The sequence below is a fragment of the Herbidospora sp. RD11066 genome (assembly GCF_054661255.1).
The window spans coordinates 283,587-395,255 of record NZ_BAAGDO010000001.1 but is presented as its reverse complement, the minus strand read 5'-3'; the positions used below and the strand labels follow the sequence as shown (position 1 = coordinate 395,255).

General features: G+C 70.7%; 103 protein-coding genes, 1 tRNA gene, 1 pseudogene and 1 riboswitch (2 of these 106 running past the window's edge). Of the genes and pseudogenes, 46 read left to right on the top strand and 59 right to left on the bottom strand.

The window, feature by feature from the left end; genetic code table 11:
• Window positions 1-1,058 carry the 5' portion of an MFS transporter gene (locus tag ACYQ78_RS01815; protein WP_459798865.1) on the bottom strand. 499 nt of this gene lie to the left of the window's left edge, so only the first 1,058 of its 1,557 coding nucleotides appear in the window; the start codon lies at window positions 1,056-1,058; its stop codon lies beyond the left edge, outside the window.
• A gap of 91 nt (window positions 1,059-1,149) precedes the next feature.
• Entirely contained in the window at window positions 1,150-2,304 is a 1,155-nt protein-coding gene (locus tag ACYQ78_RS01810; RefSeq protein WP_459798864.1) for an MFS transporter, read from the bottom strand.
• A gap of 201 nt (window positions 2,305-2,505) precedes the next feature.
• On the opposite strand from ACYQ78_RS01810, the gene panB reads away from it, so the two are divergent.
• Window positions 2,506-3,330: a 3-methyl-2-oxobutanoate hydroxymethyltransferase gene (gene panB, locus ACYQ78_RS01805; protein WP_459798863.1), complete on the top strand. Its 825-nt coding sequence runs from the start codon at window positions 2,506-2,508 to the stop codon at window positions 3,328-3,330.
• Window positions 3,331-3,482: 152 nt separating this feature from the next.
• On the opposite strand, the gene ACYQ78_RS01800 is transcribed toward panB, so the two are convergent.
• Window positions 3,483-3,995 (bottom strand): pyridoxamine 5'-phosphate oxidase family protein, encoded by a 513-nt coding sequence (locus tag ACYQ78_RS01800; RefSeq protein WP_459798862.1) that lies wholly within the window; start codon window positions 3,993-3,995, stop codon window positions 3,483-3,485.
• A gap of 76 nt (window positions 3,996-4,071) precedes the next feature.
• Here ACYQ78_RS01800 and ACYQ78_RS01795 point away from each other — a divergent pair, with 76 nt between their 5' ends.
• On the top strand, window positions 4,072-4,710 hold the full coding sequence (locus ACYQ78_RS01795; RefSeq protein ID WP_459798861.1) for a winged helix-turn-helix transcriptional regulator: 639 nt from the start codon (window positions 4,072-4,074) through the stop codon (window positions 4,708-4,710).
• Between the two features lie 124 nt (window positions 4,711-4,834).
• Here the strand turns inward: ACYQ78_RS01795 and ACYQ78_RS01790 are convergent, their stop codons facing one another.
• The 3 genes from ACYQ78_RS01790 to ACYQ78_RS01780 all read right to left on the bottom strand — a co-directional run bounded on the left by ACYQ78_RS01790 (window position 4,835) and on the right by ACYQ78_RS01780 (window position 8,633).
• Complete coding sequence (locus ACYQ78_RS01790) at window positions 4,835-5,734, bottom strand: threonine/serine dehydratase (protein WP_459798860.1); 900 nt, start codon at window positions 5,732-5,734, stop codon at window positions 4,835-4,837.
• A 7-nt stretch (window positions 5,735-5,741) separates the two neighbouring features.
• Window positions 5,742-7,343: a PHP domain-containing protein gene (locus tag ACYQ78_RS01785; RefSeq protein ID WP_459798859.1), complete on the bottom strand. Its 1,602-nt coding sequence runs from the start codon at window positions 7,341-7,343 to the stop codon at window positions 5,742-5,744.
• A gap of 108 nt (window positions 7,344-7,451) precedes the next feature.
• On the bottom strand, window positions 7,452-8,633 hold the full coding sequence (locus tag ACYQ78_RS01780) for a trans-sulfuration enzyme family protein (protein ID WP_459798858.1): 1,182 nt from the start codon (window positions 8,631-8,633) through the stop codon (window positions 7,452-7,454).
• Between the two features lie 89 nt (window positions 8,634-8,722).
• Here ACYQ78_RS01780 and ACYQ78_RS01775 point away from each other — a divergent pair, with 89 nt between their 5' ends.
• Window positions 8,723-10,168 (top strand): aminotransferase-like domain-containing protein, encoded by a 1,446-nt coding sequence (locus ACYQ78_RS01775; RefSeq protein WP_459798857.1) that lies wholly within the window; start codon window positions 8,723-8,725, stop codon window positions 10,166-10,168.
• A gap of 64 nt (window positions 10,169-10,232) precedes the next feature.
• Entirely contained in the window at window positions 10,233-10,910 is a 678-nt protein-coding gene (locus tag ACYQ78_RS01770) for an alpha/beta hydrolase (RefSeq protein WP_459798856.1), read from the top strand.
• A 57-nt stretch (window positions 10,911-10,967) separates the two neighbouring features.
• On the opposite strand, the gene npdG is transcribed toward ACYQ78_RS01770, so the two are convergent.
• Window positions 10,968-11,630 (bottom strand): NADPH-dependent F420 reductase, encoded by a 663-nt coding sequence (gene npdG, locus ACYQ78_RS01765; protein ID WP_459798855.1) that lies wholly within the window; start codon window positions 11,628-11,630, stop codon window positions 10,968-10,970.
• A 25-nt stretch (window positions 11,631-11,655) separates the two neighbouring features.
• Window positions 11,656-12,798 carry a lipase family protein gene (locus ACYQ78_RS01760; RefSeq protein WP_459798854.1) on the bottom strand — a complete coding sequence of 381 codons (1,143 nt, stop codon included), beginning with the start codon at window positions 12,796-12,798 and terminating at the stop codon, window positions 11,656-11,658.
• Between the two features lie 177 nt (window positions 12,799-12,975).
• Between ACYQ78_RS01760 and ACYQ78_RS01755 the strand changes: the two genes are divergently transcribed.
• Window positions 12,976-13,554 (top strand): hypothetical protein, encoded by a 579-nt coding sequence (locus ACYQ78_RS01755; protein ID WP_459798853.1) that lies wholly within the window; start codon window positions 12,976-12,978, stop codon window positions 13,552-13,554.
• Between the two features lie 4 nt (window positions 13,555-13,558).
• On the opposite strand, the gene ACYQ78_RS01750 is transcribed toward ACYQ78_RS01755, so the two are convergent.
• Complete coding sequence (locus ACYQ78_RS01750; RefSeq protein ID WP_459798852.1) at window positions 13,559-14,509, bottom strand: LysR family transcriptional regulator; 951 nt, start codon at window positions 14,507-14,509, stop codon at window positions 13,559-13,561.
• Between the two features lie 75 nt (window positions 14,510-14,584).
• Here ACYQ78_RS01750 and ACYQ78_RS01745 point away from each other — a divergent pair, with 75 nt between their 5' ends.
• Both ACYQ78_RS01745 and ACYQ78_RS01740 read left to right on the top strand, forming a co-directional pair.
• The gene (locus ACYQ78_RS01745; RefSeq protein WP_459798851.1) at window positions 14,585-14,842 is read left to right on the top strand and encodes a CBU_0592 family membrane protein; all 258 of its coding nucleotides are present in this window, start codon (window positions 14,585-14,587) and stop codon (window positions 14,840-14,842) included.
• The gene (locus tag ACYQ78_RS01740) at window positions 14,839-15,468 is read left to right on the top strand and encodes a cyclase family protein (protein WP_459798850.1); all 630 of its coding nucleotides are present in this window, start codon (window positions 14,839-14,841) and stop codon (window positions 15,466-15,468) included. The genes ACYQ78_RS01745 and ACYQ78_RS01740 overlap by 4 nt, the downstream gene beginning before the upstream one ends.
• A gap of 272 nt (window positions 15,469-15,740) precedes the next feature.
• Here ACYQ78_RS01740 and ACYQ78_RS01735 read toward each other — a convergent pair whose 3' ends face one another.
• Window positions 15,741-15,938, bottom strand: a complete 198-nt coding sequence (locus tag ACYQ78_RS01735) for a hypothetical protein (protein ID WP_459798849.1) — start codon at window positions 15,936-15,938, stop codon at window positions 15,741-15,743.
• A gap of 34 nt (window positions 15,939-15,972) precedes the next feature.
• On the opposite strand from ACYQ78_RS01735, the gene map reads away from it, so the two are divergent.
• Complete coding sequence (gene map / locus ACYQ78_RS01730) at window positions 15,973-16,821, top strand: type I methionyl aminopeptidase (protein ID WP_459798848.1); 849 nt, start codon at window positions 15,973-15,975, stop codon at window positions 16,819-16,821.
• Window positions 16,822-16,953: 132 nt separating this feature from the next.
• Here map and ACYQ78_RS01725 read toward each other — a convergent pair whose 3' ends face one another.
• The 5 genes from ACYQ78_RS01725 to ACYQ78_RS01705 all read right to left on the bottom strand — a co-directional run bounded on the left by ACYQ78_RS01725 (window position 16,954) and on the right by ACYQ78_RS01705 (window position 24,094).
• Complete coding sequence (locus ACYQ78_RS01725; RefSeq protein WP_459798847.1) at window positions 16,954-17,373, bottom strand: sensor histidine kinase; 420 nt, start codon at window positions 17,371-17,373, stop codon at window positions 16,954-16,956.
• 103 nt (window positions 17,374-17,476) lie between these two features.
• A complete protein-coding gene (locus ACYQ78_RS01720) occupies window positions 17,477-19,471 on the bottom strand; it encodes a cytochrome c oxidase assembly protein (protein WP_459798846.1) in 1,995 nt (664 codons plus the stop codon).
• An 11-nt stretch (window positions 19,472-19,482) separates the two neighbouring features.
• Complete coding sequence (locus tag ACYQ78_RS01715; RefSeq protein ID WP_459798845.1) at window positions 19,483-20,037, bottom strand: copper resistance CopC family protein; 555 nt, start codon at window positions 20,035-20,037, stop codon at window positions 19,483-19,485.
• 264 nt (window positions 20,038-20,301) lie between these two features.
• Window positions 20,302-21,573, bottom strand: coding sequence for a helix-turn-helix domain-containing protein (locus ACYQ78_RS01710; protein ID WP_459799733.1), 1,272 nt, complete (start codon window positions 21,571-21,573; stop codon window positions 20,302-20,304).
• 1,051 nt (window positions 21,574-22,624) lie between these two features.
• Window positions 22,625-24,094, bottom strand: a complete 1,470-nt coding sequence (locus ACYQ78_RS01705) for a PucR family transcriptional regulator (RefSeq protein ID WP_459798844.1) — start codon at window positions 24,092-24,094, stop codon at window positions 22,625-22,627.
• Window positions 24,095-24,201: 107 nt separating this feature from the next.
• Here ACYQ78_RS01705 and ACYQ78_RS01700 point away from each other — a divergent pair, with 107 nt between their 5' ends.
• Window positions 24,202-26,427 carry a xanthine dehydrogenase family protein molybdopterin-binding subunit gene (locus ACYQ78_RS01700; protein ID WP_459798843.1) on the top strand — a complete coding sequence of 742 codons (2,226 nt, stop codon included), beginning with the start codon at window positions 24,202-24,204 and terminating at the stop codon, window positions 26,425-26,427.
• Here the strand turns inward: ACYQ78_RS01700 and ACYQ78_RS01695 are convergent, their stop codons facing one another.
• Both ACYQ78_RS01695 and ACYQ78_RS01690 read right to left on the bottom strand, forming a co-directional pair.
• Complete coding sequence (locus tag ACYQ78_RS01695) at window positions 26,428-27,270, bottom strand: excalibur calcium-binding domain-containing protein (RefSeq protein ID WP_459798842.1); 843 nt, start codon at window positions 27,268-27,270, stop codon at window positions 26,428-26,430.
• 77 nt (window positions 27,271-27,347) lie between these two features.
• Window positions 27,348-28,070, bottom strand: coding sequence for a DUF3105 domain-containing protein (locus ACYQ78_RS01690; protein ID WP_459798841.1), 723 nt, complete (start codon window positions 28,068-28,070; stop codon window positions 27,348-27,350).
• 97 nt (window positions 28,071-28,167) lie between these two features.
• Here ACYQ78_RS01690 and ACYQ78_RS01685 point away from each other — a divergent pair, with 97 nt between their 5' ends.
• Complete coding sequence (locus ACYQ78_RS01685) at window positions 28,168-28,800, top strand: DUF305 domain-containing protein (RefSeq protein ID WP_459798840.1); 633 nt, start codon at window positions 28,168-28,170, stop codon at window positions 28,798-28,800.
• Window positions 28,801-28,870: 70 nt separating this feature from the next.
• Complete coding sequence (locus ACYQ78_RS01680) at window positions 28,871-29,167, top strand: DUF3467 domain-containing protein (protein ID WP_459798839.1); 297 nt, start codon at window positions 28,871-28,873, stop codon at window positions 29,165-29,167.
• A gap of 30 nt (window positions 29,168-29,197) precedes the next feature.
• Here ACYQ78_RS01680 and ACYQ78_RS01675 read toward each other — a convergent pair whose 3' ends face one another.
• Window positions 29,198-29,971 (bottom strand): MBL fold metallo-hydrolase, encoded by a 774-nt coding sequence (locus tag ACYQ78_RS01675; protein WP_459798838.1) that lies wholly within the window; start codon window positions 29,969-29,971, stop codon window positions 29,198-29,200.
• The gene (locus ACYQ78_RS01670) at window positions 29,968-30,948 is read right to left on the bottom strand and encodes a cyclic nucleotide-binding domain-containing protein (RefSeq protein WP_459798837.1); all 981 of its coding nucleotides are present in this window, start codon (window positions 30,946-30,948) and stop codon (window positions 29,968-29,970) included. The genes ACYQ78_RS01675 and ACYQ78_RS01670 overlap by 4 nt, the downstream gene beginning before the upstream one ends.
• Before the next feature lie 109 nt (window positions 30,949-31,057).
• Between ACYQ78_RS01670 and ACYQ78_RS01665 the strand changes: the two genes are divergently transcribed.
• From ACYQ78_RS01665 to ACYQ78_RS01635, 7 genes are read left to right on the top strand one after another with little or no spacing between them, the layout of a single operon-like run.
• Entirely contained in the window at window positions 31,058-32,341 is a 1,284-nt protein-coding gene (locus ACYQ78_RS01665) for an adenylate/guanylate cyclase domain-containing protein (RefSeq protein ID WP_459798836.1), read from the top strand.
• A complete protein-coding gene (locus ACYQ78_RS01660) occupies window positions 32,341-33,018 on the top strand; it encodes an ABC transporter ATP-binding protein (RefSeq protein WP_459798835.1) in 678 nt (225 codons plus the stop codon). The genes ACYQ78_RS01665 and ACYQ78_RS01660 overlap by 1 nt, the downstream gene beginning before the upstream one ends.
• Window positions 33,015-35,387 (top strand): ABC transporter permease, encoded by a 2,373-nt coding sequence (locus ACYQ78_RS01655; RefSeq protein WP_459798834.1) that lies wholly within the window; start codon window positions 33,015-33,017, stop codon window positions 35,385-35,387. Before ACYQ78_RS01660 ends, ACYQ78_RS01655 begins: the two co-directional genes overlap by 4 nt.
• Window positions 35,387-37,720: an ABC transporter permease gene (locus tag ACYQ78_RS01650; protein ID WP_459798833.1), complete on the top strand. Its 2,334-nt coding sequence runs from the start codon at window positions 35,387-35,389 to the stop codon at window positions 37,718-37,720. The genes ACYQ78_RS01655 and ACYQ78_RS01650 overlap by 1 nt, the downstream gene beginning before the upstream one ends.
• Window positions 37,720-40,035 carry an ABC transporter permease gene (locus ACYQ78_RS01645; RefSeq protein WP_459798832.1) on the top strand — a complete coding sequence of 772 codons (2,316 nt, stop codon included), beginning with the start codon at window positions 37,720-37,722 and terminating at the stop codon, window positions 40,033-40,035. Before ACYQ78_RS01650 ends, ACYQ78_RS01645 begins: the two co-directional genes overlap by 1 nt.
• Window positions 40,036-40,037: 2 nt before the next feature.
• On the top strand, window positions 40,038-41,981 hold the full coding sequence (locus ACYQ78_RS01640; protein ID WP_459798831.1) for a sensor histidine kinase: 1,944 nt from the start codon (window positions 40,038-40,040) through the stop codon (window positions 41,979-41,981).
• Complete coding sequence (locus ACYQ78_RS01635) at window positions 41,974-43,401, top strand: phytoene desaturase family protein (RefSeq protein WP_459798830.1); 1,428 nt, start codon at window positions 41,974-41,976, stop codon at window positions 43,399-43,401. Before ACYQ78_RS01640 ends, ACYQ78_RS01635 begins: the two co-directional genes overlap by 8 nt.
• Here the strand turns inward: ACYQ78_RS01635 and ACYQ78_RS01630 are convergent.
• From ACYQ78_RS01630 to ACYQ78_RS01610, 5 genes are read right to left on the bottom strand one after another with little or no spacing between them, the layout of a single operon-like run.
• Complete coding sequence (locus ACYQ78_RS01630; RefSeq protein WP_459798829.1) at window positions 43,287-43,706, bottom strand: response regulator; 420 nt, start codon at window positions 43,704-43,706, stop codon at window positions 43,287-43,289. The genes ACYQ78_RS01635 and ACYQ78_RS01630 overlap by 115 nt on opposite strands.
• Window positions 43,707-43,748: 42 nt before the next feature.
• Entirely contained in the window at window positions 43,749-44,417 is a 669-nt protein-coding gene (locus tag ACYQ78_RS01625) for a response regulator transcription factor (RefSeq protein ID WP_459798828.1), read from the bottom strand.
• A 10-nt stretch (window positions 44,418-44,427) separates the two neighbouring features.
• Window positions 44,428-45,480 carry a threonine aldolase family protein gene (locus ACYQ78_RS01620; RefSeq protein ID WP_459798827.1) on the bottom strand — a complete coding sequence of 351 codons (1,053 nt, stop codon included), beginning with the start codon at window positions 45,478-45,480 and terminating at the stop codon, window positions 44,428-44,430.
• Entirely contained in the window at window positions 45,470-46,132 is a 663-nt protein-coding gene (locus ACYQ78_RS01615; RefSeq protein ID WP_459798826.1) for an SDR family NAD(P)-dependent oxidoreductase, read from the bottom strand. Before ACYQ78_RS01615 ends, ACYQ78_RS01620 begins: the two co-directional genes overlap by 11 nt.
• A gap of 2 nt (window positions 46,133-46,134) precedes the next feature.
• A complete protein-coding gene (locus tag ACYQ78_RS01610; RefSeq protein WP_459798825.1) occupies window positions 46,135-48,162 on the bottom strand; it encodes a DUF6421 family protein in 2,028 nt (675 codons plus the stop codon).
• 173 nt (window positions 48,163-48,335) lie between these two features.
• Between ACYQ78_RS01610 and ACYQ78_RS01605 the strand changes: the two genes are divergently transcribed.
• Window positions 48,336-49,037: a hypothetical protein gene (locus ACYQ78_RS01605; RefSeq protein WP_459798824.1), complete on the top strand. Its 702-nt coding sequence runs from the start codon at window positions 48,336-48,338 to the stop codon at window positions 49,035-49,037.
• On the opposite strand, the gene ACYQ78_RS01600 is transcribed toward ACYQ78_RS01605, so the two are convergent.
• Together ACYQ78_RS01600 and ACYQ78_RS01595 are read right to left on the bottom strand one after the other, a co-directional pair.
• A complete protein-coding gene (locus tag ACYQ78_RS01600) occupies window positions 48,977-49,645 on the bottom strand; it encodes a response regulator (RefSeq protein WP_459798823.1) in 669 nt (222 codons plus the stop codon). The genes ACYQ78_RS01605 and ACYQ78_RS01600 overlap by 61 nt on opposite strands.
• Window positions 49,642-50,790: a sensor histidine kinase gene (locus tag ACYQ78_RS01595; RefSeq protein WP_459798822.1), complete on the bottom strand. Its 1,149-nt coding sequence runs from the start codon at window positions 50,788-50,790 to the stop codon at window positions 49,642-49,644. Before ACYQ78_RS01595 ends, ACYQ78_RS01600 begins: the two co-directional genes overlap by 4 nt.
• A gap of 192 nt (window positions 50,791-50,982) precedes the next feature.
• Here ACYQ78_RS01595 and ACYQ78_RS01590 point away from each other — a divergent pair, with 192 nt between their 5' ends.
• Entirely contained in the window at window positions 50,983-52,479 is a 1,497-nt protein-coding gene (locus ACYQ78_RS01590; protein ID WP_459798821.1) for a hypothetical protein, read from the top strand.
• Window positions 52,476-54,146 (top strand): serine/threonine-protein kinase, encoded by a 1,671-nt coding sequence (locus ACYQ78_RS01585; protein WP_459798820.1) that lies wholly within the window; start codon window positions 52,476-52,478, stop codon window positions 54,144-54,146. The genes ACYQ78_RS01590 and ACYQ78_RS01585 overlap by 4 nt, the downstream gene beginning before the upstream one ends.
• Here the strand turns inward: ACYQ78_RS01585 and ACYQ78_RS01580 are convergent.
• From ACYQ78_RS01580 to ACYQ78_RS01565, 4 genes are all read right to left on the bottom strand, one after another.
• On the bottom strand, window positions 54,136-54,912 hold the full coding sequence (locus ACYQ78_RS01580; RefSeq protein WP_459798819.1) for an ABC transporter ATP-binding protein: 777 nt from the start codon (window positions 54,910-54,912) through the stop codon (window positions 54,136-54,138). The genes ACYQ78_RS01585 and ACYQ78_RS01580 overlap by 11 nt on opposite strands.
• Complete coding sequence (locus ACYQ78_RS01575; protein WP_459798818.1) at window positions 54,909-55,916, bottom strand: FecCD family ABC transporter permease; 1,008 nt, start codon at window positions 55,914-55,916, stop codon at window positions 54,909-54,911. The genes ACYQ78_RS01580 and ACYQ78_RS01575 overlap by 4 nt, the downstream gene beginning before the upstream one ends.
• A 108-nt stretch (window positions 55,917-56,024) precedes the next feature.
• The gene (locus ACYQ78_RS01570; protein WP_459798817.1) at window positions 56,025-56,240 is read right to left on the bottom strand and encodes a hypothetical protein; all 216 of its coding nucleotides are present in this window, start codon (window positions 56,238-56,240) and stop codon (window positions 56,025-56,027) included.
• 256 nt (window positions 56,241-56,496) lie between these two features.
• Complete coding sequence (locus ACYQ78_RS01565; protein ID WP_459798816.1) at window positions 56,497-57,426, bottom strand: ABC transporter substrate-binding protein; 930 nt, start codon at window positions 57,424-57,426, stop codon at window positions 56,497-56,499.
• A 79-nt stretch (window positions 57,427-57,505) separates the two neighbouring features.
• A riboswitch (cobalamin riboswitch) is annotated at window positions 57,506-57,627 on the bottom strand.
• 27 nt (window positions 57,628-57,654) lie between these two features.
• Here ACYQ78_RS01565 and ACYQ78_RS01560 point away from each other — a divergent pair.
• The 3 genes from ACYQ78_RS01560 to ACYQ78_RS01550 all read left to right on the top strand — a co-directional run bounded on the left by ACYQ78_RS01560 (window position 57,655) and on the right by ACYQ78_RS01550 (window position 61,458).
• Window positions 57,655-58,851 carry a sensor histidine kinase gene (locus ACYQ78_RS01560; protein WP_459798815.1) on the top strand — a complete coding sequence of 399 codons (1,197 nt, stop codon included), beginning with the start codon at window positions 57,655-57,657 and terminating at the stop codon, window positions 58,849-58,851.
• 145 nt (window positions 58,852-58,996) lie between these two features.
• Complete coding sequence (locus tag ACYQ78_RS01555; protein WP_459798814.1) at window positions 58,997-59,641, top strand: response regulator transcription factor; 645 nt, start codon at window positions 58,997-58,999, stop codon at window positions 59,639-59,641.
• 572 nt (window positions 59,642-60,213) lie between these two features.
• On the top strand, window positions 60,214-61,458 hold the full coding sequence (locus ACYQ78_RS01550) for an acyltransferase family protein (RefSeq protein WP_459798813.1): 1,245 nt from the start codon (window positions 60,214-60,216) through the stop codon (window positions 61,456-61,458).
• Here ACYQ78_RS01550 and ACYQ78_RS01545 read toward each other — a convergent pair.
• On the bottom strand, window positions 61,424-62,296 hold the full coding sequence (locus tag ACYQ78_RS01545; RefSeq protein WP_459798812.1) for a Gfo/Idh/MocA family protein: 873 nt from the start codon (window positions 62,294-62,296) through the stop codon (window positions 61,424-61,426). The two genes, ACYQ78_RS01550 and ACYQ78_RS01545, sit on opposite strands and share 35 nt — an antisense overlap.
• A 70-nt stretch (window positions 62,297-62,366) precedes the next feature.
• Between ACYQ78_RS01545 and ACYQ78_RS01540 the strand changes: the two genes are divergently transcribed.
• Window positions 62,367-62,963, top strand: coding sequence for a histidine phosphatase family protein (locus ACYQ78_RS01540; protein WP_459798811.1), 597 nt, complete (start codon window positions 62,367-62,369; stop codon window positions 62,961-62,963).
• On the opposite strand, the gene ACYQ78_RS01535 is transcribed toward ACYQ78_RS01540, so the two are convergent.
• From ACYQ78_RS01535 to ACYQ78_RS01525, 3 genes are all read right to left on the bottom strand, one after another.
• A complete protein-coding gene (locus ACYQ78_RS01535; RefSeq protein WP_459798810.1) occupies window positions 62,960-63,232 on the bottom strand; it encodes a hypothetical protein in 273 nt (90 codons plus the stop codon). The two genes, ACYQ78_RS01540 and ACYQ78_RS01535, sit on opposite strands and share 4 nt — an antisense overlap.
• 79 nt (window positions 63,233-63,311) lie before the next feature.
• On the bottom strand, window positions 63,312-63,545 hold the full coding sequence (locus ACYQ78_RS01530) for a DUF397 domain-containing protein (protein ID WP_066365685.1): 234 nt from the start codon (window positions 63,543-63,545) through the stop codon (window positions 63,312-63,314).
• On the bottom strand, window positions 63,532-64,368 hold the full coding sequence (locus ACYQ78_RS01525; protein ID WP_459799732.1) for a helix-turn-helix domain-containing protein: 837 nt from the start codon (window positions 64,366-64,368) through the stop codon (window positions 63,532-63,534). Before ACYQ78_RS01525 ends, ACYQ78_RS01530 begins: the two co-directional genes overlap by 14 nt.
• Before the next feature lie 151 nt (window positions 64,369-64,519).
• Here ACYQ78_RS01525 and ACYQ78_RS01520 point away from each other — a divergent pair, with 151 nt between their 5' ends.
• Together ACYQ78_RS01520 and ACYQ78_RS01515 are read left to right on the top strand one after the other, a co-directional pair.
• Window positions 64,520-65,059, top strand: a complete 540-nt coding sequence (locus tag ACYQ78_RS01520; protein ID WP_459798809.1) for an ATP-binding protein — start codon at window positions 64,520-64,522, stop codon at window positions 65,057-65,059.
• 338 nt (window positions 65,060-65,397) lie between these two features.
• On the top strand, window positions 65,398-67,773 hold the full coding sequence (locus ACYQ78_RS01515; RefSeq protein WP_459798808.1) for a helicase-associated domain-containing protein: 2,376 nt from the start codon (window positions 65,398-65,400) through the stop codon (window positions 67,771-67,773).
• A 401-nt stretch (window positions 67,774-68,174) separates the two neighbouring features.
• On the opposite strand, the gene ACYQ78_RS01510 is transcribed toward ACYQ78_RS01515, so the two are convergent.
• On the bottom strand, window positions 68,175-69,062 hold the full coding sequence (locus tag ACYQ78_RS01510) for an AraC family transcriptional regulator (RefSeq protein WP_459798807.1): 888 nt from the start codon (window positions 69,060-69,062) through the stop codon (window positions 68,175-68,177).
• A 123-nt stretch (window positions 69,063-69,185) separates the two neighbouring features.
• Here ACYQ78_RS01510 and ACYQ78_RS01505 point away from each other — a divergent pair, with 123 nt between their 5' ends.
• Both ACYQ78_RS01505 and ACYQ78_RS01500 read left to right on the top strand, forming a co-directional pair.
• Window positions 69,186-69,503, top strand: a complete 318-nt coding sequence (locus ACYQ78_RS01505; RefSeq protein WP_459798806.1) for a putative quinol monooxygenase — start codon at window positions 69,186-69,188, stop codon at window positions 69,501-69,503.
• Between the two features lie 252 nt (window positions 69,504-69,755).
• On the top strand, window positions 69,756-70,694 hold the full coding sequence (locus tag ACYQ78_RS01500) for an alpha/beta hydrolase (protein ID WP_459798805.1): 939 nt from the start codon (window positions 69,756-69,758) through the stop codon (window positions 70,692-70,694).
• Here ACYQ78_RS01500 and ACYQ78_RS01495 read toward each other — a convergent pair.
• The 3 genes from ACYQ78_RS01495 to ACYQ78_RS01485 all read right to left on the bottom strand — a co-directional run bounded on the left by ACYQ78_RS01495 (window position 70,684) and on the right by ACYQ78_RS01485 (window position 74,718).
• Window positions 70,684-73,185 carry a penicillin acylase family protein gene (locus tag ACYQ78_RS01495; RefSeq protein ID WP_459798804.1) on the bottom strand — a complete coding sequence of 834 codons (2,502 nt, stop codon included), beginning with the start codon at window positions 73,183-73,185 and terminating at the stop codon, window positions 70,684-70,686. The genes ACYQ78_RS01500 and ACYQ78_RS01495 overlap by 11 nt on opposite strands.
• Window positions 73,186-73,246: 61 nt before the next feature.
• A complete protein-coding gene (locus ACYQ78_RS01490) occupies window positions 73,247-73,780 on the bottom strand; it encodes a DUF1349 domain-containing protein (RefSeq protein ID WP_459798803.1) in 534 nt (177 codons plus the stop codon).
• 5 nt (window positions 73,781-73,785) lie between these two features.
• Window positions 73,786-74,718 (bottom strand): acyl-ACP desaturase, encoded by a 933-nt coding sequence (locus tag ACYQ78_RS01485; RefSeq protein WP_459798802.1) that lies wholly within the window; start codon window positions 74,716-74,718, stop codon window positions 73,786-73,788.
• A gap of 131 nt (window positions 74,719-74,849) precedes the next feature.
• On the opposite strand from ACYQ78_RS01485, the gene ACYQ78_RS01480 reads away from it, so the two are divergent.
• Complete coding sequence (locus tag ACYQ78_RS01480) at window positions 74,850-75,455, top strand: SHOCT domain-containing protein (protein ID WP_459798801.1); 606 nt, start codon at window positions 74,850-74,852, stop codon at window positions 75,453-75,455.
• Here ACYQ78_RS01480 and kal read toward each other — a convergent pair.
• The 4 genes from kal to kdd are packed head-to-tail and all read right to left on the bottom strand — an operon-like array spanning window position 75,439 to window position 79,056.
• A complete protein-coding gene (gene kal, locus ACYQ78_RS01475) occupies window positions 75,439-75,813 on the bottom strand; it encodes a 3-aminobutyryl-CoA ammonia lyase (protein ID WP_459798800.1) in 375 nt (124 codons plus the stop codon). The genes ACYQ78_RS01480 and kal overlap by 17 nt on opposite strands.
• A complete protein-coding gene (gene kamE / locus ACYQ78_RS01470; RefSeq protein ID WP_459798799.1) occupies window positions 75,810-76,574 on the bottom strand; it encodes a lysine 5,6-aminomutase subunit beta in 765 nt (254 codons plus the stop codon). The genes kal and kamE overlap by 4 nt, the downstream gene beginning before the upstream one ends.
• Entirely contained in the window at window positions 76,571-78,070 is a 1,500-nt protein-coding gene (kamD, locus tag ACYQ78_RS01465; RefSeq protein ID WP_459798798.1) for a lysine 5,6-aminomutase subunit alpha, read from the bottom strand. Before kamD ends, kamE begins: the two co-directional genes overlap by 4 nt.
• Window positions 78,067-79,056, bottom strand: coding sequence for an L-erythro-3,5-diaminohexanoate dehydrogenase (gene kdd, locus ACYQ78_RS01460; protein WP_459798797.1), 990 nt, complete (start codon window positions 79,054-79,056; stop codon window positions 78,067-78,069). Before kdd ends, kamD begins: the two co-directional genes overlap by 4 nt.
• Window positions 79,057-79,126: 70 nt before the next feature.
• Between kdd and ACYQ78_RS01455 the strand changes: the two genes are divergently transcribed.
• Window positions 79,127-79,981: a beta-keto acid cleavage family enzyme gene (locus ACYQ78_RS01455; RefSeq protein ID WP_459798796.1), complete on the top strand. Its 855-nt coding sequence runs from the start codon at window positions 79,127-79,129 to the stop codon at window positions 79,979-79,981.
• Here ACYQ78_RS01455 and ACYQ78_RS01450 read toward each other — a convergent pair.
• Window positions 79,935-80,450, bottom strand: a complete 516-nt coding sequence (locus ACYQ78_RS01450) for a hypothetical protein (protein ID WP_459798795.1) — start codon at window positions 80,448-80,450, stop codon at window positions 79,935-79,937. The genes ACYQ78_RS01455 and ACYQ78_RS01450 overlap by 47 nt on opposite strands.
• Before the next feature lie 115 nt (window positions 80,451-80,565).
• Here ACYQ78_RS01450 and ACYQ78_RS01445 point away from each other — a divergent pair, with 115 nt between their 5' ends.
• On the top strand, window positions 80,566-81,735 hold the full coding sequence (locus ACYQ78_RS01445) for a M20 metallopeptidase family protein (protein ID WP_459798794.1): 1,170 nt from the start codon (window positions 80,566-80,568) through the stop codon (window positions 81,733-81,735).
• Here the strand turns inward: ACYQ78_RS01445 and ACYQ78_RS01440 are convergent.
• Complete coding sequence (locus ACYQ78_RS01440; RefSeq protein WP_459798793.1) at window positions 81,724-82,161, bottom strand: TIGR02611 family protein; 438 nt, start codon at window positions 82,159-82,161, stop codon at window positions 81,724-81,726. The genes ACYQ78_RS01445 and ACYQ78_RS01440 overlap by 12 nt on opposite strands.
• A gap of 235 nt (window positions 82,162-82,396) precedes the next feature.
• Window positions 82,397-85,114, bottom strand: coding sequence for a cellulose binding domain-containing protein (locus tag ACYQ78_RS01435; RefSeq protein WP_459798792.1), 2,718 nt, complete (start codon window positions 85,112-85,114; stop codon window positions 82,397-82,399).
• A 106-nt stretch (window positions 85,115-85,220) separates the two neighbouring features.
• Between ACYQ78_RS01435 and ACYQ78_RS01430 the strand changes: the two genes are divergently transcribed.
• From ACYQ78_RS01430 to ACYQ78_RS01410, 5 genes are read left to right on the top strand one after another with little or no spacing between them, the layout of a single operon-like run.
• A complete protein-coding gene (locus ACYQ78_RS01430) occupies window positions 85,221-85,799 on the top strand; it encodes a class I SAM-dependent methyltransferase (RefSeq protein ID WP_459798791.1) in 579 nt (192 codons plus the stop codon).
• A gap of 28 nt (window positions 85,800-85,827) precedes the next feature.
• Window positions 85,828-86,652, top strand: coding sequence for a patatin-like phospholipase family protein (locus tag ACYQ78_RS01425; protein WP_459798790.1), 825 nt, complete (start codon window positions 85,828-85,830; stop codon window positions 86,650-86,652).
• 40 nt (window positions 86,653-86,692) lie between these two features.
• The gene (locus ACYQ78_RS01420; protein ID WP_459798789.1) at window positions 86,693-87,115 is read left to right on the top strand and encodes a nitroreductase/quinone reductase family protein; all 423 of its coding nucleotides are present in this window, start codon (window positions 86,693-86,695) and stop codon (window positions 87,113-87,115) included.
• Between the two features lie 30 nt (window positions 87,116-87,145).
• Window positions 87,146-88,810, top strand: a complete 1,665-nt coding sequence (locus tag ACYQ78_RS01415) for a sodium:solute symporter family protein (RefSeq protein ID WP_459798788.1) — start codon at window positions 87,146-87,148, stop codon at window positions 88,808-88,810.
• A gap of 10 nt (window positions 88,811-88,820) precedes the next feature.
• Window positions 88,821-89,042 carry a hypothetical protein gene (locus tag ACYQ78_RS01410; RefSeq protein WP_459798787.1) on the top strand — a complete coding sequence of 74 codons (222 nt, stop codon included), beginning with the start codon at window positions 88,821-88,823 and terminating at the stop codon, window positions 89,040-89,042.
• On the opposite strand, the gene ACYQ78_RS01405 is transcribed toward ACYQ78_RS01410, so the two are convergent.
• Window positions 89,028-90,101 (bottom strand): sugar ABC transporter substrate-binding protein, encoded by a 1,074-nt coding sequence (locus ACYQ78_RS01405; protein ID WP_459798786.1) that lies wholly within the window; start codon window positions 90,099-90,101, stop codon window positions 89,028-89,030. The two genes, ACYQ78_RS01410 and ACYQ78_RS01405, sit on opposite strands and share 15 nt — an antisense overlap.
• A gap of 153 nt (window positions 90,102-90,254) precedes the next feature.
• Between ACYQ78_RS01405 and ACYQ78_RS01400 the strand changes: the two genes are divergently transcribed.
• The 3 genes from ACYQ78_RS01400 to ACYQ78_RS01390 all read left to right on the top strand — a co-directional run bounded on the left by ACYQ78_RS01400 (window position 90,255) and on the right by ACYQ78_RS01390 (window position 93,837).
• Complete coding sequence (locus tag ACYQ78_RS01400; protein WP_459798785.1) at window positions 90,255-91,214, top strand: LysR family transcriptional regulator; 960 nt, start codon at window positions 90,255-90,257, stop codon at window positions 91,212-91,214.
• Between the two features lie 98 nt (window positions 91,215-91,312).
• Entirely contained in the window at window positions 91,313-92,746 is a 1,434-nt protein-coding gene (locus tag ACYQ78_RS01395; protein ID WP_459798784.1) for a S1 family peptidase, read from the top strand.
• 104 nt (window positions 92,747-92,850) lie between these two features.
• Window positions 92,851-93,837, top strand: a complete 987-nt coding sequence (locus ACYQ78_RS01390; protein ID WP_459798783.1) for an ABC transporter permease — start codon at window positions 92,851-92,853, stop codon at window positions 93,835-93,837.
• Between the two features lie 48 nt (window positions 93,838-93,885).
• Here ACYQ78_RS01390 and ACYQ78_RS01385 read toward each other — a convergent pair whose 3' ends face one another.
• The 5 genes and pseudogenes from ACYQ78_RS01385 to pdhA form a co-directional block, all read right to left on the bottom strand.
• Window positions 93,886-94,203: a hypothetical protein gene (locus ACYQ78_RS01385; RefSeq protein WP_459798782.1), complete on the bottom strand. Its 318-nt coding sequence runs from the start codon at window positions 94,201-94,203 to the stop codon at window positions 93,886-93,888.
• Window positions 94,204-94,587, bottom strand: coding sequence for a RidA family protein (locus ACYQ78_RS01380; RefSeq protein WP_459798781.1), 384 nt, complete (start codon window positions 94,585-94,587; stop codon window positions 94,204-94,206). It abuts the gene before it with no gap.
• A gap of 55 nt (window positions 94,588-94,642) precedes the next feature.
• Window positions 94,643-95,719: a dihydrolipoamide acetyltransferase family protein gene (locus ACYQ78_RS01375; protein WP_459798780.1), complete on the bottom strand. Its 1,077-nt coding sequence runs from the start codon at window positions 95,717-95,719 to the stop codon at window positions 94,643-94,645.
• Window positions 95,716-96,714 carry an alpha-ketoacid dehydrogenase subunit beta gene (locus tag ACYQ78_RS01370; protein WP_459798779.1) on the bottom strand — a complete coding sequence of 333 codons (999 nt, stop codon included), beginning with the start codon at window positions 96,712-96,714 and terminating at the stop codon, window positions 95,716-95,718. Before ACYQ78_RS01370 ends, ACYQ78_RS01375 begins: the two co-directional genes overlap by 4 nt.
• Window positions 96,711-97,709, bottom strand: a pseudogene (pdhA, locus tag ACYQ78_RS01365) (pyruvate dehydrogenase (acetyl-transferring) E1 component subunit alpha); the annotation flags it as partial. The gene ACYQ78_RS01370 and the pseudogene pdhA, both read right to left, overlap by 4 nt.
• Window positions 97,710-97,754: 45 nt before the next feature.
• On the opposite strand from pdhA, the gene ACYQ78_RS01360 reads away from it, so the two are divergent.
• Complete coding sequence (locus ACYQ78_RS01360) at window positions 97,755-98,321, top strand: TetR/AcrR family transcriptional regulator (protein WP_459798778.1); 567 nt, start codon at window positions 97,755-97,757, stop codon at window positions 98,319-98,321.
• 60 nt (window positions 98,322-98,381) lie between these two features.
• Window positions 98,382-99,173: a peptidylprolyl isomerase gene (locus ACYQ78_RS01355; protein WP_459798777.1), complete on the top strand. Its 792-nt coding sequence runs from the start codon at window positions 98,382-98,384 to the stop codon at window positions 99,171-99,173.
• Here ACYQ78_RS01355 and ACYQ78_RS01350 read toward each other — a convergent pair.
• Window positions 99,166-100,014, bottom strand: a complete 849-nt coding sequence (locus ACYQ78_RS01350; protein WP_459798776.1) for a CPCC family cysteine-rich protein — start codon at window positions 100,012-100,014, stop codon at window positions 99,166-99,168. The genes ACYQ78_RS01355 and ACYQ78_RS01350 overlap by 8 nt on opposite strands.
• A 201-nt stretch (window positions 100,015-100,215) precedes the next feature.
• Between ACYQ78_RS01350 and ACYQ78_RS01345 the strand changes: the two genes are divergently transcribed.
• Window positions 100,216-102,807, top strand: coding sequence for a DUF5107 domain-containing protein (locus tag ACYQ78_RS01345; protein ID WP_459798775.1), 2,592 nt, complete (start codon window positions 100,216-100,218; stop codon window positions 102,805-102,807).
• Window positions 102,808-102,855: 48 nt separating this feature from the next.
• On the opposite strand, the gene ACYQ78_RS01340 is transcribed toward ACYQ78_RS01345, so the two are convergent.
• Both ACYQ78_RS01340 and ACYQ78_RS01335 read right to left on the bottom strand, forming a co-directional pair.
• Window positions 102,856-104,589 carry an apurinic/apyrimidinic endonuclease family protein gene (locus ACYQ78_RS01340; protein WP_459798774.1) on the bottom strand — a complete coding sequence of 578 codons (1,734 nt, stop codon included), beginning with the start codon at window positions 104,587-104,589 and terminating at the stop codon, window positions 102,856-102,858.
• Window positions 104,590-104,843: 254 nt separating this feature from the next.
• Window positions 104,844-104,920 (bottom strand) — tRNA-Ile (locus tag ACYQ78_RS01335).
• 169 nt (window positions 104,921-105,089) lie between these two features.
• On the opposite strand from ACYQ78_RS01335, the gene ACYQ78_RS01330 reads away from it, so the two are divergent.
• Window positions 105,090-106,013 (top strand): alpha/beta hydrolase, encoded by a 924-nt coding sequence (locus tag ACYQ78_RS01330; RefSeq protein WP_459798773.1) that lies wholly within the window; start codon window positions 105,090-105,092, stop codon window positions 106,011-106,013.
• Here the strand turns inward: ACYQ78_RS01330 and ACYQ78_RS01325 are convergent.
• The 5 genes from ACYQ78_RS01325 to ACYQ78_RS01305 are packed head-to-tail and all read right to left on the bottom strand — an operon-like array spanning window position 106,003 to window position 109,661.
• On the bottom strand, window positions 106,003-106,803 hold the full coding sequence (locus tag ACYQ78_RS01325) for a hypothetical protein (protein WP_459798772.1): 801 nt from the start codon (window positions 106,801-106,803) through the stop codon (window positions 106,003-106,005). The two genes, ACYQ78_RS01330 and ACYQ78_RS01325, sit on opposite strands and share 11 nt — an antisense overlap.
• 4 nt (window positions 106,804-106,807) lie before the next feature.
• Window positions 106,808-107,155, bottom strand: a complete 348-nt coding sequence (locus tag ACYQ78_RS01320; protein ID WP_459798771.1) for a TIGR03668 family PPOX class F420-dependent oxidoreductase — start codon at window positions 107,153-107,155, stop codon at window positions 106,808-106,810.
• 19 nt (window positions 107,156-107,174) lie between these two features.
• Window positions 107,175-108,089 carry an NADP-dependent oxidoreductase gene (locus tag ACYQ78_RS01315; RefSeq protein WP_459798770.1) on the bottom strand — a complete coding sequence of 305 codons (915 nt, stop codon included), beginning with the start codon at window positions 108,087-108,089 and terminating at the stop codon, window positions 107,175-107,177.
• Window positions 108,090-108,106: 17 nt separating this feature from the next.
• Complete coding sequence (locus tag ACYQ78_RS01310) at window positions 108,107-108,865, bottom strand: SDR family NAD(P)-dependent oxidoreductase (RefSeq protein WP_459798769.1); 759 nt, start codon at window positions 108,863-108,865, stop codon at window positions 108,107-108,109.
• 40 nt (window positions 108,866-108,905) lie between these two features.
• Window positions 108,906-109,661 (bottom strand): helix-turn-helix domain-containing protein, encoded by a 756-nt coding sequence (locus ACYQ78_RS01305; protein ID WP_459798768.1) that lies wholly within the window; start codon window positions 109,659-109,661, stop codon window positions 108,906-108,908.
• A gap of 173 nt (window positions 109,662-109,834) precedes the next feature.
• Between ACYQ78_RS01305 and ACYQ78_RS01300 the strand changes: the two genes are divergently transcribed.
• Window positions 109,835-111,028, top strand: a complete 1,194-nt coding sequence (locus tag ACYQ78_RS01300; RefSeq protein WP_459798767.1) for a ricin-type beta-trefoil lectin domain protein — start codon at window positions 109,835-109,837, stop codon at window positions 111,026-111,028.
• Window position 111,029: 1 nt separating this feature from the next.
• Window positions 111,030-111,669, top strand: partial view of a M23 family metallopeptidase gene (locus ACYQ78_RS01295; RefSeq protein WP_459798766.1) — the 5' portion only. Its footprint extends 614 nt past the window's final position; the window shows 640 of its 1,254 coding nt (coding positions 1-640); it begins with the start codon at window positions 111,030-111,032; the stop codon falls past the right edge of the window.

Sequence of the window (111,669 nt, the reverse complement as noted above, 5' to 3'; positions counted from 1 at the left end):
AAGATGTAGGCCGCCAGCACCACCGTGATCACGGCCATCGCGACCGTGCCGACGAGCCGGGCGCCGTACTTCTCGACCATGGCCGCGCTGCGCGGCGAGAAGAGCAGCTGCGCCGCCGCGAACGGCAGCACCAGCGCGCCCGACTGGAGCGGGGAGTAGCCGCGCACGATCTGCCAGTAGAAGGCCATGAAGAACATGACGCCGATGGCCGAGAAGAACACCAGGCCGACCGTGGCGATGGCGGTGGAGAACGCCGGGTTGCGGAAGTGGCGGACGTCGAAGGCGGGGTGGTCGGAGCGGTATTCGTACCAGACGAACCCCGCGAGGATCGCCACGCCGACCGCGACCGGCACGATGACGGTCACGTCGGCGACGGTGCCGAGGTCGCTGATCCGGACGATGCCGTAGACGAGCGAGACCAGGCCGAGGATCGACAGCAGCACACCGATCGGGTCGAGCTTGGCCTTGTGGGGGTCCTTCGAGTCGGGCGTGAGGATGCCGTTGAGGACGAGCCCGATCAGCACGATCGGCACGTTGACCAGGAAGACCGAGCCCCACCAGAAGTGCTCGAGCAGCAGGCCGCCGGTGATCGGGCCGATGGCGACGGCGATGCCGACCCCGGCCGCCCAGATGCCGATGGCCTTGGCCCGCTCGTTGAAGGGGAAGACGTTGGAGATGATCGCCAGGGTGGCCGGCATGATCGCCGCGCCCCCGACGCCCATGAGGGCTCTGGCGGCGATCAGCTGGTTGGGGTCCTGGGCGTAGGCGCTGACCACCGAGGCGACCAGGAACAGCGCCATGCCCGCCATCAGCATGCGCTTGCGGCCGAGCCGGTCGCCGAGCACGCCGAAGGTGAACAGCAGGCCGGCGAACGCCAGGGTGTAGGAGTTCATGGCCCATTCGAGCTCGCTCTGGGTGGCGCCCAGACCGTGAACGGGGTCGGCGATCGTCTTGATCGCCACGTTCAGGATGGTCTGGTCGAGCACCACCGCGAGCAGGGAGAACACCATCACGCCGAGGATCTGCCAGCGGCGTGGGTGTCCCGAGTGTGCATCCACGGATGCCCCCGTTAACTTTCGATACGATTGCGTTTCGTATCGAAACGGTACACCCGCCGAATAACGATACGCAACGGTCCCGTTTCGAAACTTAGGCGGGAACCTGAACGGGTTCCTCCACCTTGACCGGCATCCGCCAGAACGGCACCGCGACCAGCACCACCAGCAGCCCGATGGCCCCCGCCCCGGCGAAGGCCCAGCCGGGACCCCAGCCGTCGATGATCAGCCCCGCCACGGGACCGGCCGACGAGACGCCAATGGTGAGGAACGTCCCGTGCAGCCCCATCGATTCCCCGCGCGCGGCCGCCGGGACCGATTTGTTGACGTAGTCGACCGTGGTCGAAAGCGACGGCGCGCAGAGCAGCCCGCCCGGGATGAGCGCCGGGATCAGCCACCACCAGCCGCCGCCGACCAGCCCGACCGGGATGGTCAGCGCGCACAGCCCGGCGATCATGACCAGCGGCGAGAACCCGCGCGGCAGCACGCCATAGATGAACCCGCCGACCAGCGAGGCGAAGCACCACAGGCCGATGACCAGCCCGATCCAGGCGGTGTCCCCGGTGTGCGTCAGGGTCGCCACGATCGCCAGGTCGGTCGCGGTCAGCACGAAGGTCAGCGCGGAGGTCACCACGAAGATCGTCATCACCCGCGCGTTCAGCCAGCGCCGCATCGGCACCTTCTCCCCGGCGCCCGCGGCCAGCTCCTCGGCCGATCGGGTCGGCGGATTCAGCAGGTAGAGCCCCAGCCCGGCCAGCGCGAACCCGACGCCGACGACCCGCATGGCCACCGGGCTCGACACCGCCGTCACCGCGGCGGCGGCCACGGCAGGACCGATCATGTACGACAGCTCGACGCACATCGAGTCGAGCGCGAACCCGGTGCGATGCCGGTCCTTGGGCACCATGGCCGCCATGCACTGCCTGATCAGCCCGAAGACCGGCAGCATCAGCAGACCGGACACGAACGAGGCCCCCACCAGCACCTCATAGGACATCGACGGCGCGGTGACCCAGAACACCAGCTGCACCGCCGACGTCACCACCACGACCAGGCGGGCGCCCCGCCGGTCGACCACCCGCCCCAGCAGCGGCGACCCGACCGCCATGCCGACGGTCGAGGCCGTCATCGCGATGCCCGCCAGGGCCCACGACAGGTTCATCGTCTGGTAGACGTGCAGGCTGATCGTCAGCCCCGTCGCGGTCGCCGGGATGCGGGTCAGCAGGCCCAGGATGACCACAGGAGTCACGCCCGGGAGCCTGAGCAGCTGCCGGTAAGGTTCAATCGCCGTTTTCATTGCTTACAACCTCCGCCAGGCATTGTGCCAAGCGGAAGCCTTCTGACAGAACCGGATTACGGGTAGTGGGCGGGGTGTTCTATCCCGATGTCGCATGCGATGATGCGACTGTCCGGGGACGCCACAGGGGCGCCACGAGACCAGGAGGTAGCCATGTCCTCTGCACTTTACGGCGGGGCCGCTGGGCGCCGGGTGACCACGCGTGACATCCAGGCGGCCAAGGTCAACGGCGAGAAATGGCCGATGGTGACGGCCTACGACGCCATGACCGCCCGGGTTTTCGACGAGGCCGGAATCCCCGTCATGCTCGTCGGCGACTCGGCCGCGATGGTCGTCTACGGTTACGACTCGACCCTGCCGGTCACGGTCGACGACCTGATCCCGCTGACGGCCGCGGTGGTCCGGGGTTCGTCCCGCGCCCTGGTCGTCGCCGACCTGCCCTTCGGCTCCTACCAGGCCAGCCCCCAGCAGGCCCTGGAGACCGCCGCCCGCTTCATGAAGGAGGCGGGCGCCCACGCCGTCAAGCTCGAAGGCGGCAACCGGGTGCTGCCGCAGGTGGAGGCCCTGGTCTCGGCCGGCATCCCCGTCATGGGCCACCTGGGCCTGACCCCGCAGTCGGTCAACGCCTTCGGCGGCTACCGCGTCCAGGGCCGAGGCCAGTCGGGCGACGAACTGATGGCCGACGCGAAGTCCCTGGAGCACGCGGGCGCCTTCTCACTGGTCCTCGAATGCGTCCCCAGTGACCTGGCCGGCCGCGTGACGTCGGCGCTGTCGATCCCCACGATCGGCATCGGCGCCGGCAACGGCACCGACGCGCAGGTCCTCGTCTGGCAGGACCTGATGGGCCTCACCGAGCGCCCCGCCAAGTTCGTCAAGAAATACTTCGATCTGCACGGCGAGATGGACCGCGCGGTCCGCGCCTTCGCCGACGAGGTGAGCTCCGGCGCCTTCCCCGCCAAGGAGCACAGCTACAGCTAACCTCACCGGTCACCCCCGTCGCGACACTGGACTCCGCCGGGGGTGACCGGGAGGTCCCCCTTTTCACAAAGCTCTTTCTTCCGTTACGGCTCTCGCCTACGACGGCACCGCCCGCCGCCCCGGCACCTCACCGCATCCGGCGCCAACCGCCGTCACGCGCGGAGCGCGTCGACGACGGGCTGCGGCGTCATCCCTGGGAACCGATCCCGGAAATCGAGCACCCCGGCCCAGTTCGGCCGCAGCCCGATGCGCACCATCCGCAGCCCCGGCCGGTCGATCGCCTTCACGTAGGCGGAGCCCGCCTCCTCGCCCATCCCCCGCCGCTGGATCTCGGCGTATTCGGGCAGCACGCCCTCGACCTCCTCCAACGTGACCCGGCCACGCAGCATGACCACCTCGGGGAGGCCGTCGGCGGTGTCGACGCAGACCGCGACGTCGGGCCGGGCCCGCAGGTCACGGATCTTGTAGGTGCCGGCGAACGCGCCGACGACCATCTCCTCGCCGGTCCAGAGGAAGTTGACCGGAACCAGCCTCGGCGTTCCGTCTGCGGCCGTGTAGGCCATGCGCGCGACCAGGGGCGCGGCGAGCAGGCGCCGGGCCAGGGGTGTGTCGAGCAGTCGCAGGTCACCTTGCGGCAGCGCCGCCTCGTCGTGGGGTAAGCCCATGGGTCCTCACGCTAAGGATTTCACTCCTGAAAAACAAGCATTACTCCTAAAAAAGGAGTGAGGATAATCTGGACCGGTGACCCGAAGTTACGGCGACTCGTGCGGGGTGGCCCGCGGCCTCGATGTCATCGGCGAACGCTGGGCCGCGCTGGTGGTGCGCGACCTGCTGCTCGGCCCCAAGCGCTTCGGCGACCTGCTCGCCGGCCTGCCCGGCCTGAGCCCCAACGTGCTGACCCAGCGGCTGCGCGACCTGGTCGACCTCGGGGTCGTCCGGCGGCGGGACCTGGGCGCCCCGGCCCGGGTCCATCTCTACGAGCTCACCGAATGGGGCCGCGACCTGGAACCCGTCCTGCTCGGGCTCGGGCGCTGGGGCAGCCGGGCCCCCGCCCCTCCCGACCGGCCCCTCGGCATCGACTCGCTGATGCTCGGCGTCAAAGCGGTCTTCGACGCGGCCCGCGCCGCCGAACTCCACGGTCTCTACGAACTGCGGGTCGACGGCGACGGCTACGTCCTGGAGGTCACCGGCGGCACCCTGCTGATCGGGAGGGGGACCTCACCCCGGCCGCCCGACGCGGTCCTCACCACCGATCTCGACACCCTCCGGGCCGTGTGCGACGGCCGGGTCACCTTCGACGACCCGTCTCTCGAGGTCGAGGGCGACGAGGCCGCCCTGCGACGCCTCGCCGCTCTCCTCGTCTCCGGCGGCCACGCCTGATCCGCCGTCGCGGCGACCGGCCGCGCGGCCGGTCGGCGCCGGATGCGGCGCGGGGCCGGGGCGGCGAGGCGGCGCCAGGGTAGGCGAGAGCCGTAACGGAAAAAGGGCTTTTCGGGCCTGTGGCTCAGATCAGCGTGCCGGGGTCGGTGTTCGAGCCGCAGACCACGATCGCCGTCGTCGTGTCGCGTGCCGGTTTCCAGGCGCCCGAGAGCAGCGCCGCGAAGGCCGCCGCACCCGCGTGCTCGGCCGCGATCCGATGGTCGCGCCACAACGTGCGGCGGGCGTCGGTGATGGCCTCGTCGGTGACGAGGACGCTGGTCACCCGGTCCTGGAGGATGTCCAGGGCGATCTCACCGGCCCTGCTCGCGCCCAGCGCGTCGGCGCCGATGCCCGAGACGTCGACCTGCACGGGCTCGCGGGCCTTCAGCGCCTCGTGGATCGTGGGGATCAGCTCCGGTTCGACCACCACGACGTCGCCACCGAACGCGGCCCGCACTCCCCCGGCCAGGCCGCCACCCCCGGCCGCGACGACGATCGTGTCCAGCCCGGGGATCTGCTCTTCGAGTTCCAGCGCCAACGTGCCCTGACCCGCCACGACTCCAGGCTGGTCGTACGCGTGCAGTTCCAGGGCGCCCGTCTCGGCGGCGCGCTTGCGTGACGCCTCCAGCGCTTCGGCGTAGATGGCGCCGGTCACGACCACCTCGGCGTCCAGCGCGCGCAGGCCCGCGATCTTCACCGGGGCGCACACCTCCGGTACGAAGATCTCCGCGCGGAGGCCCAGGGCGCGGGCCGCGTAGGCCACCGCCAGGCCGTGGTTCCCGCCGCTGGCCGCGATCACCCCGGCAGCGGGGACGTCGGCGGAGAGCATGGTGGTGAAGGCGCCTCGTACCTTGAACGAGCCCGAGTGCTGGAGGCACTCCAGCTTGAGCCAGATCCCCGGGGCGGCCTCGACGACCGGCGTGCGCCTGACACGCCCGCCGATCACCGAAGCGGCTTGAATCACTTCGTCACGCGTGAGCCTCATCGGCCCATCATCGCGTACGGATCCAGAGCGGGTTCGTGTAGAACCACAGGTCGGTCCACGGGTCGGCGTCGCCCACCACGTCGATCGCGGGGCCGTGCGGGTCGACGCCGGCGCCCAGGACGCCCGCCTGGGAGCGCTTGCCGTCGGTGCCGCGGATCCGCAGGTAGACGGGGCGGTCGACGGCGCCGAGCTGGTAGGTGAAGGTCACCGTGCCCTTGGCGTTCGCCGGGACCTCGTACGACTGCACGACCCTGGTGTTCGGCGTGGTGAACACGTCCCTGTCGGCGGCGGGGCCGGTGATGTCGCCCTGGATGACGTCCACCCGGGAGAGGACCGGCACGAACTGGGCCCAGTTCGGGTTGCTCGCCAGGTCGACCTCGATCGCGAGTTCCACCCGGGTGCCCTTGCGGATGTTCAGGGTCTCGCCCAGGGTGACGCCGCGGTCGCGGGAGCGGGACTCGCGGACGCGCACGTCGATGCCGTCGATCAGGTGGCCGTGGTCGACCCAGACGCGTCCGGCGCGCAGGCCGCGCATGACGGCGGCGTAGGAGAAGTCCTCGGCGCCGACGTGGGTGCGGCTGTAGTAGCCCGGCCAGAAGTCTCCGGCCGTGGGGACGGCGCCGGTGCCGTACACGGGATCGAGGTGGAAGCCGTCGCGGTCGAAGTCGGTGCCGGGGGCGTGCGCGGCGGTGTCGAGGTAGACCTGGTGCGCGTCGGAGTTCGCGGTGATCATCCAGGGCTTGCCCTCGGCCAGGAGGCTGTCCCACAGGCCGCCGACCATAGCGGTCATCCAGTCGAAACCGCCCCAGGTCCGGTAGCTCTCGGCCGGGTAGGCCGGGAACGAGTCGGCCGAGGGGGCGCCGCTGTAGAAGCCGCGTCCGCTGCCGGGGCCGATCGGGGCCTTGAGCCCGGCGGCCTGGTGGCCGGGGGCGCCCTCGAACCCGGCGGCCACCGACGGGTCGGCGTCGCGCCAGGCGCGGATCTCGTGCGGGCTGTCCACGCCGCGCCGGGCGGGGTGGTTGGCGAAGAAGAGCGCGTCGGGGATCCGGCGGCGGCGCACGGCCTGGCCGAGCCACTGGATCGCGGCCACCGCGAGCGCCTCGTTGGCCGGAGACGATCCGGAGGCGTTCTTGACCGAGCCGTCGTAGGCGTTCTCGAACTCCTTGAGCACCGCGACCTCGTCGCGTCCCGGGTGGACGAAGACGGTCGCGTGCTCGGCCGAGGGGATGTTCCACTCGAGGCCCTGGAAGACCAGCATGTCCTTGAAGTCGGCGCGGGCGGCGACGATGTCGGGGTTGACCTTCTCGACGCCGATCTTGGCGTGCTGCGCGCCGCCGTGGTCGGTGATGACCATCCAGTCGAGGCCGTAGGCGCTGGCGTGCCGGACGTGGTCGATCACCCGGTAGTAGCCGTCGGAGCTGTACTGGGTGTGGATGTGGTGGTCGCCCGCGAGCCACTGGTAGCCGTGCCGCGGTTCCCTGCCCGTGTGGGCCAGCGCCGGAGAGGTCGTCACGGAGCTGGTCGCCACGGCGGCGGCGCTCAGCAGGCCCGCCCGCCGCATCAGGGAGCGGCGGGAGAGCTCTCCGGCGTCCAGGTCGGCGTCTGCCACCTGCAGATCGGCCGAATTGTCGGATTCATGGTGTTCGTGGTGATGATGATGCCCGTGTCCCATGGAGAGTCACATTCGACCGTCCAGGAAAACAGGGCATGACAAAGGTCAGTCGGAAGGGTGAAGTGCCTGGGCGAAGTCGGCCCACAGGTCTTCGGGGTTCTCGATGCCGACGGCGATGCGGACCGTCCCGGGCCTGATCCCGGCCGCGGCCAGGGCGGCGTCGGACACCGAGCGGTGCGAGGTGGTCGAGGGCTGCATGACCAGGGTCTCCACGCCGCCGAGCGAGGGGGCGAGCAGCGCGACCTTGAGCGAGCTCATGAACCTCTCCCCGGCCTCCCGGCCGCCGACCAGGTCGAAGGAGAAGACGCCGCCGAACTCGGGGAGCAGCTTGGTCGCCAGGGCGTGCGACTTGTGGGTGGGCAGTCCGGGCCAGTGGACGGCCTCGACCGCGGGGTGCTCGGCGAAGCGGGTGGCCAGGATCCGGATGTTCTCGGTGTGCCGGGTCATCCGCAGCTGGAGCGTCTGGATCCCGCGCAGGGTCAGCCACGACGCGAACGGGTCGGGGGCGGCGCCGAGTCCGGCGTGGAACTTCCAGACCTTCCGGTAGAGGTCGTCGTCGGCGAAGACCGAGATGCCGCCGACGATGTCGGCGTGCCCGGCCAGGTACTTCGTCGAGGAGTGCACCACGATCGAGGCGCCGTGCTCGATCGGGCGGCACAGGATCGGCGAGGCGAACGTGTTGTCGACGATCACCGGGATCCCGGCCTCCCGGGCCACGGCGCACATGCCGGGCAGGTCGGCGACCTGGGTCATCGGGTTGGCGATGGTCTCCAGGTAGAGGAACTTGGTCTCCGGCCGGACGGCGGCGCGGGCCGCCTCGGGGTCGTCCTCGGCGACGTAGGTGACCTCGACCTGGAACCGCGCCTCCAGCTCCTCCAGCATGTGGCCGGTGCCGCCGTAGAGGGAGTGCTGCGCGATCACGTGGTCACCGGGGCTGAGCAGCGCCAGGAAGATCGTGTTGATGGCGCCCATGCCGGTCGAGGCGGCGATGGCGGCGACCCCGCCCTCCAGGTCGGCCACGGCCTCCTCCAGCACCCGGGTGGTCGGGTTGGAGTAGCGGCCGTAGACGAAGGGCCCGTCGGGGCGGGTCATGCCGTCGGCGAACACGGCCGGGTCGTCGAACACGAATCCGGACGTCTGGTAGATCGGCGTCGAGATCGGCGTGCTGCCTTCGGGTTGAACCTTGGGAAGATGGACAACTCGTGTATCCGGTCGCAAATCAGTCACGTAGCCAATTTTGGGGCCTGACGCGGACTGCTTGGAGAGCCAATCTCAGGGAATTGGCTCGAATCCCGATCCAATGTCAGGATGACGGCATGACCGAGGACGATCGGCTGGTCGGCTGGCTCGGGCGCTGGGCGTCCGGGCGGGGGCCGCTCTATCTCCTGCTGGCCGCCCGGCTGCGCGGCCTCATCGACGACGGCCTGCTCGCGCCCGGTTCCCAGCTGCCGCCCGACCGGGTGCTGGCCCGGCGGCTGGCGGTGGGGCGGGGCACGGTCGTTTCCGCGTACGAACTCCTCCAGCAGGAGGGCCGGCTGATCCGGCGGCAGGGCAGCGGCACGCGCGTGGCCGAGGCGGAGCTCCCGATCAGCCGGTCGTCGGGGTCCGGGGCCAATCCGCTGCTGCTCCACGTGCTCGACCCGCCCGACGGCGTCAGCCTGCTGACCTGCGCGGCCCCGGTCGGGCCGCCGGTCGAACTGGTCGAGGCCTACCGCGAGGCGGCGACCCGCCTCCCTCACGACATCGGCTACCACCCGGCCGGGCACCCCGAGTTCCGGCGCGCGGTGGCCCGCCACCACACCCGCATGGGCCTGCCGACCGAGCCGGGCGAGATCCTGGCCACCAACGGCGGCCAGCAGGCGATCTCGTTCCTGGCGGGCCAGTTCGTCACCCCCGGCGACACGGTCAGGGTCGAGTCGCCGACCTACACGGGCGCCTCGGAGATCCTGCTCGACGCGGGCGCCAGGATCGACGCCTGCGACCTCGACGACCTGCACGAATGGGGCGTGCTGTCACCCCGTGGCCGGTCGGCGCCGGTGAAGCCCGCATTGGCGTACACGATCCCGACCGCCCACAACCCCACCGGCCGGATCATGCCCGCGCTGGCCCGGCGGCGCCTGGTCGCCTGGGCCGAGGAGGCCGACGTGCCGGTGATCGACGACGCCGTGCCCGCCGACCTGTGCTTCGACGGCGAACACCCGCTCCCGCTGGCCGCCTACGCGCGTGGCGAGCAGATCCTCACGGTGGGCTCGATGAGCAAGCTGGTGTGGGGCGGCATGCGGGTCGGCTGGATCAGGGCGGCGGCCCCGGTGATCTCCCGGCTGGCCCGCCGCCGCGCCATCCACGATCTCGGCGGCGACGTCATCGGCCAGCTCGCGGCGGTCTGGCTGCTCGACCGCTACGACGAGGTGCGGGCCGCCCGGATCGCGGTCCTGAAGCGCCGCCACGACCACCTGGTGTCCCTGCTGCGCGTCCACCTGCCCGAGTGGTCGGCCACGCCGGTGTCCGGCGGCCAGACCCTGTGGGTGCGGCTACCGCGCGGCGACGCGGGCGCGTTCGCCCAGGTCACCGCGCGTCACGGCGTGGCGGTCCCGCCCGGCACCGCCTTCGATCCCGCCGGGACCGGCTACGAGGCGATGCTGCGGCTGCCGTTCGTCCACCCCGAGGCGGAGCTGACCCGCGCGGTCGAGGGACTGGCCTCGGCCTGGCACGACTACAGCGGCACTCGTCGCCGTCCCGCGCTGCCCACGCTCGTGGTCTAGAAGATTGTTCACGGGCAGCGGACAAGCCCCCCAAAATCGGCATCGCGGGTGAATGCTGGAGGCCATGGACGCCACCTTCCTCCTCGTGCACAGCCCCGCGGTCGGCCCGTCCACGTGGGCCCCGGTGGCGGCCGAACTCCGCGCCCGCCGCCGCCGCGCCGTGGTCCCCACGTTGACCGAGGTGACGACGGGACCGCCCCCTTACTGGCCGCGCGTGGTCGACCAGGTGTCCATGTCCGCCCCCGACGGCCCGGTGGTGGTCGTCGCCCACAGCAACGCCGGGTTGTACGTCCCCCTGATCGCCGAACGCCTGCGCGGCCAGGTGACGGCGGTGCTGTTCGTGGACGCCGCGCTGCCACCCCGGCGGGGGTCGATCCCCGCCGCAGAATCGGACCATCTGACGTTCCTGGGCGCGATGGCCGACGAGAACGGCCTGCTGCCCCGCTGGACCGACTGGTGGCCCGAGGAGATGGTGTCGGCGCTGGTCCCCGACCGGGGGACCCGCGACGAGATCGTGGCCGAACAGCCGCGCCTGCCGCTGCTCTACTACAGCCAGCACATCCCCGTGCCCCACACGTGGGACCGGGTGGCGGGCGCCTACCTGTGGTTCAGCGACCCCTACGAACGCACGGCCAAAGAGGCCGACGAGCGCGGCTGGCCGGTGACGAGGATCCCCGGCGACCACCTCCACCAGGTGGTCGCCCCGGGAGCGGTCGCCGACTGGCTGATCGCCAACACCTGACGCCGAGCACCCATCACCCGCCAACGAGGGCCTTGAGCACCTGGGCGGCGCGCAGGCTCAGACGTCCGTGACCCGGATGCCCGCGTGGGCCTTGTAGCGCCGGTTGATCGACACCAGGTTGGCCGTGAACGCCTCGACCTGATGCGCGTTCCGCAGCCGGCCCCCGTACACCCCCCGCACCCCCGGAATCCGCGCCGCCAGCGCCTGCACCAGGTCGGTCGCCTCGCGGTCGTCGCCGAGCACCAGGACGTCGAGGTCGATCGTCTCCACCGCCGGGTCGAGCAGCAGCTTGGCCGACACGTGGTGGAAGGCGCCCACGACGCGGCTCTCCGGGAGGACGGCCGCCGCCTGCTGGGCCGCGCTGCCCTCCTCGACCGGCAGCGCGAAGGCGCCCTGCTTGTCGAAGCCCAGCGGGTTGACGCAGTCGACCACGATCTTCCCCGTCAGCGTCTCGCGCAGGTCGGTGAGCAGCGCCCTGTGGCCGTCCCACGGGACCGCGACGATGATCAGATCGGCCTCGGCGGCGACGTCGGCGTTGGCGCCGCCCTCGACGCGGCCCGCGTCGGCGAGCGCCTCGGCGGCGGCCTGGGCGCGCTCGGCGTTGCGGGAGCCGATGAGCACCCGGTGGCCGGCCAGGGCGAAGCGGCGGGCGAGGCCGTTGCCCTGGTCGCCGGTGCCGCCGAGGATCGCGATCGTCACATTCTCAAGTTGGTCGGACATGTCCCCGATCATGCCAGGTGGCGGATCAGCAGTTCCCGAAGGCCGGGAGTCCGAGCATGCGCCCGGCCAGCCAGGCGATGGCGAGCGGGCCGCCCTCGACCGCGCCGAGCACGTGGCTGGGGGCGGGGACGCTCGTCCACGTCACCGTGCCGCCCTTGGCGCACCACTCGGAGCGCAGGGTCCGGCTGACACCGATCGGGATGATCTCGTCGCCGGTGCCGTGCCAGACGAACACCGGGACCGACGGCTTCGTCCCGCCGAGGCGGTTCTCCTGGAGGCGGGCGGTCCAGTCGGGGCGGTTCATGACGTCCTGGGTGGTGAGTTCGGCGAGGGTGCGTCCGGCGAGCTTGCCGCGCAGGTCGTCGACGCAGTCGTCGCGGGCGTCGGCGAACAGGGCGGCGCCCTCGGGGGTCAGGTAGTCGCCGAGCCGCAATTCGGGGTAGGCCGCGTCGAACCCGAGCCCGGCCGCCGCCGACAGGCCGAAGTCACCGCCGCCGTCGAGGTTCTCGGCGACCTTCTTCAGATCCGCCGGTACGCCGCCCGCCGCCACACCCCGCAGTTTGAGCTCCGGGGCGTAGGAGGGCTGGAGCTGGGCCGCCCACGCCGCCGACGACCCGCCCTGCGAATACCCCATGATCGCCACCGGCCCACCGGCCGACAGCCCCGCCCCCGACACCCGGGTCGCCGCCCTGATCGAGTCGAGCACCGCGTGGGCCTGCGACTTCCCCGCCATGTACGTGTGGTCTCCCGGCGTCCCCAGCCCTTCGTAGTCGGTGACCGCCACGGCCCAGCCCTTGAGCAGCATCAGGCTGACGAAGGCGAGTTCGAGCTCGGTGCCGCGCGCCATGGCGGCACTGGGGGCGCACTGGTCGCCGAGGCCGTGGGTGCCGACGGCGTAGCCGACGATGGGTCTCTTCCCGATGTATCCGGCCTTGGGGACGAGCAGCGTACCGGAGACGATGTTCGCCCCGCCGACGGCGGAGGTCGACTGATAACGGAGGTGCCAGGCCTTGGCCGGCACCTCCAGCAGCCTGCCGGGCGCGAGGTAGACGGTGGTCGGAGTGGCCTCGACGACGTCACCCGGCGCGGCGGCGCGGGCGACGGACGGCCCGGCGAGCGGGAGGAGGGCCACGATCGCGAGCACGGTGGCACGAACTCGAAGACGCATGGGACAAGCCGCCCTTCACGGGATCACTTCTCGGGGATCACTTTTCGAGGGACGGCGCCGTGAGCCGATGGTTACCCGCCAGTAGACGTCAGTCAAGTCCCGAGTCAGGCGAATTGTCCGGGATTGGAAAAACAGAAGCGCCGGATGAGCTCCCGGCCCCTGAGGCACGATGGCGCCATGGACGCCGAAGCGGTCAGCCTCCTTCGCGAGGCCCTCGACTCCACCGAATGGCCCGACCGGGCCCGCGCCCTCGGCAGGGCGATGCGGACCACCCGCTCGCCGGGCGGCCTGCTGATCGCCGGCACCCCCGACGACGAGCCGTGGCACCTGACCGCCCACCTGGCCGACGAGGCCCGCCTGACGGGCCTGTCCCAGCTCACCCCGACCCTCCTGCGGTGGTCCCCCGACCTGTCCGCCCCCCCGCACCTGCGCGTGGGCGTCGACCGCCTGCTCGAAGCGCGCCGCGGGGAGACGCTGGTGGTCGTATCGGAGACCGAGGCACCGATCACGCTGCTGGAACGCGTCAGCGACGCCCGCAAGACGGGAGCGACCATCCTGGCCATCGACGGCGGCGACCCGGAGTTGGAATCCCTCGCCCACGACGCCTTCGCGGTCCCCCGCCTGACCGCCCCCCTGACCTTCGACGGCGCCCAGCACCTGGTCAGCATGGCCGCGGGCGAGGCCCCTCGAAAGGGCCTCAGGGAACGCTTAGCCCGCTTCGCCGACAAGATCAGCGGCCCTCGCGTCCCGGACTGACGACTCAGTGGGCTTCGAGGGAAGCGCTGAGGATGGCCACCCGTTCGGTCAGCTCCTCGGCCGCTTCACGCAACACCTCGATCACCACGGCCTGTACCGGGTCGGGCTCCCCCGACCGGGTCCGGCTCACCCTCGTGAGGGCCTCGATCCGCCGCGAACCCACTCCATGGATCCCCGTCACCACCACCTCGCCGCGCGGGAAGTCGAGCAGCGCCAGCGACGGCACGATCGCCACCCCGTGACCCGCCGCCACCAGGCTCAGCACCGGCGGGAACTCCGAGATCACGTGCTTGCGCCGGGGCTCGAACCCGTGCAATTGGCTGAGCCGTTCCAGGGCGACCCCGCACGCTTGGAAGGGCACCCCCGCCACCCACGGCAGATCGGCCAGTTCGCTCACGTCGGCCGGAATGTGGTCGAGGGTCGGCGGTGCGACGATCCGGTATTCGTCGTCGTAGAGCCGGTGGCGCGTCATCGACGGCAGGGACGGCGCGGGGGTGCTCATGTCGCGCTCGGTCACCACCAGATCCACGGCGCCCAGTCGCAACTCCTGGAGGGCGTCGCTGCCGTACACCTCGTTGATCACCGGCACGATCCGAGGATGCCGCTCGGCGAGGACCCGGAGCGCCGGGACCAGCAGGTGGCGGATCACCGTCGGGAAGGCCGCGATCGTCACCGGGCCCGACAGGCGGTCGGCGAAGCGGTTGAGTTCGTTGCGGGCCTCGGAGAGCTGGGCCTCGATCCGCTCTCCGTAGGCGGACAGCACCCGGCCCGCGGGCGTCAGCGAGATGCGGCGCTGGGAGCGGTCGAGCAGGGGCAGGCCGACCTCGCGTTCGAGCTGGGCGAGCTGCTGGGAGACGGCCGACGGCGTGAGGTGGAGCGCCTCGGCGGCCTTCATCACGCCACCCCGACGGGCGACCTCGTGGAGGATCCGCAACCGTCGCGGGTCGATTTCCATGAAGCACACCTTATGTCCGGCTTCAGTTTTCTTCACTTGCCCTTCAAATGGACATACCGCGAACATGAGGGGGAAATGTCTACCTTCATCACCGTGATCGGCGTCGTCGGCGCGATCGCCCTCCTCATCGCCTACGGTCTCGTGTCCACCGGCAAAATGACCGGCGACAGCATGACCTACCAGGCCATCAACCTCACCGGCGCCGTCACCCTGGCGGTCAACAGCGCCTACCACGGCGCGTGGCCCTCGGCGATCCTCAACATCGTCTGGACCGCCATCGGCGTGTTCACCGTCGGCCGGCTCGTCGCACGAAGGGCACCCGCCAGAACATGAGCCTCATCGAACTGAGCCACCCCGTCACCGAGGGGATGATCACCTATCCCGGCATCCCCGGGCCGGTGCTCGGCGTCCACCTGAGCCGCGAGGACTCCAGGAACGTCTACGCCGAGGGCACCGAGTTCTTCATCGGCACCATCTCCATGGCGGCCAACACCGGCACCTACCTCGACAGCCCCAGCCACCGCTTCGCCGACGGCGCCGACCTGTCGGGCCTGCCGCTGGAGAAGCTGGCGAACCTGGAGGGCGTGGTCGTCAAGGGCACCGACCTGCCCGCCGACCTCGACGTGTCGGGCAAGGCCGTGCTGTTCCACACCGGCTGGGACACCCACTGGGGCACCGACGCCTACTTCACCGGCCACCCGTCGATCACCGGCGCGACCGCCGCCGCGCTCGTCGACCGGGGCGCCGTATTGGTCGGCATCGACTCACTCAACATCGACGCCACACCCCCGAAGGGCGACCGCCCGGCCCACACGACGCTCCTGGCGGCGGGCATCCCGATCGTCGAGCACCTCACCAACCTGGGCGCGCTCCCCGCGACGGGCTTCCGCTTCCACGCGGCCCCACCCCTGGTCGCCGGCATGGGCACCTTCCCCGTCAGGGCCTACGCAGTGCTCTAAAAGCTCTTCTTCCGTTACGGCTCCGCCTACTTCGGCACCGCCCACCGCCCGGGGGAAGCACCGTATCCGGCGCCAACCGGCCGCGTCTCTCCCCGGCGCAACGAGCGAGCCGGACGCCCGTCTACAGCCCGTCGACGGTCAGGCTTCGCTCGTAACGGCGCGCGGCCCGCGCGGCCGGTGACCGCCGGGAACGGCGCGCTGCCCGAACGGCGGCCGGGGCCAGGGTAGGCGGAGCCGTAACGGAGAGAGAAGATTTTGATCTTGACGGGGATCTAGTCGCCGTCCCAGTCCTTGTCCTGGTCCTTCCAGGTCTTGTTGCGGGCCGAGGCCGTCGCCAGGGCGTTGGACGCCTCGGCCTCCGTGTCGTAGGGGCCCATGCGGTCTTTGTTCGGGCACCCCTGGTCGCCCTCGACGCGCATGTGCTTGAGACAGAACCACCAGTGTCCGCTTTGCTCGCTCACATCGGCCATCTTGCCCCTTCCGCGCGCACATAGACTTGCGCGCATGACGACACTGCTCCGGCCCGGGCGGATCTCGCCCACCCGCAAGGTTCCCGCGCACATCGAGCGCCCGGAATATGTGGGTAAGAAGGAGCCGAAACGTGGCGCGTCAGACGTGCAGACCCCCGAGACGATCGAGAAGATGCGGGTCGCCGGGCGGATCGCCGCCCAGGCGCTGGAAGAGGTCGGCAAGCACTGCGTGCCGGGCGTGACCACCGACGAACTCGACCGCATCGGCCACGAGTTCCTGCTCGACCACGACGCCTACCCCTCGACTCTTGGCTACCGCGGCTATCCCAAGTCGCTGTGCACCTCGCTCAACGAGGTCATCTGCCACGGGATCCCCGACGACACCGTCCTCAACGACGGTGACATCATCAACATCGACATCACCGCCTTCATCGGCGGCGTCCACGGCGACACCGACGCGACGTTCCTGGTCGGAAACGTCGACGACGAGTCGCGCCTGCTGGTCGAGCGCACCCGCGAGGCCACCAGCCGGGCCATCAAGGCCGTCGCCCCGGGCCGCCAGCTCAACATCGTCGGCCGGGTGATCGAGGCCTACGCGAAGAGGTTCGGCTACGGCGTGGTCCGCGACTTCACCGGTCACGGCATCGCCCACTCGTTCCACAGCGGCCTGATCGTCCCCCACTACGACGACCCCTCGCTCGCGGTGACCCTGGTCCCGGGCATGACGTTCACCATCGAGCCGATGCTGACGCTGGGCACGATCGACTACGACATCTGGTCCGACGGCTGGACCGCCGTCACGAAGGACCGCAAGCGCACCGCCCAGTTCGAGCACACCATCGTGGTCACCGACACGGGCGCGGAAATCCTCACGCTGCCGTAGTCCGCCAGGCCCGGCGGCCCTCACGGACGCCGGGCTCGCTTCTCCGATCGGCCATCACGGTGGCCGGCACGCTCCAACGAGCCGCTCAGCACTCACGGACGCCGGGCTCGGCCCTTACGTGTGCGCGGGGGACTACGCCCCCTTGAGGGCTCTCTTCGGGACGACACCGCTCAGAGTGGTCCCCGAACCCAGGACGCTGTTGATCGACAACGTGCCGCCGATCTCGACGAAGTTGGCCTTCATGGCGGTCAGGCCGCGGCCCGTGGTGCCCTCGGAGAAGCCGACGCCCTCGTCGCTGATCGTCATCCGCAGACCGGTGGCGCCGACGGTGACGGCGATCGCCACATGGCGCGCTCCACTGTGCCGCTCGACGTTGGCGAGCGCCTCGGTGACCACGGCGTAGACGGCCCGCACGACGCCTGCGGGCAGCGGCGCGTCGGGCAGCGCCCACGTCTCGACGGCGATGCCGGTTCTGACCGACCAGTCGCTCAGGTATCCCTCAAGGGCGGGCTTCAGCCCCGTGCCCTCGCGCAGCCGCAGTTCCTCGGACAAAGCTCTCCAACTCCCCTGATCTTCACCGGCGACGCTAACGGGTGATGCTCAAGGAACGGTTGCCGTTTGCTTAGGGTTTGCCGAACCCAGAAGATGATGCCCGTCAGCGCTTTTGGTCACGCTTGTTGAGCTTCGCCAGATAGTCGTTGTACTGGTCGAGTTCGCTGTCACCCGAGCCACCCGAGCGCGCCGCAATCAGGTCGGCCTTGCGGTCCTCCCGCTTGGCCGTGCGCTCGTCGGCCCGCCACCACTGCACGGCCAGCGCGATCAGCACGATCAGCGTGGGGATCTCGCCGAAGCCCCAGGCGATGGCGCCGCCGGTGTTCTGGTCGGACAGCGACGAGGCGCCCCAGGTGCGGCCGAGCTGGTCGTACCAGTCGGAGGCCAGCACGCTGCCCATGCTCATGATCGCCATGGCGAAGAACGCGTGGAAGGGCATCGTCACGAACAGCAGCAGCAGCCGCCCGAAGTAGGGCAGCTTGCTGGGCGCCGGGTCGACCCCGACGATCACCCAGAAGAACAGCGTGCCGGTCAGCAGGAAGTGGAGCGACATGGCGATGTGCCCGAGGTGCTCCTCCATCGCCGAGGCGAACAGCGGGGTGAAGTAGAGCGCGTACGTCGACACCACGAACAGCGCCGTCGCGATCGCCGGATGGGCGACGAACTTGGCGACCCGGCTGTGCAGGATCACGGTGACCCACTCGCGCGGCCCCCGGTCGCCCCGTCGCACGGCGGGCTTCAGCGCGCGCAGCGCCAGCGTGACCGGCGCGCCGAGCACCAGGAAGATCGGCACCAGCATCGACAGGATCATGTGCTCGGTCATGTGGACGCTGAACAGCACCGGCGCGTAACGCGCCACCCCGGTCTGGGTGGTCAGCACGAGGATGAGGATCCCCAGGCCCCACGCGATCGACCGCCCGACGGGCCACGAGTCACCCCGGCGGACGAGGCGGACGACCCCGGCGGCGTACAGACCCCCGAGAACGGCCGCGATCACGGCGAAGAAGAGATCGAACCACCAGAGCGTGAGCAGGTTCGTGAACGAGATCTGCGGCGGCATGACATAGCCGAGCAGGTCGAACGCCCGGTCGGTCGGCAGGTTCTCGACCGGCGGCGGCGCGGTCTGGGCGAGCGCGACGGCGATGCCGACCGTTCCGGCCATCAGCATGATCTCGCCGAGCACCAGCTTGGCGAACGCCATCGAGCGCCCGGCGGCCAGGTCGGGCAGCGTGCGCTTGCGGTGCCACCAGCCGATGGCCCCCAGCCCGAAGTAGGCGAGGATCTTCAGCACCAGGATCAGCCCGTAGGCCGTGGTGAACAGCACCGTGATCGACGTGATGCGGGCCGCGACCGACGCCAGTCCCGACAGGCCGACCCCGACGAAACACCAGAACGCCATGCGGGAGAACCGTTCGGCGGCGAGCGAGAGCCGGTCGAAGCCGCGCAGCGCGTGGTAACACAGGAGCCCGAGCCCGCCGACCCACAGCGCCAGGAAGAGCAGGTGGAAGGCGACCGACGTGGTGGCCAGGCCGTGATTGGGCGAACTGGAGGAGTGGCCGGTCAGCGCCGGGGGCAGCAGGGTGGCCAGCGCGAACGCCAGCAGCCCGCCGGCCGCGCCGACGGTGATGGCGCCCCGCGCGAACAGCGCGATCGACACCGAGAACAGCACCACGAGCGTGAGGGCGATGCCCTGCGGGGTCTGCCCGGCGTAGCTGGTCAGCTGATTCCCGTCGAGCACGACGTCGACCGGCTGGCCGAGCGACTGCGACAGCCCGAAGACCAGGTTGAGCGCGGCGGCCCCGGCCCAGACCAGCGCCGACCACGACGCGGCCTTGACGTAACCGAGGGCGGTCTTGCCCAGCAGCCCCTTGTCGGAGGGCAGGAGCGCGGCGGCCATGAGGAGGAGCCCGACGGTGAGGAGCCCGGCGACGTCCATGCCGAGCTTGGAGACCGGGACCATCCACCGGGTGAGGGTGCCCTCGTCGGGCAGGCCCGGGATGACCCGGGGGGTGGCCGCGCCGCCCGCGACCATGCCGACCACCAGCGCCCCGGCGGCGGCGCACCCGCCCGCGATCGCGAGCCGGACGGTCTTGTTCATCCCGGCGGCCTTCATGGCTTCTTGCGCATACTGAAGGCCATGCCGATCCCGATGCCGGCGATGCCGAAGACGACGATCCAGACCCAGGCGGGGATCTGGCCGCCGTCGTCGGGCGCGGGGGCCTGGGTGTTCCCGGGGGCGTTCTCCGTGGGCGCCGCGGCGGCGGCCTGCACGGCGGCGGGCGCCCCCGGCTGGTCGGTCGCCTCCGGGACATAGGTGAACGGGATCTCGCCCTCGACCGGGTGGCCGTCCTTGGAGACGACGCGGTAGGCGATCGTGTAGGCCCCGGCCGGCAGTGCGGCGGCCGGACCGACGTCCTGGAGGACCTTGCGGCCCTCGACGCGCGGCTTGCCGTTCTCGTAGCGCTCACCGTCGGGACCGGTCAGCACGACGGCGGGGAACCGCACCGACTCGCTGAACTCGAGCGTCACCTTGGGCAGCGAGGTGACCTGGGTGTTCTCCGCAGGATCGCTGCCCCGCAGAGAGGTGTGCGCGGCGGCCGGCGCGGCGGGGAGGAGAAGGGCCGCGACGACGGCCAGAACGGCGACGATCGGTGAACTCTTCATGGCGCCCTAAGGCTACCGACGCAGGACCGTGGTCTCGCCTTGAGGTCACGATCCGCCGCTTGTGTACGCCACCCACGCACCGGCTGACCGCAACGCGCCCATCTGGCACGAAAAATCCGGACAGCATCCGCTGTCCGGAAATTTCATGACCTGCTCATGCGGGCCCATGGCGAGGATCTCGGGGACACCCGGACCTCGCCACGTTCCGGCCGGAGCCAAGGCCGCCGGAGCCGGAGCCCGTCAGAGCCATGTCCCGCCGGTGGGTCACAGGCCGACGCAGGCGAGGGCCTTCTGGGCGGCGATGATGCTCTGGTCGTGGTCGTGGAGGCGGTCGTAAGCCTCGGCGACCGTCATCCAGCTCTGGGCCCAGCGGCGCATCGGCGCCGGGTCGAACGCCTCGGTGGCGTGGCCCAGGGCCACGGCCGCCTCTTCGTCTTCGTGGAGGATCAGCAGGGCCTGACCCTGGACGAGGTTGGCGTCGGCCCAGTGTTCGCCGCGCGACTCGCGGAGCATGTCGTCGGCGGCGCGGGCGTTCTCGACGGCGGCGCGGGGGTTGCCCATCGCCAGTTCGGTGCGGCCCAGCTCGATCTGGCAGCGGGCCTTGTCGAGGACCGAGGCCGACGACTCGCCGAGTTCACGCTGGGCGCGGACCAGCAGGTCGCGGGCGGCCTCGACGTCGTTGACGCGGGTGCGGACGATCATGGTCGCGTAGGCCACCCGCAGCCTGGCCAGGTTGCGGTGGTCGCCGTTCTCCGACTGGATGGCCATGGCCCGCTCGAGCAGGCTCATGCCCTCCTCGCCACGGCCGGTCTCCTGGGCGACGAACGCCGCGTTCCACGAGGCGGCCACGATGGCACGGGGGGTGCCGAGCAGTTCGGCGGCCGACAGCAGCTCGGAGGCGAAGTGGCGGGCGCGGAGGAGGTCGCCGCGGGTGCGGTAGACGGAGAGCAGGGTCGAGCCGAGCTCGATCAGCGCGTCGGTCCAGGCCGGGCGGGAGGTGCCGCCGAGCAGCGCCTCACCGACGCGGACGGCCTCGCCGAGCTCGCCCTCGTCACGGTGGCAGCGGCAGAGCGCGACCGCGACGGCCACCTGCCACTCGACCGACATCGGGCGCTCGGTGTCGGCGCGCAGGCCCTTCAGGAGCCGGATCGCCTCGGCCCGGTCGCCGCACGCCTCGGTCGCCAGGGCGCAGCCGTATTCGGCCTCCTGGCGGAGCTGGGCCAGACCGGTGAGGCTGGTGTCGGTCAGTAGCTCGGTGTAGCGGCGGCGCGCCTCCTGGGCTTCGCCGTTCTCCAGAGCGAGCCGCGCGAATCGCAGCCCGACCTCGATCTCCTCCATCTGCTCCGCGGTGACCCCGTTGACCAGATAAGTAAGCGAACAGTCGAGTTTCTGAGCCAGGAGCTCCAGAACTGCCGGAGTAGGAGTACGCTTACCGCTCTCAATTAGGGAAACATAGCTGTCGGACAGCTCAGGATGTGCGAGTTGCGCTTGAGAGAGCCCCCGCTGTCGGCGGATGGTCTTGATGCGCTGACCCACTAGATCTTGACCGGTCACCAGCACCCCCTGAAAGATGAAGGACCTCTTAACCCGACGGGAGCCCCACCGTGCGACGCCGCCTGATCATGATCGCCTTCACGACCCTTGTTGCGACAATCTCCGCCGCAGGGATCAATGCTACGGCCGCAAGCGCCGCTTCGTCCCCCTTGCGCGCTTACAGCATCGAATGCTGCTGACTCGTTACGCGAGTCAGGAAAGTCAAGAGAAGTTTCCTAGTGTGAACCCCATGTGAGCCTCCCCCAGTCGGCCCCAGGCACCGGGACCGGCACCCGGCCACAGCATGAACCTCGGGAATCGCGGCACCGCACCAGTGCCGCGATTCCCTGTTTTCTGCCCTCCAACTTCACTCATTGCATTTGAATAACTACACGCGGTGATGAATTCCGGCCGACTGAAGTGTGACACCGAAGTCCGGCCAATCTCGGGGCCCTTGAGCCGCTGAAGCCACCTCCAGTAGCCGCGAGCAGGCAGAACATTCCCGGACATCCCTCCGAAGACGGTCACGCGGCACCCCTACGCGCCTCCGGGCCCCGGACCGCGCGATCACGCCCGTCCCGGGCGCCGCACACGCCCCGAACGCCACAGATGCACGTGCACATGAAAAGCGTGGGACACGGCGCGGGAAATCATCCTGGAAGCCCGTAGTGTCCAGATCGGCTTCCGCCGGGCCGAGGGCGGCGGAAAAGCCGCCTTCATACGGCGGAAAAAGGTTTCCCGGCCGCCTATTCTTCGACCGTGGGTACCATTGCATCCATTCGCGCGTCGATCGCCTTTCACTTCCTCTCCGAATCGCGGGAAATCGAAACGGAAATCGACGGTGGAGGAAAGCAACCCCTATTCTCCGCGACGGCCGCTCGCGTCCGGCCGGAATGGCGGCGCCTCACCCGGCCGCATAGTCGAGGTCCCGCCGGTATTTCCGTCGGCGGCACCCGGTGACGACCACCCCGAAACGACGTCGGCTATTCACTCCGAAGAGTCTCACGAAGGGTGACCGCATCGCGGAGATCGTACAGGAAAGAAAAAAAGCTGGTCAGGAGGCGCGGAGGGCCAAATACAAATCCACGCGGTCGGCCATGGTGGTGAGGTTCTTGCCGGTGAGCTCTTCCACGCGCCTGATCCGATAACGCACCGTGTTCACGTGCACGTGCAACCGCTCGGCGCAAACGTTCCACGAGCCTGCACAGTCGAGGAACGTCGACAGGGTGCGCACCAGGTCGGCCTGGTGGCGGCGGTCGTAGCCGAACAGGGGGTCGAGCAGGCGGGCGGCGAAGCCCCTGCGGATGTCGCCGGGCACCGTAGCCAGCAACAATGCGTGGGTGTAGATCTCGTCGCTGGTCACGAGGCCGCCGTCGCGGGCGTCGGCCATGCGGCGGGCGTAGCCGGCCTCCTCGATGCCGCCCCTGATCGCGGCGGGGCCGGTCAGCGCGGCGCTGACCCCGAACGAGAGCCGGATGCCGGGGGCGGCCAACGAGGCGAGCCGCGCTTTGAGCAGGCCCGACAGCGCCTCGGCGGAGTCACGCAGCGGAACCAGCGCCAGGCCCGCGTCGGCGGCGGCGACCGCGACGACCGACCGGTCGAGCATCTCCTCCAGGACCAGGCCGCCCAGCGTGGCGGCGTCGGGCCCGGCCGAGGCGCCCGAGCGCAGGGCGGTGGCGGCCACGATCGCGAAGGGGGCCGTCACGTCGAGTCCGCACGTGCGCATGCGGGCCGACAGTTCCGGCAGGTCCGCACTTCCGGCCAGGCCGACGAGCTGTTCGAGGAGCCGCCGTTCGACGCGGCGGCCCTCCTCGGCGCGGGTGCGCTCCAGCGCGACGCAGGAGGCGAGCTCGAAGCCGATCTCGGGGTTCACGTCGCCGTCGAGGACCAGGGCCCACCCGGCCACGCGGTGGCTGCGGTCGACGGTGAAGATCGTGCACGGGTCGGCGGTCACATGGGGCAGCCGGACGGCGCGCAGGAACTCGGCGGCCATCCGCGAGGGGTCGGAGACCTCTCCGGCGATCACCCTGCCGGTCGCGGCGACCACGCCGCCGGTCACGCCGAGCTCGTCGCGGGCCATGGCGAAGAGCTCGGGCAGGCCCGCGCCCTCGGCGACGGCTGTGAAGATGCGGCGGTGACGGCCGAGCGCGAGCCGCTGCTCTCCGGCCACCCTCCGGTCGACGACGTCGATGATCGCGCCGAACGACACCTCGATCGGCACCTCCAGCAGGGTCAGCCCCCGGTCACGGCAGGCCTCCACGAGGTCGTCGGGCACGTGGCCGAGCCGGGCGTCCCCGGCGGCGAGGGCGGTCACCCCGGCCTGGACGAGCCGGTCGACGAAGGTGGCCGAATCGGAGGCGCTGTGGCGCCACATCATCCCGGTGAGCACGAGTTCGCCGCCGTTGAGGTAGCGGCCGGGCCGGGGCAGGTCGGTGACGACGACGCCGGTGATCTCACCCACCGGCTCGCCGGTCAGGAGGATGAGCCGCAGGGTCTCTTGGGCCAGCAGCTCACTTATCTGCACAACCCCACCTTATTTGGATGAATCTACAACCGCCGCCCCCTCGGGCCCCGGCGTTTCATCCCTCCGCCGATAGGTCCCGCGCGCGAAAGTTGGTCTACTGGACGGTTATGAGCATCGCCACCGGACGGTCCCAGGGCATCGGACAGGGAATCGGGCAGAGCCTGCTCCGCCCCGACGGCACGCTGAAGGTCACCGGAGAGTTCGCCTACTCCTCCGACCTGTGGCTCGACGGCATGCTCTGGGGCGCCACCCTGCGCAGCCCCCATCCGTCGGCCTGGATCAGGTCCATCGACGTCGGCCCCGCGCTGAAGGTGCCGGGGGTCTACGCGGTGCTGACCCACGAGGACGTCCCCGGCGAGAAGTTCTACGGCCTGGAACACAAGGACCAGCCGGTGCTCGCCATCGACCAGGTCCGCTACCAGGGCGAACCGGTCGCGCTGGTGGCCGCCGACCACCCCGAGACGGCCCGCCGGGCCGCCGATCTCATCGAGGTCGTGTACGAGGTCCGCGAGGCCGTCACCGACCCGCGCAAGGCCGCGTTCGACCTGTCACTCCCCCCGGCGAGCGTCCACGGGAACCTGGTGCGCCACCAGCCCGTGCGCGTCGGGTCGACCTTCACCGCCGACGTGGTCGTCACGGGCGAATACGAGGTCGGCATGCAGGACCAGGCCTTCCTCGGCCCCGAGTCGGGCCTGGCGGTCCCCGCCGAGGACGGCGGCGTCGATCTCTACATCGCCACCCAGTGGCTCCACGTCGACCAGGACCAGATCGCCCCCTGCCTCGGCCTGCCGAAGGACAAGGTACGGCTCACGCTGGCGGGCGTCGGCGGCGCGTTCGGGGCGCGCGAGGACCTGTCGATGCAGATCCACGCCTCGATGCTGGCCCTGCGGACCGGCAAGCCCGTCAAGTTCGTCTACGGCCGCGAGGAGTCGTTCTTCGGCCACGTGCACCGCCACCCGGCCTGGATGCGCTACGAGCACGGCGCCGACCGCGACGGGAGGCTCGTCTACGTCAAGGCCGAGATCGTCCTCGACGGTGGCGCCTACACCTCCAGCTCGCCGGCCGTCGTCGGCAACGCCGCCTCACTCGGCGTCGGGCCCTACGAGGTGCCGAACGTCGAGATCGACGCCTACGGCACCTACACCAACAACCCGCCCTGCGGCGCGATGCGCGGCTTCGGGGCGGTGCAGGCCTGCTACGCCTACGAGTCGCAGATGGACAGGCTCGCCGAGGCCTGCGGCCTGTCCCCCATCGAGATCCGGGTCCGCAACGCGGTGTCCCAGGGGTCGCTGCTGGCCACCGGCCAGGTGATCGACACCCCGGCGCCGCTCGCCGAGATGCTGCTGGAACTCGAGGCGATGCCGATGCCCGGCCCGTCGACGCTCGACCTCCGGGAACTGCCGGGCGCGCTGGGCCAGACCACCCACGGCGAGGGGGTGCGGCGGGGCGTCGGCTACGGCGTCGGGATCAAGAACATCTGCTTCTCCGAGGGGTTCGACGACTACTCGACCGCCCGGGTCCGGGTGGAGCTGCTCGGCGACGAACCCCACGTGCTCGTGCACACGGCGGCGGCCGAGGTCGGGCAGGGCCTGATCATGGTCAAGACCCAGATCGCCCAGACCGAGCTGGGCATCGACCGCGTGACCATCGTGCCCGCCGACACCACGGTCGGTTCGGCCGGATCGTCGTCGGCGTCCCGGCAGTCGTACGTGACCGGGGGCGCGGTCCGCGCCGCGAGCATCGCCGTCCGCGAGCGGCTCGACCTGCTGACGGCCGGTGGGCGGAGCCTCGTCGAGGTGCTGGCCGCCGAGGGCCCGATCGAGGAGACCCGCGAATACCGGCACCGCAAGACCTATCCGATGGACCCGATCACCGGGCAGGGCGACTCGCACACGCAGCTGGCGCTGTGCGTGCACCGCGCGGTGGTGGACGTCGACGTGGAGCTCGGCCTGGTCAAGGTCGTCGAACTGGCGGCGGTCCAGGACGTCGGGAAGATCCTCAACCCCCTTGCTCTTGAGGGGCAGATCCACGGCGGGACGGCGCAGGGGCTCGGGCTGGCGCTCATGGAGGAGATCCAGGTCCGCGACGGCAAGGTGCTGAACCCGTCGTTCACCGACTACCTGATCCCGACCATCCTCGACATGCCGCCCATGAGGCTCTCGATCCTGGAGAACGCCGACCCGCACGCCCCCTACGGCCTGCGCGGCGCCGGTGAACCCCCGACGCTGTCGTCGACCCCGGCCATCGCGGCGGCGGTCCGCGCCGCCACGGGCCTGCCGCTGTCGAGGGTGCCGATCAGGCCGGACGACATCGCCCTCACGATCACCGCGTAACTAGGAGACGTCGTCGGGGTCGCAGGCGACGCCGTCGTTGTCGACGTCGATGTACAGGTCGTATTGGGGGTGGACGCCCTTGGTGAAGGGGCCCGCTCCGGCCGCTCTGGCCTCCGCGCACGTCGCGTAGCGCTGCTCGCCGTTCTGCGGGGTGGTGCCCGCCGGAGGCTGGGTCGTCGTCCCCGCGGGAGGCTGGGAGACGGCCGGGTCGGCGGCGGGCTGGGACGGCGGCGGCTGCTGGGCGGGCGGGGCGCCGGTGCCCTTCAGACGGGCGAGGAGGGCGTCGGCCTCCTCCTTGGTGAAGCCGCCGACGATGCTCAGGCTGTCCTGGGTGACCTCCTGGGCCACCCTCGGGGTCGAGACCACCTTGTCGCCGACCACGATGGCCAGCAGGCGCTTGACGGTGTCGCGGGTCAGGTCTTCGATCTGGGCCCGGTTGTCGGGGGCCAGCACCACGCGGATCGAGTAGGTGTCGTCGGACTCGGTGAAGGTCTCGAGCTTCTGCACCGACGTCAGGGTCACGCCCGGTTCGAGCTGGTAGCAGGTGGTGCCGACGTCGTCGGGCACGGCCTCGCCCTGGCAGGGGGCGGCGCCCGACGCCTCGACGGGCGCGAAGTGGATGGGCACGGCCAGCTTGACGACGACCGGCTGGGTCAGCGGCGGGGAGTCCTGGTTGTTGGTCATCAGCACCGCGACCGTGGCCAGCACGCCCGACATGATCACAACGAAGACCAAGGCGACGCTGAGGGCGATCGTGGCGCCCTTGGTCGCCTGGGGCGGCTGCGGCGGACCCGGGTCCTCCGCAACGGGGGTGTTCTGCATCCCGGCCTCAATCCCTGACATCGCCCGCAGAGCCTATCTACACGGGACGGCCCGTGGCCAAATGGGCACACGGGCCGTCCAGGATCAGAAAACGGTGACTACTGAGCGGGCGCGTCCGTTCCGGCGCCCGTCGGGGCCGGAGCGGGCTGCGAACCGGCCGGGGGCAGCGGGGCGTCGGCGGCGGAGAGGGTCTGGCCGCCGTCGCAGCTCGCGCCCAGCTCGGGGGTGTCCTCGCCCTGGCGGAACTTGAGGATGAACGCGCTCAGGTCGGGGGACGACGCGCTGTCGAGCTGGAGCTGGTGGTTCCACGACGAGGCGACGATCTTCGTCGGGAGGCCGGGGTAGGGGCTGAGGAGCATGTAGGGCTCGCCCGCCAGCGCCTTCAGCTTGTCGACCTCGGCGGCCGGCAGGTCGGGCTGGTAGGTGATCCAGACCGCGCCGTGCTCCATCGAGTGGACCGCGTTCTCGTTGTTGATCGGCTGGTCGTAGATCCCGCAGGTCTGCCAGGCCGGGTTGTGCTCGCCGCCGGCCGGCGGGGTCTCCTTGTAGGCGACCTGGGTGCCGACGTGGCCCGCGCCCTTGTACTCGTAGTTCTTGACCTTCGGCAGCATCGCCTCTTGAGCGGCGGTCGCGGCCTTCTCGGCCTCCGACTTGTCCATCTCCTGGCGGATGATGTAGAAGGCGACGCTTCCGACGATGAGCAGGATGACCAAGCCGCCGATGCCCCACATGAGGATGCCGGCTCGCCGCTCCTTGGCCCGCTGCTCCGCCCTCATCTGGGCGATGCGGTCACGCCGTGCCTGCGATTTCTCCTTGGTCATCGACCCTCCATCACGCGGTCACATATGGACAAGGACAATAGTGGGTATAGATAGCCGTTTGGCCCATGACGTCCCCACGCCAAGTAATCTGAGGGCGATGAAGAACCCCCGTTCACTCCTGCTCCCGGTCGCCGCGGCCGTCGTCGTGGTGGTCGCGGTCGTGCTGCTGCTGGTCAATCTGACCCGTCCGGGCACTCCCGGCGACCTGTCCCCCGAGGCCGGTTTCGCGCGTGACATGGGGGTTCACCACGCGCAGGCGGTCGAGATGGCGTTCGCGGTCCGCGACCAGAGCACCGACGACGCGGTGCGCACGCTGGCCTACGACATCATCACGACCCAGTCGGCGCAGCGTGGAATGTTCATCGGGTGGCTGCAGCAGTGGGATCTGTCGCAGGCCTCCAGCGTGAAACCGATGACGTGGATGGCCGGTCACGGCCACACCGCGAGCGGCGTGACCCCCGGCGTGATGCCCGGAATGGCCACCGCCGACGAGATGAAGCAGCTCGCCGACGCGAAGGGCCAGGCGTCCGAGGTGCTGTTCCTGCAACTGATGATCCGCCACCACGAGGGCGGCGTCGAAATGGCCAAGGGCGCGGTCGAACTGGTCGGACGGCCGGAAGTGCGCACCCTGGCCCAGCACATCGTCGACGGCCAGACCGCCGAGATCGACCTGATGAAAGAGATGCTGGCGACGCGCGGCGCGCAGCCGCTCCCGTCAATCCTCAAATAAACAGGACGTGTCGGACGCGGGAACGGTCCTCGGACAGGGCACCATGGAGGCGACCCGGAGGGATGAGGATTTGACCAACGAGCCCGAGAGCCGTCTAGAAGTCAGCATCACGCCTGAAGTGGAGGCGGGGCAGTACGCCAACTTCGCCTCGGTCTGGCATACCCAGGATGGGTTCGTGCTCGACTTCGCGGTGATCACCCGCCCGCCCGGGCTGGCCGACAACGGCGACGGCCAGCAGTACATCAGCGTCCCGACCCGGATCACGAGCCGGGTCCGGATTCCCCCGGCGCAGGTCTTCGAGCTGATGAAGGCGCTGGAGCAGCAGCTCACGGCGTACGAGAACGAAGTAGGCCACAAGATCGTCTAGGCCGTCGGGGCCCCGGCCGGTCGTCGGGGCTCACACGGTGACGACGTCGCCCTCGCGGGCGAACAGCACGTCGGGCCACTCCTTGGCGATGGCGTCGAGCTGGTCGTCGGTGCGGTTCGGCGCGTGGTGGGTGAGCAGCAGCCGGGCCACTCCGCACCGCTCGGCGAAGGACAGCGCGTCGGTGACGGTGGCGTGCCCGTAGTCGTCGGCGAGCGCCTGCTCTCCGGGCAGGAACTGCCCGTCGTGCACGATCAGGTCGGCGCCCCGGCACAGCTCCTCGGCCGCCGACGAGCCGAGCTGCGGCGCGTGGTCGGGCAGGTAGACGACGGCGACGCCGTCGCACTCGACCCGCGTCCCGACCGTGATCCCGCCCTTGTGGGTCACTTCGGCCTGTCTCAAGACGAAGCTCTCGAATGTACGGCTCCCGCCGGACGCGCTCACCGAGACGGTTCCTCGCAGGCCGTGCGGTTCGATCGGGAAGTGCGGCGGCGAGAACGCCCGGGTGAGCAGCTCCAGCGGCTCCGCCCCCGGCACGACCAGCTCCAGCGACGCCTCCGGATGGTCGGCCGCCCGGCTGAACGGCAGCCCCTGCACGTGGTCCCAGTGCAGGTGCGACAGGGCGATCACCCCCCGGAACGGCACCGGGGCGAGGTTCCTGATCCCGGTCCCCGCGTCGAGGACCAGGGGTGGCGCCGCGCACCCCTCGGGGAGCACCGCCACACACGAGGTGTGGCCGCCCCACCGGACGAACTCGGCGCCGGGCGCGGGCGTCGACCCGCGTACCCCCAGGAAGTGCAGTCTCACGCGAACTCCTCGCGGCGGTGGCCCTGGGCCAGGTGTTCCAGGGCGGCCCGGTCGATGATGTCGGCGCCGGCCTCGGCCACCCTGATCGGGGTGAGCGCGGTCAGCGTCGCGGTGCGGTGGCCGTGCTCCAGCAGGGCCCGCTCCCCCAGGACCGCCCCCGGGCCGACCCGCCCGAGTTCGCGGCCGTCGACGTCGACCGTGACGACGCCGTCGAGGAGCAGGAACAGCGACGCTCCGGGCTCACCCTGGCGGACCAGGGCCTCGCCCTCCTTCAGTTCCCGGACGACCGGCCGCCGCGACCCCCGCATGATCAGCCGGGACAGTTCGCGTTCGAGCGCGGTCTCGGCGGCCGTGACGACGACCGGCGAGTCCTCGGCGCCCCAGGGGGTGCCGCGCTGGGCGGCCCAGGCCTTGAAGTCGGTCACGCCCGCCTTGAGGGTCAGGACGCCGGAGGCGTCGTAGACCCAGTGGCGGGGGAACGGGCTGGCGCCGGTGAGGGTGACGCCGGAGGTGCCGTCGGCGCGGACGGTGACCGCGAGCGTCGTCCACACCAGCGGGGAACGCCAGCGCGGGATCCCGGCGGTGGCGCGCGGGAACGGGATCGACGTGCGGCCCCCGGCCGACTGGGCGACGGTGACGAAGCCCTCGCCGACGGTCTCGGTGCGCAGGTCGGGCAGGCTGACTGCGGCCAGGGTGAGGCCCAGCGGCCCGAGCCGGACGGTGGTGGAGCCCATCACTCCGCCTCCTCCGGCGCCGTGGGCGATCACCCGGCCATCGTCGCCGAAATCGGCCCAGACGCGAAGGACATTGGCGAAGCGGAACCGGTCGGCGCGGCGCAGCGCCTCCAGGTCGTCGACCCGTCCCGGAGGAGGGTCGTCGTAGTGGGAGATCCCCGCGTCGAACATCGGCCGGGTGTACCCCTTGACCGCTTCCGACGGGATCCAGGACAGGGACGTGGCCTGAGTCTCTACACGCATGGTCCCGACGGTAGGAATCGCGGGGTTTCGTCCACAGGGAGGTGTCCATCGGAGTGCGGGAGGGCTAACCCTCTGTACCGGGCCTGCCGTCAGGGGGGACATTTGCCGCGTGGACCGCATCTCCGTGTTACTCGCCGACGACAACCTGATCGTCCGTGAGGGCGTGCGCGCGCTGCTGGCCAGGGATCCCGCCCTGGAGGTGGTCGGCGTGGCCGCCGACTACGACGAGCTGGTCGCGCGGGCCGGCGAGCTGCGGCCCCAGGTGCTCGTGACCGACATCCGGATGCCGCCGACCTTCCAGGACGAGGGCATCGACGCCGCCCGGGAGGTTCGAGGGCGCCTCCCGGGCACCGGCGTCGTGGTGCTGAGCCAGTACGACGACCCCGACTACGCGGTGAAGCTGCTGTCCGAGGGGGCCGACGGCTACGCGTACCTGCTGAAGGACCGGATCGCGGACGCGCGATTACTCGGCCGGGCCATTCGTGAGGTGGCCGCGGGCGGGTCGATGATCGACCCCCAGATCGTCCAGGATCTCGTGTCTCCGGCGCGGTCGCCCGAGCTGGACGCGGCCGAGGAGGCGCTGCTGCGGCAGGTGGCCGAGGGCCGGTCGGTGAAGGCCATCGCGGCGGCGGCCGGCGACAGCCCCGAGAAGGTGAACGCCCTGGTCGAGCAGCTGTTCCTCAAGCTGGCGCGGGGCGCCTCGGCCGGGCGGCAGGGCGCGCTCAAGCGCCTGCGGATGCTGCACACCGCGATCCTGCGCCGCGACGAGCAGGGTGAGCGCCTCTCCCGGCTGCTCCCGCACGGCGTGGCCGACCGGCTGCTGACCGACCGGCTCGACCACACCGAGCGCCTCACGGTGACCGTGCTGATGAGCGACGTGCGCGGCTACTCGGCCATCGCCGAGCACACCGACCCGGCCGTGCTGGCCGGACGCCTCAACGCCCACCGGCGGGCGATGAACGCGGCCATCCTCCGCGAGGGCGGCACCGTCATGCAGTACGTCGGCGACGCCGTCATGGCCGTCTTCGGCGCCCCCGACCCCCGGCCCGGCCACGCCGCCTCGGCGGTCGCCGCCGCCCGGCAGATGCACGTGCGCCAGCGCTCGCTCAACGCCGAGTGGACGACCCCGTTCCGCCTCGGCATCGGCCTGTGCACGGGCGAGGTCGCCGCCGCCCTGCTCGGCAGCGAGGAACGCGTCGAGTACACGCTGGTCGGTGACACGGTCAACCTGGCGGCGCGCATGCAGGACCTGGCCCGCCCGGCGGGGACGGTCGCCGCTCTGAGCACTCTGTCGGCTTTGCCAGAAGACCTGCCCTGGATCCCCCTCGGACCGCGCGCCGTCAAGGGCCGGTCCACCCCCGTCACGGCTTTCCACCTCCCGGAGGAACACTGATGTCCGAAACCGCCGTCAGGGTGCGGGGCGCCCGCCGGACCTTCGAAGCCGAACTCGCCCCCGTCAGAGCGCTCCGAGGCGTCGACTTCGACGTCGCCCAGGGCGAGTTCGTGGCCGTCATGGGCCCCTCGGGGTGCGGCAAGTCGACCCTGCTGAACGTCATCGCCGGGCTCGACGGCGTCGACGACGGCACGATCGAGGTCGCCGGCGAACGCGTCGACGGCCGCGACGAGGACTGGCTGGCCAAGTTCCGGCGCCACCACATCGGGTTCGTCTTCCAGTTCTTCAACCTGCTCGACGGCGTCTCCGCGCTCGACAACCTGGTGCTGCCGGGCGTGCTGGGCGGCATGAAGCGGCGGGCCGCCGAGGCGCGCGCCCGCGACCTGCTCGACCTGCTCGGGCTGGGCGACCGGTTGCAGCAGGTGCCGGCCGTGCTGTCGGGCGGCCAGCGGCAGCGGCTGGCGATCGCGCGGGCCCTGGTCAACCAGCCGAGCCTGCTGCTGGCCGACGAGCCGACCGGCGCGCTCGACAGCGAGGGCGGCCTGGAGGTGCTGGAACTCTTCCGCCGCCTCCACGAAGACGGCCAGACGATCATCATGGTCACCCACGCCGCCGAGGTCGCGGCCGGGGCGTCGCGCTCGATCCGGATGCGCGACGGACGGATCGAATCGTCATGATCGCCGTGTGGCTGCGCCTGGAGTGGCGCCGCCGGGGGCGTTCGGCCGTGGTGCTGGCGCTGCTGATCGCGTTCGCGCTGGCGACGGTCCTGACGGCGGTCGCGGGGGCGCGCCGGGGACTGTCGGCCTACGAGCGCCTGGACGCGGTCACCAAGCCGTCGACCATCACGGTGCTGCCCAACGAGGCGGGGTTCGACTGGGACAGGGTCCGGGCGATGCCCGAGGTCGAGGCGGTCGGCACGTTCGTGGTGGGCGGCTTCGGCCTGGACGACCCGCCCACCGACCGGGCCGGCGCGATGCCCCCCGGTGACGAGCACGTCTTCATCGGCACCGAGGTACCGGTGATGCTGGCCGGGCGGATGTTCGACCGGAACCGGATCGACGAGGTCGTGGTCTCCCCCGTGTTCGTCGAACGCTTCGGACGCGGCGTGGGCGACCGGATCACGATGCGGCTGGGCCGGCCCGAGGAGGTGTCGCCGACTTCGGGGGACATCCCCTTCACCGGTCCCCGGGTCGGGGCGACGATCGTCGGGGTCATCCGCACCCCGTGGTGGACGATCAACGACACCGTGGGCGGCGTGCTGGCCAGCCCCGCGCTGGTCCGCCGCTACGAGCCGAACTTCCTGGGCGCGAACCGGGAGGGCTACGTCAACGCGCTGGTGCGGCTGCGCGACGGCGAGCACGGGATCAAACGGTTCAAGGAGAGCTTCGCCGCGCTGACCGGCCGGACCAACATCGACGTCTGGAACAACGCCGTCGCCGTGCACCGGCTGGAGCGGCTGATCACCTTCGAGTCGGCCTGCCTGCTGGCGTTCGCGCTGGCCGCGTTCGTCGCGGCGGTGGTGCTGATCGGCCAGTCGGTGGCCAGGTACGCGGCGGTCGCCGTGGCCCAGCTGCGCCCGCTGCGCGCGGTCGGCCTGACGCCGCGTCAGGCGATCACGGCCGTCGTCCTCCTGCCGGTGATGGCCGCGTTCTCCGGTGCCGCGTTCGCGGTGGCGGGGGCCGTCGTGGCGTCCCGCTGGATGCCGATGGGCACGGCGTCGGCGGTCGAGCCGACGCCGGGGTACGACGTCGACTGGCCCGTGCTCGGCCTGGGCGCCGCGCTCACGGTGCTCCTGGTGACGGGCGGCGCGGCCGTGCAGGCGTGGCTGGCGCTGCGGGCGGCCGCGGCGAGCCGCCCCCGGAACCCGTCGGCCGTGGTCGCGGCGGCGACCCGGGCGGGTCTGCCGGTGCCGGTCGTGGTGGGCGTCAGGTTCGCGCTGGAGCGCGGCCGGGGTCCCGACGCGCTGCCGACGCGGCCCGCGCTGCTGAGCGCCGTCATCGGAGTGCTCGGCGTCATCGCGGCGTTCATGTTCTCCAGCGGCGTCGGCGACGCCGCCGGCAACCCCCTGCGGTACGGCCAGAACTTCGAGCTGAACGCCTTCCTCGGCATCGGCGGCCAGTCGTTCGGCGACCCGGCGTCCGGGCTCGCCACGATGGCGGCCGACCCGGGCGTGGACACGGCGACCCTGGCCACCGTGGGCGTCGTGCAGGCGGGTGCCACCTCGATCACCATGTGGGGCGTCCGCTCCCACGACCGCCCCTGGAGACCCGTGGTCTCCGAAGGCGTCGCGCCCGAGGGCGACGGCGAGATCATGCTGGCCGTCAGCAGCGCCGAGCACATCGGCGCGGGCGTCGGCGACGACGTCACGCTGACCGGGCCGCTCGGCCCCCGGACCTTCCGCGTCTCGGGGCTGGGCTTCATCCCGCAGGGCCCGCACAACGCTTACGACGAGGGCGCGATCGTCAACGACACCGGCTACGGCCGCCTGTTCGCGCCGGGCGACTTCAAGTTCCTGCTCGGCCTGGTCACCGTGAAGGACGGCGCCGACCCCGTGGCGGTCATGGCGCGCGTCAACACCCGGTTCCCGCCCGGCATGGGCGTCTTCCCGCCTGATCCGCCGGAGCAGCTCGCGCAGATGCGCATCGTCGAACCGCTGCCGATCGCGCTGGCCGTCTTCCTGGGCCTGCTCGCGCTGGGCGCGGTCGCGCACGCCCTGGTCACCGCCGCCCGGCGGCGCGGGCACGAGATGGCGGTGCTGCGGGCCTGCGGGCTGACCCGGGGCCAGGCGCGCGGCGTCCTGCTCACCCAGGCGACCGTGCTGGCGCTGACCGGGCTGCTGTTCGGCGTGCCGCTCGGGTTCCTGCTCGGCCGGGCGCTGTGGGGCGTGGTGGCCGACACGATGCCGTTCTTCTACCATCCGCCGCTGGCCCTGGTGGCGCTGCTGCTGGTCGGCCCGGTCACGCTGCTGGCCGTCAACCTGCTGGCCGTCTGGCCGGCCCGCCTGTCCACCCGGACGCGGGTGGGCCACGTGCTGCGGGCCGAATGATGACGGGGCACTGGCTCCGGCTGGAGACCCGGTCGCGGTGGCGGGCGCTGACGGCGCTGGCCCTGCTCGTCGCGGTCGCCCTGGCCGCCGTCCTGGCGGCGGTGTCCGGGGCCCGGCGCGGCGCGAGCGCGGTCGACCGGCTGGTCGCGGTCACCCTGCCGATGGACGCCATGGTGCTGCCCAACCAGCCGGGCTTCGACTGGGCCGCGATCCGCGCGCTGCCGTCGGTCGAGGCGCTGGCGGTCTTCCCCGCGACCGGTTCGTGGCTCCTCGAAGATCCGCCCGGCCTGATCGCCAGCCTGCCGCCGCCCACCGACGACGACATCTGGCACACCATCGAGAAGCCGGTAGTCCTGGCGGGCCGCCTGCCGGTCGCCGCCGACGAGGCCGCCGTCACCTCGGGCTTCGCCGACGCCTGGGGCAAGGGCGTCGGCACGACCGTCGCCATCCGGCTGTACACCCCCGAGCAGGTCGACCTCGGGATCGCCGACCCGGCCATGCGCGAGTCGATCACCCCCACGGGCCCCCGCGTGGTCACCCGGATCACCGGGATCATCCGGTCGGGCTGGTTCTCCGACTCCCTGGAGTTGCCGGCCGGAGACGTCTTCCCCTCCCCGGCCTTCTTCCGGGCCCACGAGCACAGCGTCGCCGGAGGCCGGGACCTCGCCCACTACAACGCCATGCTGCGGCTGCGGGCGCCGCTGCCCGAGTTCACGAGGGAACTGGCCGAGGCGACCGGGCGGCCGGACATCGACGTCTGGGACGTCCACCAGATCATCGACCACCAGCGGGAGCTGACCGGGTTCGAGGCGATGTCGCTGCTGGCGTTCGGGGTGGCGCTGTTCGCGGCCTCGGCGGTGCTCCTTGGCCAGACGATCTCCCGGCACGCCGCCGCCTCGGCCGGGGCGCTGGCGGTGCTGCGCCCGCTCGGGATGACCCGGGGACAGGGCGTGGCGGCCGCCACCGCCGGGCCGGTGCTCGCGGCGTCGGCCGGGGCGGTGCTGGGGGTCGCAGGCGCGATCGCGCTGTCGCCGCTGCTGCCGATCGGCGCCGCCTCCTTCGTCGAGCCCGAACCCGGCGTGACCGCCGACTGGCGGGTGCTGGCCCCCGGCGCGCTGCTGACGATCGTCCTGGCCGGGCTGGCGGCGGCCTTCACGGCCTGGCGGGCGCTGTCGCCCCACCGGTTCCGGGCGGTCCGGCCGAGCGTGGTCGCGACCGCCGCCGGCCGGGCCGACCTGCCGCCCTCCATCGTGACCGGCGCCCGGTTCGCGCTGGAGAACGGGCCGGGCGTCCCCATCCGGCCCGCGTTGCTCGGCTCGGTCGTCGGGGTGCTGGGCGTGCTGGCGGCGTTCACCTTCCACGCCGGGGTCGCCGACGCCGGGACCCATCCCGAGCGGTTCGGCCAGACCCACCAGGCGGAGATCTTCCTCGGGAACAACGGGCGGGGCGCCGACCCTTCGGCCGCGCTCGCGGCCCTGCGCGCCGACCCGGCGGTGACCGGCCTGACCGACGACAGGACCGCCGTCGCGGAGACCGGGGAGACCCGGGTCGCCCTGCACACCAGGGGCGACCTGCCGCTGATCCTGCTGTCCGGACGTCCCCCCGCCGCCCCCGACGAGATCGTGCTGGCCCTGACCACCGCCCACGACCTCGGTGTGACCGTCGGCGACCGGCTCCCGCTCGCCGGGAAGCCGGGGCGGGCCACGTTCACGGTGACCGGCATCGGGTTCACCACGATCGGCGCGCACAACTCCTACGACCGGGGCGGCACGGTCACCCCCGAGGGCTTCACCCGGCTCTACGGCACCGGCTACAAGTTCCGCTCGATCCTGGTCGGGGTGCGCCCCGGCACCGACCTCGCCACCCTGGGCGGCGGCGACCTCCAGGCCTTCCCCGCCCGGCGGCCGGTCGAGGTGGCCGAGGTCGCCGAACTGGCCGTCCTCCCGATCGCGCTGGCCGCCTTCCTGGCGCTGCTGGCGGTCGGCGCGGTCGGCCACGTGCTGACCACGGCGGTCCGCCGCCGCTCCCACGAGGTGGCGGTGCTGCGGGCCCTCGGACTGACCCCGGGGCAGGCCCGCCGGATCGTCGTCACCCAGGCGGGCGTGCTCGCCGTGACCGGGCTGGCCTTCGGCGTACCGCTCGGCGTCGCGCTCGGCCGGACGCTGTGGCGGCTGGTCGCCGACCAGTGGCCGATCCACCACCAGCCGCCGGTGGCGTTCTGGGCCCTGGTGCTGGCCGTCCCGATCGCCCTGCTGACCGCGGGCCTGCTGGCCCTCCGGCCGGGCCGTACCCTGACCCGGCTCCGGGTCGCCGACACGCTGAGGGCCGAATGATGACGCGTCTGTGGGTCGGGCTGGAGCTGCGGAGCCGGGGGCGTTCCCTGGTCGTGCTGGCCCTGCTGGTCGCGCTGGCCACCGCGACCGTGCTGACCGCGCTGGCCGGAGCGCGGCGGGCCGGGTCGGCCGTCGACCGGCTGTGGGCGGCGTCGACGCCGGCGATCTACAACGTGCTGCCCAACATGACCGACCTCGACTGGTCGAAGGTGCGGGCGCTGCCGCAGGTCGAGGCGCTGGGCAGCTATCTGATCACCTCCTACGACGTCGAGGGTGGCGCCTTCGGCTGGTTCCCGGCGGCCGACGACCAGTTCGGCCTGACCGTCGAGCGCCCCGTCGTCATCGAGGGCCGCATGTGGGACCCGGCGAGCCCGGACGAGATCGTCGTCACCCCCGGAACCGGCCGTCACCCCGGCGACGTGGTGAACCTGCGCCTCTACTCCCCGGCCGGGATCGCGGCCCACTTCACCGAGGGCTCCTGGAAACCCGCCGACGGGCCGGTCGTGGCCGTCCGGGTGGTGGGCGTGGTCAGGTCGGCGTGGTTCCGCGACGACGTCGACGGCGCCGGTTTCGTGCACCCCGGCCCCGGCTTCCTCGCCGCCCACCGGGCCAACCTCACCGCCCCCGGGCACTCCTACGCCAACGCCCTGGTCCGCCTCAAGGGCGACCTGCCCGGCTTCAAGGAGGGCCTGGCCGCGATCACCGGACGTCAGGACATCGACATCTGGGACATGTCCGGCCGGCTCGCCGACCACGACCGCGAGGTGGCCAGGTTCGGCGCGGCCGTGCTGCTGGCGTTCGGGCTGGCCGCGCTGGCGGCGGCGCTGGTGCTGGTCGGCCAGTCGGTGAGCAGGTACGTCGCCACGTCGTCGGCGGCGCTGCGCCCGCTGCGGGCGGCGGGGCTGGCTCCCCGCGACGCGGCGGTGACGGCGTCGGTGGCCCCCGCGCTGTCGGCCGTCGCGGGGGCGCTGCTCGGCGGGCTGGGCGCCTACCTGGCCTCCGGGCTGATGCCGCTCGGCGCGGCCGGGCTGCGGGAACCCGATCCGGGGCGGGGGTTCGACACGCTCGTGCTGGTGCCGGGGATGGTGCTGGTACCGCCGGCCGTCTTCGGCTGGGGTGTGCTCACCGCGTCGCGGACCGGGCGGGGCCCGCTGCGGCCGTCGCGGATGGCCCGGCTCGGCCTCCCGGTGCCGGTCGCCGTCGGCGCGAGGTTCGCCCTGGAGCCGGGACGCGACCGGGTGCCCGTGCGGCCCGCGCTGCTGGGCGCGGTCACCGGTGTGCTCGGGGTGCTGGCGGCGTTCACGTTCGCCGCCGGGGTCGAGGAGGCGGGCCGGAACCCGGAGGCCTTCGGCCTGACCCACCGGTTCGTCCTGCCCGTGGGCTCCAACGGTGAGGATCCGGTGCCGCCCGACGTGCTCGCCGCCGGGGTGAAGGCCATCGCCGGCGACCCCGGCGTCACCGCCGTGACCGACACCCGGCTCGGCGTGGCGGTCTCCGCCGACCGGGCCGTCGCGCTCTTCTCCCGGCAGACCGGCGGGATCCGGGTGGCGACGGTGGAGGGGGTCGTACCGGAACGGACCGGCGAGGTCATGCTCGCCCCGCACAGCGCGCGCGACCTGGGCGCCGGGATCGGCGACCGGATCACCCTCACCGGGCGGCGGCCGGTGGAGCTGACCGTCACCGGCATCGGGTTCGTCCCGGAGGCCAGCCACAACACCTACGCGTCCGGCGGCTGGGTCACCGACGCCACGTTCGACGCGCTGTTCGACCGCTTCAAGACCCACATGATCCTCGTCGCCGCCGCCCCCGGCACCGACGCCGGGTCGCTGAACGCCCGGATCTCCGCCGCGGTCGGCGAGCCCGTGGAGCTCCAGCCGGCCGAGCCGCCGTTCCAGCTCGCCGAACTCCGGCAGCACCGGGCGCTGCCGATCGCGCTGGCCGCCTTCCTGGCGGTCCTCGGGACCGGCGCGGTCGGCCACGCGCTGGCCACGGCGGTCCGGCGGCGGGCGCACGAACTGGCCGTGCTGCGGGCCCTCGGGCTGACCCCGGCGCAGGCCAGGCTCGTCGTCGTCACCCAGGCGACCCTGCTGGCCGTGGCGGGCCTGGCGTTCGGCGTGCCGCTGGGGCTGATCGCCGGGCGGGTGGTCTGGCGGATCACCGCCGACGCCACCCCGCTGCTCTACGTCTTCCCGCAGGCGGTGGGGGCGCTGCTCCTGGTCGGGCCCCTCGCCCTGCTGATCGCCAATCTGCTGGCCGTGTGGCCGGGCCGTACCGCCACCCGGCTGCCCGCCGGGCGGCTCCTGCGAGCGGAGTAATCATGAACCGCGTCCTCACCGCCACCGTCGGAGGTGCCGCCGCCCTGGTGACCCTGGGCGCCGGCACCGCGAGCGCCGTGGTGGCCGCCGGGTGGGTGATCGCCGCCGCCGGGTGCCTGGCCTCCGGGCGGCCCGCCGTCGCGCGGTGGGCCGGGGTCGTGGCGGTCCTCCAGGGGGCGGCGGCGCTCTGGCCGCAGGCGGTGCCGCTGGCCATCGCCGGGTGGCTCGGGTTCGCTCTCGCGCTGCCCGACGGCGATCTCCGCAGCCTGCCCAGAAGGATCATCACCGGCCTGGGGGCGGTGGCGGGGCTCGCGCTGACGCTCCTCGACGTCTCGCCCGGGGGTTACGCCACGGCCGCCGTCGTCGCCGCCGGGACCGGCACGATCGCGATCGTGGTCCGCTGCGGGCCCGCCTCGCCCCGGCAGCGGGCCGCGCTGCAGTGGACGGGCGCCGCGCTGCTGCTCTCGGCCGCCGCCGGAGCCGTGATCATCGGGCTGTACCTGCTGCTGGGCGTACCGGGGAATCCGATGGCCTGGCTGGTGGGGGCGCTGGTGATCGTGCCGGTGGGCGCCCTGTTCGGGCATCTGCCGCCGACCGCCCACTTCGGGGAGAAGGCGCTGCTGGAGGCGGTGGTGATCGCCGGGTTCGCGGTGATGATCGCCGGTGTCTACCTGGTGGTGGTGCTGGGGCTGGGCCGCCTTCCGGCCGAGAGCGAGCGCGATCTGCTGGTCTCGTCGATGGCGGCGGCGCTGGTGGTGGCGGTCCTGGCCATTCCGGTACGCAACCGCCTCCTCCACACCGCCCGCGCGATCACCGGCCGGGGCGGCGTCCCGCCGGAGGAGATCCTGGCCACCTTCGGCGCCCGCATGAGCCGCGCGGTCCCCTTCGACGAGCTGCTGCTCCAGCTCGCCGAGTCGCTGAAGGCCGCGATGGCCCCGGCGGGCGCGGAGATCTGGGTCGGCGCGGCCGGCGTGCTCCAGCGGACGGTCAGCGTGCCCGACCTGCCGCCCGAACGGATCACCCTGAACGACCGCGAACGCGTCATCGTCGGCCGCACCCGGATCGGCGGCCCGTCGTGGCTGGCCATCTGGCTGCCCGGCATGCTGCCGGAGAGCGGCGGCCTGGTGCGCGTCGCCCCGGCCGCCCACCTGGGCGAGCTCCTCGGCATGATCGTGGTGCGCCGCCCGCAGGACGCCCCGCCCTTCTCCGAGAACGACGACCTGGTGCTCGTGCAGCTCGCCCGCCAGGTCGGCCTGGCCCTGCACAACATGCGCCTCGACTCGGCGCTCCAGGCCAGCCTCGACGAGCTGCGCCGCCGCAACGAGGAGCTCCAGGCGTCGAGGCTCCGCATCGTCACCGCCGCCGACGCCGCCCGCCGGGCCATCGAACGCGACCTCCACGACGGCGCCCAGCAGCACCTGGTCGCCCTGTCGGTCAAGCTCAGCCTGGCCGGCGAGATCATCGCCGAGGAGCCCGCCGTCGCCACCGCGATGATGTCGGAGCTGCGCGACGACGTGCAGGGCACCATCACGGCGGTGCGGGAGCTGGCCCACGGCGTCTATCCGCCGCTGCTGCGCAACCACGGCCTCGACCAGGCGATGCGGTCGGCGGCCCGGCGGTCGCCGCTGCCGTGCGTGGTCGACGTCGAGCTGCCCCGGCGGTTCTCCGAGGCCACCGAGGCGGCCGTCTACTTCTGCTGCCTGGAGGCGATCCAGAACGCCGCCAAGCACGCCGGGGCCGACGCCACGATCGAGGTGGCGATCTCCGCCGACGACCAGGCGCTACGGTTCAGCGTGGCCGACGACGGCGCCGGGTTCGAACCGGGAGGTGAGGGGCACGGCTTCGTCAACATGCGCGACCGGCTCGGCGCGATCGGCGGCACTCTGACCGTCGACTCCACGCTCGGCGCCGGCACCACGATCCGCGGGGAGATCCCACATGCCTGAGTTCGATGCCGTCGTCGTCGGATCGGGCCCGAACGGCCTGACCGGCGCCCTGGAACTGGCCGAGTCGGGGCGGAGGGTCCTGCTGCTGGAGGCGGCCCCGACCTTCGGCGGCGGGCTGCGGAGCAGCACCGAGCTCACCCTGCCCGGGTTCACCCACGACGTCTGCGCGACGGTGATCGCCACCGCGCTGGCCTCCCCCGCGCTGCGCGACCGCCTGCCCGCCCTGGGCGTCACGCCCGTCCACCCCGAGATCCCGGCCGCCCACCCGCTCGACGACGGCCCCGCCGTGCTGATCCACCGCTCGGCCGAGCGCACCGCGGCGGGCCTGGGCCGCGACGGCGCCGCCTACCTGGCCACCGTCGGCGCCACCGCGCGGGCGGGATTCCCGCTGGCCGACTCGCTGCTCGCGCCCATCGGCGTCCCGAAGGCGCCCCTCTCCCTTCTCCGGTACGGCCTGACCGCCGCCCTCCCCGCCACGACCGCCGCCCGCCTGCTCTTCCGCGAGCCCAGAGCCCGCGCGGCGCTGGCCGGGATGTCCGCCCACTCGATGCTCGACCTGCACGCCCCCATCTCCGCCGGTTACGGCGTCATGCTGGCCGCCATGGCCCATCTGGTCGGCTGGCCGGTCGTGCGGGGCGGCTCCCAGGTCATGGCCGACGCGATGGTGGCCCGGCTCAGGGAGCTCGGCGGCGAGGCGGTGGCGGACCACCGGGTGACCGCGCTGAAGGAGCTCCCCGACGCCGAGACGATCCTGCTGAACATCACCCCGCGCCAGTTCGCGGAGATGGCCGACCTGCCCGATGCGTACCGGAAGAAGCTGGTGAAGTTCCGTTACGGCCCCGGTGTCTTCAAGGTCGACTGGGCCCTCGACGGCCCGGTCCCCTGGCGCGACCCGGAGGTGGCGAAGGCCGGGACGGTCCACCTCGGCGGCACGCTGGAGGAGATCGCCGCCAGTGAGCGGGCCGCCGTGCGGGGCGAGGTGTGCGAGCGCCCCTACGTGCTCCTGGTCCAGCCTCCCGACCCCTCACGGGCGCCCGAGGGCAAGCACACGCTCTGGGCCTACTGCCACGTCCCGAACGGCTACGACGGCGACATGACCGGCGCCATCGAGGCCCAGATCGAGCGGTTCGCGCCCGGGTTCGGGGATCTGGTCCTGGCCCGGCACACCATGGGCCCCCGGGCGCTGGAGGCGCACGACGCCAACTACGTCGGCGGGGACATCGGCGGCGGCGCGGCCGATCTGTTCCAGTTCGTCGGACGGCCGGTTCTGTCGGTCCGGCCGTGGCGCACCCCGATCGAGGGCGTCTACCTGTGCTCGTCGTCGACCCCGCCGGGGGCGGGCGTCCACGGCATGGGCGGCCTCATGGCGGCCAGGTGCGCCCTCAGCCGGGCGGGCGTCAGGTCCTCTTTGCGGATGTAACCGGCCGCGCCGCAGTCGTGGGCGCCGGGCGGCAGGTCTTCGGCCGCGTAGGTCGACACCAGCACCACCGTGACCTCGGGCCGCTCGGCGAGGATGCGCCGGGTGGCCTCGATGCCGCTGATGCCGGGCAGGTTGATGTCCATCACGACCACGTGGGGACGGGTGCGGGCCGCCTCGGTGACGGCGGCCTCCCCCGACTCCGCCTCGGCGACCACGCGCCAGCCGGAGACCAGGGCGACCAGCCGCCGCGCGACGGCCCGGAACGGCGCCTGGTCGTCGACGATGAGAACTTCGACGGACCCCATGGCAACCCATGGTGGCCCATGGGGCGCCCGTCGCTAAGGGTGTTACCCCTCCTGTTCGGACAGGTAGAGCAGAACGGCCAGAACCCGGCGGTTCACTTCGGGGGTGGCCTCCAGCCCGAGCTTGGCGAACACCACGCTGATGTGCTTCTCCACCGATTTCTCGCTCAGGAACAGCGTCTCGCCGACGGCGACGTTGCTCTTGCCCTGGGCGATTTGGGCCAGCACATCTCGCTCACGGGGAGTGAGCAGGGCCAGCGGAGAGGAGCGCCGCCGCATCGAGTCGGCCAGGATCCCCTCGACCACGACGGGGTCGATCACCGACCCGCCGCGGGCCACCGCGCGCACGGCGTCGACGAGCTGGCCGGGCTCGCCCACCCGCTCCTTGAGCAGGTAGGCGCGGCCCGCGCTGCCGCCCGCCAGCAGCATGGTGGCGTAGGACGGCTCGGCATATTGCGACAGGACCACGACGCCCGTCGAGGGCGATCCGGCGCGCAGTTTCGTGGCGGCCTGGATGCCCTCGTCGGTCGACGTCGGCGGCATGCGCACATCGGTGACGACGACGTCGGGCCGGTGCTCCTCGACGGCGGCGAGCAGCCCGCCGAGGTCGGCGCACGCGGCCACGACGCTCAGGTCGGGATCGCGGGAGAGCACGCGTTCCACGCCCTCGCGCATCAGCAGGTTGTCTTCGGCGATCACGACCCGTAATGGCACGGGGCCAAGGCTATCCCTCGGCGAGCGCGGCGACGAAGGCGTCCACATCCTCCTCGGTGGTGTCATAGGAGCACATCCACCGCACCTCGCCCGTCTCCTGGTTCCAGGTGTAGAACGGGAAGTCCTTGCGGACCCGGTCGGCCACCTCTCCGGGCAGCGTCGCGAAGACCGCGTTGGCCTGCGGCCTGCGGGTCAGCGTGACATGGGGGATGTCTCCGACCCTGTCGGCCAGCCGCGCCGCCATCGCGTTGGCGTTCCTGGCGTTGCGCAGCCACAGGTCACCGGCGAGCAGCGCCTCGAACTGGGCCGACACGAACCGCATCTTCGAGGCGAGCTGCATGCTCGTCTTCCTGATGTACGGCAGCCCGCGCACCGCGTCGGGGTTCAGCACCACCACGGCCTCACCCAGCATCAGCCCGATCTTGGTGCCGCCGAACGACACCACGTCGACCCCGGCCTCGGTGGTCAGCGCCCGCAGCGGCACGTCGAGCGCGGCGGCGGCGTTGCACAGCCGGGCCCCGTCGAGGTGCACGAGCATCCCGCGCGCGTGGGCGTGCTCGGTGATCGCGGCGATCTCGCCGGGCGTGTAGACGGTCCCGAGCTCGGTCGACTGGGTGATCGTCACGACCCGGGGCTGGGCCCGGTGCACGTCGCCGAACCCCCACGCCTGGGTGTCGATCAGGTCGGGCGTCAGCTTCCCGTCGGGCGTGCGGACGGTGTGGAGCTTCAGCGACCCCACGACCTCGGGCGCCCCGCCCTCGTCGACGTGCACATGGGCGGTGTCGGCGCAGATGACCGACTCCCACGATTGGCACATCGCGCGCAGCGACACCACGTTGGCCGCGGTGCCGTTGAACACGGGATAGACCTCGGCCGTCTCGCCGAAGTGACGGCGGAACACGCCCCGCAGCGCCGAGGTGTAGACGTCGTCGCCGTAGGAGACCTGGTGGCCGCCGTTCGCGAGCGCGATGGCCTCCAGGATCTCCGGGTGGACGCCCGCGTAGTTGTCGCTCGCGAACCCCTTGAGCGCGGGGTCGTGGCGGCGGACGGCGTCAGTTCCCATGGGCGGTCAGATCCAGCCTGAGGCCGTTGGCCTCGGTCACCGGCAGCTCCCACAGGCCGGCCAGGCTCTTGGCCAGGTCGTCGACGTCGGTGAAGTTGCGGAACGGCTTCTCGGGGGCGGCGTCGCGCATGGCCTGGTGGACCAGCGCCATCACGACCACGATCGAGGCGGCGCTGGCGCTGCTCTTGAGGGCGTCGGCGAAGGCCATCGTCCACGCCTCGGAGGCGGCCTTGGCGGCGGCGTAGCAGGCGTTGCCCTGCGTCGGCGCCTCGGCGGCCTTGGCCGACACGATCGCGAACCGGCCGTCGTCGCTGGCCTTGAGCAGCGGTTCGAAGGCCAGCGTGACGTGCTGGAGGGTGCGGACCAGCAGGTCGTTGAGGTCGGACCAGTCCTGCAGTTTGGTCTCGGCGAAGGTCTTGGACCCGCGCCAGCCGCCGACCAGGTGGAAGATCCCGTCGACCCGGCCGTGGTCGGCCCGGATGCGGGCCTCCAGGTCGCGGACCTGCCCGATGTCGAGCAGGTCGACGGGCAGGCAGCCCTCGGCGCCCGAACGGTCGACACCGATGACGGTGTCGCCGAGCTCGGTGAACCTCTTCACGACGGCCCGCCCCGCCGGGCCGCCCGCGCCCAGCACCAGAATGACGCGGCTCATGGTCAGCGCACACCCTTCGTCGATTCGATCACGTCGGCGAGCTTACGGCGCAGCGCCTCGTAGAACATGCTCAGGGGGAACTCGTCCGGCAGCACGGCGTCGACCATGGCCTTCTGCTCCTCCGGCAGGTCGCGGGTGGCCCACTTCGACGCCGGGTGGGGCGCGACGTAGGCGGCGACGAGGTCGTGGGCGGCCAGCCAGTGGGCCAGCTTCGAGCGGTCGATGCCGTCGCGGTAGAGCTTCTCCACCTCGGCCCGCAGGTCCGCGACGCCGCCGGCGACCCGGTCCCAGGCGATCGAGAGGCGGTTGTCGGTCCACCGGACGATGTCGTTGCGGTGCAGGTAGGCGAAGAGCAGCTGGCCGCCGAGCCCGTCGTAGTTGCGCACCCGGTCACCGGTGACCGGGAAGCGGAACAGCCGGTCGAACAGGATCGCCAGCTGCACGTAACGGGCGTGCGGCACCCCGTCGGCCTCCAGTTTCACGGCCTCGCCGAAGGCGGTCAGGTCGCAGCGCAGCTCCTCCAGTGAGTAGAGCCAGAAGGGCATCCGCTGCTTGATCATGAACGGGTCGAACGGCAGGTCGCCGTGGGAGTGGGTGCGGTCGTGCACCAGGTCCCACATCGTGAAGGTCTCCTGGGCGAGCTCCTGCGAGGCGACCAGGCGGGCGGCGTCCGGCGGCAGGTCGAGCTTGAGCGTCTTCGCGGCGGCGTCGACGACCATCCGGAACCGGGCGGCCTCACGGTCGCAGAAGATGCCGCCCCAGGTGAAGCGCGGCGGGGTCTCCCGCACGACCACGGTCTCCGGGAACAGGACGGCGGAGTTGGTGTCGTACCCGGCGGTGAAGTCCTCGAAGGCGATGGGCACGAACATCGGGTTGTCGTAGCCCCCGGCCTCCAGGTCGGCCAGCCACTGCGGCCAGACGGTCCTGATCCAGACCGCCTCCAGGTTCCGGTTCGGGTTGCCGTTCTGGGTGTACATCGGGAACACCACGAGGTGCTCCAGCCCGTCGACCCGCTGCTCGTCGGGGTGGAACTCGTTCAGCGAGTCGAGGAAGTCGGGCTTGCCCCCGGTCTCGGCCCACTTCGCCAGGTCGCTCTGCACGGCGCCGAGGTAGGCCGCGTCGTGCGGGAACCGCGGGGCGAGCTCCTTCAGGCGGTCGGCCACGGTGGAGATCAGCGCGGTGTCACCGGTGAAGGTGCCGTCCTTCTCCGTGTACGGCCTGAGCGCCTCGACCGCATCCTTCAGAGCGCCGAACTCCGGCTTTCCACTCTCGCGGCCCGCCGCGTCCTGAGGGGACCGGGCCGCCCAGGTCACCAGGTTGCTCCACAGGCGCGCGTGGTCGAGGTCGCTGATCGAGTCGTCGCCGAACAGGTCGGAGTCGGCGACCACGACGACCCGGCCCCTCTTGAACGGCAGCGCGACGGCGAGCGGCGCGTGGGCGGGCGTGGCGCTGCCCGAGGTCTGGAACAGCACGGCCGCCCCGGGAGCCTCCAGGACACCGGCCCGGTAGAAGCAGGCCCGCTGCACCCCGGCCAGCACGTCGGCCCCGTCGACCGAGGCGTGCCCCGGCTCGCCGAGCACCCAAGAGGCGACGTTGTTGAACCGGTTGGCGGGATCCTGCACGGTCGTGTGCACGACCGTCACGCCGAAGCGGGACAGCAGGTCACCCAGATTGGTGCCGTACTTCTCCTGCTCCTCCTCCGCGAGGACGACGAGCCCTCCCCCGCCGGCCACGAACGCCTCGATCGCGTCGATCTCCTCGGAGGTGAACACGGGGCTGCCGAGCCCAGTGGTGCGTTCCCAGCGCTGTGCCGACGGATGGGCGATGACCAGCAGGTCCTGGCCGTCCAGGACAAGTGTCCCGTCCGTGTGGGCGGAAACCTGGGACCCCAGACGCCGGAGAAGATCGGCGGCTCGGGCGTAGGAGTTGTCGTCGGGATGGCCCGGGTTCATCGCCTGGGCGACGTCGCGCCGGATCGTCCACGCCTCGCTGTGGCTCTCGTCGAACAGCACCTTAGGGAACGCAGTCATGAAAGTTCTCCTGCTATCGATACCTCTTGACGAAAAATATATGCCAATGTCCGGATGTAACCGCAAGTCACTCTCCGGAGTGACGGCGAATCCCCCGCTGTAGGGACGTCGTCCCGGGACACGCGTCCCTAACGTTCGGCCTCGTTGAGAGATACCCGAGGGGGATGCGAGAGATGTTCAAGAGTTCAACCGGCTTCCGGCGCTGGGTCACCGGCCTGCTGCTGATCGTTTCGCCGTTGCTGCAGTTCATCGCGGTGGTGGTCGACCCCGGCACGTGGGGCGACATCCGCGAGTCGGTCAGCTACCAGGACAACCCGGCCCTGGCGCAGCTCCAGTCGGCGCTGTACCACTGGTCGTGGATGCTGCTGCCGGTCGCCCTGATCGGCGTCCTGCACTTCGCCCGCAAGCGCGGCGCGGTGCTCGGCCACATCGGCGGCACGATGGCGGTGGTCGGCTTCCTGTCGCTGTCGGCGCTGCTGATGCTCGACCCGGTCGAGTGGTATCTGGGCCAGCACAACTCACCCGAAGAGGCCGAGAAGATCTTCAACGCGATCTTCGACCTGCCCGGCGTGGTCTTCGGCTTCCAGATGCCGTGGCTGTTCTTCGGCCCGATCGGCGCCGGCCTGGTCGCCATCGCCCTGTGGCGGGCGAAGTTCGCCCCGCTGTGGACGACGATCCTGATCCTGCTCGGCTGGTGGGTCGGCTTCGTCATCGAGTACGGCCCGCTCACCCTGATCACCTGGGGCGTGCCGGTGATCGCGTTCGGCTACTGGGGTGTGAAGGTGCTCCGCATGAGCGACGCGGAGTGGATCTCCTACTTCCCGACGGCGCCGGGCGTCACCACGCCCGACTCGTACGCGAACACGACCGCCTGAGCGCGGTCGCGCAGGTTCAGTTTCATCAGGACCCGGGCGACATGGGTCTTGACCGTGGCCTCACCGACGAAGAGCGCGCTCGCGATCTCGGCGTTGGTGAGGCCTTTCGCGAGCATGCGGAGCACTTCGAGCTCACGCGGCGTCAGATCGCCGAGCTGGGGCGGCCTGACCGGCTCGTGGCGGCCGGCGAAGGAGGCGATCACCCGCGTGGTGACCGCCGGGTCGAGCAGCCCGTCGCCCGCCGCGACCACCCTGATGGCCTCCACGAGTTGCTCCGGCGGCGACACCTTGAGCAGGAACCCGCTGGTCCCGGCCCGGAGGGCGGCGTAGAGGTTCTCGTCGGTGTCGAAGGTGGTCAGCATGATGACCTTGGGCGGGCTGGGGGTGTCGAGGAGCTGGCGGGCGGCGGTCAGGCCGTCCATGCGGGGCATCGAGATGTCCATCAGGACGACGTCCGGCTGCACCCGGCGGGCCAGCGCGACGGCCTCCACGCCGTCGGCGGCCTCGCCCACGATCTCCATGCCCGGCTCGCTCTCCACCACCATGCGGAGACCGGCCCGGATCATGGCCTGGTCGTCGGCCAGCACGATCCTGATGTTCTGTCTCATACCAGGACAACCCCCGGAGACGTCGGCAGCACCGCGCAGACGCGGAACCCGCCTTCTTCACGCGGCCCCGCATCCAGCGTGCCGCCGAACAGCTCGGCCCGCTCGCGCATGCCGATGAGACCGTTCCCGGTCGACAGCGTGCCCGAGCCCACGGCCTTCCCGTTGTCGGTCACTTCGAGCGTGACCGAGAGCGGGTGGTAAGTGATCTTGATCTGCACGTCGGCCTCACCGGCGTACTTCACCGCGTTGGTCAGCGCCTCCTGCACGATCCGGTAGGCCGACAGGTCGAGACCCGGCGCCAGCCGCACCGGCTCGCCCGTGACCGTCAGCGTGATCCGCAGCGCGGTGTTGCTGACCGTGGAGATCAGGTTGCCGACCATGTCGAGGCCGGGCTGCGGCAGCGCCTCGTCCTGCGGCATCCGCAGCGCGCCCAGCATGACCCGCAGCTCGTTGACGGCGTCGCGGCCGGCCTGCTCGATCCCCATCAGCACGGGGTTGTCGCCCCCCTGGGACCGGCGCAGCCCGGCGGCCTGCATGACCATCATGCTGACGCTGTGGGCGACCACGTCGTGCAGTTCGCGGGCGATGCGGCTGCGCTCGGCGGCGACCGCCTCGGCGGCCCGGCGCTCCCGCTCGACCTCGGCCAGCGCCGCCTGCTTGGCGGCCTTCTCGGCCCGGATCAGCCACGCGCGCAGGCCCACGCCGGTCAGGTAGGCGAACCCGAACATGACCGTGAGGTAGATCGCCTCGTCGAACGGCAGCACCCGCATGTCGACCACGCCGAGATCGAAGATCGCGATCCCGCCCAGCCCCCACCACGGGCCCTTGGTGCGCGGCAGGAAGGCGCCGAGGCCGTGGAAGCCGATGAGCAGGGCGATGATCTGGTGGACCTGGCACTGCTCGAACCCCTGGCGGTGCCAGAGGAACTGGAGGACGACCGTGCCGACGAAGACGACGACGGGGGCTCTGCGGAGGAAGCAGAGCAGACCCCCGGCGATCAGCGCCTGGGGGATCCACCAGAGCTCGGGGTTCTGGGCGGCGCCGTAGGAGGTCGCCGTGGTAAAGGCTTCGAGCGTGCCGACGGCCGCGACTGCGGCACCGATGAGGAGGTCGCTCCGGGAGGGCGCGGGTATGCGGAGGGCCATGGTGGCAGATTAGTGTGTCCGGCTCGCCCCGCGAAGCGGCATCCTCCCCGTTAAAGCTGATTCAAGCGAAATGCAAGCCCTGGCGTGATCATTGGCCCATATCAGATGAGTGTCAGTGGCTCTATAAGCCCTTGCCGGGGTTATCGGGCGCTGAGACGCTGGAATTCGTCGTTACGGCTAAAGGAGGCGGTCATGCCCCGCCTGGCAATCATCGCGGGGCTCGGTGCCCTGGGTGTCCTGGGCATGCCCTTGTTGCACCCCCACCCCAGCGGTTCGACCGACCGGGTGACCCCCGGTGCGGTACGGGTGGAATCCGAGTCCACCGTCTCCGTCACCCTCATCGACGACCGCAGCCGCCTCCAGCGCGTCGAACGCGAATACGAGGTCGACCCGGCCACCGGCAGCGGCTTCACGGTCACGCCCGACGGCGTGATCGTGACGGCGACCCAGGTCGTCCAGCCGGAAAAAGACCTCCAAGTGTACGCCGCCAACCGGGTCTTCGCGGAATACTTCAAAGTCGACATTCCGGCCGACTACGAGCGGCACAAGATCGACGACCCCGACCTGAATATCCGGCTCCAGGCCTGCTACCCGCCGCGCTCGCAGAACTCGACGTGCAACGCCACCGTCGAGACGAAGGTGACGGTGTTCCCCTACCTCGACCCGGCGCTGCCCGAGGGCATGGCGGCCGAGGTGCTCTCGTCGGGCGACGCCCCGTCGTCCCCGGCGGTGCTGAAGGTCAACGCGGGCCCGAAGAACAACCTGCCGACCGTGCCGATGGGCACCACGATCACCGCCCAGGTCGAGTCGGTCGACGTCATGACGCTGACCGCCCGCCCGTCGGCGAAGGCGCCGCCGAAGATGGACACGGCCCACTTCGACCCGCCGGGCAGCCGCAACTTCAAGGCGGCGGAACGTGACAAGGTCGACAAACTCATCGAGGCGGGCGCGGTCGGCGCGGCGATCATCGACGACCTCAAGAGCGAGGTGGTCGGCCTGCTGTCCGGCGGCGGCAGCCTGCCCGCGACGGTGACCCCCGTCGACGAGATCCGCACCGCCCTGGTGGCGGCCGGGGTGACGCCCCGTCGCGGTCCCGTCGACGTCGTCTACGAACAGGCGCTGGCCGCCTACCACAACAAGCTCTACGGCAACGCCGCCCCGGTGCTCCAGCAGGTGCTGACCCTGCGGCAGGACCACGCGGTGGCGCTCGAATACCTGCGGGTCTCCAAGGCCAAGGCGAACACCGCCGAAGACGCCGCGCTGAAGAAGGCGGCGCCCGTCCCGGTGCCGGCGCCCTCGTCGGGGGTGCCGCCCTGGATCTGGATCACCGGCGGAGTCGTGCTGGTCGGCGCCGTCGCGGCCGGTTCGGTGCCGTTCCTGCTGCGCCGCCGCCGCGACGAGGACGACGGCGACCCCGAGGCCTCGGGCGAGAACCACGCGCTGGTCACCTCGTGGCCGGCCCAGACCGAGGTCTACCGCACGCCCAACCCGGGCCAGCCGGTCGTCGACCTGTCGCCGCCCCAGGGCCTGTCACCGCCCCAGGGTCAGCCGCACATCTCGAACCCCGGATCACACCCCGGATCGAACCCTGGAGGGACGTCGAAGAAGTTCTGCACCCAGTGCGGCATGCGCCTGGGCCACGCCCACCGGTTCTGCGGTTTCTGCGGCCACCCGTCGGACGCGCCATGAGCAATGAGATGCCGGCGCTGGTGGGGCAGCGGCTCGGCGACTACACGATCGAGGCGGTGGTCGGCCGTGGCGGCATGGCCACCGTCTACCGCGCGCGCGACCAGCGGCTCGGCCGCGCGGTCGCGCTCAAGGTGCTGGCCCCGCAGCTCGCCGAGGACAGCCGCTTCCGCGACCGGTTCGTGCGCGAGTCACGACTGGTCGCCTCCATCGACCACCCGCACATCATCCCGATCTACGAGGCCAGCGAGCACGACGGGATGCTGTTCATCGCCATGCGCTACGTCGACGGCGGCAGCGACATGCGCAAGCTCGTCCAAGCGAACGGCCCGCTCCCGGTGGCGCGGGCCAACCACCTGTTCTCGCAGATCGCCTCGGCCCTCGACGAGGCCCACGCCAACGGGCTGGTGCACCGCGACGTCAAACCGGCCAACATCCTGGTGACGGCGAACGACCACGTCTACCTGACCGACTTCGGCCTCACCAAGAGCTCCTCGGCCGACAGCGGCCTGACCAGCCAGGGCCACTTCATGGGCACCCCGCGCTATGTGGCGCCCGAGCAGATCAGGGGCCTGCCGGTCGACGGCCGCGCCGACGGCTACGCCTTCGCGTGCGTCGTCTACGAGGCGCTGGCGGGCCTGCCGCCGTTCCAGCGCGACACCGAACTCGCGCTGCTCTACGCGCACGTCTCGCACGACCCGCCGCCGCTCACCCCCTACCGGCCCGACCTGCCCCACGTGGTGAACCAGGTGGTGGCGCGGGCGCTGTCGAAGTCGCCGCTCGACCGCTACCCGACGTGCACGGCCTTCGTGAGCGCCCTGCGCGACGCCATCAGCGGTGTCGAGGGCGACGTGCCCAGCCCGGTCTCGGGGCCGTCGCTGGGCGCGATCTCGGGGCCGATGTCCGGGGCGCGCACGTCGTGGCCGTCGTCGCCGCCGGTCTACCCGAGCCCGAACTCCAACCCGCCCTACCCCTATCCGTCGCACCCCTCCCACCCCTCGCAGGTGTCGCAGGCGCCGACCTCTCCGGCGGGCGTCCGGCAGAAGAAGCGGTTCTCGCCGGGCCCGGTGATCGCCGGGGTGCTGGGGCTGGCGGTGATCGCGGCGGGCGCGGTCTACGTCGTGAGCCAGAGCGGCGGCGACGGCCAGGCCTCCTGGGACACCTTCCCGGGCAACGTCGCGGCGCCCTACAGCTTCGCCTATCCGTCCACCTGGACCCGGAAGGACTTCTCCGACCAGCACGTCACGATCGCGGCCTCGGCCGACGCCTTCGACGCGCTGTTCGCCGTGCCCGGCAACCCCGACTGGAAGACGGTCAACCCGATCCTGGCCACCTCACCCGGCAAGTCGAGCGGCGTGGTCGCCCAGACGACCGACACGATCTCGGCCAGCGACGCGCTGGAGTCGGTGCAGGCCGGTCTCCAGGCGACGCTGCCCGGAGTGGTGTCGATCCCGGCGCCGCCGCAGCCGACGACGGTGGGCGGTCAGCCCGGGTTCAAGGTCAGCGGCTTCCTCAGCGACTCGACCGGGGCGGGGCGGCTCGACTTCCGCACCTTCCTGGTGACCCGCACGGGCAAGCCGTCGGCGCTGATGACGTTCTTCTGCCCGACGGCCAAGTGTGACGACACCCAGATCACCACGATCGTGAGCAGCGTGAAGTTCACGGAGTAGGCCGTCTCAGGTGGACGACCGGGCGTCCGGCCGGTCCTGCGCCGATGCTCACGCGGGCGCCGAAGTGGCGGGTCACGAGCTCCTCGGTGAGCACCTGGTCCGGGGGTCCGGCCGCGACGGCCTGGCCGTCGCTCATCAGGAGGAGGTCGTCGGCATATTGGGCGGCCAGAGTGAGGTCGTGCAGGGTGCTGACGACGGTGAGGCCGTCGTCGCGGCGCAGCCGGTCGAGCAGTTCCAGCACCTGCTGCTGGTGGCCGAGGTCGAGCGCGGTGGTCGGCTCGTCGAGCAGCAGCACGGGCGCCTGCTGGGTGAGCGCGCGGGCCAGCACGACCCGCTGTCGTTCCCCGCCGCTGAGCCGCTCCAGCGGCCGCGCGGCCAGGCCGGTGAGGTCGAGGCGGTCGAGCACCGCGCGGGCGATCTCGGTGTCCGCGGCGCTCTCGCGCCCCCAATAGGGGATGTACGGCGTCCGCCCCAGCAGGGCGTATTCGCGCACGGTCATGTCGGGTGGCAGCAGCGGGCTCTGCGGCGCGTAGGCCAGGATCCGGGCGCGGTCGCGGGGCGCGAGACCACGTACCGGACGATCCTTGACGGTGATCGCCCCGCTGCACGGCACCAGCCCCATGATGGCCTTGAGCAGGGTCGACTTCCCGGCCCCGTTGGGCCCGATGACCGCCAGCCAGCGGCCCTCGCGGGCCGTCGCGGTCACCCCGCGCAGCACCGGCCGCCCGCCGAGCTCCACCCCGACACCGGTGATCTCGACGGTCATGTCTCCACCTTCCGGGTGGCCCGCAGGATGGTGACGAAGAACGGCGCCCCGACGAACGCGGTGACCACCCCGATCGGCAGCTCGGCCGGGGCGAGGACGGTCCGCGCGATCAGGTCGGCGCTCACCAGGAACGCGCCTCCCACCAGCAGCGACAGCGGCAGCACCACCCGGTACGACCCCCCGGCCAGGCGCCTGACCGCGTGCGGCACCACCACCCCGACGAACCCGATCAGCCCTCCGGCCGACACGGCGGCGGCGGTGGCCAGCGAGGCCGCGACCAGCACGACCAGCCGCACCCGCCCGGCCCGCACCCCCAGCGCGGAGGCCTCGTCGTCACCGACCGACAGCACGTCGAGCAGCCGCCCGTGCACCAGCAGGATCGCAGCGGCAACGGCGGCGTAGGGCGCACACCTGACCACCTGATCCCACCCGCCGCCGACGTCGCCGAGGATCCAGGCGTAGACGCGCTGGAGCTCCTCGACCTTGAGCTGCTGGAGGAAGGTCTGGATGGCGGTGAGGAACGAGGTCACCGCGACTCCGGCGAGCACGAGCGTGGCGGTCCCGCCACCTCTCGTGGCGGTATGCCCGAGCCCGTAAGCCAGCAGCACCCCGCCGACCGCCCCGCAGAACGCCGCGAGCGGCACCCCGACCCCGTCGCCCGCGACCACGATGACCAGCGTGACGGTCAGCCCGGCTCCGGCGGCGGCGCCGAGCAGATAGGGATCGGCCAGCGGATTGCGGAACACGCCCTGGTACCCGGCGCCCGCGACCGCCAGCAGCCCACCGACCATCGCCCCGAGCAGCACCCGGGGCAACCGCAACTCGAACAGCACCCCGTTCTCCAACGGGGTGAGCCCGGAGGCGACATCCACGAACGGCAGCCGATCGACCAGCGCCAGCACCACCCCCTTCAGGGGCAGCCCGGCGGCACCGACCATGAGACCCGCGGCCATACAGGCGACCAGGACCACGGCAGCCGCCCCGATCCAGAAATTTCGAGACATCAGCCTGCGGCCTGACCGGAGCGCAGCACGGTCATCGACCGGCGTGCTTGACCTGAACCGGCTCGCGAACGACGCGATTGCGGCAAGTCCTGACCCGAACCGGCACGATCACCGCACAGCGGCGACGGCTCCGCGCCTGAGCGTGAACCCGCTCGGACCCAGCACCCTGAACTCACACGTGAACCAGCCCCGCCCCAGCACCCCCAGCTCGGACGTGAACCAGCCCCGCCCCAGCACCCCGAGCTTGCACGTGGACCAGCCCCGCCCCAGCCCCCCGCGTTTCGGTGTGAACCAACTCGTTCCCGGCATCGCGTGCTTGGACATGCAGCCACTCCGTCGTGGCTTTGGGGCCGCCCGTGGTTTCGTCCCGGCCTCATGCGGCTGTCGGTCGGCGGTCGCGCGCTGAACGGGCTCGGTCGTGGCGTTCTGCCGGAAGGCCTTGGGGCGGCGAGGCGCGGAAAGGGGCGTTTGGGCATCGGCCCGTGCTCTTGGCCAGGCCTCATGCGGCTGTCGGTCGGCGTTCGCGCGCTGGCAAGGGCTCCGTGCCAAACGGCCGAGCGGAATGGGAGGCGGTCGGGCATCAGCCGGCGGCCTTGGCCACCCCGGCGCCGATGGCCTCGGCCAGGTCTACGACGCGGGGGCCCCAGCGGGAGGCGATGTCGTCGTCGAGTTCGACCACGTCGCCGTTCTTGACGGCCTTCAGGCCGCCCCAGCCGGGGCGCTTCGCGAGGGCTTCGGCGTTCTGCTGGCAGCACTTCACGTCGGCCAGGAAGATCAAATCAGGGTCGGCCTTGGCGACGAACTCGGCCGACAGTTTGGGGTAGCCACCGGCCGCGTCGGGGGCCTCGTCGGCGATGTTGACCAGGCCGAACAGGGCGTAGATCTGGCCGATGAAGGTGGTCGAGGTCGCGGCATACGGAGTGACGTCGAGCTCGTGGTAGTACGTCAGTTTCGCCTGGGGAGCGGCGGCGGCCAGGTCGGCGAGCTTCTGCTTCATCCCCGTCACGACCTCGTCGGCCTTGGCGCGGTTGCCGGTGGCGGTGCCGAGGTTCTCGATCTCCGTGTACGCGTCGTCGATCTTGGTGGCGGCCGACAGGACCAGTACCGGCACGCCGACCTTGCCAAGCCCGGCCACGACGCCTTCGAGGTCGTTGGAGACGATCACCAGGTCGGGCTGCTCGGCGGTGATGGCCTCGACGTTGGGCTTGAAGCCCGACAGGGCGGTCTTGGGCGCCTCGGGCGGGAAGTTCGACTGGTCGTCGACCGCGACGACCTGCGGCCCGGCGCCGATCGCGAACAGCGACTCGGTGGCCGTGGGCGACAGCGACACGACCCGTTGCGGCCTTTCCGCGATCGTGACGGCGCCGTTGGCGGCCTGCACGGTCACCGGGAAGGGGCCGCTGCTCTGAGCGGCGGGAGAAGCGGGGGTCGCGGTGTCGGCACTGCTGCAACCGGACAGCAGGGTGACACCCAGCAACACACCCGCGAGAGCCGTACGCAAGGGCCTCACGAGGTTCCTCCGAAGGGGGTTGCCGGAACGAGAGACCCGGGGACGGATCACCCTTTCCACGAGGGCGGATGGCGTCGGCGACGACACAGGCGACCTGGCTGCCCTCCGGGGAGGAGGGTTCACAGTTGCGGGAACAGCGCCGGGTTCACACCGGACTTCGCTGCGGCGTCACGCGCCCATACCGTACCAACAGCGATTTTGACCCGGACGTGAGGCTAGGCTGACCCCATGGTGTGGCGGGCCGTCAGGGCGACCGGGCGGCTGGTGCTCGATCTGCTGCTGGTCCCCCTGGGCTTCTTCGCCCTCCTCGGCACCGTGATCACGATGATCCTGTCGGCGACCTATCTCGGGTTGCTGCTGCTGCCGTACTCGATCCGGTTCAACCGAGCGGTCGCGTCGCTGGCCCGGCGGAACGCGGCGGCGTGGCTCGGGGAGCGGGTGACGGCGTCCTACCGGCCCGTCCAGGGAGGTCCCCTAGCGCGGGTGCGCGCCGTCACGGGTGACCCGCAGACCTGGCGGGACCTCGGGTTCTTCGTCGTCCACTCCTTCACCGGGACGATCGGCGGGATCCTGGCGATCGGGCTGTGGGGCGCGCTCGGCTGGGGGCTGTCGATCCCGATCTGGTGGTGGGCGCCGCTGCCCGAACACGCCATCTACCTGCCGTGGGCGCTCGACTCGTGGGCGCGGGTGGTGATCACCGTGCCGGTGTTCCTCGGGCTGGTCGGGGCGGTCGGGTTCCGGGTGGTGCCGAGGCTCGCCGACGGGCTGTTCCGGCTGGCCAAGGCGATCCTGGCGCCCCGGCACGTACGCCTGGCCGAACGGGTCACCGAGGCGCTCGACGCCCACGGCCACGAACTGCGCCGCATCGAACGCGACCTCCACGACGGCGCCCAGGCCCGGCTGGTCTCCATCGCCATGCGGCTCGGCATCGCCGAACGGGTGCTGGCCGACGACCCCGGCAAGGCCGCCGCGCTCATCACCGAGGCCCGGCTGAGCACCGAAGAGACGATGACCGAGCTGCGCGGCATCATCCGCGGCATGTACCCGCCGATCCTGGCCGACCGCGGCCTGCCCGGCGCGGTCGCGGCGCTGGCCGGGCGGTCGCCGGTGCCGGTCGAGGTCGAGACGGCCGACGTGGGGCGCCTCCCTGCGGCGGTCGAGGCCGCGGCCTACTTCGTGATCGCCGAAGCCCTGACGAACGTGGCCCGGCACAGCGCGGCGACCCGGGCGAGGGTGGGCGTCCAACGTACGGAAGGCAGGCTCGTGGCCGAAGTGAGCGACGACGGAAAGGGCGGCGCCGACGAACAGGGCGGATCCGGCCTCGCCGGCATCCGCCGCCGCGTCAGCGCCTTCGACGGCACGACCACCCTGACCAGCCCGCCGGGCGGGCCGACGACCTTGCGAGTGGAACTGCCATGCGAATGACGCACGGGCGCGAAGCGGGTGGGGCCGCGTTGCGCGTGACGCACGAGCGCGAAGCGGGTGGGGCCGACCTGCGCATGACATACGGGCGGGAAGCCGGTGCGGCTTCCATCATCTGGCGGAAGGGCGCGGTGCGGGTGGGGCTTACGTGCGAGTGATCATCGTGGAGGACAGCGTTCTGCTGGCCGAGGGGCTGACGCTGCTGCTCAACACCGAGGGGCACGAGGTGGTCGCCACCGTCGGGACCGCCGAGGAGTTCCACGGGGCGGTCGACGAGCACCGGCCCGACATCGCCGTGGTCGACATCCGGCTGCCGCCGACCTTCCGCGACGAGGGGGTCCGCGCGGCGATCCAGGTCCGCCGCGACCATCCGGGGCAGCCGATCCTGGTCCTCTCCCAGTACGTCGAGCAGACCTACGCGACCGAGCTGCTCGCCGGAGGCGGGGGCGGCATCGGCTACCTGTTGAAAGACCGCGTGGCCCGGGTGTCGGAGTTCGTCGACGCGCTGGAGCGGGTGGCCAGGGGCGGCACCGCGATGGACCCCGAGGTGATCGCCCAGCTCCTCATCCGCCGCCACGCCCACCCGATCGACACCCTCACCCCGCGCGAGCGCGAGGTCCTGTCGCTGATGGCCGAGGGCCACTCCAACACCGACATCGCCACCACCCTCGTCGTCACCGAACGAGCGGTGCACAAGCACGTCGGCAACATCTTCGCCAAACTCGGCCTCCCCCCGAGCGACAGCGGCCACCGCCGAGTCCTGGCGGTTTTGGCCTACCTCTCCGGGACCTAGCAGCCGCACGAGCGGATGCATCAGTAGCGCACGGGCTGATGCGTCGCGGGCACAAGCAGGCGCCGCCACGGCGTGCGGTGGATGCGCAGCCGGGCCGGTTGGCGATATGCCGAAATTTCGGGCGCGAACCCTGCGGCCCGTCCCAAAGGCAGGTCGATCGGACTCCGCAGGAAACCACAGGGTGTGTTGGACACCGCGCCGAGCCAGGGCCGACGTTCTGGACTACCGGTGCCAAGCGGCCATATGACGAAATTTCGGGCGCGAACCCTGCGGCCCCGTTCCCCGGATGCAGGTCGATCGGAAGCCGCAGGGTGGGCGGGGAACCGCAGGGTGCGGTGGACACGCCGCCGGGCCAACGCCGACGTCCTGGGCTACCGGTGCCAAGCGGCCATACGCCGAAATTTCGGGCGCGGGCACGACGGCCTGTGGCCGGGAGCTTCCCGTGGTGTAGCCAGCACTACCATCCGGGGTAGCGGGGGCCCGTAGATCGAGACGGGTGCTCGCGGGACCGACTTCGGAGGGCGTTTTCGGAACGCTGAGAGGGACCTGATCCCCCCTGAAGGCGGCCCCCGATGTCCATGACGCACCCCCATCCCGTCCATCCCGTGGCCTCGCCGCGTGACCCATTCGTCGATGTGATCCGGGTGCTGGGGATGGTGCTCGTCGTGGTGCAGCACTGGTCGATGCCGGTGCTGCTCGACCGGGGTGGCGACCTGGTCACCGGCAACGCGCTCGCGTCGGTGCCGCTGATCACGTGGATCAGCCAGGTCATGCCGCTCGTGTTCTTCGCGGGCGGCGCCGCCAACTACCTGAGCTGGACCGCGAGGCCACAGAGCGCCGAGAAGTGGATCGGCAAGCGGATCGTCCGGCTCGGCTGGCCGGTGCTGCCGCTGATCGCGGTCTGGCTGCCACTCCCCTACCTGCTCAATGCGCTCGGCGTCCCCGCGCAGCCTCTCGACGTCGCGTCGCGGCTGGTCGGGCAACTGCTCTGGTTCCTCGCCGTCTATCTGCTCGCCGTCGTCACGACGCCGCTGCTCGCCCGGATAGAGACAAAGGTCCTGCTGCCGGTCTGCGTCGCGGGGGCGCTCGCCGTCGACTTCATCAGGTTCGATGGGTTCGAGGCCGCCGGATATCTGAACGTCGCGTTCGTCTGGCTCGCCGTCCACCACATCGGGTTCCTGTACGCCCAGGGCAGGCTCACCCTCACGGGCAGAAGGGCCCTGGCGCTGGCAGGCGCCGGGTTCGGGGTCACGGCGGCCCTGGTGATCGCGGGGCCCTACCCGGCCAGCATGATCGGAATGCCGGGCATGCCGTCGAACATGGCCCCGCCGAGCGCCGTGATGCTCGCGGTCTTCGCGGGGCAGCTGGGCCTGGCCCTTTGGGCGCGCGAGTGGCTGAACCGGGCGCTGCCCGCGCCGGTGCTGCGCTGGCTGGCGCCGCGCATGATGACCTTCTACCTCTGGCACATGACCGCGCTCATCACCGTCGGCGGGGTCGCGTTCCTCGGGCTCGGCGCCGAGACGCCCGAGCCGTGGTCGGGCAACTGGTGGACGCTGCTGCCGGTCTGGCTGGGCTGGCTGGCGCTGGTCCTGACGGTGCTCACGGCCCTGTTCGGCCGGTTCGAGGCGGCGCCCCCGACGAGTTCCACGCCGCTGCGGACGGTCGCCGCGGCGGGGCTGTCGGCGGCCGGGCTGGTCACCCTGACCGTCACCGGGTTCACGCCGGGCACGTTCGTCCCGGCCGCCGGCAGCGCCGCGCTGGCTCTGGGGCTGGCCCTGCTGCTCAGGCGGAGAGCTGCCGCTCCGCTTCCGCGATGACCCGCTGGAGGCGCAGGCCGTGGGCCGCGTCCAGCGGGTGACCGCCGCCGTTCCTGACCGTGCGGGCGAACTGCGACACCATGCGGCTGAAAGCGTCGTCGCCCATCATGGCGCCGAACAGGGTGGCCGAGCCATTGCGGCCGAACACCTCGACGCGGGCGTCGGGGAGGTCGCCGGTGGCGGCCATGGTCAGCGACGCCTCGCTGACGGCGCCGGTCTCGTGTTCCAGCAGCAGCCCGACCCAGCCGAGCGAGTTGCCGTGGGCGCGCACCCCGGCGATCGGGCCGAGCGCCGCGTCGAGCAGGTCGATCATGTGGGGGCCGACGTCGAGGATCGCGCCGCGCTCCAGCCGCCAGGGGGTGGCGAAGGGGCCGCCGTGCAGGGCGCCGCCGATGTTGGCCGCGTAACCGCCGAAGGGGTCGATGCCGGCGACCCTGTCGAGGAAGGTCTCGGTCGCGGCGGCGTACCGGAAGGAGAAGACCATCTGGGTGGCCACGCCCGACTCGGCGACGGCGTCGGCCAGGCGCAGCGCTCCGTCGAGGCTGTCGGCGAGGGGCTTCTCCAGCAGCAGCGCCTTGCCGGCCTGGGCGGCCAGCACCCCGAGCTCGGCTTGGACGCCCGGGGGCACGCAGAACGCCACCGCGTCGCAGTGGTCGAACAGCTCGTCGAGCAGCTCGAACGCGCGGGTGCCGTTACGGGCGGCGAGCTCGCGCGCGGCATCGGGACGGCGGGCCCAGATCCCGGCGAGACGGGTGTCGGGCCCCGCGGCCAGCTTCGGCGCGTGGATCATGCCCGCCCATGGCCCGGCCCCGATCAACCCCACAGATACCGGTTCCATCAGCATGCTCCCCTTTGTCGCGACACGTCGGCAATCAGAGACTATCGACCACGAAGCGACCATCATGGGGATGGTGAACATCATTCTGCTGCGCCACGGCGAGACCGAATGGAGCAGAACCGGTCGCCATACAGGGCGGACCGATATCCCGCTGACCCCCCACGGCGAGGCGCAGGCCCGCGCCCTCGACGCCGTCGTGAAAGACCACGACTTCGCGCTGACCCTGGTCAGCCCGGCCCAGCGGGCGGCCAAGACGGCCGAACTGGCCGGGATCGCCGAGTGGGACACCGACCCCGACCTGTGGGAGTGGGACTACGGAGGCTACGAGGGCGTCACCACGGCCACGATCAGGGAGACGATCCCCGGGTGGTACATCTGGCGCGACGGCGTGATCCCGGGTGACTCGGCCCATCCGGGTGAGAGCGTCGACCATGTGGGCGAACGCGCCGACCGGGCGATCACCCGGGCGGTCGACGCGCTCACCGGGGAGGACAGCTCCGTGCTGCTCGTGGCCCACGGCCATCTCCTGCGGGTGCTGGCGGCCCGCTGGCTCGGCCTGCCCGCCTCCGAGGGGCGGCTGCTCCGGCTCGACACCGGAACCTACTGCTCACTGGGCTACGAGCACGGCGAACGAGTGATCCTGAGCTGGAACTCGCCCGTCCGCTAGGGATTGACGGGCGCGGGCTGCGGTCCGCGCCCGGTGAGCCATTCGAGGACTTTGCGGTGGCCTCGGCGGGCGTCTTCGAAGTGTCCCCAGCGCCAGTAGCGGGGCTGGTCGCGGACACCGGTGACCCAGGTCCGATACGCCACCGACCTCGGTTGGCCGTCGGAGGGATCGGCCGCGGAGGCGACGCCGTAGGTCCTGATCACGACCCGGCCGCCGGGTGCGAAGAGCACGTCGTCGGCGACGGGGTACAGGGTCATCTGGTCCAGCATGGGAACCATGCTGCCTGACCCGTGTTACACCCCCGGCCCAAAGCCGTTAAGTGAATGAACCTCGTGTTAAATGTGAGCGTTACGCGACCAGGCCGTCGAACTCCCCGTCCTTGACCCCGAGCACGAGCGCGCGGATCTCGTCGCGCGTGTAGATGAGCGCCGGCCCCTCGGGGAACCGGGAGTTGCGGACGGCGACCCCGCCGTCGGGCAGCTCGGCGAGCTCCACGCAGTTCCCCGTGGAGTTGCTGTGCAGGCTCTTCCGCCACTGGACACCGTTGAGGGCGTGGGCGGGCATCCCGTTATAAGTCTGCATACACTTTCTCTCTGAGAAGATCATCGAGCAGGTCCCTGGTCCCGCCCGGCGTGGTGCTCTCCACACAGAGCTGTTCCATGGCCGTCAGGTACGGATCGATGTCCTCGCGCTTGTCGAGGTACAGAGCGCCCCAGAGTTGCTCGACGTAGACCACGTCCGAAAGGTCGGACTCCGGAAACCGCAGGATGGTGAAGGCCCCGCCTTCGGCGGCGTGCATGCCGAAGCGGAACGGCATCACCTGCAGTGTGATGTTGGGCAGCCGGGCCACGTCGAGCAGATGCTCGATCTGCTCGCGCATGATCTTGGGCCCCCCGATGGGCCGGCGCAGTGCCGCCTCGTCGATGACCGCCCACAGGCGCGGGCCGCCCGCATTGGCCAGCCGCTCCTGCCTCTGCATGCGCACATGCACCCGGCGTTCGATCTCGTCATCCGGGGCGTCGGGGAAACCGAGCCGGATGACCGCGCGGGCGTACGCCGACGTCTGGAGCAGACCGGGCACGAACTGCACCTCATAGGTGCGGATCACGCTGGCGGCCTCTTCCAGTCCGATGAAGGTGACGAACCAGTTCGGCAACACCTCGCCGAACTTGTGCCACCAACCAGGCGTGTTGGCCTCCCGGACCATCTCCAGGAGCTGCCGTCGCTCGGCGTCGTCGCTGACGCCGTACAGGGTGAGCAGGTCTTCGACATCTCGTGTCTTGAATCCGACCCGGCCGAGTTCCATCCGGCTGATCTTCGATTCGGAGGCCCGGATGTGGAATCCGGCCTCTTCTCGGGTGAGGTCCCGGCCCTCGCGCAGCCTCCGGAGACTGGCGCCGAGCATGATGCGCCGGACGGTGGAGCCGGAACCTGGCGGGTCGATGGACACGAGTCATTCCTCCGGTATGTGGACTGAACTACAGTCTGTCAAAGATCGCCCCTTTCGTCCCAGGGTCGTTTTGGGTAACGGTAGCGCCTGCAACGACCATCTGCACGTGCATCCGCTGTTGCACATGCACGAGACCGTGCCCCATCATGATCTCGTGCACTCGGTCCTCGAATGGTCGGCACTCGAATGGTGGCCCCCGGTGGGTTGGTGGCCCGAACCCGCGCGTGACCTTCCACCTGCGTTTTCCCCCTCTCAGGCCGCCACTTTCGTCCTCCCGCCGAGGGCGGACTCGGTTCACAGCGCCCGGAGTTTCGCGACCGGGACGCTGACCGGATGGGAACTGGGTGACCTGTGCGACGGGATGGAGCTGGTCGTCTCCGAACTCGCCACCAACGCCCTGCGCCACGGCCTGGAGATCGGCGGACGCCACCGGCGCGAGGTGATCAGGCTGGCCCTGATCAGGCGCGGCGGGTTCGTCACCTGCGCGCTCACCGACCCGGGCTCGGCCTCGCCCGTGCTGCGCGAGCAGAACCCATTCGAGCCGGGCGGCCTCGGCCTGCACATCGTCGAGTCGATCAGTGTGAAGTGGGGCTGGTCTCCGCTCGCCCCGCAGGGCAAGGCCGTCTGGGCGGTTCTCGCCGGCTGAGGGGTGCCCCCGTGTAGCCCGGACTACGCGGGGGCACCCCTTGGCCGACGATCCGTGGAATGCCGCAGCGGCCACCGGGTCCGTGGACCGTCTCAGGGATGGCGGAGCCGTAAAGAAAGATGCTCTTGGGGCGAGTGTGAACGCCCGGCCAGGAATTCCCCATTGAGTATCCGGGATCGCCTTCCTATCTCGTGATCCTGTGCTGAGGTGGAGTCCAGCACGCTCGCGGGGAGGAGGGAGAACAGGAGAATGACCTTTTCGTCGCCCAGGGTGCCGAATATCTTGATCTCACGTGCGTCTCCACCACCGCGGCTTCCCGAGGCCCTGAGAGATCTGTGATGGACGATCACCTAATCGCCTGGCTGACACATCTCGACGAAGACCGGCTCGCGCGGGTCCTGGCCAACCGCCCGGACGCGATCGCCCCGCCCTGGCCCCGGCGGATCGATGCCCTCGCGCAGCGACTCGGTAACACCTTCGCGGTCATGGAGGTCATGCGCGGCCTCCCGCTGCCCCCTCTGGAACTTCTGCAGGCGTGCCTGGTCATCGGCGGCCGCCCGACGGAAGACGAACTGGCCCGGTTCCTCGGCGTGTCCACCTCCGAGGTGATCCCGTGGCTCGACCGGCTCTACGACTGCGCACTGGCCTGGCCCGCCGCCGACGGCCGCATCCACCTCGCCGAAGCGGTGGCCCGCTGGTGGACCGCCCCCTGCGGCCTGGGCGAACCCCTCCACGGCTACCTCGAATCGTGGGCGCTCAACGCCGAAGGGCTGCGGCGCATGTGCCGCACGCTCGGCATCGCCCCGGCGGGCGGCAAACGCCAGATGGTCGCCAGGGTCACCGCCCTGCTCAGCGACCCCGACAAACTCGGCGACCTGCTCTCATCGGCCCCCGAGGGCACCGTCGGCCTCCTCGACGACTTCGCCTGGGACGGCCCGGTCCGCAGCGTCGACGGCAACCGCTTCGTCAACCCCGGCACCCCCGAGAAGTGGGCGCAAGATCGCGGCCTGCTGTTCCGCACCCAATGGGACGTCGCCGAGATGCCCCGCGAGGTCGCCCTCGGCCTGCGCGGCCCCGAATACCACGGCCCGTTCACCCCCTATCCGCCCGACCTTGCGACGATCCCGGTCGACCGCGACGCCGTCGACCTGGCGATGGCGCTGGCCGCGCCCCACCTGCTCGACCGCGCGACGGCGCTGCTGGAGAACACCGACAAGACCACGCTCCCGCTGCTGAAGAACGGCGGCGTCGGGGTGCGCGAGATCCGCCGCGTCGTCAAGGAGACCGGCACCTCCGAAGAGGAGGTCCGGCTGCTCATCGAGGTCTGCGCGGTGGCCCGCCTGCTCGCCCTCGACGAGAAGGCCGGCGGTCTGGTGCCGACCGAGCGCTTCGACTCCTGGCGGCTCGAAGACGCCCCCCACCGGCTGCGCGTGCTGCTGGCGGCCTGGTGGCGGATGGAGCGTTCGTCGCTGCGCCGCACCGACGGCCGCTACCCGGTCGTCCTCGGCGACGACCCCGCCGGAGAGACCATCGCCCGCATCCGCCGGGCCGTACTCGGCGCCCTGACCGACGTCGAGCCCGGCCAGGGCTTCGCCACTTTGCAGGAACTCGTCCAGTCGGTGCACTGGCGGGCCCCGCTCCTCGACCGCGAACTGCTCGCCGAGTGCACCCCCGGCATCCTGGAGGAGTCGCGCATCCTCGGCCTGACCGCCTGCGACTCCCTCACCGACCTCGGCCGCGCCCTCGCCTCCCTCGGCCCGGTCTCCGGCGACGAGAACGACGACACGGCGCCCGAGGTCGAATACGACCCGGCGCTGGCCGAGACGTCCACCCGGGCGCTGGCCAGCGCGCAGCGCACCGCCCTGTTCGGCGCCGACCTGACCGCCGTGGTCACCGGCCCTCCGGCGGTCGAACTGGCCTCGCTCCTCGACCGGGTCGCCACCCGCGAGGCGAAGGGCGCCGCGTCGATCTGGCGGTTCAGCGCCGCGACCGTCCGCCGCGCCCTCGACGGCGGCTCGACCGCCGACGAACTGCTCGACGAACTCGCCCAGGTCGGCACCCTTCCCCAGCCCCTCGTCTACCTCATCAACGACGTCGCCCGGCGCCATGGTGAGGTGACGGTGACGTCGGTCGGCTGCATCGTCCAGGGCTCCGATCCGGGGCTGCTGGCCGAGATCGCCGGGCATCGGAAGCTGGCCAAACTCGGCTTGCGCCAGCTGGCGCCGACCGTGCTCGCCAGCTCCGCCCCTGCCGACCGCACGTTGCGTTCGCTGCGGGAGGCGGGTTATGCGCCGGTCCCGGTCAACGACACGGGGGACATCGAGATCCGGCGCGAGCCGCAGGGCGGGCGGCTGATCCTGCTGCCGGGTGGGCGGGTGGCCGAACTCGACCCGCCGCCGCTGCTCACCGAACCTCCGCCCGACCCGCATGAGCACGCCAAACGTCTGATCAAGGGGCGTGAAGACGCGCGCCAGGCCGTCCAGACCTGGGCCTTGATCGGCCGTATGGCCAGCCGTCTGCCGACCGCCCAGCAGTCGTTGTTGGGCTTCGTCGTCGATCGCGGCGTGCGCGCGTTGATCACCCTGTCCGACGGGGTGACCGCCACCGTCAGCCATGGCGAGTTGCACAGCGGCGTACTCGACGCGTGGTGCGAGGAAGCCGGCGACTACTTGGAGTTCCCCCTCAACGAAATAGCGTCCGTAACAGCCTCTTAAAAGCCTTCTTCTTCCGTTACGGCTCCGCCTACCCCAACCCCGACCACCGCGCCCGGGAACTCCGAGTTCCCGGCGCCAACCGGCCGCGCATCCCACCACCGCAACAACGGATCACAGCGTCCCTATCGGGCGCACTCCTGCCTGACCACACACAGAAGGCCACGCGTCCGGATGAGTAACGTCACGCGGCCGAACCACCACCGACCACGGCAGAACATCCGCCGTCCCGGACACCAACACCGCATCCCGGCCGGATGAAGTCACGGCACCCGGCCGAACCGCCACCGATCACCATGGAGAGGCCGCCGTCCCGAACATCAGCACCGCATCCCGGCCGGATGAAGTCACGACATCCGGTTGAATCGCCACCGATCACGGCAGAGCGGCCGACCGTCATCCGGTCACGGCAGAGCCACAGCCGCACGGGAGGCGAGCATGGTGTCCTGGCTGGGGGGTGTGCCGAACTGGCGGCGGTACTCCCGGCTGAACTGGGACGGGCTGTCGTAGCCCACTCGGTGGCCCACTCCTGCGATGTCACCGGGGCTGGTGGCCAGGAGGAGGCGGGCCTCCTGGAGGCGGATCTGTTTCTGGAACTGGATCGGGCTCATCGCGGTGACGGCCTGGAAGTTGCGGTAGAACGCCGACACGCTCATGCCCGACAACCGGGCCACGTCTTCCACCCGGAACGGCTGCGCGTAGTGTTCCCTGATCCAGCGCACCGCCCGTGCGACGTGGCTGAGCCCGCTGTCGGCCAGCCCGAGCTGCCGCACCACGCCGCCCTGCGGCCCGGTCGCCACCAGCCAGAGGATCTCCCTGATGACCAGCGGCGCCAGCACCGCCCGGTCGCGCGGCCGGTCGATCAGCCGTAGCAGCCGCACGACCGCGTCGACCAGTTCCTCCGAGGCGTCGCTGACCGCGAGGCCGGAGGGCGTGCCGCCCGGCTCGCGCGGGAGGTCGCCCGGTCCGGCGGCCAGCAGGAGTTCGGCCACCGCCTCCGGCTTCAGCACCAGCCCGAACCCGAGCGCGGGTTCGTCTCTGGTCGCCCCCACGAACCGGCCGGTGACCGGCAGGTCGACCGAGGCGACCAGGTATTGACCAGCCCGGTAGTCGTAGACCCGGTCGCCGAGCGCGAGCCTCTTCTCCCCCTGCGCGATGAGCGCCAGCACCGTGCCGGACATCGAGGTTTCGGACGGGTCTGACCGCTCGACCCTGGAGACGAGCACGCCGTCGATGGGGGTGGTCATGTCGGGCCGGGCGTGCCGGGCCAGCAGGCGGCGTAGCTCTTCCATGCCACGATCCCATCACTGTCGAGAGGATCAGGCAAGACCTCGGAAGCATCGTTCTACCTCTGAGCAGGTCGGAGGCAATGTAATGGAGGCAACGGAAAATCCTCCGACGAGAAGGAACGGGCAATGAACGCCACCTACGGATTCACCGCCACCATGACCGCCCTCCCCGGTCAGGGCGACGCCCTGGTCGACCTCCTGCTGACCGGCCTCGAAGAGGGCAGCCCGGCCGCGAGCGAGCACTGCGTGGTCTACCTGGTCAGCCGCTCGGCCGCCGACCCCGACGTCATCCAGGTCACCGAGGGCTGGACCACCGAGGAGGACCACCACCGGTTGTTCGCCGGCGAGACCGCCCAGGCGATGGTGGCCAAGATCGCGCCCCTGCTGTCGGGCGAGTCGACGTACACCGACCTGATCCCGCTGAACGGCAAGGCCACCTTCTAACCGCCGGCCGCATGCCCGCGAGTGGCAACAGCCGGAAATTTCGGTTCATCGCCACTTCCAGCCATCCCCACGGGCCAATACCGCCCGCCCGCCTCCCAGCCATTGCCGGAAATTTCGGCATCGCCGCTTTCCGGCCACCTCCACGGGCCAACACCGACAGCCCGCCTCCCGGCCATTCCCGGAAATTTCGCGCCCTTGCACCTGTCTGCCCGCAGACCCACCAACGCCAGCCCACCCAGAGAGGACTCCCCCATGACCCCCGTCCGGCCCGCCGTCGATGCCGAACTTCTCGCCCTGTTCGCCGATATGCCGCTCATGCCCGAGCTGACGCCCGAGGTCGTCGCGATGCTGCGCGGGTTCCCGTCCACCCCGCTCGACACGCTCTTGGAGGGCCGGAAGGTCGAGCGGCGGGAGGTCACCGTGGTCGCCGACGACGGTGCGGCGATTCCGCTGACGATTCTCAGTCCGGCCGACCGGGCCGCCGACGCACCCTGCGTCTTCTGGATTCACGGCGGCGGCATGATCATGGGCGACAGGTTCGCGAACCTGGACATCCCGCTGGAGTGGCTCGACCGGCTCGGAGCGGTCGTCGTCACCGTCGACTACCGGTTGGCGCCCGACGTCACCGGGACCACCCTCGCCGAAGACTGCTACCGCGCTCTGACCTGGACCGCAGAGAACGCCGCCGACCTCGGCGTCGACCCCACGAAGATCGTCGTCGCGGGGATCAGCGCCGGAGGCGGGCTGGCCGCGGGGGTCGCCCTGATGGCCCGCGATCGGGGCGCGCCCGCGCTCGCCGCCCAGGTTCTCATCTGCCCGATGCTCGACCACCGCGACGCCACCACGTCCACGCTCCAGTTCACCGGGCCCGGGGTGTGGAGCCGTGAGATGAACGCCTACGGCTGGCGGGCCGTCATCGGCGACCTGACCGACGTCCCCGCCTACGTCTCCCCGGCGGTCGCCGCCGACCTCTCGGGCCTGCCGCCGACGTACATCGACGCGGGTTCGGCCGAGGTCTTCCGGGACGAGGACGTCGCCTACGCCTCCCGCATCTGGGCGGCGGGCGGCCGCGCCGACCTGCACGTGTGGGACGGCGGCTTCCACGGCTTCGACGCCCTCTACCCGGCTGCGGGCCTCTCGGTGGAGGCCCGCCGCACCAGGACCGAGTGGCTGAACCGGCTCATGGGGTGAGGGTCAGTTCGTCGGTCGTCGCCTTGCGGACCGCCGCCTCCGTGAAGGGCCACGGGGTCGTCTTGCCCACGGCCCACAGGTCGGCCTGGTCGGTGTAGTTGCCGTTGAAGGCGTGGCCCGAAGCACCGGTCAGGTTGACCCACGTCGACGCGTCGAGGTTCGCCAGGTCGGCGACCATTCTCATCGACGGGACCCAGTCGACCTCGTAGTTCCCCGACGAGGCGTCCCAGCCGGTCGCGTTCACCGCGTCCTTGCTGCCCGCCAAGGGGTACGGCCCGCGGTTGAACAGCCACTCGATGGGGGCGAGGCCGCTGGTGCCGAAGGTCTCGTTGGTCAACTCCAGGGTGTGCAGGTCGCCCCACTTCCAGCTCTCGGGGTCGTCGCCGAGCTTCTCGCGGAGTTCCTTGGAGGCGGCGTCCAGGGCAGAACGCAGGATGTCGTCGCGCTGTTCGGGCGTGGGGGTCTTCGCGTCGTCCCACCACTTGTTCCCCGGCTCGTCGAGCAGTCGCCGGACCACCTCCCACCAGCGGTCGTTGCCTCCGGGGCGCTGGTCTTCGCCGAGTTCGTCGTGGAAGGTCAGGGTCAGCAGGTTGCGCCACACGGCGTTGTAGTAGGCCGCCGCCGCGCTGTCGGCGCCCTGGGTGAAGTCCCAGCCGGTGAAGAGCGCGGTGTCGGCGCCGCCGACCCGGGCCAGGTGGGGGACGAGGATGGGGGCCAGGCCGTTGTAGGTGTCCTGGTGGATCTCCGACATGACGTCTTTGGTGATCTTGCCGGCCGCGATCGCCTGGGTCAGGCGGTCGGTGATGCGCTGGGAGCGGTAGCCGTAGGCCCAGTCGTCGGTGAGGAAGTGGGTGTAACCCGGGCCGACGGCCGCGTTGTTGGCGGTCGCGATGAAGCCCTCGGGCGGGTTGAACGCCATCGGCAGTTCGTCGAACGGGATGAAGCCCGTCCACTCCTGGTCACCGGTCCAGCCCTCGGCGGGCCACTTCCCGTCGCCGCCCGATCTCACCGGGATCTTTCCGGGGGCCTGGTAGCCGATGTTGCCGGAGGTGTCGGCGTACACGAGATTCTGCGAGGGGACCTCGAACTGGGCGGCGGCCTTGCGGAACTCGTCCCAGTCGGTGGCTCTGCCGAGCATGAAGATGGCGTTGCCGGTCATGCCGGGGTCGAGGGCGGTCCAGCGCAGGGCCACCTCGACGCCCTCCTTCCGCAGCGGGTCGACCGGTTCGAAGACGTCGGAGACGATCGGGCCGTGCCGGGTGGTGCGCACGGTCAGGTCGACCGGCTGTCCGCCGGCGACCTCGATGCGCTCGGTGCGGGTCTCCAGGGGGGCCCAGGTGCCCGAGATCTCGTACGTCTCCTCGCGCACCCGCTCCAAATAGAGGTCGGCCACGTCGGGGGCGAGGTTGGTGAAGCCCCACGCGATCGTGCGGTTGTGGCCGATGACGACGCCGGGCAGGCCGGAGAAGGTGAAGCCCGAGACGTCGTACGGGCAGGTCTCCGAGAGGGTCCGGCAGTGCAGGCCGGCCTGGTACCAGATCGAGGGCATCTTGGGCCCGAGGTGCGGATCGTTGGCGAGCAGCGGCTTGCCGGTGTCGGTGAACTTCCCGGACACCACCCACGAGTTGGAGCCGATGCCCTTCGGATCGCCCTCGCTGCCCAGCAGCGACGGCACCGCGTTCAGCGTCGCCGAGACCTTCTTCAGCGCCTCGGACGCGGCGGTCGCCTGATCACCCCCGCCGGAGGTGAACTCCCCGCCCCGCACGCCGCCCGTGGTGACGATGGGTTTGTGGAGGTCGTACGGATAGGGCGGGAACAGTTCGTCCACCCGCTCACGGGAGACGGCCGCGGCGTCGACGGAGCGTTCGATCTCGTCGTCGAGGTTCGACCGCAGGTCCCAGGCCATCGCCTTCAGCCAGGCCAGCGAGTCGACCGGCGTCCACGGCTCGGGTTCGTAGGCGCCGTTGGTGAGCTTCAGGACGGCGTACTCGAGACTGCGCGAGGCGAAGCCCTCGTTGTCCTTCATCCAGGCGTTCACCCCGGCGGCGTAGGAGTCGAGACCCGCCTTCGCCTCCGGGGTGAGGAGGTTCATCTCCTGCTCGGCCACCCGGCGCCAGCCGAGCGTGCGGACCACCTTGTCGATCTCCAGGGTGGAGTCGCCGAACAGTTCCGACAGCCGCCCGGCCGTGGTCTTGCGGCGGAAGTCCATCTCCCAGAACCGGTCCTGGGCGTGGACGTACCCCTGCGCCATGAACAGGTCGGCGGCGGTGTCGGCGTAGATCTGCGGCACGCCGTGACCGTCGCGCAGCACCGTGACCGGCTTGGCCAGACCCGGTAGCCGCAGCTCACCGTCGAGTTGCGGGAACGACGCCCGGACCACCCAGACCCCCGCGCCCGCCGCGACCAGCGCGAGCACCAGCACGGTGGTCAGGATCCGGAACAGCCAGCGAACCGGCCATGAGAACCGTTTGTAAGGAGCGAATCTCACCATTCCCGGACCTTCCCGCTCATGTGCGCAACACAGTATGCGGGGTGGAACAGTGTTCTGGTACCTAGCCGGTGATCACGACTTCGGAGAATTCGACCTGGAAGCCCTTGCCCACCGGCGCCGCGCCCATCGCCCCGGCCAGCGCGGGCACACCGGGCGGGAAGTAGGCCAGCCGGAGGAGGGTCTCCGGGGCGCCGCCGTTGACGCCCCAGTTGACGTGGACGGCGTCGCCCTCGCGGACGAGTTCGAGCGTGACCGACGTGGTGCCCTCGGGGGCGCGCAGCACCGACCAGTCGGAGAAGTCGCGGGTCACGACGGCGCTGATCTGGAGGGCGCCGTCGACGAACTCCACCCCGGCCTTGATCCAGTTGTTCTCGTCGGCGCGCAGGATGGCCCCGGCCTGGTCGTACTGCTCGGCGTAGTCGGCCGTGAAGGTGACCCGCACGGTGGCGTCGCCCTCGACGGTGCGGCCGTACATCGGCGCGGTGTCGAAGGTGTAGCCGTAGTGCGTCTGCCGCCACAGGTCGGTCTCGCCGGTGACGGAGAAGGTCAGGGCGTCTCCGTCGGCGGTCCAGCTCGCAGGCTCATTGATCCACATACATGCTATTTTGCCGCTTCGCGGGCCCTCCGGGCCTCCCGGCGCTCCTCGAATCGCTTGGCGGTCACCTCAAGGTTGTCGAGGAACTCGGCCAGCTCGGTGCGGGCCTTCTCGCCCTCGTCGTCGAGGCCCTCCTTCTCGAAGACCTTCCACTGGCGCAGCACCGGCATGAGCACTTCGTCCTTGTGCGAGCGCAGGTCGTAGATGCCGGCGTGGGCGATCTGCATGGACATGCGGGCGAAGCCCTGCATGCCGGCGCCCGGCATCTGGAACGAGGTCACGACGTCGGTGATGGCGCGCATGGTCTGGTTCGGGTCGAGCTCCAGGGCCGCGCCGAGCAGGTTGCGGTAGAAGAGCATGTGCAGGTTCTCGTCGGCGGCGACGCGGGCCAGGATGCGCTCACACGTCTCGTCCTGCGAGGCCTTGCCGGTGTTGCGGTGGGCGATGCGGGTCGCCAGCTCCTGGAAGGAGACATAGGCGAGCTGGCCCAGCATCGTGCCGTATTCGGTCTGGAACCCGTTCTCCATGTGGGACATGCGGGCCCGCTCCAGCGCGGTGGGGTCGAGCGCGCGCGAGGCGATCAGGTAGTCGCGGATCACGATCGCGTGGCGGCCCTCTTCGGCCGTCCAGCGGCCCACCCAGGTGCCCCACGCACCGTCGCGGCCGAAGGTGGTGGCGATCTCGTGGTGGTAGCTCGGCAGGTTGTCCTCGGTCAGCAGGTTGACCAGCAGGGACGTGCGGGCGACGTCGGGGATCGTGGAGTCTTCCGGCCGCCAGGCGGTGCCGCCGAGGATCCCGTCGAAGGTGCGGGCGTCGTCCCACGGGATGTATTCGTGCGGGAACCATTCCTTGGCCACGGCCATGTGCCGGTTGAGATTCTCCTCGACAACGGGTTCCAGCTCGACCAGGAATTCCGTCTGCGTCAGTGCGCGCGCCATGTCAGCTCCCCACATACCTACGTTTTCGTAACCTACGCTACCGTAGCTTTCTCTCCGGCGATGCGAGTGCCCGCACAAGCCGACACGTCAGATCTTGTAGATACCGATGCTTGCCGAGGTAATGTGCGCGCATGCCCAAAGGTGCGCGCATCTGGATCGGCCTCTCGGTCGGTCTGCAACTGATCTGGAGCCTGCCACTTGCGGTCTTCATGTACGTCCTGTGGACGAACGCCGCCGAAACCGTACACCTCACGCTTTCCCTCGTGTTTGGAACGATCTCGCTGGTCGTCGTCGTGGCACTCGCCCTGATGATCGCCTCCTGGCGGCGGACCGACGCCCGCGAACGCGCCCTGCGCGAGACGGGGCTGCGCGCCGAGGCCGTCGTGACCGACGTGGTCCCCACCGGCGTGCGGGTGAACAACCAGCTCATGTACCGCCTGATCGGGCACGTGCCCGAGGTGCCCGGCATGGAGATCAGGCAGTCGACCATCTTCCCGGTCCCGCCGGGCACCCGGCTGACCATCGCCTACGACGCCGACAAACCGGGCAGACCGCTGGTCCTCGACGACCTGAAGTCGGTCGCCCACCGGATGCGGGTGGGCCCGGTGCCGCCCCTGCCGACGGGCGCCGACGCGGTGATCCTGCGGCTCACCCAGCTCGACCAGCTGAGGCAGTCGGGCGCGATCTCCGACGAGGAGTTCGACCGCCTCAAGTCCGACGTCATGGACGGCCGGTAGGAACCACCACCGTTCCCACGGCCGTCGTCACCACCAGCGGTGGGTCGAGGACCTCCGACGCCGACGGCGACAGGTCGGGCCTGGCGCGGCAGACCACCCGCGCCTCGAAGGTGAGCGTCCTGCTGCGGTTGCCGACCCGGGTCACCTCTGCCGACACCTCCAGCACGTCGCCCGCGATCACCGGGGCCCTGAACTGCACGTCCTGGTACGACGCGAACAGCCCCTCGTCACCGTCCATGCGGATGCACACCTCGGTCGCCACGTCGCCGAACAGACCGAGCACGTAGGCGCCGTCGACCAGTGAGCCGCCGTAGTGGGCGTGCGAGGCCGGGACATAGCGCCGGTGAGAAACCTTCATTCGCTCACCAGCGCGTGGACGAGGTAGCTCGCCACCTCGCCCGGGGTGGTCCCCTTGCCGAAGATACGGTCGACGCCCAGGTCGGCGGGGGTCACCGTGTCGAACCTCGGACCGCCGACGATCAGCAGCGGGCGGCCCAACCCGCCGGTCAGCGAGGTCGGGTAGGCCTCGGTGAAGGCCGCCGCCATCTGCTTGGTGTTGTGGATGTGGGCGCTCTTCTGGGTCACCACCTGCGACACGAGCACCGCGTCGGCGTCGACCTCCTTCGCCCGCGCCACGAGATCGTCGACCGCCACCTGCGCGCCCATGTTGTGGACCTCGATCTCCCGGTAGTACTCCAGGCCCTTCTCCCCGGCGAACCCCTTCACGTTGAGGATGGCGTCGATGCCGACCGTGTGGGCGTCGGTCCCGATGCAGGCGCCGACCACGACCAGCCTGCGACCCAGCCGTTCTTTGAGAGCGCCGTTCACCTGCGACGGCGTCAGCAGCTCGAACTCGCGCCCCTCCGGCACCTCGATCCCGGCGTAGTCGATCAAGTGCACGAGCTTCCCGTACACGATGAAGAAGGTGAAGTCGGGGCCCATCGCCTTGGTGTGCACGACGCTCGCCGGGGACAGGCCCATCTTTCCGGCCAGTTGCAGGGCGGCCAGTTCGGCGCGGGGGCCGTGCGGGACCGGGAGGGTGAAGCTGACCTGGATCATGGCGTCGCCGGTCGTGTCGCCGTACGGGCGGATGATCTGTTTGAGGGTGTCCACGGTCACGGGGCCGCCTCCAGGATGTCGGTCGCGGGGTTCACGTAGTCGCCGGCCTTCTCGATCACTCCGTCGAGGCCCCGGCCACGGTCGGCGGGTCGCTTCGTCACGCCGAAGACGCCGTCGGCGATGGCGTTCAGCAGGCCGTCGTCGGCCACCCGGTGCAGCAGGTCGACGGTCTCCGACAGGACCCGGGCGGCCCGGTCGCGGATGAAGGGGCCGGGCAGGAAGTCGTCCGAGAGGTCTCCGGCCGCGCGGCGGACGTAGCGGACGTTCTCCAAAGCCAGGTCGCGGTCGGAGAGCCAGGGGGTGTGGATGCCCTCGGTCATCATGCCGATGAGGATGATCGACTGGCCGGTCATCACCCCGGCGAGGTTGAAGAAGGCGTCCAGCAGGTAGCCGGCGAAGATGTTGCCGGTCATGTGCTTGGTCGGCGGCATGTACTTGAGCGGCGCGTCCGGGAACAGCTCCCGCACGAGCTGCGCGTGGGCCAGCTCCAGCCGGAACGAGTCGGGGATCTGCGGGTTGATCTCGAAGGCGTGGCCGAGACCGAGCTGGGCGTCTGTCAGGCCCGCCTCGTGGCCGAAGCGCTCGTTCAGCAGCTGCGAGGCGACCACCGTGTGGGCGGCGTCGACGGCGTCGGCGGTGGTGAGGTAGTTGTCCTCCCCGGTGTTGATGACGATCCCGGCCCGCGCGTGGATCTGGCGGGAGAACCGCTGGTCGATGAAGGTCCGGCGGGGGTTGATGTCGCGGAAGATGATGCCGTACATGCAGTCGTTCAGCATCATGTCGAGCCGTTCCAGCCCGGCCAGCGTCGCGATCTCGGGCATGCACAGGCCGCTGGCGTAGTTGGTCAGCCGGACGTACCGCCCCAGTTCGCCGGACACCTCGTCGAGGGCGGCCCGCATGAGGCGGAAGTTCTCCTGGGTGGCGTACGTCCCGGCGTAGCCCTGGCGGGTGGCGCCTTCCGGCACGTAGTCGAGCAGCGACTGGCCGGTCGAGCGGATCACCGCGATGACGTCGGCGCCCTCCCGCGCCGCCGTCTGGGCCTGCGGGATGTCCTCGTGGATGTCGCCGGTCGCGACGATCAGGTAGATCCAGGGCTTCCCGGGGTCGCCGTGTTTCTCCAGGAGCCGGTCGCGGTCGGCACGGTTGCGGTCGATCCGGGCGATGCCCCGGCCGACCGCCTCCCTCGCTCGGGTGAGCGCCCGGTCCCGGGCGGCTCCCGTCGGCATCTCGAACGTCAGACCGCGCCAGTTCTCGGCCGCGAAGAACGGCAGCGCCACACCGTGTTCCAGACCCACCTGGTCCCGTACGGCATCCGCGACGCGGTTGACCCACGGGGTCCCGTCGGCGTCCGCTCCGGTGACGCCCGCCAGCCGGAGCACGGCCCGTTCCACGGAGACCGTCGTGTGGGTCTTCGCCATCTGGATGACCGGTTCGGCGGCGCGGGCGGCCAGCTCACGGGCCTTGCGGACCACCACGGGGTCGAGACCGAGCTTCATCGCAGCCGCTCCTCGAACGCGGCCCGGACGCCCGGTTCCTCGCGCAGCAGCGTGAGCGCCAGCGCCGCGTGGCCGGGGGCGTAGCCGTTGCCGATCAGCATCGTGACGTCGGCGCCGAGCCCCTCGGCGCCCAGGGCGGCGGCGGAGAACGAGGTCGCCATCGAGAAGAAGACGACGGTGCCGCCGTCGCGGGTGGCCAGGATGGCGGCGTGCTCGCAGCCGGGCGCGTCCACACAGACGACCGTGACGTCGGCCTTCAGGTCCGACAGGGCCACGGCGTCGCGGGCGTCGGCGATCAGGACCTCGTCGGCCAGGTCCCTGATCGTCCAGGCCTCCTTCTCGTCGAGGACCACTCCGACCGTGCGGGCCCCCGCTCTGCGGGCGGCGGCCAGCGAGAGCGAACCGCTCTTCCCCGCCGCGCCGAGCACCGCGACCGCCGGGTCCTCGTACCGCCGGACCACGCGCTGGGTCAGGGCGGGGGCGCCGCAGACGTCCATGACCGCGAGCGCCAGCGGGACCGGCAGGTCGGCGGGGAGTTCGGCGGCCACCGAGCGTTCGAACAGGATCGCGTGGCCGTCGCAGGGCACCTGCTCCGACAGGCCGTCCCAGGGCGTCGAGGTGAGCACCAGCGGGGTCAGCGTCAGCGACACCAGCGTGGCGACCCGGGTGCCGGCGGGGAAGGCCGGGCCCTCCTCGACCACGCCGACCAGCATGCCGCCCGATCCGGTGACCGGATTGTGCATCTTGCCGCGGGTCCTGATGATCTCCAGCACTTCGCCGCGCACGGCCGCGCCGTCGCCGTGGTGCTTCTCGCGCAGTTGCCGGTACGACGCCGCGTCCAGGTTGAGCCGTTCGACCCGGATCCTGGTCTCCCCCGGCCACAGACCGGGTGACGCGTCGAGCCGATGGGCCGCCTGAGGGAGCGCGCCCGGTGGCGACAGCACCCGGTGCAGCCCGATCGGAGAGGCCGTCCGCAATGGTCCCACCGCCCTTACCTGAGTCTCGACTCAGGAAAGCATCTTGTCCCGCCCCTGAACAAGGGGGCAATATCCGGATATGCCAAGCACGCTCATCACCGTGGCGCCGACCGGGGCCGAATCGGCCAAGGCCGACGTGCCCGCCCTTCCGGTGACTCTGGACGAACTGGTCACCACGGCCAGGGAGTGCGAGGCGGCGGGGGCGGCGGTGGTTCACGTCCACATCAGGGACGCGTCGGCGCGGCCCACGCTCGACCTGGGGCTGCTGAAGGAGACGGTGGCCGCGCTGCGGGAGACCGATCTGGTGGTCCAGCTCTCGACGGGCGGGTCGGTGCATGATCCGTACACGGAGAGACTGAGGGTGCTGGACGCCGGACCCGACGCCTGCTCCCTCACCTGCGGCACCGTGAACTTCGGCGACGACGTCTTCATGAACCCGTGGGGCTTCGTGGCCGAGCTCTACCAAGAAACGCAGGTCAGAGGCGTCGTGCCCGAGTTCGAGCTGTTCGACCTCGGCCACGTCGCCACCATGAACCGCCTGCTCGACCGCTACGGCCCGCCCGCCGGAGGCCGGGTGCACTGCGACCTCGTGATGGGGGTGCCGGGCGGCTTCACCGGCGACCTGCGCACGATCGCGGCGGCGGTGAGCCTGCTCCCGTCCGAGGCGACGTGGTCGGCGACCGGGATCGGCCGTGAGTCGCTCCGGGTGATGTTCGCCGCCCTCGCCGGGGGCGGCCACCTGCGGGTCGGCATGGAGGACACCCTCACCTACGCCAGAGGCCGCCCCGTGCGCGGCAACGAGGAACTCGTCGCCCGCGCCGCCGAGGCGGCCCGATTGGCCCAGCGGCCTCCGATGACGACCACGGAGGCCCGCGCGTTCCTCGGGATCAGACCCGCTCCGGCTCCCGGTCGGACGGCGCCTCCAGCTCCGTGACGGTACGCCGCGTGCGCAGCAGCAGATAGGCCGCACCCCCGGCCCCCGTGAGCGCCATCAGCAGCGCCACCACCCCGAGCACGCTCCAGTCGCCCTTGACCCCCATCGTGTCGATGTCGCTCGCGCACACCTCGGGCCGCGTCGGATTCTCCAGGTAGACGCAGGCCGTCGCGGCCACCGCGTCGGTCGGACGCCCGCCACCGGCCTTCCCGGCGAGCCGGAACGTGCTGGTGCCGGTCGGCAGCAGCGCCTCCCAGGCGGCGTAGTTGGACGACAGGGTGGCCCCCTCGGCCCGCAGCCCGGTCAGCCCGGCGGGGAACGCGATCCGCACATCGGCCTTGACCGGCCGGGGCTCCCGGTTGACCACCTCGACCGTGTACTCCACCCGGCCCGACAGCTCGGTCACGCCGTTGTCGATGGTGACGGAGACACCGCCCGAGAGCAGTGCGAGGAGCAGTGGAGCGAGCATGATTCCCTCCCATTCTCGGTGACGCTGAGTCACTAAGAATCGCAGCCTGTCACAGACCGAGGACACAAAGGCGCGCCGCGTTGAACCCGGCCCGAGAACCGGCACAGGATGAGACATGACTTTTCAGGACGAGCTGGAAGAACTGCGGCGCTCCATCCACCGGGAACCCGAGATCGGCCTCGATCTGCCTCGCACCCAGGAGAAGGTCCTGGCCGCCCTCGACGGCCTGCCCCTGGAGGTCACCACCGGCGAACGCCTCAGCTCGGTCACCGCCGTCCTGCGCGGAGGAAAACCCGGCCCGAGCGTGCTGCTCCGCGCCGACATGGACGCCCTGCCGGTCCAGGAACGCGTCCCGGTCGACTTCCGCTCGACCGTCGACGGCGCCATGCACGCCTGCGGCCACGACCTGCACACCGCCATGCTCGTCGGCGCGGCGCGGCTGCTCTCGGAACGCCGCGAGCACCTGGCCGGGGACGTCGTCCTCATGTTCCAGCCCGGCGAGGAGGGCCACGAGGGCGCCAAGATCATGATCGACGAAGGCGTATTGGACGCCTCGGGCAGCCGGGTCGTCGCCGCCTACGGCCTGCACGTGTTCTCGGCGATCGTCCCGAGCGGCTGGTTCGTGACCAAGCCCGGCCCGGTCCTCGCCGCCGCCGACACCCTGAACGTGACCGTGCGCGGGCGCGGCGGCCACGGGTCGACACCGCACCGGGCGCTCGACCCGGTGCAGGTGGGGTGCGAGATCGTGAGCCAGCTCCAGACGTACACGACCCGGGCCTTCGACGTGTTCGACCCGGTCGTGGTCACCGTCGGCCAGTTCCACGCCGGCACGGCCGACAACGTCATCCCCGACGAGGCGTTCTTCCAGGCCACCCTGCGGGCGTTCTCGCCGGAGACCCGGACCCGGCTGAAAGAGGGGGTGGTCCGGCTGGCGACCGGCATCGCCGAGGCGCACGGCCTGCGGGCGGAGTGTTCGTTCGGGATCGGCTACCCGGTGACGGTCAACGACCCTTCGGAAGCCGCGTTCGCCGGGGAGGTCGTGACCGAGACGGTCGGCGCCGACCGGTATCTGACGATGCCGCGCCCGGCCACCGGGTCGGAGGACTTCTCGTTCGTCCTCGACGAGGTGCCGGGCGCGTTCCTCGTATTGGGTGCCCACGCCAAGGGGGCCGACCCGGCGACCTGCGCGACCAACCACTCCCCCGAGACCGAGTTCGACGACTCGGTGCTGGCCGACGGGTCACACGTGCTGGCCGCCCTGGCGGAACGGCGCCTACTTGTTTAGGAAGTTCAGCCCGTATTCGATCATGTCGATGCCGAGCGTCAACTTGAGACAGGCCCAGACGATCGCGAAGGCGACCGCGAACGTGAGGACCCCGGCGATGATCCGGACCGCCCAGTTCTGCCGCTTCAGCCAGTCGGTCGCCATGGTGACGTAACGCTTGGCGAACTCCAGCACCCGGTGGGCCCAGCTGAACTCGGTCGCCAGCAGCGCCAGCCCCCCGAACACCACGAACCACCCCGGCCCCGGGAACGGCACCATGATGAGCCCACCGATCACCATGGCCCCGCCGATCGTGCCGACCACGATCTTCAGGGTCAGAGCGCCCGTGCGGGTCGCGCGGAAACGGTCGAGCCGCCCCCTGATTCCACTGTTGTCCACCGCGACCGGCGTCTTCGGATTGACGTCGGGGTCGGTGGGTCCGGCCATAGCCATATAGGTGTCACCCCCTCGGCAAGCATAACCAGGGGCCTTGCAGGCACCTTTCAGCCGAATGGACGATTTTGCGTCATACGGGGGTACGACTCCCGCAGCGCATCCGGGCGAGACGGAGCTCTTTCCAGGCGGGGGCCGACATGACGATCCCCGCCTGCGCGCCACGAACCGAATAGCCCGAAACGTCGAGCCGGCCGGGATGAGGACCATCCCGGCCGGTTCGCAGGGGTCAGGCGGGGGTGCAGGTCACGGCGGGGATCGGGTTGGTGCCCGACTGGCCGGCGTTGAAGCCGAACGTCGTCGTGCCGTTGGAGCTCAGGTTGCCGTTGTAGCCGGCGTTCACGACGGTCTGGTTCGCACCGCTCGCGGTGTGGACGCCGTTCCACAGCTGGGTCACCGTCTGGCCGTTGGCCCAGGTCCAGCGGACCGTCCAGCCGGTGATCGCGGTGGTGCCGCTGTTCCTGACGGTCACGCTCGCGCCGAACCCGCCGGGCCAGGAGTTCGTGATCGTGTACGTCGCCACGCACGCCTTACCCGGGTTGGGAGACGGAGACGGGCTCGGAGACGGACTCGGGCTCGGGCTCGGTGAGGGGCTCGGACTCGGACTCGGCGAAGGGCTCGGCGATGGAGACGGCGAGGGGCTCGGCGAAGGAGACGGGGTGGGGCCGGTGCGATCCGCGTACAGGATGCCTCGGCCGTTGGTGCCCAGGTAGACGCGGCCCCAGATTCTCGGGTCGCCCGTGATGGCCTCGCCGATGTTGCCGTACTGGTGCTGGTCGTCGTTGATCCGGACCCACGTCGCGCCCGTGTCGTCCGAGCGGAACACGCCCCGGACTCCGTCGATCTTCGCGATCAGGAACAGCGCCTGGTACGACTGTCCCGGCGCCGCCTTGCCGAACCCGACGTTGTCCGACTCCTCCACATTGGACAGCTTCGTGAACGACGTCCCCGAGTTCGTCGACCGCCAGAGACCAGCGCCTCCGGCCAGCCAGATGTCGCCCTCACGCCCGGGAACGGCCTTGAATCGCGCGGAAGTGGGCAACCCCGTCGCCGCCGAGGCGGTGAAGGTCTGGCCGCCATTGGTCGAGACGTAGAACCGCCCGTTGCTGAAGGCGTAGAACTTCTGCGGGTTCACCCGGTCGGACTCGATCCGGGCCCCAGAAGGCACTCCCGACGAGGCCGACCACGAGTTGCCGTACCCGACCGAATAGACCACGGAGGCACCGCTGTCGCCGGGCGCCCACACGAACCGGCTGCCGTCGGCCGCCGCGGCGACCGTGCCGCCGTTGTTGATCCCGCCGGGCTCCTGGCCCTGGAACCAGTTGGCGCCGCCGTCGGTCGAGAAGGCCACGTGGTTGTCGCCCGGCCGGTCGGCCTCGGTGAAGTTGCCGACGCGGACCATCGTCGAGGGGTTCAGTTCGGCGTAGTCGAGCGAGGTCGTCGAGGTGAAGTTCGGCTGGAGGAACATCATCGGGGGCACGGCGTCGAGGTTGGTGTGCCGGAAGCCGCCGATGTCGCCCAGGCCCGAGATCAGCGGCGCCGCGCCGGTCGGCGGGCTGACCAGGTCGAGGACCGCCGTCTCCTCCAGGCCCTTGACCATGGGCTTGATGGTGAGCTGGCCGCCGGTGTCCCAGAGTTTCAGGTCGGTGGAGCCGTAGATGGTGGCGCCGGTGCCGTACATGAAACGGTTGCCGTCGAAGGGGTCGATCTCCATCGACTCGGTCATCCAGCCCAGCTTGGGGGTGACCTCGGGGGGCTGCGGGTTGGCTCCCCAGCTGAGCCAGGGCGACGAGCTGATGTCCATCTTGTAGCGGAAACTACGGTTCGGGTACGAGGTGAAGTCCCAGATCCGGGTCCAGGTGGCGCCCGAGTCGGTGGACCTCCAGAAGATCACGTCGGGCCACCAGGAGGTCTGGGTGGCCACCATGATCGTGCCGGGGTTGGTCCGGTCGATCGTGAGGCCCGAGTAGCCGAAGTAGGTGTCGGAACTGGCCGACGGCATCGGGGAGATCTGCGTCCAGGTGCCGGTGGCGGTGGCGTAACGCCAGACGTCGCCCTTGGCGCCGGAGTAGGGTCCGGCGGTGTCGGACGTGGCGATGTAGAGGTAGCCGTTGACGTGGTCGAGCACGCCCTTGTGGGCGATGTATCCCGTGGGGGTGCCGGGCAGGCGCTCCCACGTGGTGCCGCCGTTGGTCGTCCGGTAGACGGTGTTGGCCTTGTCTGCCACGCCGACGTAGATCGTCTGGGTGGCGTTGCCCGACGTACCGGACCGCTTGTCGAAGGTCACCCACACGACGCCGGGCTGGTGGGAGCCGTAGCCGTTGGGGTCACCCGGGTCGTCGCTGTAGTTGCCGGCGTTGGGGAAACTGGTCACCTTGGCCCAGGTGGCGCCGTAGTCGGTGCTCCGCCAGAGCCCGTTGCCCATCGGCGCGCCGAAGTAGAGCGTGCCGTTCCGGTTGGGGTCGACGGCGAGCCGCTCCCCCATGCCCCGGCCGGGCATGTTGCCGCCGAGCTTGAACGGCAGCGGGGTGACCGACCACGAGTCTCCCTTGTTGGTCGACCTGAGGATCGCCCCGTTGTTGGGGTCCCACGAGTTGGTGTACATGCCGACGGCGGCGTACACCCGGTTGGTCTGCACGGGGTCGGTCGCGATGCTGTCGACCCCGTTGTAGCCCCAGTTCGTGAACCCGACCCAGTCGAGCAGGGGCTTCCAGGACGTGTTCGACTGGTCCCAGCGGTACATGCCGCCGATGTCGGTGCGGGCGTAGATCAGGTTGCGCTCGGTCGGGTTGAACACGATGCCCGGGACGAACCCGCCGCCGTCGATCCGCACGTTCTTGTACGTGTACGGATCGGACGCGACCGCCCCCGCGGGGGCCATCCTCACCACGGCCGCGACCAGGGCCAGGGCGAGGATCGCGAGCATGCTGACGATCTTTCTTCGCATGGACGGTTTCTCCTCCGTGAATGGATAACCGGCCATGCACGATCAGGTGGGGACCCTGACCGTCCGCCCAGCGCGTGCATGGAACTGATGAGAGGGTAGCAATAGTTTGACGTACAAACCAACTATCTGGGACGACGAGGCCGGCACCTTCGACGACGCGCCCGACCACGGCCTGCGCGACCCCCATGTCCGGGCCGCCTGGGCCGGCCGCCTGGCCTCCTGGCTGCCGGAGACGTCCTCGGACGTCTTCGACGCCGGTTGCGGCACCGGCTCACTCTCGCTCCTGCTGGCCGAGCAGGGCCACCGCCCCATCGGCGTCGACCAGTCCAGGGAAATGGTCGAACGCGCCCGGCGCAAGCTCGCCGACGCCGGATTCGAGCCGCAGATCACGGTCGGCGACGCCGCCGAACCCCCGGGCCACTTCGACGTGATCCTCTGCCGCCACCTGCTGTGGATCTTCGACGACCCGGTGGCCGTCCTGCGGACCTGGATCGCGAGCCTGCGCCCGGACGGCCGCCTCATCCTGGTCGAGGGCCGCTGGGGCACGGCGGGCCTGACGGCCGAGGAACTGGTCGGGATGGTCCGCCCGATGGTCAGGGAGATCGTGGTCGAGCCGCTGCCCGACCCCGTGCTGTGGGGCCGCCGGATCCACGACGAGAGATACGCCGTGGTCGCCCTCCCCTAGCGGCCGCCGATAGAACATAATTCGGTACATGACGAGAGCATTGGTTCTGGGCGGCGGAGGCATCGCCGGCATCGCCTGGGAAGCGGGAATGGTCACCGGCCTGCGCCGCGAGGGCGTCGACCTCGGCACCGCGGACACGATCATCGGGACGTCCGCCGGTTCGGTCGTCGGCACCCTCATCGCGACCGGCGCCGACCTGGAGCAGGCCGTGGCCAAGCAGAGCACGACCGACCACGGGCCCCGGCCGCCCGTCGACATGGCGCCGGTGATGCAGGCGTTCGGGATCCTGTTCGACCCCAGCGTCGAACCGAAGGAGGCGCGGCGCCGGGTGGGCGAGCTCGCGCTCGCGCTGCCGATCGTCGAGGGTATGGCGCGCATCGAGTCGGTCGGCAACCGGCTGCCGGTCAAGGTGTGGCCCGACCGGGACCTCCAGGTCACCGCCGTCGACACCGCGACCGGCCAGTTCGTCGTCTGGAACCGCGAGTCGGGCGTCGACCTGCCGCTGGCCGTCGCGTCGAGCTGCGCCGTGCCGTGCGTCTACCCGCCGGTCGAGATCAACGGCGCCCGCTACATGGACGGCGGCGTCCGCAGCGGCACCAACGCCGACCTCGCCCAGGGCGCCGACACGGTCGTGGTGCTCGAACCGCTCATCGGTATGGTCCCCCCGGAGCGGCTGGCCCGCGAACTGGAGAAGACCGGCGCCACGCAGACCACGACGGTCGGCCCCGACGCGGCGGCGAAGGCCGTGTTCGGCACCGACGTGCTCGACCCGGGCCTGTGGGCCCCGGCGTTCAAGGCCGGCCTGGCGCAGGCGCCCTCGGTGGCCGCACAGGTCGGCGAGGTGTGGGGCTAGCTGACACATACCGTCAGCTATTTCGGCAAGTATCAGGCGCATGAGCAACCCGATGGACGGCGACATCCGCGAGATCAACCGTAAGACGATCGAGGACTTCCGCGCCCACAAGGGCGGCGGCCCCTTCGAGGGCCGCGCCCTGCTGATCCTGACCACCCGCGGCCGCGTCACCGGCCGTCCCCACACCACCCCGATGATGTACGTCATCGAGGGCGACCACCTGCTGGTCATGGCCTCCGCCGCCGGCGCGCCCAAGGACCCCGAGTGGTACCGCAACCTGCTCCAGACCCCCGACGTCACCGTCGAGGTCGGCGACCAGACCTACATCGCCAAGGCCCGTCCGACCGAGGGCGCCGAATACGACGCGGTCTGGTCGGAGATCAAGAAGAACTACCCGTTCTTCGTCGAACACGAGAAACTGGCCGGCCGCCAGATCCCGGTCGTCGCACTCGAACGCACGTGAGCCGGTGAGGTTCCTGGGTAGCGGGGGGCCGTGCTCGCACTTGCTCCCCAGGACCTCCGCCTGGATGTCAACGCGCTGGACTATCTGATCCTGGCGCTCTACTTCGCCGTCGTGGTGGGCATCGGGTTCGCCGCCCGCCGCGCCATCCGCTCCTCCAGCGACTTCTTCCTCGCCGGGCGTGCCCTGCCCGCGTGGATCACGGGTCTCGCGTTCGTCTCCGCCAACCTCGGGGCGATCGAGATCCTCGGCATGGCCGCCAACGGAGCCCAGTACGGCCTCATGACCGTCCACTACTACTGGATCGGCGCCATTCCGGCCATGGTGTTCCTCGGCATCGTGATGATGCCGTTCTACTACCGGTCGAAGGTGCACAGCGTCCCCGAATTCCTCCGGCGGCGGTTCAACCCGGCCACGCAGCTGTTCAACGCCATCGCGTTCGCCGTCGCGCAGGTGCTGATCGCGGGGATCAACCTCTACGCGCTGGCCCTCGTGATGGAGGCGCTGCTCGGGTGGCCCCTCTGGTTGTCGGTGATCGTGTCGGCGGCGATCGTGCTGGCGTACATCACCCTCGGGGGGCTGTCGTCGGCCATCTACAACGAGGTCATGCAGTTCTTCGTGATCATCGCGGGGCTGGTCCCGGTGGTCGTGCTCGGGCTCATCCGGGTCGGGGGGTTCGAGGGGCTCGGGCAGAAGGTGCGCGAGAGCGTGCTCGGCGAAGGCGGGCTGCACACGTGGTCGACCACCGCCACCACGGACAATCCGCTCGGGGCGAGCTGGATCGGGATCGTGTTCGGGCTCGGGTTCGTGCTGTCGTTCGGCTACTGGACGACCAACTTCGCCGAGGTCCAGCGCGGTCTGTCGGCCCGCAACACCAACGCGGCGCGGCTGACGCCGATCGTGGCGGCCTATCCGAAGCTGCTGATCCCGGTCGTCACGGTGATCCCGGGGCTGATCGCGCTCGTGCTGTTCTCCAACCTCGGCAAGGACGACGGGCCCGCCTACAACTACGCGATCCCGCTGCTCATGAACGAGTTCCTGCCCAACGGGGTGCTCGGGGTCGCGGTGACCGGCCTGCTGGCCTCGTTCATGGCCGGCATGGCGGCGAACATCTCGGGGTTCAACACCGTGTTCACGTATGACATCTGGAAGGGTCACGTGAACGGGGACAAACCCGATGAGTTCTATGTACGACTCGGGCGCATCGCCACCATCGGCGGGGTGGTGGCCGGGATCGGCACCGCGTTCATCGCGGCCGGGTTCTCCAACATCATGAACTACCTCCAGGCGCTGTTCGCGTTCTTCAACGCGCCCCTGTTCGCGACGTTCATCATCGGCCTGTTCTGGAAGCGGATGACCCCGTGGGCCGGGTTCTGGGGCATCATCGCGGGCACCCTGGCGGCGTTCGCGGTCTACATCCCGTACCGGGCGGAACTGCTGGACCTCGGGACCGACCTGAACGCCTCGTTCGTCGCGGCGGGGGCGGCGTTCCTGGTCGACGCGGTCGTGTCGGTCGTGATCACGCTGGTCACCACGCCGAGACCCGAGGAGGAGCTCCGGGGTCTCGTGTACGGACTGACCGACGTCGACCTCAAGGACGACTCCCTCGCCGGGGACAAGAAGTGGTACCGCTCCCCGGTCGTCCTCGGTTCCGGCGCGCTGGTGCTGGCCGCCGCCTTCTACCTGCCTTTCCTGTAAGGGGGACGCGATGCTGTTCGACATCCGCCGCATCCTGGGCGGCCTGTTCGCCGTCTACGGCGTGATCCTGGTGATCGCCGGGTTCCTCGACGGGGCCGAGGAGATCGCCAAGGCCGAGGGGGTGCGGATCAACCTGTGGACGGGCGTCGGGATGCTCGTCCTGGCGGCGATCTTCCTGGTGTGGGAGCGGCTGCGGCCCAAGGACGTGCCCGATCCGTCAGATGATGCCTAGTTCCTTGCAGGCGGGCTTCAGGTTGGCGGGGCCGCAGATCTCGTTGACCGTCCAGAACCCGTCTTTGACGACGGTGTCCTTGATCGTCGAGCGGACCACCACGATCGGCTTGGTGATCATCGCGGGGATGTCCTTCCTCGTGTCGTTGCTCACCGTGCTGGTGCCCCGGATCGGGCGGCCGGCGCCCAGGTCGACGGCCAGCTGGGCGGCGTTCTGGGCCTCGGGCTTGATCGGTTTGTAGATGGTCATGGTCTGGGTGCCGAGCATCATCCGCTGGACGGCGTCGAGGTCGGCGTCCTGGCCGGTCAGCGGGGTGTTGGGCGGCAGGCCCGAGTCGCGGATCGCGGAGGCGGCGCCGCTGGCCAGGCCGTCGTTGGCGGCGTACACCCCGATGACGGCGTCTCTGCCGATCTTGTCGATGGCCTGCTCCGTCTCGGTCTCGGCCACTTCGGGGCTCCAGCCGGGGGTGTCGTACTGGGCGCCGATGCGGACGTTGCCGTCGAGGACGGAATGGGCGCCGGCCTTGAACTCGGCGGCGTTGGGGTCGGTGGGCGCTCCGTTGAGCATGATGATCTCGCCCCGCCGGCCGCCGGCCCGCACCGCGTCGAGCAGCGACTGGCCCTGCAACCGGCCGACCTCGAAGTTGTCGAAGGAGGTGTAGGCCTCGATGGCGCCCTCGGCGAGCCGGTCGTACGAGACGATCTTGACCGCCTGCCGGGCCGCGCGGTCGACCGACGGCTGGATGCCGCGGGCGTCCACGGGGGTGAGGATGACGACCTTCACGCCCTGGGCGGTCATCTGGTCGAGCTGGCGGCGCTGCGCGACGGGGTCGCCCTCGGCGTTGACGTTGACGATCTCGCAGTTGGGGCACAGCTGCGCGACCGACGAGGTGATGTACGGGCGGTCGAACTTCTCCCAGCGCGGGGTGGTCTGGTCGGGAAGCACCAGACCGATCTTGAATCCGCGTGCGATGATCTGGGCCGGACCCTCCGCCTCGGGCCTCTCCGAACCGCAGGCGGCCACGCCGACGAGCACCGCCAGCGCGAGAAAGGTCCTCACCTACGCCCCCGTTCTTTTGGGGAGGCGTACCCTGCGGGTTCCCATGGGGTAACGGTGGCGGTCCAGTCTTGATAGACCTTTTCCGACATGACTAGTCAGACTGTGTGACAAATCATCATTGCTGGAGTTATTCGGGGGTCATACCTTCACGTTATGGACCTCGAGCTCCGCCACCTCAGAATCGTGCGTATGGTCGCCGAGACCGGCAGCGTCACCAAGGCGGCCAGTGCGCTCGGGCTCGCCCAGCCCGCGCTCACGGCACAGTTGAAGCGGATCGAACGGGCGCTCGGCGGCAGCCTGTTCGAGCGTGACCACACCGGTTCCCGCCCGACCGCCCTCGGTGAACTGGTGCTCGCCCGCGCGCAGGTGCTGCTCCCCGCGGTGCAGCAGTTACAGGAGGAGGCCGCCCGGCTCGCCAACGGCGAACCCGCCGGCCGCCGCTACCGCATCGGCGCCACCAACGGCCCGATCCTGGGCGGCCTGGTCGACCGGCTGGCCGCCGCGGAACCCGCCGCCGTCATCACCACCGCCACCTCGTGGTCGACCGGCGAGCTGTCCACCAAGGTGATGCTCGGCCGCCTCGACTACGCCCTCATGGGCGTCTGCGGCGACTCCCGGCCACCCGGCGACGAGGCGCTGTCGTGGGCCGTCGTCGCCAAGGACCCGGTGTTCGTGCTGGTCTCGGCCGCCCACCCGCTGGCCGGGGAACGGGAGGTCGAGCTCGGCGACTTCGCCAAGGAGCAGTGGGCCGTCACCCCCGGCGACGGCTGCTTCGGCGAGTGCTTCGCCGTGGCCGCCTCGCGGTCGGGCTTCGCCCCCGAGACGATCTACGAGACCGACGTCGCCACCTGCATCCACCTGGTCAGGGTCGGCCGCGCGGTCGCCTTGTGCCAGGCCACGTTCCGCACCAGCGAGGGGATGATCGCGCTCCCCGTGAAGGGCGCGCCGCTGCACTGGCGGCAGCTGCTCGGCTGGCACCAGGAGACCCCCGCCGCCGCCTCGGCGCCCGCCGTGGTCAGCCACGCCAAGTTCTCCCACCTGGACGCCGTCAGGCAGAGCGCGCCCTACTCGAATTGGCTGGCCCGAAACCCCGGGTACGGAACCATGCCATAGGCGGGCCATAACACCGTGATAGGGGGGCAAACGACGGCTCCTCGGGAGGCGGTCCTGGAGATTACGTTCAGGTCACTCCCAGCCCCCAAGGAGAATCGATGCGCAGCAGGCACATCCTGAGCGCGGCGAGCGCCCTCACCATGGGCTTCGCCCTCGTCCTGTCCTCCGCCCCGGCCGCCCAAGCGGCGCCGGCTCCGGCACCCTCGATGCTGGAGGCCCTCCAGCGCGACCTCAACCTCACGGCCGAGCAGGCCGGGCTCCGTCTCGTCAACGAGGCACGGCTCGGCAAGCTGGAGGGCAAAGTACGTACCGACGCCGGCGCCTCGTTCGCCGGTTCCTGGCTCGACGGCGCCACGGCGAACACGCTGACGGTGGCCACGTCGGACGCGTCCAAGGTCGCCGCCATCCAGGCCGGCGGTGCCAAGGCGCAGCTCGTGACCCGTTCCCTGGGCGACCTGACCGCGCTCAAGGACAAGCTCGACGCCGCCACGGCCCCGCAGACCGTGCCGGTCTACTACATCGACGTGAAGAGCAACTCGGTCGTCGTCGAGACCCGCGACCAGGCCGCCGCCGAGGCGTTCGTGGCGTCCGCCGGTCTCGACAAGGCGGCCGTGACGTTCAAGGCCTCCACCGAGGTCCCGCAGACCTACTACAACATCCGCGGTGGTGACGCCTACTACATCGGCGGCGGCCGCTGCTCGGTCGGCTTCTCGATCACCCGTGGCAGCACCAACGGGTTCGTCACCGCCGGTCACTGTGGCAACGTCGGCAACGCGACAACGGGCTACAACCAGGTCGCGCAGGGCACCTTCCAGGGGTCCTCGTTCCCCGGCAACGACTACGCCTGGGTCGCCACCAACGCCAACTGGGTCTCGACCCCGACCATCGCCGGCACCTCCACGACCGTGGCGGGCTCGACGGCGCAGGTCGTCGGCGGCTCGATCTGCCGCTCCGGCTCCACCACGGGCTGGCACTGCGGCACCGTCCAGCAGATCGGCACCTCGGTCACCTACCCGCAGGGCACCGTCTCGGGCGTGACCCGCACCAACGTCTGCGCCGAGCCCGGCGACTCGGGCGGCGGCTGGATCTCCGGCAGCCAGGCCCAGGGCGTCACCTCCGGCGGTAGCGGCAACTGCTCCGTCGGCGGCACGACCTACTTCCAGCCGGTCAACGAGATCCTCTCGGCCTACGGCCTGACCCTGACCACCTCGGGCACCGGTCCCCCGCCCGGCGGCGGCACCTGCAACGGCGGCACCCTCTCGGGCACCCTGAGCAGCAACCAGTACGGCAACAGCGCCCAGTTCACCGCCAACGCCGGCACCCACACGGTCTGCCTCGACGGCCCGAACGGCACCGACTTCGACCTCTACCTCCAGCGCCTGAGCGGCTCGACCTGGACCACCGTGGCCAGCGGCACCAGCGCGAGCGCCGACGAGTCGATCACCTACAACGGCAGCGCCGGCACCTACCGGTACCGCGTCCACGCCTACAGCGGCTCGGGCTCCTTCACGGTCACCTACACCCGCCCGTAGTACGTAAAGTTTTCGGCCAAATCAGCACCGTCGGGCTTTATTTACGGCCCGGCGGTGTTGACCCATTTGAGACCTTTTCGGATGACTCTTATGGGGGACGCGCAATGTCGGGCACCAGTCGCCATCTCAGGGCACTGGCAGGCTGTATCTTCGCAGCCGTCGCCGGTCTGCTCCTGATCGGCACGGGGCTCCACCTCTCCGGCGCGGGCTGGCACCTCGCCCGATGCTTGACCGGCGAGGAATCCCCGATCGACGCCGCCGTTCTGCCGGCCGGATACCCTGGCCTCGACTCGATCCCGTCCCTGCCACAGACGACCCTGACCGAGATCCGCGCCGTACCCGGCGTGGCCGAGGCCATTCCCGTGCAGGGTGGCGGGGTCGGCCTGGTGGGCTTCGGCACCCTGGTCCCGCTCGAGGCCGTCGCGCTCGACGTGGCGCTGCTGGCCTCCACCCCGGGCCTTGAAGGCGACATCCCGCACGGCTCCTCCGACGCCGTTCTCGACAGGCGGACCGCCGACCAGCTCCACCTGGAGGTCGGCGAGACGATCGTGGTCCACGGCAACGGGGCCAACCGGTCGTTCGAGATCACCGGCGTGACCGAGTCACGCGGAAACCCCAGTTTCGACGTACGCGGCACACTAGGGCTCCTGCCCATGGCCGCCGCCGACCTGGTCGGGAAGCTGGAGATCGAGTCCGTCCACGTCCAGGGCGACTCCGGGGTCGACCCCGGTGAGCTGCGGGAACGGCTGCGCGCGGCCCTCGGCAGCGACTACGAGGTCATGACCCACGCCGAACTGCTCGCCTCCGGCGACGTGACCACCGAGACGCTGCCCCCGGTGCTGGGCGTCGTGGGGTCGCTGCTGGTGGTGGGGTCGGCGCTGACGGCGTACATGGGCCGCCAGACGACGACCACCACGAGCCTGCTGATGGCGACGACGGTCCTGAGCCTGACCGCGACGGCGGCGGTGATCGTGGCCTCGGCGGGCGTGGAGATCTCCAACCTGCCGATCATGGTCGTGGCCGCCGTGACGGCGCTCGCCTCGGTGGCGGCGATGGTGCTGCGCCCGAGGGTCCTGGCCCACCTCGGCTGAGAAACTCTCTTCTCTGTACGGCCCGGCGCACGTGCGCCGGGCCGTTTTTCACGCACGCAGGTTCAGCCATTCGTCGTGCAGGTCCAGCAGGATGCGGACGGCGTCGTCCGGAGGGAGCCAGCTCGCCGAGGACGCGCCCTCGGTGGTCCGCTCGCCCATCCAGTCGTAACCGTCGACGGGATCGTCGCCGCCGATGGAAAGGGCGCAGGTCTCGTGGCGGCAGCGGTAGTAGAACAGCTCCCCCGACGGGACCGCGCCTTCGAGCTGGACCGGCGCGTAGTGGCAGGTGAGCTCGATCTCCCAGCCTCGGGAACGCAGTTCGGGCAGCAGCCGGTCCCAGGCTGCGGCCTCGTCCTTCGGGCCCATCTAGCGGCCCTCGCCGGAGGCGGCGACGGCCTCGATCTCCAGGAGCCACTCTTCGGCGTAGATGCCGGTGATGACGACCGTCAGGGCGGGGGCGTGGTCGCCGAGGACCTCGCGGCGGATGGCGGAGTTCTCCGCCCGGTGGGCGCGGTCGGACAGGTACGTGGTCACCTTGATCAGGTCGGACAGGCCCATGCCGTGATGGGCCAGGGCCGCCTCCACGTTGGCCCAGACCTGGCGGCACTGCGCGGCGAATCCCTCGGGGAGGCCGCCGTCGGGGGCCACCGGGATCTGCCCGGAGACGTGGACCAGGCGGGCGGGGGCGGCGACCTCGTAGCTGTGGCGGTAGCCGCCGCCGTCGGGGACGATCGGGCCGGGGGTGATCATGCCTGAGATCGTGACAGCGGCGGCGAAGCGGCATCAACCGAATTCGGGCGGCCGGTCACGCCACGATGCGTAGCGGGTGTTCGAGCAGGTCGGTGAGGGTGGCGAGGAAGCGGGCGGCCAGGGCGCCGTCGATGATGCGGTGGTCGGCGGTGATCGTGTAGCGCATGCGGTCGCGGGCGGCGCCGACGGCGAGGATCGCGCCCTGGGGCGGGTTGATGATGGCGGTGAAGTGCTCGACGCCGTACATGCCGAGGTTGCTGATGGTGAACGTGCCGTCGCTCATGTCGGCGGTGGTGAGGGTGCGGCCCTCGGCCTTGGCGACGAGGTCGCGGGTCGTCGCGGAGATGGCGGTGAGGGTGGCGCGATCGGCGTCCCTGATCACCGGGACGACGAGCCCGGCGGGCGAGGCGACCGCGACGCCGACGTGGATCCGGCGGTGGATCAGGGTGTGGCCGCGTCCCTCGGGCGAGTAGGAGGCGTTCACCTCGGGATGGGCGCGCAGAGCCAACGCGACGGCGCGCACCAGCAGGTCGTTGACGCTGACCTTCGCCTCGGTGAGCGCCTGGTTGATCTGGGAGCGCAGGGCCAGGAGGTCTGCGACGTCGGCGGAGGCGGTCGCGGTGAAGGTGGGGATGGTCGTGGCGCTCTGGGTCAGCCGGGTGGCGATGGCCTGCCGGATGGGGTCGAACGGCACCTTTTCCGGCTCACGCGGGTCCGAGGTTCCTGCTACAGGCACGATCTCCTTGGTGTCGGCAGGAACCTCGGGCAGGTCGGCGCGGATGATGCGCCCGCCGGGCCCGGTCCCCGTGAGCGCGGCGAGATCGAGCCCGCGCTCCCGCGCCAGCCTGCGGACCAGCGGCGACGCGGGCGGGCGGGGCTGATCCACCACTGACGGTGTTCCGTTGTCGAGGCGGGCGATGGGGACCCCGATCTCGGCGTTCCGGCCTTCCGGGATGAGGATCTCCGCCAGGGTGCCGGACTCGTAGGCCTCGTATTCCATGAGGGCCTTGTCGGTCTCGATGTCGACCAGCACGTCGCCCGGCGCGACGCGGTCGCCCGGTTTCTTGTGCCAGGTCGCGATGGCGCCTTCGGTCATGGTGTCCGACAGGCGTGGCATGAGGATGTCGATCATGAGGGTCTCCTCCGGGCGACGGCGTCGAGGGTCTCGCGGATGGCGGTGATCGCGTCGGCCGCCGAGGGCAGCGCGGCGGTCTCCAGCGGTTTGGCGTAGGGCAGCGGCACTTCGGCCATGGCGACCCGGCGGACCGGCGCGTCCAGCCAGTCGAAGGCGCCGTCGGAGATGGTCGCGGCGATCTCGGCGCCGATGCCGTAGGTGAGCCAGTCGTCCTCCAGCACGACCGCGCAGGTGGTCTTGCGGACCGAGGCGACGATCGTGTCCCGGTCGAGGGGGCGCAGGCTGCGCAGGTCGACCACCTCGACGTCGATCCCCTCGTCTTCCAGCTGGGCCGCGACCTGGAGGGCCACGGCGGCCATGCGGGAGTAGGCGACCACGGTGATGTCGGCGCCCGCGCGGGTCACGGCGGCCTTGCCGATTTCGGCGGGTTCGTCGTGGTCGGGGACCTCGCCGGTCGTGTTGTAGAGGGCGAGGTTCTCCAGCACGAGCACGGGGTCGTCGTCGCGGATCGCGGCGAGCATGAGCGCCTTGGCGTCGGCGGGGCTGGAGGGGGCGACGACCTTCATGCCGGGCACGAACGCGTAGTAGAGCTCGATGTTCTGCGAGTGGGTGGCGCCGAGCTGCTGCCCGCCGCCGCCGGGCGTGCGGATCACCAGCGGCACGCGGGCCTGGCCGCCGAACATGCCGTAGATCTTCGCCGCGTGGTTGACGATCTGGTCGAGCGCCAGCAGCGAGAAGTTGATCGTCATGATCTCGACGACCGGCCGCAGCCCGAGCATCGCGGCGCCGATGGCCGCGCCGGTGAAGCCCTCTTCGGCGATCGGGGTGTCGCGCACCCGCTTGGGGCCGAACTCGGCGAGCATCCCCGCAGTGATCTTGTACGACCCCTCGAAGAGCCCGATCTCCTCGCCGATCAGGAAGACGTCCTCGTCGCGGAGCATCTCTCCCCGGAGGGCGTCGTGCAGGGCCTGGCGGTAGCTGATCACGCTCATGCGAACAGGGCCTCACCGGGAAGCCGACGGGAGTCGTTGGGTACGGGGGTCGCGTAGGTGTAGTCGAACAGCGTCGACACCTCGGGGTGGGGGCTCGCGTCGGCGAACCGCGCCGCCTCCGCGACGGTCGCGGTGGCCTCGGCGTCGATCTCGGCGATCAGCTCGTCGGTGAGCAGACCCCTTTCATGCAGGTGTACGGCATAAGCCGCGACCGGGTCGGCGGCCTTGAGCGCCTCGGCCTCCTCGCGGGTGCGGTAGCGGGCCGGGTCGACGACCGAGTGCCCCTTGAGCCGTCCCGACACCGCCTCCAGCAGGTAGGGCCGCCCGGCACGCGCGCTGTCGAGGGCGGTCCGGGCGGCGGCGTACACCGCTTCGGGGTCGTTGCCGTCGACGCGGGCCGAGGCCATCCGGTAGGAGGCGGCGCGCTTGTGCAGTTCGGGTTCGGCGGAGGAACGCTCCACGGGGGTGCCCATGCCGAGGCCGTTGTTGACGACGACGTACACGATCGGGAGTTCCCACAGGGCGGCGATGTTCAGCGATTCGTGGAAGGCGCCGATGTTGGTCGTACCGTCGCCCATCAGGCACATCACCGCCTCGGTGCCGCCGCGGTAGTCGATCGCCAGCGCGGCGCCGGTCGCGAGCGGGACCTGCCCGCCGACGATGCCGTAGCCGCCCATGAACCGGGAGCCGATGTCGAACATGTGCATCGACCCGCCCCATCCCCGCGACACGCCGTCGGTCCGGCCGTAGAGCTCGGCCATCACCCGCTCGGGCGGGATGCCCCGGGCGATCGCGTAGCCGTGTTCGCGGTAGTTGGTGAACACGTAGTCGGCCGCGTCGAGCGCGGCCGTCAGCCCGGCGACCGTGGCCTCCTCACCGAGGTTCAGATGGCAGTACCCGCCGATCTTCGCCTCCGTGTACGCCCGCGCCGCGCGCTCCTCGAACCGGCGGACCAGCACCATCTGCCGGTAGAACGCCAACTCCATGGCCGGCCTCCCTATAATGAAACGGACATCGGTTCATTATCGTAAGGAGGCGGGATGGTCGCCCGCAAACGGGGTCGTCCCACCGAGGAGGAGCGCGTCCGGCGCCGCGACGACATCCTCGACGCGGCGGTCCGCCTGTTCCTGTCCGGCGGCTTCCGGCAGGTCACCCTCGACAACGTCGTCGCGGAGGCCCACGTGACGAAGCGCACCATCTACGGCTACTTCGGCGACCGCACCGAGATGTTCCTCGCGGCCGTCGAACGCCTCCGGCTCCGCGCCCTCGTCGGTCTGGCCGGGGACGGCACCCTCGAAGACCTGGCGACCACGATCGTCTTCGCGCTCCACTCCGACGAGGCGGTCGGCCTGCACCGCATGCTGGTCGCCGAGGCGCACGCCTTCCCCGGCCTGGCCGAAGGCTTCTACCGCGACGGCCCCCAGGCCTACATCGACGCCCTCGCGACCAGACTTCCCGCCGGTGACCTGGCGAGTTCTCTGTTCACCCTGCTGCTCGGCGAACCCCACCGGCAGCGACTCCTCGGCCTGCGCGCGGCGCCGAGCCGAGCGGAAGCCGCCGAACACGCCGCGAAAGCGCTGCGCATTGTTCTTACAAAAACCACATGAGCGCGTGGATAGGGTCGTCCCCGTCTTGGATGATCGACGAAATAAGGAAAAGTTAAAACCATGCGCCAGACGTCCTTATTCGCCGCGGCGGTCCTTTCGATCGTCGCGCTGACCGCCTGTTCCCCCGAAGAAGAAAAGGAGACCCCCGCACCCCAGGCCGCGGCGCCGTCGTCGATTCCCTCGCAACTGCCGCCACCGAGTTCGGCACCCCAGGTCGCCCCCGAGAAAGTCTCGTGCGATTACCGCAAAGACGACTCGGGCGCCCCCGCCAAGTTCGTCGGAATGCCGCCGGCCAAGCTCCCCGCCGGGGCGCTCGCGGCCAAGACCATGACGATGGTCACCAATCACGGCTCGGTCGTCATCGAACTCGACCCGAAGGCGACCCCCTGCACGGTCAACTCCTTCCACTTCCTGGCGAAGAAGAACTATTTCGACGACACCGTCTGCCACCGCCTCACCACCGTGAAGAGCAACGCCCTCGACCTGCTGCAATGCGGCGACCCACAGGCCAAGGGAGATGGCAAGAACAAGACCGACGGCACCGGCGGCCCCGGCTATCTGTTCCCCGACGAGAATCTGGGCCCCGCCTACAATCGCGGCGTCGTTTTCATGGCCCAGAACGGCGACGCCGCCAACTCCAACGGCAGCCAGTTCGTCATCTCGTACAGCAACGAGGCGGCCCAGTTGCCCGCCGACTACACGCCGTTCGGCGTCGTGGTGAAGGGCCTCGACGTGGTCGACAAAATCGCCGCGGGCGGCGTGAACACCACAGAGGCCGACATCATCTCCGAAGACGGCGGCTCGAACGCACCGAAATTGAAGGTGCTCATCGAGGACGTCGTCGTCAAGTAGCCCGTGGGAATTCCCGAGGCCGCGGATTTCGTACCTTACCGATATCGCGTTCGCTGTTCGCACCGAACGTGGCATAGTTTTGGCGGGCCTGGGTGAGGCTCAGCGGCCCGTTGGGGCCATGGAGTATCTCGTCGGCGTCGTGGTCGTCCTGGCCGTCGTCCTCCCAGAAACAGACGGAGCAGATCTCATATTCACCTCTTGCGTCGAGGGTGAGATAACGGCAACAGGGGCAGGCGTAGGGGCCTCCGCCTTCCGGGGCCGTGACCTTTTCGCGGGTGGTGTACCCGTGGAACCAATCGATGGCCCGTTCGGTCTCCAGGTCGCATCCGTCGTGTTCGCCGTGCAGGCGGAGGAGGTCAGCCAGCGCGTTGACCGGAAAAGGGTGCCTGATCCATTGGGCCAGATAACCCTCCTCGTCGTTCTCCGCGAGGAGGGTCTGCGCGGCCGTGACCGCGGCGTGCACCAGCTCGGCACGCGACCGCCGCGAATTCCACACCGCTTTGCCCGCCGAATCCGGCAGATCGAGACTGACGGCGACATCGCCGAAGTGGTAGACCGTGACGTCGACCAGATCGCCGTCGCGGCGGGTGACCCAGCGGATCTCCTCCGGTTCGGCGTCGAAGAAGAAACGGTTGGTGGTGAGGGGGCCGTACAGGGCCGTCATTCCATAGAGGAAGTCGGCCAGCGCATCGGTCCCGTTCCCGAACACCGCCGAGAAACCCGGAGCCGCCCCATCTCCGATCACGACCCGCGCGGTCCCGGAGCCCAGCAGCCGCCATGCGCATTCGAGGGACGTCATGCCGACATTCTCGATCAGATGCGATCTTCCGTGATGTTCCAAGTCCTTCGCGACGCGGAGTTCTCGGCTGGAGCCTCGCCGACCTGGTCATCATCCGGATCGGGGGCAGCGGCATCTTGGTGACATAGCGCCCGTTTTGGGTGCTATGTCATGCATTGACACGTTGATCCCTCCGACTTAGCGTCCAGGTAGTTCCATCACGCAAGTCAGTGTTCCATCAGACGGAACGTCGGAGAGGATCACATGAAGAACCGCGCCCTCTTATCCCTGGCCCTGGCGATGACCACGGCGAGCGCCACCCTCGTCGCGCTCCCCCACACCGCAGCGGCCCACTCCACCCACGCCCAGCTGAGAATCGCGCAGGTCACAGCCGTCGACGACCGCTCGATCGACATCACCTTCAGCGCCGAGCTCGGCCCGGACATCCTCCAGTTCACCGCCGCGAACCCTGCCTACGCGGGCCAGTTCATCAAGATCAGCGGCACCGAATCCCTGACCGGCCAGCCGATCTCGCAGATCCCCGGCACCACGGTCCGCCCCGTCGACACCCCCGGCCACCGCACCCTCCGGGTGGTCCTGGGCCAGGCGGCGTTGCTGGAAGGGAACGCCTACGACCTGTGGTTCGACGGCGGCGCCGACAGGCTCGGCGACCTCTTCTTCCGCTCGGCCGACGGCGCCGCCCTCCCCGGCACCTCGACCCGCCCCACCCGGTTCGACGGCAACCCGTCGGACGCCGCCCCGGCCCAACTCGCGTCCGCCCGGCAGCTCGACGCGCGCACCGTCGAGGTCACCTTCGCCGGCACGATCTGGTCGGGCATGCCGACGGGCGTCTACACCGGCACCGACATCACCCTCACCGGCGCCGACACCGCCAGGCCCGTGTACGTCGAGAGCGTCCCCGCCACCGCCCAGCGCACCTATCGCCTCTATTTCGGCGCCGACCTCACTGCGACGTACCGACTGACTCTCGGCCCGAACCTCCGCCTGACCACCGGCGCGGGCCAGACCGCCACCGAGGTCGCCGCCGACGTCACGCCCGGCACCGGCGCCTACGCCGCCCCGAAGATCGCGAGCGCCGAGGTCGCGGAGACCGGCGACCGGATCCAGATCCGCTTCACCCGCCGCATCGCCACCGCCGGTGACCTCCCCGTCAAGGAGACCCGGACCGGTGTGAGCGGCACCAACGTCACCGCCGACCAGATCCGCGCCCTGCTGCGATTCTCCGGACTGCGTGCCACCTCAGGCCGGGACGTCACCGAGGCGCTGCGCGACGACGCGGCCTACTTCTCCGACGCGTCGACCCTGGTCATCAAGCTGGACGACCCCCTCAAGCCGGGCACCAAGGGCACCGTCACCCTGGCCGACGGCGCGCTGAAGGACGTCACCGGAACCACGAGCGTCAGCGCCCCCGTCAGGGTCGAGGCCCCCCGCCGCCTGAAGGAACAGTCGTTCGACGTCCACGGCCCCGACTACCTCAAGGTCAACACGAGGGCCACCACGATCTTCGAGCGTTACGACCACAAGGTCAGCGACGACGGCGTCTCGGTGCGGCGCGACGGCGTGAGCGACAAGGTCACCGGCCAGACGATCAGGACGATCGAGGTGGACACCAAATATCTCAAGGCCGTCTTCGCCCCCGAATACGGCGGCCGCCTCGTCTCGATGATCTACAAGCCCACCGGCAACGACCTCTTCTACACCAACCCGGTCGGCACCCCCTACGGCTTCTCCAGCGCCGCCCCCGGCACCCCCGGCAACTCGCCGTTCTACCAGAACTGGCTGATGGTCTGGGGCGGCGTGTTCCCCACGCTCACCGAGGCCGAGCACGGCAAGTTCTGGAACGTCCCCTGGGACTACCGGATCGAGCAGAAGCACGGCCGTTTCGCGCTGACCATCACCAAGGTCGACGACGTCGACTACCCGTACAAGCCCAGCCGTTACGTCTACGGCCCCACCGGCCTCACGACCGAGGTCACCTACGCGATCGACGCGAAGAAGCCGACCCTCGACATGACCGTCGCCATCACCAACCCCGGCGCCGAAGACAGGAGATTCGAATACTGGACCTGTACGACCCTCGCTCCCGGCGCCCCATCGAACGCGGGCTCCCCCACGATGAGCGTCGTCTCCCCCGTCAAGACGATCTACCGCGACCCCGGCTACCGCTGGATGGAGAGCGTCGAGCAGCCCGCCGGACCGGCCGGTTCCGGCCTGCTCAAGCTGGACAGGCTCAAGCAGATGTCCAACTGGACGAGAGACGGCATCGCCTACGGACAGGACCTGGCCACGCTCCCGCAGGGCGACTGGTGGGGCGTGATCAACCACGAGAACAACGAGGGCGTCATCCGGGTCGGCGACAACACCAAGACGCCGGGCATGAAGTTCTGGGAATGGGGCCAGAACAACTCGTTCGACACCAACGTCTACAGCAAGGGCAACTCGGCCCGCCCCTACATCGAACTGTGGGCCGGCGCCTCGCCCAAGTTCTTCACCCCGGCCGTCCTGAAGGCGGGCGAGTCGCTGTCGTGGACGGAGACCTACCTCCCGACCATGGACCTGGGCGACGTCACCAACGCCAACGCCCACGGCGCCGCCGAGGTCAAGGTCGACGCGTCGGGCCAGGTCACCGGCCGCCTGTTCGCGACCGCCATCGGCAAGCGGCTGCGCGCGACCCTGGTCGACGCCGCCACGGGCCGCGTCCTCGACAGTGAGAACTTCACCGGCACGACCGACACGGCGGTGCGCCTCACCGGCACGGTCACCCCGGGCACGCAGGCCCGGCTGATCCTCACCGAGGGCGGCGACACGCTCCTGACCGCCGAATCAGGCCTCTGAGTTCCGGCCGGTGGCGGCCCGCGACGGCCGCCACCGGCGGAGTTCGGTTCAGGTTTTGGGCTTCTTCGTCGGCGGGGTGACGACGACCGGGGCCTCCTTGCGTTTCGTCTTCGCGAGTCCCTTCTCGTCGAGGTAGGCCTGGTAGGCGACCGCGTGCGGGTCGATGTCGACCGTGTCGGCCTCGTCGCCGCTGGAGAGGTAGCCGGTGTCGCCGCCCTTCGAGGCGATCTGGTAAAGGGCCAGGAGAACGGCGCCCTTCGGGCCGGTCTTGATGGCCGCTCTCAGGAGCGCCGCCGCGTCGCCCGGCAGGTGGGGCGGGTCGGCGTCGAGGTCGAGGATCTTGATGAGGACGTCGGGGTCGGCGACCATCTGGCCGGGAGGCCACGGGTAGGACTGCAGGTGGGTGGCGAAGGTGCGGCCGAACAGTTCCGGTTTGCCCTGGGTGAGGATGATCCAGCAGGTCAGGCAGCAGGCCTTGGAGATGCCGAGCGCGTCGGAGCCGCTGTTCTCGGCGACGGCGGCGGCCTGCATCTCGGCGTGCATGTCGCGGACGGTGTTCTTGAAGGCGTTGGTACGGAGGCGGCCGTGGGTGGCCTCCAGCTCGGCCAGGTAGTCGAGGGCCTTGACCAGGCGATTGCGGATGTCGGCGTAGTCCTGTGGCTGGTCGCGGCCGGGGACGAGCATCTCCCTGACGAGGTCGTTGATCGCCGTGTTCCGCCGCTCGCCGCTCAGGCGGGAGGCCTGGAGGAGGCGGTCGAAATCGAGGCCCATCTTGTCGGAGCTCGTGTTGGCGAAGACACCGATGTCGCGGCCCCGGCGCAGGATCGCGACGCAGATGCGGCCCCGGCCGAGGCAGTAGACCATGTCGGCCAGCCGGTCCATGCTGCGGTCGCCGGCCAGATCCTTGCGTTTGGCCATCTGCTTCAGCTGCTCGGGGTAGGAGTCCCCCAGTTCGCCCTGCTTGAGGTTGCCGACCATGGCGGCGATCCAGTCGCCGGCGAGCTTCTGGACGCCCTTGTAGTTCGGCCTGACCGGCTCGTTCCTCATACTGGCCGGGCGGGCCGTGGGCACCTGGCGGAACGGGCTCTGGTCCAGCAGGCCCTGGACCATCGGGCGGAACACCTCGACGACGAATTTCTTGCCCCTGGCCTGTCCGACGGCGTTGTGGATGGTGGCGGTGACGCCGGGCGTCCCCTCCGGCGTTTTCAGCCAGGCCGACATGGCCGCGATCTCGGCCAGGATGGCGATCGGCTCGACCGCCGCCACGTTGAGCGCACGACCGGCGAGGGCCCAGAAGTCGGCTTCGGTGCCGTCGTCGGCCAGGGCCAGATCGATGGGCGGGTCGGGGATGACCTTGCGAGCCTCGTCCACGAGCATCTTGGCGACCTGGCGTTCGGCGGCGGTGCCGGTGGTGAGGGCGGCGAGCAGGCTCTGGACCGCCCCGCGTTCGCGGGTGACGAACTCGCGCAGGTGGCCGAGGCCGGTGAACGGGACTTCCTTCTGGACGAGCATCAGATGGGCGGGCGCGGGCGCGGGGGCCTGGATCTCGATCGGGCCGTCGGGGAGGAAGTCCGGGAGGACCAGCTCCTCCTCCTGCATCGCGGGTGTCGAGGGGACGGGCAGGCCCGGCGGGGCCGTGAAGTCGCCGATCTCCAACGCGGGCGCGCCGACCGCCAGCGGGAGCAATCGGAGGAGGCCGTGGTCCTCCTGCATCGGTTCGGGCTTGGGTTGCGGCGTCGCCTGGACCGGCTTCTTCGGCTTGGTCTTCTTCTTTTTCAGCATGGGAGTCCTTCGCGGGGACGAATGCCGTCGCGCCATGGTCCATCAGTTCCGGCGTTCGAACGAGGCCCTGTCCGGTACGTCGCCGATCGGACGCGTGCGAAGGGATGGAGGCTTCGATGGCCTTGGTCCCCCGGTCAGTGATCCCCGGAACGGTCATCACTGGGGGATCCGCGACTCGCGGTCTCCCCTCGGTCTCCCAAGGCCCTAGGATGATCATCAGGACCAGACGAGAGGGCGGGAAAGCCCTGTTCAGGTGGTAGGGCGGGTGGGACTTGAACCCACGACCCACGGATTATGAGTCCGATGCTCTGACCGGCTGAGCTACCGCCCCGCAATGCTGGAGTCTCTCACAGTTCTCCTTCTTGGGGACCCACCGAAGTGCACTTGTGATCAGCTCGTTCGTTAGGGTCCACTTACCTTCCGTTGACAAACCCTTGGTGCCTGGCCGGTTGCGCACCGTCAGAGGCATTCGTCCCGAGACGTCGAGTATGTTCTCGCCCATGCCGCTCCACCCGCAGTCCCAAAAGTTCCTCGATCGCTTCCCGGCGACCCCCGGCGCCGACCTCGACTCGATCACCGACGACGAGGTGCTCGTGCTGCGCGAACTCGACGACAAGACCGCCGAGCGCGGCGTCCCCGCCGAGGTCTTCTCCGTCACCGAGACGACCGTGGCGCAGGTTCCGGTACGGCTCTATCGCCCCACCGACGAGCCGTCGCTCCCCGTGGTGGTCTACCTGCACGGCGGCGGCTGGGTCTACGGTACCCCGCGCCAGCTCGACCCCCTGGCCCGTGACCTGGCGGTTCGCACCGGAGCGGCCGTCGCGCTGGTCGACTACCGCCTCGCCCCGCACCACGTCTTCCCGGCCGCCGTCGACGACGCCTGGACGGTCGTCCGCGACGTCTTCGACCGTCCCGCCTCCTACGGCGCCGTCCCGGGAAAAGTCGCCGTCGCGGGTGACAGCGCCGGGGGCAACCTGGCCGCCGTGGCCGCCTGGCTGGCCAGGGACGCCGGGCTGCCGCTCGTCCACCAGGCCCTCGTCTACCCGGTGACCGACGTGGCCATGGCCACCCCGAGCTACACCGAGTTCGCCTCCGGCTACGGCCTGGACGCCGCCTCCATGGCCTGGGTCGTCCGCAAGTACGCCCCCGGCGCCGACCCCGCGGACCCCCGCCTGTCCCCGCTCCATCTCGCCGACAAGTCGGGCCTGGCCCCCGCGACCGTCCTCACCGCCGAATGCGACCCGCTGCGCGACGAGGGCAGGCTGTACGCGGAGGCGCTGGAAGCCGCCGGGGTGCCGGTCGACTACCGCGACTTCCCCGGCGCCCTGCACGGGTTCTTCTCCCTGCCCGGCTTCTTCGACGCGGCGACCGAGGCCAGGGAGCATCTCGCGAGGAACCTGCGGGAGGCGTTCGCTAACGCCTGAGATCGGTCAGTTCGTCGAGGGTGATCGGGCGGGGCGCCTGTTCGAACCCCCGGAGAAGGGTGTCGCCCAGTGCCTCGAAAGCGTCGATGCGCAGGGTGGTCCCGGCCACTCGGCCGTAGAGGCGTGTCCCCCACACCGTCGTGTCGACCCAGATCTTCTCGCAGTTGGAATCGGGGATCCCCCGGCACATCTCCCCGGGGTCTCTCGTCAGCGGATACACGTCGACGTCGATCGTGTCCGACCGGTCGGCCGAACTGTAGTTCAGCCCTATCCCACTGAGCGGAAATCCGTCGGTCGAGGCCAGGGTGAATCCGGGAATGACCGGTGCCACCAATGGCGCGCCGGTGGAAATGATCGCCTCCCGGAACTCCGCCTCCTCGTGGGCGTCGAGGGCCGGAAAACTCGCCACGAATCCGGCGACCACCAGAGCGCACACGCCCGCTTTCGGCCAGATGAATCCGCGCGAGAACAGCCACGACGTGATCAGCCAGGCGAGCGCCGGAATGGCGAAGAGGATCGCGGCCGGCATCGGATCGTCGTTGATCAGGATCCGGTGCCATTGGAACACGGTGAACAGCAGGAAGCCCGCGCCGGGAAACGCCAGAAACCCGGCGACCTGCCACCACGGCAGGTTCGCCAGCCCTCCGAGAACCAGGCCGAGGCCCACGGGGCCGGCCAGGGCCACCAGGAAGTTGCCCACATCGGAATCCAGCGGTTCCCAGTAGAAGTAACCCATCGCGGTCGCCCAGATCGCCACGGCGATGAGCAGGCGTCTTCCCCATAACGGCATCCGCCTATTCTGGCAGCGCCGACCACATTCGCCACTTCACCACGTCGATCACGATGAACGGGCCTTCGGGTGGCGTTTCCCTATATTGGGGATACTTCGCCGCCAGAGAATCGATCGGCCATTCATCGACGACCCGGGCGGCGCCGTCGGCACGTACCCACCAGAGCCTTTCCCAGTTCTCCTCGTAATGGTCGACGAGAAGACTCACCTGGGGATCGGCCCTGACGGCGTCGAGCCGGCGCAGCCGCCGGGTCGTCTTCGGTTTGTGGTCGACGGCGGTCACGATCACGTCCCCGTCGACCGCGAAGGTCACCGGGACGACGAAAGGACCTGTGGTGGCCAGCCGGGCCACCCTCGCCGAGGCGAACCGCTCACGCGGTGATGACGATCTTGCCGCGGGCGTGTCCGTTCTCGACCTCCCTCAGCGCGCGGTCGGCCTCCTCCAGCGGGTAGGTGGCGGTGACGTGCGGGTCGAGCACGCCGTCGGCCACCATCTCGGCGACGGCGCCGAGCACCTCCTTGGTACGGACCCGGGCGACCGGGCGGCCGCCGAGGTCCTTGGCCGTCGTCTGGTCTCCGGCCGAGATCAGCTTCGAGTGGTCGCCCAGCACGGGCGCCACCTCGCGCAGCGCCTCGCCGCCGACCAGGTCGTAGATCGCGTCGACGCCCTGCGGCGCCACCGCGCGGACGCGTTCGGCCACGCCGGGGCCCGGTTCGACGTAGGTCGCCCCGAGGGACTCCACGAACTCGCGCTTGCCCGGATCGGCGGTGCCGACCACGCGTACACCGGCGTTGCGGGCGATCTGCGCGGCGGCCGTGCCGACGCCGCCGCCGATGCCGGTGATCAGCAGGGTGTTGCCGGGCGGCAGGCCGAGCTGGCGGACCCCGTCGTAGGCCGTGGCGGCGGCGACGGGGAGGGTGGCGGCGTCCTCGAACGAGACGACGTCGGGTTTGTGGGCGACGCCCGCCGCCGGGAGGACGGCGTATTCGGCGTATCCGCCCTTCAGCGGGCTGCCGAAGACGGCCTCGCCCGGCTTGAGGCCGGTCACGCCGGGGCCGATCTCGGCGATGACCCCGGCGACCTCGTTGCCGAAGACGGCCGGGAAGTGATCGGGGCCGTTCCCGGGGCCGCGCCAGCCAGTGCGGCGTTTCCAGTCGGCCGGGTTGACCCCGGCGGCCCGGACGCGGACGACGACCTGGCCGGGACCGGCGGTCGGTTTGGGCAGGTCGGTGAACTCCTCGACCTCGGGGCCTCCGTATTCGCGGTACACGTAGGCTTTCGGCATCTCGGGCCTCCTCAGAGTCACCGTTCCTGTTCGGTCGGCCGGATCAGCACCTCGTTGACCGCGACGTGGCGCGGCCGGGTGACGATGTAGGTGATCGCGTCGGCGATGTCCTCCGGCTGCATCCGCTCGACGTCGTCGAAGGTGTTCCGGATCGTCTCCAGCACCTCGGGCCGGTTGTGCCCGGCCAGTTCGGTCTCCACCGCGCCCGGCTCGACCAGCGAGATCCGCACGTGCTTCCTGGCGACCTCCTGCCGCAGCGACTCGCTGAACGCGCCGACGCCGTGCTTGGTCAGGTTGTAGACGCCGCTCCAGCTCCGGACGGTCCGCCCGGCGACGGAGGAGATGTTGACCATGTCGGCGACGTAGCGGGGACCGTCTTCCGCCGCCCTGATCAGGTGCGGGAGCGCCGCGTGGGCGCAGTAGAGCAGGCCGAGGACGTTGGTCTCGACCATCCGCTGCCACTCGGCGACCGGCGCCTGCTGGACCGAGCCGAGGAGCATGACCCCGGCGTTGTTGACGAGCGTGTCGATGCGGCCGAGCTCGTGGGCGGTCCGTTCGACCGCCTCGGCGGCCTGCGCCTCCTGGGTGATGTCGGCCTCGACGACCAGCACCTTCCCGCCGTCCTTGCCGATGCGGGCGGCCAGGTCCTCGAGCCGTTCGCGCCGCCGCGCGACCACGGCGACCGCGGCGCCCTGCTGCGCCAGCGATATCGCCGCGGCCTCCCCGATTCCGCTCGACGCCCCCGTGACCAGGGCGACCGTTCCGTCAAGGCGCATGATGAACCCCCTATGTCCAGGTTTCCACTCTAGGCGGACGCTACTCCCAGGCCTTCACGTGCCAGGTGACCGCCGACTCCTGGCGAGCGCCCTCCGGCAGGTCGAGCAGACCGTTGTCGATCACGCGGTTCTCCTCCAGCGCCCGCTCGCCCGCCTCGTCGACGCTGATCACGGAGAACTTGGCCCTCATCCCCACCGGCTCCTTGAGGATCATCGGCAGCACCGAGGAGGCGCCGACCCGGACCTCGGTGATCCGCGCCTTCACGTAGAACGCCGGGTGGGGGTTGCGCGGGTCGACGTTCGGCACCTCCTCCACCACGAAGTAACGCCGGTCGGCGGGCAGGGCGCATCTGATCGCCGCGGTGACGTCCATCCGCTCGCCGCTCTGCGCGGGGACGTACAGAGAGATCGGGTAGTCCAGCGCGCACGGCGGCCGATCCTCTCCGGACACCCAGAAGAGGACCGCGCCGACGACGGCGATGGCGGCGCCCAACAGGAACGGCCAGACCCTCAGGCGGCGCGGCTTCTCCGGCGGGACCGGGGGAACACGCTCCTGAGCCTCCTGCCATAAGCGCACCATCGTCGGCACGTCGGTCCCGCACGTCTCGGCCCACTGCCGGGCCTGTTTCTCGGTCGGCACCGCCTGGCCGTTGAGCCACCGGCTGACGGTCGCCTTGGACGAGTACACCTGCTGCGCGAGTTCCTGGAGTCCCAGATTGGCCTTGTCCCGACCGGTCCGCAGTTCGGTCGCCAGAGCCGCCTGGGCCGGCGCGAGATCGGGCGAAAGATCACGCAACGGGCCCGGGGGACGTCGCTTTGGGGGAGTTCGGTCCACCTCTGGAACGTTTCATACTCGCCGCGATCACGCAGCGCCACGGCCTGAAACGTTACGTGGAACGCCAGCCGCCTCCCGGCCGGGGCGATCTCCTCCAAGGCTTCGGTACGTCACCCACTCCCAAGGAGGGATCCATGCGAACGGTGAGACACGCCGCGACGCTGGCACTCGTGCTGCTGGCGTCCCTGCTCACCCTGGCGCCACCCGCCCACGCGGCGGCGACGGGCCCGGTCCGCGGCATCGCCGCCAAGTGCCTCGACAACGCGGCGGGCAACACCGCCAACGGCAACCCGATCGTCCTATGGACGTGCAACGGCACGGCCCACCAGCAGTGGACGCTGCCCGGCGACGGCACCGTCCGGGTCCAGGGGAACCACTGCCTGGCGGTGAAGAACGCCGGCACGGTCTCGACCACCCCGGTCTGGCTCTACTCCTGCGACGGCGGCCCCGCCCAGATCTGGAGCCCCCGCCCGAACGGCACGCTCGTGAACCCCAACTCGGGCCTGTGCCTGTCGTCCAAGAACGTCGGCACCGCCGACGGCAACCCCATCTGGGTCTACACCTGCGACGCGGGCCCGGCCCAGATCTGGACGCCCCCGCTGGCCACCCCCGCCCCGTCGGGCCAGGCCATGCCGGTCGGCGACCTGCCCGGCTGGCGGCAGGTCTTCACCGACGACTTCACCCAGACCGTCCCCCTGGGCTCCTTCCCGACGGCGGTGGCGAGCAGATGGACCGCCTACGCGGGCTTCCCGGACACCTCGGGCCACGGGCGATACGCCCCCGACCGCGTGGTCAGCGTCCACAACGGCGCGATGAACATGTTCCTGCACACCGAGAACGGCCAGCACCTGGTGTCCGCCCCGCTGCCGATCATCCCCGGCCACGCCAACGCCTACGAGGGCATGGTCCACGGCCGCTACGCGGTGAGGTTCCGCGCCGATCCGGTGCCCGGTTACAAGACCGCCTGGCTGCTCTGGCCCGACGACCCGGGCGTCTGGGCCGACGGCGAGATCGACTTCCCGGAGGGCTCCCTGAACGGCTACATCGAGGCGTACATGCACCACCGCGGCAACCCCCAGGTCGCCACGCCGTACCGACCGCAGGTGACGTTCGGCAACTGGCACACGGCGGTCACCGAGTGGACGGCGCAGTCGGTCCGCTTCCTGCTCGACGGGGTGGTGATCGGCGAGTTCACCAACACGGCGCTCATGCCGATCAAGCCCATGCACTGGGTGCTCCAGACCGAGACCCAGCCCCCGAACGGCCCGGCCGACGCGGCGGCCGGGAACGTGCAGATCGACTGGGTGTCCATCTGGGAGCGGGTGTGACATGCGGCGCATGCTGACGGCGTTACTGCTCGTCCTGCTCTGGGCCGTTCCCGCGCAGGCCGCCCCCGACGGATATCTCTGGTGGCCCTCCGACGGCCGGGTCAGCGGCGTGTGCGGCGAACCCCGCCCCAACCACCCCCACGCGGGCACCGACATCGCCCGCACCCCGTCGACCGCCGTGTACGCGTCCCAGGACGGAACCGTCCGATGGGACGCCGTCGGCCCCGACCCCGGCGGCTACGGCGTCTACCTCGACGTCGTCCACACGGGCGGCTGGTCGACCCGCTACGGGCATCTGGCCTCGCGCCTCGTGGCGCACAACGCCACCGTCGTCCGGGGCCAGCTCCTCGGCTACACGGCGGTCAACGGTTCCTCCACCGGTCTGCACGTCCACTTCGAGATCCGGCTGAACGGCGCCGTCCGCTGCCCCGCCAACGCGGGGATGGGAACGACGCTGACCGCGCGCACCCCCACCTCGCTGAGCATCGGCCCGCCGCCGGGCCCCGAGGCGGTCAGGAACGGCGGCGGCGTCCACATCACCGGCCCGAACGGCTACACCGACGTCTCCAGCTCGGGCCAGGTGTACGCGTGGAACGGCCAGTACCTCGGCGGCAACCCGACCGGCTACACGGGCCGGTTCG

What these genes read in the sequence shown, in the direction of transcription:
- panB (WP_459798863.1), top strand. Translation starts at nt 2,506, where the DNA reads ATGTCCTCTGCACTTTACGGCGGGGCCGCTGGGCGCCGGGTGACCACG.
- ACYQ78_RS01800 (WP_459798862.1), bottom strand. Translation starts at nt 3,995, where the DNA reads ATGGGCTTACCCCACGACGAGGCGGCGCTGCCGCAAGGTGACCTGCGA.
- ACYQ78_RS01790 (WP_459798860.1), bottom strand. Translation starts at nt 5,734, where the DNA reads ATGAGGCTCACGCGTGACGAAGTGATTCAAGCCGCTTCGGTGATCGGC.
- ACYQ78_RS01775 (WP_459798857.1), top strand. Translation starts at nt 8,723, where the DNA reads ATGACCGAGGACGATCGGCTGGTCGGCTGGCTCGGGCGCTGGGCGTCC.
- ACYQ78_RS01770 (WP_459798856.1), top strand. Translation starts at nt 10,233, where the DNA reads ATGGACGCCACCTTCCTCCTCGTGCACAGCCCCGCGGTCGGCCCGTCC.
- npdG (WP_459798855.1), bottom strand. Translation starts at nt 11,630, where the DNA reads ATGTCCGACCAACTTGAGAATGTGACGATCGCGATCCTCGGCGGCACC.
- ACYQ78_RS01760 (WP_459798854.1), bottom strand. Translation starts at nt 12,798, where the DNA reads ATGCGTCTTCGAGTTCGTGCCACCGTGCTCGCGATCGTGGCCCTCCTC.
- ACYQ78_RS01755 (WP_459798853.1), top strand. Translation starts at nt 12,976, where the DNA reads ATGGACGCCGAAGCGGTCAGCCTCCTTCGCGAGGCCCTCGACTCCACC.
- ACYQ78_RS01750 (WP_459798852.1), bottom strand. Translation starts at nt 14,509, where the DNA reads ATGGAAATCGACCCGCGACGGTTGCGGATCCTCCACGAGGTCGCCCGT.
- ACYQ78_RS01745 (WP_459798851.1), top strand. Translation starts at nt 14,585, where the DNA reads ATGTCTACCTTCATCACCGTGATCGGCGTCGTCGGCGCGATCGCCCTC.
- ACYQ78_RS01740 (WP_459798850.1), top strand. Translation starts at nt 14,839, where the DNA reads ATGAGCCTCATCGAACTGAGCCACCCCGTCACCGAGGGGATGATCACC.
- ACYQ78_RS01735 (WP_459798849.1), bottom strand. Translation starts at nt 15,938, where the DNA reads ATGGCCGATGTGAGCGAGCAAAGCGGACACTGGTGGTTCTGTCTCAAG.
- map (WP_459798848.1), top strand. Translation starts at nt 15,973, where the DNA reads ATGACGACACTGCTCCGGCCCGGGCGGATCTCGCCCACCCGCAAGGTT.
- ACYQ78_RS01720 (WP_459798846.1), bottom strand. Translation starts at nt 19,471, where the DNA reads ATGAACAAGACCGTCCGGCTCGCGATCGCGGGCGGGTGCGCCGCCGCC.
- ACYQ78_RS01715 (WP_459798845.1), bottom strand. Translation starts at nt 20,037, where the DNA reads ATGAAGAGTTCACCGATCGTCGCCGTTCTGGCCGTCGTCGCGGCCCTT.
- ACYQ78_RS01700 (WP_459798843.1), top strand. Translation starts at nt 24,202, where the DNA reads ATGAGCATCGCCACCGGACGGTCCCAGGGCATCGGACAGGGAATCGGG.
- ACYQ78_RS01695 (WP_459798842.1), bottom strand. Translation starts at nt 27,270, where the DNA reads ATGTCAGGGATTGAGGCCGGGATGCAGAACACCCCCGTTGCGGAGGAC.
- ACYQ78_RS01690 (WP_459798841.1), bottom strand. Translation starts at nt 28,070, where the DNA reads ATGACCAAGGAGAAATCGCAGGCACGGCGTGACCGCATCGCCCAGATG.
- ACYQ78_RS01685 (WP_459798840.1), top strand. Translation starts at nt 28,168, where the DNA reads ATGAAGAACCCCCGTTCACTCCTGCTCCCGGTCGCCGCGGCCGTCGTC.
- ACYQ78_RS01670 (WP_459798837.1), bottom strand. Translation starts at nt 30,948, where the DNA reads ATGCGTGTAGAGACTCAGGCCACGTCCCTGTCCTGGATCCCGTCGGAA.
- ACYQ78_RS01660 (WP_459798835.1), top strand. Translation starts at nt 32,341, where the DNA reads ATGTCCGAAACCGCCGTCAGGGTGCGGGGCGCCCGCCGGACCTTCGAA.
- ACYQ78_RS01655 (WP_459798834.1), top strand. Translation starts at nt 33,015, where the DNA reads ATGATCGCCGTGTGGCTGCGCCTGGAGTGGCGCCGCCGGGGGCGTTCG.
- ACYQ78_RS01650 (WP_459798833.1), top strand. Translation starts at nt 35,387, where the DNA reads ATGACGGGGCACTGGCTCCGGCTGGAGACCCGGTCGCGGTGGCGGGCG.
- ACYQ78_RS01645 (WP_459798832.1), top strand. Translation starts at nt 37,720, where the DNA reads ATGACGCGTCTGTGGGTCGGGCTGGAGCTGCGGAGCCGGGGGCGTTCC.
- ACYQ78_RS01640 (WP_459798831.1), top strand. Translation starts at nt 40,038, where the DNA reads ATGAACCGCGTCCTCACCGCCACCGTCGGAGGTGCCGCCGCCCTGGTG.
- ACYQ78_RS01635 (WP_459798830.1), top strand. Translation starts at nt 41,974, where the DNA reads ATGCCTGAGTTCGATGCCGTCGTCGTCGGATCGGGCCCGAACGGCCTG.
- ACYQ78_RS01630 (WP_459798829.1), bottom strand. Translation starts at nt 43,706, where the DNA reads ATGGGGTCCGTCGAAGTTCTCATCGTCGACGACCAGGCGCCGTTCCGG.
- ACYQ78_RS01620 (WP_459798827.1), bottom strand. Translation starts at nt 45,480, where the DNA reads ATGGGAACTGACGCCGTCCGCCGCCACGACCCCGCGCTCAAGGGGTTC.
- ACYQ78_RS01615 (WP_459798826.1), bottom strand. Translation starts at nt 46,132, where the DNA reads ATGAGCCGCGTCATTCTGGTGCTGGGCGCGGGCGGCCCGGCGGGGCGG.
- ACYQ78_RS01610 (WP_459798825.1), bottom strand. Translation starts at nt 48,162, where the DNA reads ATGACTGCGTTCCCTAAGGTGCTGTTCGACGAGAGCCACAGCGAGGCG.
- ACYQ78_RS01605 (WP_459798824.1), top strand. Translation starts at nt 48,336, where the DNA reads ATGTTCAAGAGTTCAACCGGCTTCCGGCGCTGGGTCACCGGCCTGCTG.
- ACYQ78_RS01600 (WP_459798823.1), bottom strand. Translation starts at nt 49,645, where the DNA reads ATGAGACAGAACATCAGGATCGTGCTGGCCGACGACCAGGCCATGATC.
- ACYQ78_RS01595 (WP_459798822.1), bottom strand. Translation starts at nt 50,790, where the DNA reads ATGGCCCTCCGCATACCCGCGCCCTCCCGGAGCGACCTCCTCATCGGT.
- ACYQ78_RS01590 (WP_459798821.1), top strand. Translation starts at nt 50,983, where the DNA reads ATGCCCCGCCTGGCAATCATCGCGGGGCTCGGTGCCCTGGGTGTCCTG.
- ACYQ78_RS01585 (WP_459798820.1), top strand. Translation starts at nt 52,476, where the DNA reads ATGAGCAATGAGATGCCGGCGCTGGTGGGGCAGCGGCTCGGCGACTAC.
- ACYQ78_RS01580 (WP_459798819.1), bottom strand. Translation starts at nt 54,912, where the DNA reads ATGACCGTCGAGATCACCGGTGTCGGGGTGGAGCTCGGCGGGCGGCCG.
- ACYQ78_RS01575 (WP_459798818.1), bottom strand. Translation starts at nt 55,916, where the DNA reads ATGTCTCGAAATTTCTGGATCGGGGCGGCTGCCGTGGTCCTGGTCGCC.
- ACYQ78_RS01570 (WP_459798817.1), bottom strand. Translation starts at nt 56,240, where the DNA reads ATGTCCAAGCACGCGATGCCGGGAACGAGTTGGTTCACACCGAAACGC.
- ACYQ78_RS01560 (WP_459798815.1), top strand. Translation starts at nt 57,655, where the DNA reads ATGGTGTGGCGGGCCGTCAGGGCGACCGGGCGGCTGGTGCTCGATCTG.
- ACYQ78_RS01550 (WP_459798813.1), top strand. Translation starts at nt 60,214, where the DNA reads ATGTCCATGACGCACCCCCATCCCGTCCATCCCGTGGCCTCGCCGCGT.
- ACYQ78_RS01545 (WP_459798812.1), bottom strand. Translation starts at nt 62,296, where the DNA reads ATGGAACCGGTATCTGTGGGGTTGATCGGGGCCGGGCCATGGGCGGGC.
- ACYQ78_RS01540 (WP_459798811.1), top strand. Translation starts at nt 62,367, where the DNA reads ATGGTGAACATCATTCTGCTGCGCCACGGCGAGACCGAATGGAGCAGA.
- ACYQ78_RS01535 (WP_459798810.1), bottom strand. Translation starts at nt 63,232, where the DNA reads ATGCTGGACCAGATGACCCTGTACCCCGTCGCCGACGACGTGCTCTTC.
- ACYQ78_RS01530 (WP_066365685.1), bottom strand. Translation starts at nt 63,545, where the DNA reads ATGCAGACTTATAACGGGATGCCCGCCCACGCCCTCAACGGTGTCCAG.
- ACYQ78_RS01525 (WP_459799732.1), bottom strand. Translation starts at nt 64,368, where the DNA reads ATGCTCGGCGCCAGTCTCCGGAGGCTGCGCGAGGGCCGGGACCTCACC.
- ACYQ78_RS01515 (WP_459798808.1), top strand. Translation starts at nt 65,398, where the DNA reads ATGGACGATCACCTAATCGCCTGGCTGACACATCTCGACGAAGACCGG.
- ACYQ78_RS01510 (WP_459798807.1), bottom strand. Translation starts at nt 69,062, where the DNA reads ATGGAAGAGCTACGCCGCCTGCTGGCCCGGCACGCCCGGCCCGACATG.
- ACYQ78_RS01505 (WP_459798806.1), top strand. Translation starts at nt 69,186, where the DNA reads ATGAACGCCACCTACGGATTCACCGCCACCATGACCGCCCTCCCCGGT.
- ACYQ78_RS01500 (WP_459798805.1), top strand. Translation starts at nt 69,756, where the DNA reads ATGACCCCCGTCCGGCCCGCCGTCGATGCCGAACTTCTCGCCCTGTTC.
- ACYQ78_RS01495 (WP_459798804.1), bottom strand. Translation starts at nt 73,185, where the DNA reads ATGGTGAGATTCGCTCCTTACAAACGGTTCTCATGGCCGGTTCGCTGG.
- ACYQ78_RS01490 (WP_459798803.1), bottom strand. Translation starts at nt 73,780, where the DNA reads ATGTGGATCAATGAGCCTGCGAGCTGGACCGCCGACGGAGACGCCCTG.
- ACYQ78_RS01485 (WP_459798802.1), bottom strand. Translation starts at nt 74,718, where the DNA reads ATGGCGCGCGCACTGACGCAGACGGAATTCCTGGTCGAGCTGGAACCC.
- ACYQ78_RS01480 (WP_459798801.1), top strand. Translation starts at nt 74,850, where the DNA reads ATGCCCAAAGGTGCGCGCATCTGGATCGGCCTCTCGGTCGGTCTGCAA.
- kal (WP_459798800.1), bottom strand. Translation starts at nt 75,813, where the DNA reads ATGAAGGTTTCTCACCGGCGCTATGTCCCGGCCTCGCACGCCCACTAC.
- kamD (WP_459798798.1), bottom strand. Translation starts at nt 78,070, where the DNA reads ATGAAGCTCGGTCTCGACCCCGTGGTGGTCCGCAAGGCCCGTGAGCTG.
- ACYQ78_RS01455 (WP_459798796.1), top strand. Translation starts at nt 79,127, where the DNA reads ATGCCAAGCACGCTCATCACCGTGGCGCCGACCGGGGCCGAATCGGCC.
- ACYQ78_RS01450 (WP_459798795.1), bottom strand. Translation starts at nt 80,450, where the DNA reads ATGCTCGCTCCACTGCTCCTCGCACTGCTCTCGGGCGGTGTCTCCGTC.
- ACYQ78_RS01445 (WP_459798794.1), top strand. Translation starts at nt 80,566, where the DNA reads ATGACTTTTCAGGACGAGCTGGAAGAACTGCGGCGCTCCATCCACCGG.
- ACYQ78_RS01440 (WP_459798793.1), bottom strand. Translation starts at nt 82,161, where the DNA reads ATGGCCGGACCCACCGACCCCGACGTCAATCCGAAGACGCCGGTCGCG.
- ACYQ78_RS01435 (WP_459798792.1), bottom strand. Translation starts at nt 85,114, where the DNA reads ATGCGAAGAAAGATCGTCAGCATGCTCGCGATCCTCGCCCTGGCCCTG.
- ACYQ78_RS01425 (WP_459798790.1), top strand. Translation starts at nt 85,828, where the DNA reads ATGACGAGAGCATTGGTTCTGGGCGGCGGAGGCATCGCCGGCATCGCC.
- ACYQ78_RS01420 (WP_459798789.1), top strand. Translation starts at nt 86,693, where the DNA reads ATGAGCAACCCGATGGACGGCGACATCCGCGAGATCAACCGTAAGACG.
- ACYQ78_RS01410 (WP_459798787.1), top strand. Translation starts at nt 88,821, where the DNA reads ATGCTGTTCGACATCCGCCGCATCCTGGGCGGCCTGTTCGCCGTCTAC.
- ACYQ78_RS01400 (WP_459798785.1), top strand. Translation starts at nt 90,255, where the DNA reads ATGGACCTCGAGCTCCGCCACCTCAGAATCGTGCGTATGGTCGCCGAG.
- ACYQ78_RS01395 (WP_459798784.1), top strand. Translation starts at nt 91,313, where the DNA reads ATGCGCAGCAGGCACATCCTGAGCGCGGCGAGCGCCCTCACCATGGGC.
- ACYQ78_RS01390 (WP_459798783.1), top strand. Translation starts at nt 92,851, where the DNA reads ATGTCGGGCACCAGTCGCCATCTCAGGGCACTGGCAGGCTGTATCTTC.
- ACYQ78_RS01385 (WP_459798782.1), bottom strand. Translation starts at nt 94,203, where the DNA reads ATGGGCCCGAAGGACGAGGCCGCAGCCTGGGACCGGCTGCTGCCCGAA.
- ACYQ78_RS01380 (WP_459798781.1), bottom strand. Translation starts at nt 94,587, where the DNA reads ATGATCACCCCCGGCCCGATCGTCCCCGACGGCGGCGGCTACCGCCAC.
- ACYQ78_RS01375 (WP_459798780.1), bottom strand. Translation starts at nt 95,719, where the DNA reads ATGATCGACATCCTCATGCCACGCCTGTCGGACACCATGACCGAAGGC.
- ACYQ78_RS01370 (WP_459798779.1), bottom strand. Translation starts at nt 96,714, where the DNA reads ATGAGCGTGATCAGCTACCGCCAGGCCCTGCACGACGCCCTCCGGGGA.
- ACYQ78_RS01360 (WP_459798778.1), top strand. Translation starts at nt 97,755, where the DNA reads ATGGTCGCCCGCAAACGGGGTCGTCCCACCGAGGAGGAGCGCGTCCGG.
- ACYQ78_RS01355 (WP_459798777.1), top strand. Translation starts at nt 98,382, where the DNA reads ATGCGCCAGACGTCCTTATTCGCCGCGGCGGTCCTTTCGATCGTCGCG.
- ACYQ78_RS01345 (WP_459798775.1), top strand. Translation starts at nt 100,216, where the DNA reads ATGAAGAACCGCGCCCTCTTATCCCTGGCCCTGGCGATGACCACGGCG.
- ACYQ78_RS01340 (WP_459798774.1), bottom strand. Translation starts at nt 104,589, where the DNA reads ATGCTGAAAAAGAAGAAGACCAAGCCGAAGAAGCCGGTCCAGGCGACG.
- ACYQ78_RS01330 (WP_459798773.1), top strand. Translation starts at nt 105,090, where the DNA reads ATGCCGCTCCACCCGCAGTCCCAAAAGTTCCTCGATCGCTTCCCGGCG.
- ACYQ78_RS01325 (WP_459798772.1), bottom strand. Translation starts at nt 106,803, where the DNA reads ATGCCGTTATGGGGAAGACGCCTGCTCATCGCCGTGGCGATCTGGGCG.
- ACYQ78_RS01315 (WP_459798770.1), bottom strand. Translation starts at nt 108,089, where the DNA reads ATGCCGAAAGCCTACGTGTACCGCGAATACGGAGGCCCCGAGGTCGAG.
- ACYQ78_RS01310 (WP_459798769.1), bottom strand. Translation starts at nt 108,865, where the DNA reads ATGCGCCTTGACGGAACGGTCGCCCTGGTCACGGGGGCGTCGAGCGGA.
- ACYQ78_RS01300 (WP_459798767.1), top strand. Translation starts at nt 109,835, where the DNA reads ATGCGAACGGTGAGACACGCCGCGACGCTGGCACTCGTGCTGCTGGCG.